Raw genomic sequence first — 113,737 nt, 5'->3', positions numbered from 1 at the left:
GCGCTGGGCCGACCAGTCGCTCGGCATCTACCCGGGCGTGGACGCCCAGGGGACGCACGGCGAGATCAAGCTCGTCGGCTGACGCACGCACCGCACAGAAACCCGGCCGGCCACCACATCAGGTGGCCGGCCGGACCTGTGGCTCGTACGCCCGGCCTTACGGGCCGTCGTCCGGCCCGCACCGGACGACTCGTGCCCTCCAGCCCTTCACCACCGCTACTGCCCCGAAGCAAGCAGGCGCCTGCGACGACGCCGCGCCTGTCGATCTCTCCGCACGCCAAGGACCTGCCCGCCCGTGAACCCCTTCCCCACCCTGCCCACTCTGGTCGCGCGCCGAGTACGTCAGAGCCTGTGTGCCTGTGCTCTGGCCGCCAGCCTGAGTGCCGCGGCAACGCTCAGCCCCCTGGAAGCCGCCGGCCCCTCGCGTGCCGACGCCCGTCAGGCCGCCGCCGGCCCTGACAGCGCGCAGTCCCGGCACCGGGGCGAGCCCGCGCTCGATCTGCCCAACCTTCTGCGGGACGGGCAAGGGAAGGAGCCCGCCTCGGGAGACACTGACAAGGCGTCACCGGGTGCTGCGGGGATCCCTGCTACGGCGTTGGCGGCGTATCGGAAGGCGGAGGGGGTGTTGCGGGGGAGTCAGCCGTCGTGTGGTCTGCCGTGGGAGTTGGTGGCGGGGATCGGGCGGGTGGAGTCGGTGCATGCGTCGGGGTACGGGCTGCGGGTGGATGGTTCGACGGTGCGGCCGATTCGGGGGCCGCGGCTGGACGGGGTGGAGTTCGCGTTGATCCGGGACACCGATGGGGGGCGGTGGGACGGGGATGCGGTGTTCGACCGTGCGGTGGGGCCGATGCAGTTCATTCCGTCGACGTGGGGGAGTTGGGGGGCGGACGGTAATGGTGACGGGGTGAGGGATCCGAACAATATGTTTGATGCGGCGTTGGGTACGGCGCGGTATCTGTGTGCGGGGGAGCGGGATCTGCGCCGGTCTGCTGATCTGGACCGGGCCATTTTGAGTTACAACAATTCCCGCGCGTATGTGAATGCGGTGCGGAAGTGGATGGATACGTATCGTGGTGTCGGGGTGGTGGAGACGCCGGATGGTGCTCCTGCCGTGCCGCACCGGCCTGATCCTGCGGACAGAAGCTCGGGGGTGCGCCCGGGGCCGGGTCCCCTTCCGGGGCAGGGGCAGGTACGGCCTATGCCGCAGCGTCCTTCGGGCAAGCCTGCTCCTGAGCCCGTGGAGAAGCCGAAGCCGGTCGAGAAGCCGCAGCCCGTCGTGGATCACCGCACCGTGACCAGGCTGGAGCCCCTGGGCAGTCGCGAGCTGGACGCCGAGGTCGGGCATGCCGTCGCCAGGCGCCCGCAGGTCCGGGCCCTCGACGCGCACGGCCACCCCGTGCCCGGCGCCCGGGTGACGTTCCGTGGCAACGGTGTGCGGCTGGCGGGGGAGGCCAACACCGTGACGGTGACGGCCGACCGGGGCGGCATTGCCACCACCCCCGCCCTCCAGCCCGCAGATCACCCGGGCCGTTTCACGCTCACCGCGACGGCGCCCGGCGGACGCGGCCCGGCCGTCGACTTCATGGTCACCGTCCGGCCCGCCCCTACCGTCTGGAGCTGTGGGACCAGGACCATGAGGGCCACCAGGACCCGCAGCGTCCGCCCCTGTCGCTGCCCTTGAAGGCGGGCCCGGACAGCCTCCTCTCCGAGCTGCCGTCCGTGCGGGTCACCCGGAACGGCCGGCCCGTCGCCGGGCTGCGCATCGCCGTGACCGTGCTGACCGCCGTCAAGGGGGAGAAGCCGGTGCCCACCCTCGAGGGACCGTTCTTCCGGAACCAGGACGAGACCGAGACCGAGCACGACCGACCGGTACGTTCCCTGCTTCTGCCGCCCACGGACGCCGACGGCCGCATCACCCTGCCGCCCCTGCTCACCGGACCGCGCCCAGGCTCCTACATCCTGCGCCTGACCACCCATTCCGAAGACGCCCCGGCCGCCCGGTCCGGAGACGTCCTGGACATTCCGCTGACAGTCACACCGTCACCGGCCACCGGGCCGCGCATTTCCTGACAGTCACGCTGCATTCCGTATCCGCAATTCGCTCGGCCGGGTAGCCGGCCGAGCCCGCTTCTCCGCAAAGAGCACTTCATGAGACGCACATTCTGGCTGCGCGCCACCACTCTCGGCGTGGCCTCCCTGACCCTGGCCGGCACCGGAATTTCCGCCGCGGCCGCCGTCGGCGCCACCCCGCCGCCTACGGACCGTTCGCCCGCCGTTTCCGCGGCGACGCCGGACGCGCCGCAGATGACCGGTTCCAGCGGCACGCCGGACCCTTCTTCCCCTGAACAGGTGCGAAAGGCAAAGGAAACCGAACGCTACTGGACGCCGGAACGTATCCGCAGTGCCGTGCCGGTGGAGACCGCCGAGCCCGGCGCCAAGAGCGAGGCCGGACAGCCCGCGCCCGGCGTGCGGCGCAAGCGGTCGGCGGAGCCGACCCACCAGGTGGCCGAGGGGATCGCCACCGTCGGCGTGTTCCTGCTGCGCGGCAAGGACGGCAACGCGACCCCCAATCAGTTCTGCACCGCCAGCACCGTCTCCTCCGCCTCCAAGAGCCTGGTCGTCACGGCCGCGCACTGCATCAAGGGCAACACGTCGCTGCGTGACGCCGCCTTCGTCCCGGGCTACCGCGCCGGGACGACCAAGGCGGGCCAGGCCGGCGAGATGCCGTACGGCATCTTCCCCGTGCTGGACGGCAAGGTGTGGGTCGACCACCGCTACCAGCAGAGCCCGGCCGACGACGACGTGGACTTCGCCTTCCTGCGGGTGGGCGCCAATGCCCAGGGGCAACTGCTGGAGGACGCCGCAGGTCCCGGCAACACCCTTACGTCCGTCGATTCCGCGCACCTGGCCCGGGAGAGCGTCACCGCCGTCGGCTATCCGGGTGGGCAGAAGACGCCGTTGTCGTGCACGAATGACACGCGGGCTTTCCAGGGCCGTTTCATGGAGATTCAGTGTGACGGTTACCGGTCCGGGGTGAGTGGCGGCCCGTTCATCGAGGATTTCGACGGGACGCGCGGCAAGCTGGTCGGTGTGATCGGCGGGTACAAGACCGGCGGGCTGTACGACCACACGTCCTACACCTCGCAGTTCGATGATGATGCGGTGTGGCTGTACCGGCAGGCTGTCGCCGATCTTCCGCTGGACGGGAAGTTCACGATGGGCGGGGCGGGCACTTGGCAGCATGCCCGCTCGATGACCGCCGGCAGTTTCCATTCCGCGTCGGTGCGCAACAACGTCAGTGACCTGATTGTGCGCTGGTCGGACGGGGAGGTCTCCCTGTACCCGGGTAATGGTGCATACGGTTTCGGCAAGGACGTGCAGTTGGCCAAGGACCCGGAGTGGAAGAACGCGGCGGTGATGACCGCGGGTGATTTCACCGGGGACGGGACCAGTGATCTCCTGGTGCGCTGGACGAATGGCAAGGTGACCCTTTACAAGGACGTCAACGAGACGAACAAGCTCAAGAACGCCATCCAGCTCAAGGCGCCGAACAGCACCTGGACGCAGGCGGTGGGAATGGCCGCGGGCCGTTTCGGTGGTGGCAATACGCGCAGTGATGACGTGGTGGTGCGGTGGGCGAACGGCCGCGTCACCTTCTTCACGAACGTGGACGCGAACGGTTTCCACGCCGAGTCGCGGCTGGCCGCCCCGAATGGCACTTGGCCGCACGCCCGTGATCTGGCGGCCGGCGACTTCAACCCGTCCACCGGTGACCAGGACCTCTTCGTGCGCTGGTCCGACGGCGAAGTCACCGTCTACGACAACGTCGGCACCAACCAGCTCGAGTCCGAGCATCAGTTGAGCCCCGCGAAGTCGGGTTTCCGTTCCAGCGCCCTGGCCACCGTCGGTGCCTTCGGCGGTGACACCGCCCGCAACGACGTCGTCGTCGCGTGGCCCAACGGCCGCCTCACCCTGAACGGTGACACCACCACGCAATCACTGGCCCGCGAGCGCACTCTGGTGCCTGCCGCCTGACGCACGCACCGCAGAGCCGGGCACCTGCCAGGTGCCCGGCTCTTGTGTGTGTACAGGACACCAGGCGCTTCCGTCGCCGAGCCCGGCACCGACACCACTGACGGGGAAGCGCCCCCGTGTCCGTAGAATCCGCCTTTCTGTGTCTGAATCTCCATGCGACGCAGACCGAACCAGCAAGAGGAGATCGTGTGCGTCGGCTCATATCGTCGTTCGCCGCGCTGTGCGGGCTGCTCGCCGTCGTGGCAGCTCTGCCTGTGACGGCGGCGCAGGCTGCCGGGGGCGCGGACACCCAAAGGTCCGCGGGGCAGCGGTGGGCGCTGAAGTCGCAGGCGAACGGCAGGTACGTCACCGTCGAGGCCGGCGGCAGCGGGAATCAACAGGGCAAGGTGCGGGCCCACGGTGACCGGGCCGGGGACTGGCAGCAGTTCACGCTGCACACCGGCGACAAGGGCGGCACCGTGAGTCTGCGCTCCGATGCGACCGGGCTGTTCGTCAGTGCCGAGGTCAAGGACGCGGGGAGCCACAGCGGGATGCTGCGCAACCGCGGGACGAAGATCGGTGCGTGGGAGAAGTTCCAGCTCGTGCCGCAGCCTGACGGAACGTTTGCGCTGAAGTCCCGGGCGAACGGCAAGTACGTCAGCACCGAGGTCAACGGGACCGGCGGCGACCAGGATCTGCTGCGCGCCCGTTCCGACCGGGTCGGCGCCTGGGAGCGTTTCGCCTTCGAGCGGGTGGACCGGGACAGTCCGGTCCCTGCCCCGGCCGCTGCTCGCGCGGCCCAGCTCAACGTCATGACCTGGAACGTCTGCGGCAATAACAACACCCAGTGCGGCAACTCGCACACAGGCGCCGACACGTTGGCGACCGAGATCGCGTCGCGGCTGCGCCCCTCCGCCGACGGCCCGCTGCCGGACGCGGTGTTCCTGCAGGAGTTCTGCGAGAAGCACGCCGCACCGGTGGAGGAGAAGCTCGAGCAGGCGACCGGCCGCGGCTGGAACGTCTTCTTCGCGCCCATCCACTACAACGCGGGCGCGCTGAAGGCCCAGAAGCAGTGTGACAACGCCGCCGGAGACGTGGACCGTGGCGCCTACGGCATCGGGCTCGCCGTGCCGGACGAGAGCTCCTGGTTCCAGCGGTACGACCTGACCTCCCCGGACACCAACACCCGGGGCGCCAAGACGGAGCAGCGGACCGCCCTGTGCGCCGCCCTGCCGAGCCGCGCGCTGCTGCTGTGCACCACGCACTTCAGCGCGGGCGGACCCGCCTACGACGACGCGGACGGCAGCTTCCGCCGCGCCCAGGCGGGCGAACTGCTGCGCATCGTCGACCGGCCCGGATACCGCACCGTGTTCGGCGGGGACTTCAACGTGGTGCCGCCGGACGCCGCCAAGGGGGAGTCCCGCGATGTGCTGGAGCCCGTGTACGCGCAGTACCAGGAGTGTGCCCAGCTCGGGAATTCCGGCGCGCCGCGCGACGGCCGGCCGACCATCCGCGACATGAAGATCGACTACCTCTTCGCCCCGAAGAACGCCGCCTTCACGTCCTGCTCCACCTCCCCGCAGGCCGAGCCCTCCGACCACCACACGCTGTACGGCACCATCGCCCTGCCCGCAGCCTGACCATGACCTGACAACGAATCGAGAGACGAACCGTGCACCGCAGAATTCCGCGCCCGGCGTGGCTGACCACCGTCACCGCTGCCGTGGTCGCCGCCGGCGCGCTCACCACCGCCCCGGCCCAGGCCGTCGCCGGCGACCCCGTCGCGGACCAAACCTACGCGTTCACCGCGAAGCTCGACATCGGCGACGGCGCGCGCAGTTGCTCCGGCGCCCTGGTCGACGCCCACTGGATCCTCACCGCGGCCAGTTGCTTCGCCGACGACCCCGCCCAGCCGTCCGGGGTCCCCGCGGGCAAGCCCACCCGTAGGACCACCGCCACCGTCGGCCGCACCGACCTGACCACCCAGGCGGGCCAGGTACGGGAGATCGTCGAACTCGTCCCGCGCGCCGACCGCGACCTGGCCCTCGCCAGGCTCGACAAGCCGGTCACCGGCATCACCCCGGTCGCCCTCGGCACCTCGGCCCCCACGGCGGGCGAGGAACTGCGGGCCACCGGTTACGGCCGTACCAGGACCGCGTGGGTGCCCGACCGGCTGCACAGCGGCGCCTTCACCGTGGACTCGGCCGAAGACGGCCGGATAGGTATCACCGGCAAGGACGGCGCCGCCCTCTGCAAGGGCGACACCGGCAGCCCCGCCTTCCGCGAGCAGGACGGCCGGTACCAGCTCGTCGCCGTCAGCAGCCGGTCCTGGCAGGGCGGGTGCCTCGGCACCGACGAGGCCGAGACCCGCACCGGCGCCGTCGCGACCCGCGTCGACGACATCGACGAGTGGGCCAGGACCGTCGTCCGCAGGCTGGTGCTGAAGTCCGTCGCGAACGGCAAGTACGTCACCGCCGAGATCAACGACACCGGCAACCAGCAGGGCAAGCTGCGGGCCCGCGCCGACAAGATCGGGTCCTGGCAGCGGTTCACCCTGACCGACAACACCGCGGACGGCACGGTGAGCCTGCGGTCCGAGGCGAACGACCTGTTCGTCAGCGCCGAGATCAAGGACGCGGGCGACCACAGCGGCATGCTGCGCACCCGCGGCGCCACCGTCGGCTCCTGGGAGAAGTTCCTGCTGGTGCCGCAGCCCGACGGCACCTTCGCGCTGAAGTCGAAGGCGAACGACAAGTTCGTCAGCACCGAGGTCAACGCCACCGACGGCGACTACGGCCTGCTGCGCGCCCGTTCCGACCGCGCCGGCGGCTGGGAGCGCTTCACCGTCGAGCGGGTGGACGCGATGCGTACGGCCCCGTCCGCCTCGTAGGACCGCTCAGGACAGCCCGCCCGCCCGGCCGCCGCACCGGTCACGCCGGCCGTACCGGTCGTACCGGCCGGGGCGGGCTGTCGGCGGAGACCGGCGAGCCGGCCGAGGAGCTGGTCGCGTACGGCCACGAGGTCGTCGATGCGTTCTTGGAGCAAGGCCAGGCGCCGTTCGAACAGCTCGGCCTTGGCCGTGGGATCGGCGCAGGCATGCGCGTCGATCAGCTCGTCGCGCAGACAGCCGTCGACGCGGCGCAGATCGTCGGTGGTGAGGCCGCAGGCCAGGAGCAGCCGGATGTTCGCCACGGAGCGCACCGCCTCGTCCCCGTAGCTGCGGTAGCCGTTCGCGGACCGTTCGGGACGGAGCAGGCCCTGCTCCTCGTAGTAGCGCAGGGCTCGGGTCGTCGTGCCGGTGGCACGGGCCAGCTCCCCGATGCGCATGACGTCTTCCTCCTGGCAGGTGCGTGCGGGAGGAAGCGTAATCCCTGCCGTGGACGGCACCGTCACGGGCGGCCGTCCCACCGGGTGAGCACCAGCACCGGAATGCGCCGCCCGGCCCGCTCCTGGAAGGCCGCGAACTGCGGATCGGCCGCCACCTGCCGGTCCCACAGCCGCTCCCGCTCCGCGCCGGTGGCTTCCCGGGCCCGTACCCGGTAGGTACGGTCACCGACCTCGACCGTCGCCTCCGGGCGGGCGGCCAGATTGTGGTACCAGGCGGGCGCGGCGGGCGCGCCGCCGTTGGAGGCGAAGACGGCCAGCCGGTCCTCGCCGTCCGGCAGGTAGACGGCCGGGTTGGTGCGCGGCAGACCGGACCGTGCCCCGGTCGTCGTCAACAGGAGCAGCGGCTGCCCTTCGAACACGCCGCCCACACGGCCCTGACGGGCGCGGAACTCCTCGATGACGCGCTGGTTGACGGTGTTCACGCGGTCGCGTCCCCGGGCGGTGATGTCCGGGGCAGGGATGTCCGGGGCGGGATGGTCTGGGGTTTCCATGGCGTCATCCTCGACCTTGACGTCGGCGTGAAGGTCAAGCCGTACGCCGGGCCTGTCCGCGGAATCCCGGCGGAGGACATCGCCGGAGGTAGATCTTCCGCTTTTCGGTGGTGTGGTTGTCGCGCCGGACCGCATCCACGCCCGCGAAGCTGGGCACTCTCTTCCCGAAGGCGAAGCGGACGGTATCGGCGGTCGTGCCCGCCGCCCTTCCGAGCGCCGTCGGCGTCCCTCAACTGCGTTCGCGGGAACGGCAGTTCGGAAAGAAGCGCACTGGCATACGAGCGTCCCCCTCGGGGGAGGTGGCGCGGGGTGGCGAAACGCCGAAGTGTGTCGGTACCCCGCCCCCGCAACAACTAGCGTGCGTGCTCCGTGGACTGCCGACGGCCGATCCGGAGGGCGCCGATGCCTGCCGCATTCCCCCAGGGGACCCCCGCCACCCAGGAGGCTCCTGAATCCTCGGGGTCCCTGGGTTCTTACGGCCCCCAGGAGGCGGACCCCGCGCCGGCGGCCGCCCGGCGCCGGGAGCGGGAGGGCGGGCGGCACGGCCGGGCCGCGTTCCCGGAGACGGCCGCCGACGCGGCCATACGGACCCGCCTGGTACGGCTCGCCGCCGTGCCCTGCCTCCTCGTCGCCGCCGTCTGCTCGGCCGCCACCGCGTTCGTCGTACGGGTCGGCGGCACCGGGCTGAACGGCCGCGAGTGGGCCGTACTCCTCGGCGCCTGCGTCCTGGTCTGCGTCATCGTGACGGCCGCCGGCACCGCGGCCAACAACGAGGCGCGCGCCGCCGTCGCCCGCCACTCCCGGCTGCGCGAGGTGTGCGCCCGCAGCCGGCACGACCTCGACGACCTGCTGGACCGGGTCCGCCAGGGGGAATGGCTCCAGCCCCGGGAGAGCGAACCGGCCACGCCGTCCCCCGGGGGGAGCCTCGACCTGCTCGCCCACGAGGTGGCCGCGGTGGGCCGGGCGGCCGAGACGGCCGTCGTGGACGCGGTGGCCGTCGCCCGCAGCCACGCCAGCGGCAACGAGCAGAAGGTCGAGGTGTTCGTCAACCTCGCCCGGCGCCTGCAGTCCCTGGTGCACCGCGAGATCGAGCTGCTGGACGAGCTGGAGAACCAGGTCGAGGACCCCGACCTGCTCAAGGGGATCTTCCACGTCGACCACCTGGCCACCCGCATCCGCCGGCACGCCGAGAACCTCGCCGTCCTCGGCGGCGCCATCTCCCGCCGCCAGTGGAGCCGCCCGGTCACCCTGACAGAGGTGCTGCGCTCCTCCATCGCCGAGGTCGAGCAGTACCCGCGCATCAAGCTGGTGCCGCCCATCGAGGGCACCCTGCGCGGCCACGCCGTCGCCGACGTCATCCACCTGCTCGCCGAACTCGTCGAGAACGCCACCGTCTACTCCGCCCCGCACACCCACGTCCTGCTCCGCGCCCAGTTGGTCACGGCGGGCCTCGCCGTCGAGGTGGAGGACCGGGGCCTGGGCCTGTCGACGGACGAGCAGACCCGGATGAACGGACTGCTCGCCGACCCCGACCACGTCGACGTGGCCGAGCTGCTGAGCGACGGGCGCATCGGGCTCTTCGTGGTGTCCTCGCTCGCCCGGCGGCACGGCATCGTGGTCCGGCTGCAGAGCAACATCTACGGCGGCGTGCAGGCCGTCCTCGTCGTGCCGAAGGGTCTGCTGGGGCCGGAGTCCCAGCAGCCGCAGGAGGGCCAGTACGTGGACTCCGGAGAGATCACCCTGACGGTGTCCGAGCCGCCCGCCCTCGCCGACGCCGGGTACGGGAGCCCGTACGACGACTCCGCACCGGCCGCGCCCGCCTCGCCGCGCGAGCCGCGCCGCAGGCTCGTACACGCCGCGCACGGAGCGCCGGCCACCGGGGCAGCGGCCGGCGCGTACCCGGACGTCGCGTACGGCGAAGGGGCGTGGCCGAGCGCCCCCGAGACACCGCACGCCCCCGCCGCACCGGCCGACGGCCCGCCACCCGCCGGTGCCCACCGGGCCCCCGCCCCCCACGAGGGCGACGGCCCGCCCGGCGCCGCCGGCCCCGGCCCGGTCCTCCTGCCGCCCGCCCCGCCCACCGCGGCGGACGACGGCACCCGGCCCCGCCTGCCGCGCCGCCGCAAGCAGGAGCACCTGGTGCCGCAACTGCGCGGCGAGCCGATCCTGCCGTCGGCGGGCCGCCGCGACGGCCGGCCCGAACCCGAGCACGACCCCGGCCTGATGGCCGCGTTCAAGCGCGGCGTCAGCCTCGCCGACGAGAGTTACGGCAGCCCCGCCGACCACGACGGTTACGACAGTTACCGGGCCGGCGCCGACGCCGGCCACGACAGGCCCGAACCCCGCCGAGGAGACGACCGCGACCATGGTGAGTGACGTGCACGCGCAGGCACATGCGCACCTGCAGGGAAGCCGGCACACCGACCTTTCCTGGCTGCTGACCGGACTCGTGAACCGCGTACCGCACGCGACCAGCGCCCTTCTGCTGTCCTCCGACGGCCTGGTCAAGGCGGCCCACGGCTTCGACCCGGACAGCGCCGACCACCTGGCCGCCCTCTCCTCCGGCCTGTACTCACTGGCCCGCAGCGCCGGGGTGCGCTTCGGCAACGGCGACGACGTGCTCCAGGTCGTGGTCGAGCTGGAGTCCACGTTCCTGTTCGTCTCCACGGCCGGATCGGGCGCCTGCCTCGCCGTGCTGGCCGGCCGGGAGGCCGATGTGGCCGTCCTCGGCTACGAGATGGGGATGCTGGTCAAGAGCGTCCGGCCCTACCTGGCGACGCCGGTGCGACAGCAGGCCCCGGCAGGTGGGCGCTGACCATGGGCGTACGGCGCCGCCGCAGAGCGGGCCGGGAGATCCCGTGGCTGGACGACGAGGCCGGCCGCCTGGTCCGTCCGTACACGGTCAGCAACGGCCGTACCCGGCCGACCGCGCACTTCGACCTGCTGACCATGGTGATGGCCACCGGCAAGCGGCCCGTCACCTGCCAGGGCCCGGACTACGCCCAGGTACTGGGGCTCTGCGGCGGGCCCGTGTCGGTCGCCGAGATCGCCGCGCACATACGCCTGCCCGCCGTGGTCACCAAGGTCCTGCTGGCCGACCTGGTCGACTGCGGGGCGCTGGCCGCCCGCGCGCCGGTGCCGGTGTCCGCCTGCGGGGCCGGCCCCCGAACCGTACCGACCGAGCCCTGCTGGAGGCGGTGCTGCATGGACTTCGCAAACGGCTCTGACGCCTTGTCCGCCGACGCCCGGCTGCCGGGCGCCGCGGGCCCGTCCGCCGCGGCGCCCGCCGCCGACCCGTTCCCGCTGGCGCTGAAGATCCTGGTGGCCGGCGGCTTCGGCGTCGGCAAGACGACCTTCGTCGGCGCGGTCAGCGAGATCGAACCGCTCAGCACGGAGGAGCTGCTCACCCAGATCAGCGTGGGCACCGACGACCTGGCGGGGGTCGAGGACAAGAACACCACCACCGTCGCCATGGACTTCGGCCGGATCACCCTCGGCCGCGAGCACATCCTCTACCTCTTCGGCACACCGGGGCAGGAACGCTTCTGGTTCATGTGGGACGAGCTGTCCAACGGGGTCCTCGGTGCCGTCATCCTCGCCGACACCCGCCGCCTGGACCAGTGCTTCGCCGCCGTCGACTTCTTCGAGCGGCGCGGCATCGCGTTCGTCGTCGCGGTCAACGAGTTCGACGGCGCGTACCACTACAAGCCGGACGAGGTACGTACCGCCATAGACCTCACCCCCGCCACCCCGGTCGTGCTCTGCGACGCCCGCCAGTGCAGCTCGTCCACCCAGGTCCTGGTCTCGCTCGTCCAGCACCTGCTGACCCCCGCCCCCGCCGCCACCCCGGAGCTCCCGTGACCCGTCCCGTCCCGCGCGTGTCGTACGCCTCCTACGACCCCACGCGTCATCTGCTGCTCACCCCGGAGGACCACGAGGCGCCGGCCCGCGTCGCCCGGCTGCGCGAGCTGGGCATCGGCGACGCGCCGCTGCCCGCCTTCGACGCGTTCGCGCGCAAGCTGGCCCGTACGACCCGGGCGCCCTACGCCATGGTCAACTTCATCGACGAGCACCGGCAGTACTTCGCCGGTCTCTACACGCCCGACGGCGAGCAGGCGCCCGTCGAACTGGGCCCGGCGCCGCCGAGCGCCCAGCCCGGCCGGGTGATGGCCCGCGACCACGGCTACTGCCCGCACGTCATCGTCCGCCGCAAGGCCCTCGTCCTGGAGGACGTGTGCGACTACCCGCGCTTCGCGGGCAACCCGGTCGTGGACGAGATCGGCATCCGCTCGTACCTGGGCGCACCGCTCATCGACCGTACGGGGATGGCGCTCGGCACGGTCTGCGTGGTGGACCTGGAGCGCCGCCCGTGGGGGCGTGAGGGCCTGGAGACCATCAAGGCGATGGCGGCCGAACTCGTCGAGCAGATCCACCGCATGGAGGAGGGGCGCGGCCAGGAGGGCTGACGGCGGCACGGGCACCGGGCGACGGTACGGCCCCTGGCACGTCCGGCGCCGGTTCCGGCGCGCGCGGCACGGACCCCGGGCCGGGGTGGCGCGGCTCCCGGGAAGAAGATCCGCGCCACCCCGGCCCTACCCGGTCGGCCGCAACGCCGTCCGCTCCCGCCGGAGAGAGATGCGGCGTCCGGCGACCGCGGGTCCGGCGGCCCGGTCGTCCTCCGCGGGGTCCGACGGTTCCCGGCGGACCAGGCTCGCCAGCCGGCTGGACCACTCGCCCTTGGCTGTGCCGAGGGCGAGTTCGCCCAGGCGCAGCAGTTGGACGTCGGTGGTCCCGGCCGGGGCGGAGATGTGGTGGGCGTCGCGCAGGAAACGTTCCACCGGGCGGTCCGTGAACAGCCCGCAGGCGGCGTGGATGTCCATCGCGTCGCGCGCCGACTCCAGGGCGGTCTCCACGTTGACCAGCTTGGCGTTCATCAGCTCCGCGTCGCAGGGCAGGCCCTGGTCGAGCAGGTGGACGGCGTGGTAGGCGGCCAGCCGGGCGGTCAGCAGCCGGGACTGGATGCGGCCCAGCTTGATCTTGATGTTGGCGAGGTGCGCCAGCGGCTTGCCGTAGCGTTCCCGCTCCGCGCAGAAGCGCGCGGTCTCCTCCAGCACCGCCTGGTGGATGCCGAGGGACACGGCGGTCAGGTTCGGCCGCCCGTACAGCACGCTGGAGGAGTAGGCGACGGCCAGCCCGTCGCCCTCGCTGCCGAGCAGATTCGCCGCCGGTACGCGGCAGTTGTCGAGGAACAGCTCGCCGAAGCTGAAGCCGTGCAGCCCCATGGCCTGCCGCTGCGCGCCGACCCGCAGGCCCGGCCGGTCCGCCTCCACCAGGAACGCCGACAGGCCCTTGGAGCCCTCACCGGTCCGTACGACGACGCCGTGCAGGTCGCCGACGTGGCTGTTGCCGACGTAGATCTTGCGGCCGTCGAGGACGTAGTCGTCGCCGTCGCGGACCGCCCGGCTGGTCATGCCGAGCACATGGCCGCCCGACTGCGGCTCGGTGACGGCGATGGTCGGCAGGCATTCGCCCGTGGCGACCGCCGGCAGCCAGGTCTTCTTCTGCTCCTCGCTGCCGAAGTGGATGATCTTCGCGGCGCCGAGCTGGGACGCCTGCACCATGGCGCCCATGGCGCCGCTCACCCGGGACAGTTCTTCGATGATCAGGGTTTTGGCCAGGTGTCCGGCGCCCATGCCGCCGTAGGCCCGGGGGACGGTCGCGCCGATCCACCCCTGGCGGGCGATCCGGCGCGACAGATCGTGGCAGACGGTACGGGACGCCTCCATCTCGGCTATCCGGGGCCGGACCTCGCTCTCGGCGAAGTCCCTGACCCGGTGTCGGAGCGTTTCGTGCCGCTGGTCGGTGAAGTAGCGATGCAAGACGAGCCTCCTCCGTCGTACGCCCCCGCGCTGTGCTCTCTCCGCCTGCCTGCCGGGCGGCGCGCCCGGAAAGTGCGCCGTCGGCCGCCCTGGTCCCCGACCCTGCCGTTCCGGACCGTCATGGGGTGGTCACCTCGTGCAATACCCGTTGGCATACCTGCTGCACGGCGCATAAAACATCAACACCATGCATTTATGCGAGCAATGGGAGCGCGCGGAACCCGTTCACCACCCCCGTGGTCTACGGTGCGTGCAGCACGTCCGGCGGTGTTCTCGTGGGGTGGCGAAGGGAGGCGCGAGACCGTTGGCCCCCGGCCCCCGCCGCCCCTCGTTCCTTGGCCCCGCACCCCGCCGACCATGGAGTCCGGCAGCCTCTGGAGGCACCTCATGACCGACGATCTGCGCCTGGGCGTCATCGGCTTCGGGCTGCGCGGTGATCTCGCGCGCACCGCCCACCGGCCGGGATACGGCGCCCGGGTCACCGCCGTGGCCGACCCCGACCCGGACGCGCTGGCGTATGCCGGCCGGCGCTTCCCCGGCGCCGAGACCTTCGCCGACCACCGGGCGCTGCTGCACCACCCCGGCCTCGACGCGCTCCTGCTCCTCACCCCCGACCACACCCACGCGGAGCTGGCGTGCCAGGCGCTGCACGCCGGCCGCCCCGTCTTCGTGGAGAAGCCCCTCGCCATCTCCATCGAGGACTGCGACGCGATCCTGCGCACCGCCCACGAGACCGGTACGCGCCTGTACGTCGGCCACAACATGCGTCACATGCCCGTCATCCGCCTGATGCGCGAACTGATCACGCGCGGCGACATCGGCCGCGTCCGGACCGTATGGGTACGGCACTTCGTCGGACACGGCGGCGACTACTACTTCAAGGACTGGCACGCCGAGCGGCGGCACACCAACGGGCTGCTGCTCCAGAAGGGCGCGCACGACCTGGACGCGCTGCACTGGCTCGCGAACGGCTACACGCGGCAGGTGCAGGCGCTGGGCGACCTGACGGTCTACGGCGATCCCGGCATGCGGCGGGCGCCGGGGGAGCCCCGGCCGGCGGACTGGCTGGCACACGACGCGCACTGGCCGCCCGGCAGCCAGCGCGGCCTGAACCCGCGGATCGACGTCGAGGACGTCTCGCTGGTCAACATGCGTCTGGACAACGGGGTGCTGGCCGCCTACCAGCAGTGTCATTTCAGCCCTGACTACTGGCGGAACTACACCGTGATCGGTGACGCGGGCCGCCTGGAGAACTTCGGTGACGGGCCGGGCGGTTCGGTACGGGTGTGGAACTCCCGCCAGTCCGGCTACCGCGCCGACGCCGACGCCGTGTACGAACTGCCGGCCGCGGAGGCGGACGACGGAGCCGGGCACGGCGGCGCCGACCCGCTGCTGGTGGACGAGTTCCTGCGGTTCGTCCGGCACGGCGGGCCGACCGACACCTCACCCGTCGCCGCCCGGATGGCGGTGGCGGCCGGCGACCGGGCCACCGCCTCGCTCCGCGACGGCGGCACCCCGTACGAGGTGCCGCCCCTGGACCCGGAACTGGTGGACTACTTCGAGCGCGGCCAGACCAAGGAGGGGTGAGGACGCGCGGGAGGGCGGCGGGCCGGCCTCAGTCGGCGGCCCCGCAGCAGGAGTCGCGCCGGTGCTGCCGCCCGACCTCCAGCCAGTCCACCGCGCCCGCCCCGGCCGCCCTGAGCGCGCGGCTGTCCGGCGCGGGGAAGGACGCCACCAGGTCCTCCTGCTCGTACAGCCGCCCGCCCCGCAGCACCGCCGCCGTGCGGACCAGCGTGCCGAAGTCGGTGAACGGGTCGCCGTCCACGATCACCAGGTCGGCCAGCTTGCCCTCCTCCAGCGTGCCGAGGTCCCGGTCGGCGCCGAAGACGCGGGCGGGCAGGGCGGTGGCGGTGCGCAGGGCCTGCGCCGGGGTGAGCCCGTAGCGGTGCAGGGCACGCAGCGCCAGGTGCAGATGCAGGCCGACCGGTGTCAGCGGCTGGTCGGTGCCCAGGGCGACGAGGCCGCCGCCGCGCAGCACCCGCCGGTAGACGCCGATCTCGGTCCGGAGGTCGCCGAGTTGTTTCGGGGTGGGCCGCTGGCCCGCGTTCTCCCGCACCAGCGCGGCGTCCCACGGCGGCATGAGGGTCGTCACCCGCGCGTCGTCGGCGAGACCGGGGTCCTCACCCAGCAGTACGGAGGCGGTGAAAGGGGTGGCGATGAGGTGGAAGTCCGTACCGGTGTAGATCTCCTCCACGTCCTGGTAGGCATGGCCGGTGGCGGTGACGGCGTGCCCGAACTCCAGGCGCTGGGTGGCCTGGAGATGGGTCGTCAGGTCCTGGCCGAGCTGCACGCCGGGCGACAGCAGGTGGCTGCCGGACCGTACGCCCAGCCGCTGGTGCGCGAAGCGCGCGGCCTCCTCCATGATCCAGCCGGGGGCGCGTACGTACGTCTTGACGAAGTCCCAGTCGAGCGCGGCGCCCCGCTCCAGCGACCGGCGCAGGCCCTCCCGCGTGGCGTGGGCGCGGCCCATGCTGTAGGCGACGCGGCTGCCGTCCAGCAGCTCGCCGCAGGCCAGCAGCCGCGGCCCGGCGAGCGTGCCGGCGGCGGCGGACTCCCGGACGCGGGCCTGTTCGTAGGAGAAGCCGCCGAAGGAGACGGCGGTGGTGATGCCGTAGGCGAGCTGGAGGGCGGTCTGGCGGCCGCCGTACGTGGTCTGCCAGGGGTGGGTGTGCGAGTCCCACAGGCCGGGGATCACGGTGCGCGCCGAGGCGTCGACGCGGCGGGCGGCGCGGCGGCCGGCGGCCCGGCCGTGCGGCTCGACGCCGGTGATCCGGCCGTCCCGCACCACCACGTCGACGTCCTCGCGTACCTCTTCGCCGGTGCCGTCCCAGAACCGGCCCGCGTGCACGACCGTGTCCCGGGCGCGCGAACCGCGGTGGTCCAGGTCCACCCGGACGGTCCGCGCGGGGCCGCCGTCGAGGCCGGTCAGCCGCAGCCGGCCGGCCGACAGGTACAGCAGGGTGCGGGAGTCGCCGGACCAGGACGGGTGGTCGGCGCTCTCGTCGGTCAGCCGGCGGGGCGCGCCGTCGGGGGTGCCGTCCGGGCGTACGGGCAGGACCCACAGCGCGGATTCGGCGATCAGCGCCATCCACCGGCCGTCCGGGGACCAGACGGGGCCCGAGTCGTAGCGGTCGGCGATCGACCGTACGGTGTGTCCCGGGTCCGGGACGTGCAGCCGGACCTCGCCGGTCCGGGTGTCGATGATCCGGATGAGGTTGTAGCCCTCGCGGAAGCGCCGGTTGAGGCGGTTGCGGTCGCAGAAGGCCACGTAGCGGCCGTCCGGGGACCAACTGGGGCGGCCGGGCACTCCGCCGCCACCCAGCGGGGCGGTCGGTGTCTCCTTGCCGTCGGCCAGATTCCGTACGACGATATTTCCGGACATGTCGATCGCGGCGAGCCGCCCGCCGTCCGGGGACAGCGCGGGCTGCACCCGCCCTCCGCCGGCCAGCACCGTCTCCTCGCCGGTCGCCAGATCGTGCCGGCGGACCGCGAACAGCCCGTCGCGGTCGTCCGCGTACACCAGGGAGCGGCCGTCGCGGGCCCAGCTCGGCCCGAGGACGTACCGGGTGGCGCCCGCCCGGACGAGCCGCCGCGGCCGGCCGCCCGAAGCGGACACCAGCCACAGCGAGTCGAGGGCGGCGAAGGCCACCTGGCGCCCGTCGGGGGAGAGCGCGGGCAGATGGACGCCGCGCACCGGCCGGACGCCGGTGCGCTCGAAACCGTAGTCCTTGACCTCGTAACGCGGCCGCCGGACCGGCATCCCGGCGGTGAAGGGAATGGTGTCCGCGTCGTCCGGCGCGGCGGGCCGCAGCACCGTGAACTGCCCGCCCACGGTGAGCAGCAGCTCCTCGCACGAGATCCAGCGCGGCGGTACGGGCTCCACGTCACCGTCCACCGGCACCTCCGCGCCGTCCACGACGAGGAGGCAGGTGGCGCCGGGGCGCTCGGTGGTGCGCAGATAGGCGAGCCGGGGCGCGCCGCCCTTCGCGGCGGGCGACAGGGCCGGGACCATGGCCTGGGTACCGGCCGCGGCCGTGTGCTCGGTGACGACGGGACCGCTGCCGTCGGCCCGTACGGACGCGACGGTCCGGCTGTCCAGGGCGGTGCCGGACACCGCGCCGCGCACGAACCACAGCCGTTCGCCGTCCGGCGACCAGGTGGGGTCGAAGTCCTCCCACGCGCCGCCCTGATGGGGTCCCTGCTGCCCGGTCAGCCCGGTCACCCGGGTCAGTTTCCGCGTCCGTACGTCCAGGACCCAGATCCGGTACGGGCTGCCCGCCACCGGATCACCGTCCCGCTCGGAGGCGAAGGCGATCCGGGTGCCGTCCGGCGACCAGGCGGGCCCGCGGTCGTCCCACGGCCCGTCGGTGAGCTGCCGCAGGTCCGAGCCGTCGGGGCGCAGCGTCCAGAGGTGGAATCCGCCGCCGCGGTAGGCGCAGACGGCGAGGCGGCTGCCGTCGGGGGAGAAGACCGGCCGGGTGGGCTCCAGGTCCGGCGGGGTGAGCGCGCGCGCCTCGCCGCCCTCGCGCGGCACGGACCACAGGACGTTCTGGACCTCGGCGACCAGCCGGTCACCGGCGGGGGAGAGGGTGGCGGCGCCGTTCGTGGCGGCGGTGAACGAGAGGGGCGGCAGACGGGCGGCCTCGGCGGCGTGGGCGGTGGGGGCGAGCTGTCCCGGCAGCCCGGCCAGGCCGGTGACCGCCGCGGCGGAGGCCGTGCCTTGCAGGAAGGTGCGCCGGGAGAAAGGCCGCGGAAGGCGCGCGGCCCGGGAAGCGTCCTCGGATCTGTCCGTGGTGTCCAACGGTCCTCCAGCCATGGGGGGTTACGTGGTCGGCGGCCTGGGGCGAGCGTGGCCTGGGGTGAGCCGACCGATCGTGTCACGCACCGACGGTCAGAGGTCAACACCCCGCGGCGCGCGCCTTGGCGAGTCGCGGGGGGACCGATGAGGCGGGGGACGGAGATCCGTGGCCGGCGCGGGCCGCCGGCCGTCCGGCGTCACCGGGCGAGGAAGCCGGTGATCCGCTCGCGCAGCGACCGCGCGTCCAGGCCCTGGCCCGCCAGGTGCTCGTCGAGCTGTCCGTAGCGGCGCAGTTCCCGGCGGCCGACGCCGAGGCCGAGGACGCGGTGCGGCACGTGCTCCAGCGCGTCGTTCGCGTGCCGGGTCGAGGTGCCCTCGTGGTACGGCTCGACGAGTACCACGTCCGCCGCCGTCGTCCCGGCCACCGCGGCCCGCAGCGCCGCGTCGTCGAAGGGCCGGACGGTCGTCGCGTACAGCACGGTCACGTCCAGGCCCTCGGTCGCCGCCAGGACGTTGTCCAGCATCGGCCCGACCGCCAGCACGACGCCGCCGGTCCCTTCGCGCACCGTCAGGAAGCGCGCCCCGTCGACCGGCCGCGGCGTCACGTTGGTCTGCACGGACAGCCGTACGTAGACCTTGTCGTCACCGGCCGCGGCGGCCCGCCGCAGCAGCGTGTCGGCCTCGTCCGGGTGGCCGGGGACGTGCACGGTCCAGCCGTCCAGGCTGTCGAGCAGGGCGACGTCGCCCGGCGCCATGTGGGTGAAACCGCCGGCCGGCCAGTCGTACGAACCCCCGGCGCTGACCAGCACCCCGCCCACGTCCTGGTGCCCGAAGTCCAGCTTCACCTGTTCGAAGGGGCGCTCCACCAGGAAGCTGGCGAAGGTGTGCACGACGGGCCGCAGCCCGGCCAGGGCGAGACCGCCGCCGACCCCGACGAGGAGCTGCTCTCTGATGCCGACGTTCACCACCCTCCCGGGGTGGCGTTCCTGGGCGGTCCGGAAGCCGTCGACGCCGATGTCGGCGAGGACGACCGCCAGCCGAGGGTCCTCGTCCAGCAACTGGGTGGTGACCGAGGCGAAACGTTCGCGCATGGTGTCCATCGGAGTGATCCTTCTTGAAGTCGGTGCGGTGCGGTGCGGGTCGTGCGGATACGGGGGGCCGCGGTTGTGGCTACGGCTACGGTTATGGCCGTACGTACGGGCCGGGCGGTACGCCTCAGGCCGCCGCGGCCTTCGGCTTCGGCTCGCCCGAGTACTCCTTGGCCTCCACCCGGGCCACGACCGCGTGCGGCCGGTCCGGGTGGGGCGCGGTGAACGCCGCGTACAGGGCCTCGTGGTCGCGCCCGTCCACGGTCACCGCCGACCAGCCGGCGGCCTCGAACCGCGAGGCGATCCCGCCGCGCCAGCCGTGGCTCGCCGAGGTGTTGTCGACGACCAGCGTGTGCAGCCGGGACAGGCCGGCGGCGCCCGCGTACGCGATGGCCTCGTGGTTGCTGCCCTCGTCCAGCTCGGCGTCGCCGATCAGGACCCACACCGCCGGATCGGTGAGGCCCCGGGCCCGCAGCCCCAGCGCCGTGCCCACGGCCAGCGGCAGCCCGTGCCCCAGCGAACCGCTGCCGATCTCCACGCCCGGCACCAGCACCCGGTCCGGGTGGTGGCCGAGCGGCGAGTCGTACGAGCCGAAGCCCGGCAGCCACGCGGTGGGGAAGAAGCCCTTGGCGGCGAGCACCGCGTAGTAGGCCATCGGCCCGTGGCCCTTGGAGAGGAGGAAGCGGTCCCGGGCCGGGTCCTGGGCGGTGGCGGGGGAAACCCGCAGCACCCGGTCGTAGAGCACCCACAGGGCGTCGAGGGTGGAGGTGGCGGCCGGGCCGTGCTTCTCGTCGCCGGTCATCAGGCTCATCAGGTGCGGGAGTTCGCCGAAGCCGGTGGCGTGCGCGGCGGTCCCGTCCAGGGTCGTGTGCGTCATGGAAGAGAGCCTGCAACTTAAAGTCCACTTGAAGTCAAGCGCTAATCTGACGGGCATGACCTCACCCCACGACCGGCTCCCGATCGGCGAGCTCGCCGGGCGCAGCGGACTGGCCGCCTCCGCGCTGCGCTACTACGAGGAGCTGGGCCTGATCCACTCCGAACGCACCGGCGGCGGACAGCGCCGCTTCACCCGCGCCACCCTGCGCCGTATCGCCTTCATCCGGGCGGCCCAGGCGGTCGGGCTGTCCCTGGAGGAGACCAGCGCGGCGCTGGCCAGGCTGCCGCGCGACCGCGCGCCCAACGCCACCGAGTGGAACAAGGTGGCCCGCACCTGGACCCGCCGCATCGACCAGCAGATCGCCGAACTCCAGAAGCTGCGCGGCCAGTTGTCGAGCTGCATCGGCTGTGGCTGCCTGAGCCTGCGCAAGTGCGGCCTGTACAACCCGGGCGACGCGGCGGCCGTGAGCGGGGCGGGCGCCCGCTACCTGCTGGGCGACCGCCCCGAAACCGTCGGTGTCGAGACGCCGGGCGTCAGACCTGACCCGGCTTGAAGACGTCCTGTTCGATCAGGAGCTTGTCGATCCTCGCCTTGTCCACCCGGTTGGTGACCTCCTCGACCTCCTGCCGGTCCCGTACGCACTTGGCCAGCGTGAACGCCGACGAGACCACGAAGATCAGACCGAGCCCGAGAAAGCCGCGCTCCCAGGCGCCCACGGGCAGCTTGACGATCCCGACCATCAGGGCGACCAGGGAGAGCCCGAACGAGATCGCGGACTGCACGAAGAAGGCGGTGGTCGTCGGCCGCTGTATCGATGGAGTGGTCATGCGCGTAGCGTCCCGCCACGGTGCCGGGGGCGCATGAGTACGCGTACTCATGCGCCCCCGGCACCGCGACAGTCGGGCCGGCGGGCCCGCCGTGCCCGAACCTGGCGGCGGACACCCCTGACATGCGGTATTGTTCTCTTGCACGGCCAGCCGGGAGAAACACCGGGCCGGACGGGTATCGGGACGTGGCGCAGCTTGGTAGCGCACTTGACTGGGGGTCAAGGGGTCGCAGGTTCAAATCCTGTCGTCCCGACGGGTGAAACAGCTCCCGGTCTGAGGGAAATCTCAGACCGGGGGCTGTTTTCCGTGCTCTTTTGCCCCAATGTGGGGGTCGCCGGGTCGCTGAGCTGCCGGGCGGGCTGCCGGGTTGCCGGGCTGGGCGGTGTTTCGGTGCGCGCCGCCTCTGCCGTCCGTCCAAGCTGGACATCCGCCGCTGTCCGGCCTTCGGACCGGCCTCCACTCCTTCACCGGGCATGGCGACACGCAGGGGTTCGTCCCGGTCAGGTGGCGCTCCTTTCTCCCTTCAGTTGCTGGTGGACCTGTTCCGACTCGTAGCTCAGGGGGAGGTCGCGGACGTGGCGCATCGGGCTCAGGGCGAGGACGAGCCAGCAGGGCGCGGTCACGCCCGCCATGATCCACAGGGTCGGCCGGGGGCCGACCGCGTCGCCCAGCACGCCGCCGAGCAGGGAACCGAGCGGAATGGTGCTGTGGTTGAGCATCATGGACGTCGCCACGACCCGGCCGAGCATGCGCGGCGGGCAGTAGGTCTGCCGGAAGCTGCCGACCACGACGTTGGCGACGGCGACGCCGACCCCGAGGGCGAACGATCCGCCCACGAAGAGCAGCAGCCCCGCCCGGCGGACGTCAACGGCATGAGCAGTGCGAACGGTGCGGTCATCACCTGGAGCAGCAGCAGTCCGCGTCCGGTGCCGATCCGCCGCGTGATCCGGGTGGTCAGCAGCGCCCCGACGATGCCGCCGACGCTGCTGCCGGTGAGCAGGAGCCCGACCATGGCCGAATTCAGGCCGAGGGTACGGACGAGGAACACGACCTGAGCCGCCTGGGAGCCCATCAGCGCCATGTTCAGCACGGCACCCCAGGTGACCATCCACCGCAGGTACCGGTCGCGGCCGAGGAAGCGCAGCCCTTCGGCGATCTGCTGCCGCAGCGGGACGCGCTCCTCGTCGTGGGTTGGCGCCGGCTCGGCCACGTCGATCCGTTGCAGGCAGAACGCGGAGACCAGGAATGTCACCGCGTCGGCCACCAGCCCGCTGACCGTGCCGACCGCCTGGGCGAGCAGCCCCGCCGCGCCTGGCCCGGCGACCTGGGTGGCGGCCTTGCTGCCCTGCAGCTTGGCGTTGCCCTCCAGGAGGTCGCGGCCGTCCAGCACGATCCGGATGTAGGAGTGGTAGGCGGTGTTGAAGCACACCGTCGCGGTGCCGCAGACCAGCGCGACGAGGACCAACTGCTGGAGGGTGAGGGCGCCGGCCCACGCCGTCAGCGGAATGCTCATCAGTGCCACGGCGGACACCAGGTCGCACGCGATCATCAGCGGCCGTTTGCGCATCCGGTCCACCCACGCGCCCACCGGCAGCCCCACCAGCAGCCAGGGCAGCCACACCGCCGCGGCGATCAGGCCGACGGCGGTGGAGTCGGCGTCCAGCACCACGACCGCGATCAGGGGCAGGGCCACCACGGTGATGCCGTTGCCCAGTCCGCTCACGGTCTCGCCCAGCCAGAGCCGGCGGAAGTCGGGGCGGGCGAATACTCCCCAGCGGGTACGGGGCCGGTCCGGAAGGTCATTCATCGCGTCCACCTGCGGCATCATGCCGTTGCTTACGGTCGGTTCACAGCGTCGGGAAAGGCCGACGGCCAACTCCCATTCCTGATAAGGAGCTTCGCGTCGGAAATTCCTCCTGCAGGCGCACATACCACGCGTAGTCCCGTGCCGTACCCACAGGAGGACCTCTTCGCGCCGCGCGTCGCGGACTCCCCGTGGACGGAGTTGAACGATGTCCGCGCGCCATGTGCCGACCCAAGGCCGGTGGCCCGGCCAACCGGGAGGACGACGGACGACAGTCGTCCGGCCCCCGGCCGTTCGCGCGGGCCACGGCTGGGAATCCTTGGTCATGGGCCGCGGTTTCCGCGCTTTTCACTGACCGTAAGTGCACTGGTGCGCGATATCGCGTGCGTGACAGGATGCGGGCTGCGGTTTCGGCGGTGGCAACTGCGTGCGGGGCGCGGGGCGGCCGGAATCCGGGGGAACGCAGCCGGGGGGCGGATGCTGATGGGGGGCGCGCGGACCGGGAACGGGGCGCGGAGCGTGCGTACGAAACGGTGGGGCCGTCTGCGCGCGGGCGCGCGGGCCCGGCGCGCACGGTACCGGTGCCGACGGCTGATGGCGGAGCTCGACCTGCCCGCCCCTGCGGTCCTGGCGGACGTGTGCGACGCCGTCGCGGCGCGCCTGGGGGAGCCCGTACGGATCGTGCCGATGACACTGGGCGGCACCACGTCCGGCCTGACGGCCCGTACCGCCGACGGTTACTGGATCTTCTGCGAACTGCGGACCACGCCCTGGCACCAGACACACATCGTGCTGCACGAACTCGGGCGCCTCCTGCTGGAGTCCGGGACAGCCGACGCGCCCGGCGACGGCCCGCCCGTACGGCACGGCCCCGGCGCCCGGGAGGCGGAGTTGCTGGGCGGGCTGCTCATGGAGCGGGTGGTGCCGCCGGTGACCGACCACGGGCCCGGGCCGACAGGGCGGGCCGCCGACCTCGCCGCGGCCCTGGAGCCCGCCCTGCGGCACCGGCGCGCCGGGCGGAACGGCACGGGGCGCGCGGGCGGCGTGGCCGGGAAGGACGACGCCGCGAGCGGCGCCGGGACTGCTGACACGGACGGGGGATCGGGTGTTTGACGCGCTGTACCTGTGTTCCGGCGGGGCGGCCTGGGCCGTCGTCGCCTTCAAGACGCGCGCCTGGCTCGGCGACCGCGGCAATACGGACCTGGGCCTGACGTGCGTGATGAGCGCCTGCGTCGCGACCGGGTTCCTGTTCTCCGCCCCCGGCGTGTACCGGTGGCTCGACCGGCTGACCGGTGTGCCGAACCTGTCGATGGTCGTCCTCTACTCCGCGGTCGTGGTCTTCGCCGCCGGCGCGTTCGTCCTGATGCTGCGCTGGAACAGCGGCACGGGTGCGGAAGGCCGCGCGCGGGCCCGGACACGGTCCCGCGCGGCCGTGGCGGTGGTGGCCGTCACCTGGGCGGTCGCGGTCCTGTGCTTCGCCGTCGGACGGCCGGACGACGTGGAACACCCCCGCGACTTCAGTACGGCGTACACCGGCTCGCCAGGGGTGATGACGTTCCTGGTGCTGTATCTGGCCATTTTCGGCGCGAGCCTCGCCGGGCTCGGCACCCTCTGCCCGCGCTACGCCCGCCAGGTCGGTCCGTCCTGGCTCGCCCGCGGCCTGCGGGTGCTGGCCACGGGGTGCTGGCTCGGCCTGGTGTACTGCGCCGGCAAGCTGGCCGGCTTCGTGCTGTCCTGGGCCGGGCACGAGGCGCCGTGGCTCTCCAACGGGGTGGCGCCGCTGAGCGCTTCGGTCGCCGCCGTCCTGGTGCTGACCGGGCTCGCGCTGCCGGCCGTCGGCACCCGGGCGTACGCCTGGCGCCGGCTGCGCCGGCTGCACCCGCTGTGGAAGGACGTCGCCGCGCAGGCTCCCGAGGTCGCCGCGCGGCGTCCGGCCGGGGCCGGCCGGTGGCGGCTCACCGGTCTCCAGCGGCGCGCCGACCGGCAGATGGCGGAGATCCGGGACGTCCAGCGCGGCATCCGGCGGTACGTGGAGTCGGACACCATCGACATCGCGCGGGAGCGCGGGCGCGCGGTCGTGGCGGACGAACGGCAGCTCGCGGCCGTCGCGGAGGCCGCCGCGCTGCGCCGCGGACTGGAGAACCGGGCGATCGGCCTCGTACCCGCCCTCGGTTCCGACAGCGTGGTGGTGATGGCCGAGGATCGGGTGGGGGAGCGCGCGCCCCAGGGGGCGGCCGGGGGCCGGGAGCAACTGCCGGGCGGCCGGGCCGGGTGTACCTGTACCGGGGGCGTGGCCGAACTCGCGGCGGAGTTCGAACACTTGGCGCGGGTCGCGGACGTATACCACTCGCCGCTGACGGACACGGTGCTCACCGAACTGCGGCAGCGCAGCGCCACGCGGCGGCACTGAGGCACGGGACGGGATGGCACGGTGGCCACCGACGGCGTCGGTGGCCGCCCAGCCGGCCGGACGCCGTCGTGTCTAGAGTCGTGCACCATGCAGAAGACCGCCGAGACCGGCCCCGACGACCTCATCGACGTGACGCATCTCCTGGACGACCCGTACGCCGGCTACGCGGCGCTGCGGGACGCCGGGCCCGTACACCGCGTCGCCGGCCCCGACGGACAGCCCGCGTGGCTGGTGACACGGTACGAGGACGTGCGCCGCGGACTGTCCGATCCACGGCTCTCGCTCGACAAACGCCATGCGGGCGGCGGCTACCGAGGGTTCTCGCTGCCGCCCGCGCTGGACGCCAACCTGCTCAACATGGATCCGCCGGACCACACACGGGTGCGCCGCCTGGTGGCGAAGGCGTTCACCCCCGCCCGGGTCGAGAAGCTGCGGGAACCCGTGCGGCGGCTCGCGGACGGCCTGCTGGACGCGGTGGCGGAGAGCGGACGGACCGACCTGATCGCCAGTTACGCCGGACCGCTGCCCATCGTCGTCATCTGCGACCTGCTCGGCGTACCGGAGCGGGACCGCCCGGACTTCCGGAGCTGGACCGACGCGCTGATCACGCCCGACCCGGCCCGGCCGGAGCAGACGAAGCAGGCCGTCGGGGCGATGCTGCGCTACTACACCGGTCTGATCGCGGCCAAGCGGACCGCGCCCGGGGACGACCTGCTGTCCGACCTGATCATGGTCAGGGACGGCGGTACGGACGGTACGGCGGACGGCGGTACGGACGGCAGCGCGGGCCCGGACGCGGAGGCGGACGGGGACCGGCTGACCGAGGACGAGCTGACCTCGCTCGCCTTCCTCCTGCTCTTCGCCGGCTACGAGAACACCGTCCACCTCATCGGCAATTCCGTACTCGCCCTGCTGGACCACCCCGAACGCCTCACGGCGTTGCGCGCGGATCCAGCCGAACTCGGGAAGGCCGTGGAGGAGTTCGCCCGCTACGACGGACCGGTCGCGCTGGCCATCCGCCGGTTCCCCGTCGAGGACGTGGAAATCGGTGGCGTGCTGGTGCCGCGGGGGGAGACTGTGCTGCTCTCCCTTGCCTCCGCCAACCGGGACCCGCACCGCTTCCCCGACGCCGGAACACTGGATCCGGACCGGGACGCCGCGGGCCACCTCATGTTCGGGCACGGCATCCACTACTGCCTCGGCGCGGCCCTCGCGCGCATGGAGACGGAGACCGCGCTGGCCGCTCTCATCAGCCGTTTTCCCGGGCTGCGGCTGGATGTTCCGCGGGACGGTCTGCGCTACCGCCGGACCCTGCGCGCACGTGGCTTGATCTCGCTCCCCGTCGCCTGGTAATCGCGGGACGAACAAGTTTTTGAGGCATAACCGTTCCTTCATGCGGTAGAAAGGTCGTGAGGCCCGCCCGGTGTGCATCCCCCGTCGCACCGGGCGGGTCCTCGTGCGTACGGGGCGGATGTGCTCCGTCCCACCGTGCCGGAGCCGGTCGGGCCGCGCTCGGCCGCCGTAGCGGCCCGTGAGTCTTTGGCCTGTGGTGTGCGGGGTTTTTCGGCGCTTCGGCCGTCTGGCGTAGGTCCCTCTGCGGGTGAAGTGCGTGCTTCCTAGCGTGAAGGCATGGCACTTCAGACGCTTCTGTCCCGGAATGCCGGTGTGCTGGCCGTCATCGCCGCCACCGGGCTGACGCTCACCTCCATACCGGCGGTGGCCCGCGCCGAGCAGGTGGCGGTGGGCCGGCGGGCCGTGGACCCGGGGGCGGGGGCGGCCGAGGGGCAGGTGGCGGACCAGTTGGGCGACCGTACGGGGCGCACGGTGGTGGGGGCCGGGGCTCCCGCGCTGCCCGACGGCGTGTCGGCCCGCGCCTGGACGGTGACGGACGTCCGTACGGGCGACGTGCTGGCGGCCAGGAATGCGCACCAGCGGCTCGCGCCGGCCAGCACCCTCAAGACCCTGTTCGCGGTCACCGTGCTGCCGAAGTTCCGCGCGGGAGCCGTGCACAAGGTCACCCCGGCGGAACTGGCGGGCATCGGCCAGGGCAGCAGCCTCGTCGGCATCAAGGAGGGCAGCAGCTACCAGGTCGCCGACCTGTGGCGCGGGGTCTTCCTGCGCTCCGGCAACGACGCCGTACGGGTGCTCGCCGCGATGAACGGCGGCTGGACGGCCACCGCCCGCGAGATGCAGGCCAGGGCCCGGCAACTGGGTGCCCGCGACACCTCGGTGAAGTCCCCGGACGGGTACGACAGCCCGGGACAGGTGTCCTCGGCGTACGACCTGAGCGTCTTCGGCCGCGCGGGGCTCGCCAACGCCGACTTCGCCGGGTACTGCGGGACGACGACGGCCCGGTTCCCCAGCAAGGGCAGTCCTTCGTTCGAGATCCAGAACACCAACCGGCTGCTGTCCGGTGCGGACGGGCTGCGGCGCTATCCGGGCATCGTCGGCGTCAAGAACGGCTACACCAGCAACGCCGGCAACACGCTGATCGCCGCGGCCCGACGGGGCGGCCGGACGCTGCTGGTGACCGTGCTGAATCCGCAGTCCGGCGCGTCCAACGCCGTCTACCACGAGGCGGGTTCGCTGCTGGACTGGGGTTTCCGTGCCGCGGGCAGGGCTCGCCCGGTCGGCTCCCTCGTGGCCGCCGCACCGGGCGGCCGGACCACCCCCTCGGCCGACGGAGCGCGGAGCGGCGCCGAGCGCCTCTCCGCCTCCGCACGGCCGGTCGCCGCGCAGGTGTCCCGGGAACCCGGCCGGTGGTCGCACACCACGGGGTGGGCGGTCGCCGGCGGCTTCGCCGTGGCCCTCGCGGTGGGCGCGGTGTTCGGCTGGCGCATGTACGTACGCGGACGGCGCACGCCCGGGGGCGGCTCCTGACCGGCGGCGCACCACTCGTCGCGGGCGGGCGCACGGCACGGTCGAAATTCGGCCAATGACACGACCGGGCCGGGCCGCCGCGTACCGGGCGCCGCCGCCCCGGGCATCCACCGCCCCGGCGCACGCTGCACAATCGAACCGTGAACGTGACGCGACGCGACGAGGGCGGCGACCCGGCCTGCTGGCTGGACCAGGTGTGCCAGGAGTGCGGCCGGATCACGGACCGCCCGGCGGAGCCCGGCTGCGAACACTGCGGAGCGGGGAGCGCCGCCGCCGTGGCGGACGCCCCCGAAGCGGAAGGACGGACCATGGCTGCCCGCGCCCGGAAGGAAAACCCGAGGGAGGATCTGGGTGGAGACCTGAATAAAGGTCTGAATTCAGACCTGAATGGAGGTCTGAACGGAGTTCTGAGTGGAGGCCCGGATGGAGGCCCGGACGGTGGCTTGGACGGGGGATCGGGCGAAGCCCTGGGTGAAGACCTGAACGAGGGCTCGGGCGGAGGCCCGGATGAAGACCTGAACCGAATCCCGGACGAAGCCCCGGAACCCCCGGCCGCCGCCCGTGACCGCGACCCCGAAGGCCGGGCCCGCAACGCCCGGCCGCGGGACGGACTCGGGCGTCCGCTGCCGTACGGCACACCGGGCGTGGCCCGCCAGCCCGAAGGCGTCGAACGCAGCCCCCGGGAGGCGCTCACCGAAGCGCAGGACCTCCTGGACCGCGGGCTGCCCTTCCACGCCCACGAGGTGCTGGAGGACGCCTGGAAGATGTCGCCCGAGCCGGAGCGGCAACTGTGGCGCGGCCTCGCCCAGCTCGCCGTCGGCCTGACCCACGCCGCCCGGGGCAACGCCAAGGGCGGCGCGGCACTGCTGCTCCGGGGCACCGGCGCGATCGCCCCGTACGCGGACACGGTTCCGTACGGCATCGACGTCCCCGGCCTCACGGACTGGGCGCAAGACCTCGCGGACCGGCTCGACAGGCCGGTGGCGGCGGCCGGGAACGCGCCCCGCCTGTGCGGCGGCGGGGGCACCGGGACGGCGGAGTAGCCGCTCAGCGCACCAGCGCCGGTGACGACGCCCCGGCCACCCGCAGCGTCGGGGCGCCGGTGCCGTCCGCCGGTACGGTCCAGATGTCGCTGCCCTTCCCGCCGCTGCCCGGCAGCGCGTAGCCGAGCGTGTGGTCGTCCAGCCAGGCCGCCTGGTCGTCCACGCTGCGCCGCTCCGCGAGCGGGTGCTCGCGCATCGTGCGCAGGTCGAGCACGTAGAGCTGCCAGGGGTCGCGGGCCCCTTCGCGTACCCGCTTCTTGAAGGCGAGGCGGGTGTTGTCGGGGGAGAGGGACGGGCACTCCAGGTTCTCGCGCAGGGTGCGGGCCGCCCAGCGGCGCATGTCGCCCTCGACGAGGTAGGTGCGTCCCTTGGTGGAGACGGTGGCGTAGAAGCGGTTGTCGTCGCGGGCGAAGGTGACGCCCCAGTAGTTGACGTCGGGGGAGTGGTAGCGGCGGCCGTCGAGGGTGAGGGGGATGTCCTCCATGTTCTTGATCAGGTAGCCGGTGCGGGTGTCGAGGATCGAGGTGCGGGTGGAGAAGGACGTGGTGGCGTACGAGTCGCCGGTGGCGAACATCGTCCAGGACAGCATCCGTCCGGAGGCGGAGACCCGGGCCCGGTTGGGGATGCCGGTCAGGGCGATCCGGCGCTTCTCGCGCAGTTTCCCGTCCAGGACGACGGCGTACGAGGCCGGGGGGATGCCGGAGCGGCGCTGGAGGCACAGGGCGGTGCCGCCGGCCGCGTAGAAGCGTTCGCAGGCGGGACCGCCGGTGGTGCGGTGGTCCGGTGCCGGGGCCGCTTCCGTACGCATCGCCGCGACGCCGGAAGCGCCAGAAGCACCCGCAGGCGCGGCCAAGCGCGCGACGCGACCCGCGCCGTCCCCGTCCCGCACACTGCGGAAGTACAACTGCCCGCGCTCCAGCCCGAACGCCGAGGGCGCGTCGGCGGAATCGGCGCGCCGCGCCGCCGTCACCGTGTAGGCCACGGCGACCGTGGTGAGGACGGCCGTCGCCACCGCGACGGCGATGATGCGGGCGCGCATCGGGAACCCGTTCCGGCCCGTACGGGCTCCGCCCGCCACGTCCCCCGTCTCCGGTGGACCCGCTCTGTCCGTCATGACCACGAGGAACGCCTTTCCGTACGGGGAAGCAGCGCGGCAGCACCCGCGAGGGCGGCCGCGAGGACGACGACGGCGATGACCAGCGCTGCCCGGCTGCCCCACAGCGTCCACGCGGCGCCGAACCCGGCGGCGGCGAGCAGTCGGCTCAGTGCCTGGCCCGTTTGCAGCAGGGCCATGCCGCTCGCCTGCCGTGCCGCGGGCAGGGCAGGCCCTGCGAGGGCCATGAGTACGCCGTCGGTGGCGGCGTAGAACACCCCGACCAGCACCAGTACACCGGCCAGCAGGACGGTGCCGTCACCGACGACCAGCAGCAGCACGTACGCGGCGAGCAGCGCCGCGTGGCCGAAGAGGAAGGGCACCCGGCGCCCGATACGGTCGCCGAGCCGCCCGGCGGGCACCGCCAGCAGCAGGTAGACCGCGGCGGTGCCGAGCGGCAGCAGCGGGAACCAGCGCACCGCGAAGACCAGTTGCTTCTGGAGCAGCAGGTAGACGAACGAGTCGCCGATGGTGGCGGCACCCAGCAGGACGGCGGCCGCCATGATGCGCCGGAAGGCGGCGTCGCGCAGCGGCTCGGCGATCCTGCCGCGCAGCGGTACCCGCGGCCCGGCGGCGGGTGCGGCCACCGGCCCCAGGGCGGCGCGCCCCGGTACGAACGCGACCAGCAGCAGGACGCCGAGCAGCCCGACGCAGAAACTGACGACGAACACCGCGTCGTAGGCGTCCGCGGTCGCCCACAGCAGGGCGAACGCGGCCAGCGGCCCGAGCAGCGCGCCCGTGGTGTCCATCGCGCGGTGCACGCCGAACGCCCGGCCCAGCGCGTCGGGCGGGCTGCTGAGCGAGATCAGCGCGTCGCGCGGGGCGGTCCGTACGCCCTTGCCGATGCGGTCGGCGGCGATGGCCGCGCTGATCCCGGCCGTACCGCCGCCCGCGAGCAGCAGGCCCAGCCGGGACAGCGCGGACAGCGCGTAGCCGGTGCCGGCCACCAGCTTGTGCCGCCCGCCCCGGTCGGCGGCGTGCCCGCCGGCCAGCCGTACGAGCGCGGTGACACCGTTGTAGAGCCCGTCCAGGAACCCGAACTGGAGCGGGGAGAGCCCGAGCTGGAGGACGAAGTAGAGCGGCAGCACCGCGGTGACCATCTCGGAGGAGATGTCGGTGACCAGGCTGACCGTGCCGAGCGCGAGGACCGGTCCGGCGACGCGGCCGCGCGTCAGCTTCGTGGTGGCGGCGGCCGCGTCCGTGGTGGCGAGATACATGGCGGGCGGTTCCCGGGCCGGTCAGTGGCACTGGTAGGACGGGCTGCTGTCCTTCGTCTTCCCGTCCGTGCCGACCAGGTCCCAGGAGAACCCGTCGTCGTGGAAGTTCAGCTTGACCACGCCGAAGGTCTTGGTCAGCCGCTTCTCGCTGTTCGGCTGGACCTCCTCGATCTTGTACGGGTTGGCGCCGCCCATTCCGGCGAGCAGCTCGACCGGGCCCTTCGGGTCGGCCTTGCCGTCCGGGTCCTGCGGCGCGAAGCGCTCGTAGTGGTGGTCGTGCCCGTTGAGCACCAGCTCGGCCTTGGCGTCGTACAGGGCCTTCCACACCGAGCGGCTGACCGGCTGGTTGCCGTGCTCGCCGGAGGAGAACAGCGGGTGGTGCCAGTAGGCGGCCACGCACTTCTTGGAGTTGGCGGCGAGGTCGTCCTTGAGCCACTTGGTCTGCGTGGAGTCCAGGCTGTTGGAGTCCAGTGCGACGAAGTGCCAGTTGCCGTGGTCGAAGCTGTAGTAGCTCTTGCCCTTGGGGTAGGCGATGGAGCCGAAGTAGGACTTGTAACCGGCCAGCTTGCCGGCCGGGTCGTACGTCTCGTGGTTGCCGGCGACCGGGCGGGTCTTGTCCTTGAAGGCGCCCCAGGAGGTGTCGTAGTACTTCTGGAAGTCCTTCAGCCGGGCGTCGTCGTACTGGTTGTCGCCCATGGTGAGCACGAAGGCCGGGTCGATCTTCTTGACCTGGGCCGCGGTCTTCGGGTGCACGCAGCTACTGCTGCTCGCGGTGCACTGCTCGGCGATGTCCCCGGCGGCGACCACGGTGAAGGCGCCGGCCTTGGCGGCCGTCCGCTCGGGCGCGGCGTCCGCGCGCCCGGCGGGCGACCACAGCACCGCACCGCCGACGAGCGCGAGGACCACGCCCGCGGCGGTGGGTATGCCGGTGCGGGGGTTGGTGAGGAAGGGCCTGGCAGGGCGGGTGCTGTGGGACTTCGCGGCGCGGGGGGTGGGCGTCATGTCCGTCTCCTCGGTCGGCGGAGGTGCCGTTCGGAGGAATCTTGACGACGGCTCATGTACGCGTCAATAAGCCTGACGGAGAATAGTTAGGAAACTTTCCTACTCACTGCCGCGCCGCGCCGCTCACACCAACTCCGCCGCGTAGAAGCACAGATGGTCCTTGATCTGCTCGACCGCGGACTTCGGCGCAGGGTAGGCCCACGCGATGTCCTCCGGGCCACCGGAAAGCGACCAGTAGGAGGCATCTCCCTTGAACGGGCAGTGCGTACGGGTCTCGGACGGCACCAGCAGATCCGTCCGGACGTCCTCCGGCGGCAGGTAGTAGCGCACCGGACAGCCGGTCTCGTGGAGCAGCAGCGGACGGCGGCTGTCGGCGACCACCTGGCCGTCGTGGACGACCCGGACGTGCTCGGTGCCCTGCTCGACGGTGATGCGGTGACCTGGTACGGACGGCATGACGGTTCCTCTCCGGACGGGTGCGACGACGGGACCCAGCGTGGCACCGCGCGGCGGGCGGACGGCCGACCCGACGACGGCGCGCCCCCGGAGGACCGGGGACACGCCGTGCAACGCCGCCGTACACCTTCCGGATTCCCGGCCGCTACACCTCCCGGATGCCCCGGCCGGCCCACTCCGGAGCCGGTCCGGCGGTTTCGGCCAGTTCCGCCAGCCGCTCGTACGCCTCCTCGGGCAGCGGCGCGGCGCGCCCCTCACCCTGGTGGACGTGCAGGGCGAAGATCTCCTCGGTCGCCACCGGATCGCCGGCCGCGTCCCCCACGTACATCTCGTGGACGAAGCGCACCTTCTTCGCGCTCACTCCGAGGACCGTGGTCCGTACGAGGAGTTCGGCGCCCCGCGGCACCTCCGCGAGGTAGCGCACATGTGCCTCGACCGTGTAGAGCGAATGGCCGGTGCGGGCGCGGTAGGCCGGGCCGAGGCCGGCCGCGTCCATGAGGGCGTCCGTGGCGAAGCCGAAGACCAGGACGTAGTACGCCTCGGAGAGGTGGCCGTTGTAGTCGATCCAGTCGTCCTGGACCGTCCGCCGGAACAGCGGCAGCCGCGCCGTCACCGGGTGGGCCCGTCCAGTCGGCCGGTCGCCCGCAGCACGTCGATGACGCCCTGGTCGCGCTCGGCGACGAGCTGCGCGTACGTACGGCCGTCGGCGGCCCGGTCGCAGCCGTCGACCACCGCGTCCCGCAGCGCCCGGTCCAGCTCCGGGGCCTCCAGCCGGGTCCAGGGGGACTTCAGCGACGGGCCGAAGTGGTCGAGCATGTGGGCCATCCCGCCCTCGCCGCCGGCCAGCGCGAACGTCAGCATCGGGCCCATGAACGCCCAGCGCAGCCCCGGCCCTTCGGTGATCGAGGTGTCGATGTCCTCGACCGTGGCCTCGCCGTTGGCGACCATGTGCAGCGCCTCGCGCCACAGGGCCTCCTGGAGGCGGTTGGCGATGAAGCCGGGCAGCTCCCGGTCCATGGTGATCACGGACTTGCCCGCCGCCTCGTAGAACGCCGCGGCCCACTCGACCGCCGTACGGTCGGTCCGCTCCCCGCCGACCACCTCGACCAGCGGGATCAGGTACGGCGGGTTGAACGGGTGCCCGACGACCAGACGGCCGGGCGTGGCGGCCGCCGTCTGCATGTCGGTCATCGGATAGCCGGAGGTGGAGGAGGCGATGACCACGCCGGGCGGGGTGGCGGCGTCGAGCTGGGCGAGCAGATCGCGCTTGAGCTCCAGCTTCTCGGGGGCGCTCTCCTGCACGAACTCGGCGTCCGCGACGGCTTCGGCGAGGGTCGGCGCCATGGTCAGGCGGTCCGGCGAGGCGCCTTCGGCCAGGCCGAGCTGCTCCAGGGCCGGCCAGGCGGCCGTGACCAGGCGGCGCAGCTTGTCCTCGGCGTCCGGCGCGGGGTCCCAGGCGGTGACGTCGTAGCCGCGGGCGAGGAAGTGGGCGACCCAGCCGCCGCCTATGACGCCGGCGCCGATGCACGCCACACGGCGTACGGAGGAGGGAGGGGTGGGGGACATGGCAGCTCCTGGAAAAGGGGGGCGGGTTTCAGCCGCGCGGCTTCAGGCCGAGACGGGCGCGGGCCTGGTCCGGGGTGGCGACCGTCGCGCCCAGCAACTCCGTGATCTGCACGGCGCGTTCGACCAACTGGCCGTTGGTCGCCTTGACGCCCTTGCTCAGATAGAGGTTGTCCTCCAGGCCCACCCGGACGTTGCCGCCGAGCAGGATGGACTGGGCGACCCACGGCATCTGCATCCGGCCGAGCGCGAAGCTGGCCCACTGTGCGCCCTCGGGGAGCATCGCGACCATCGACTGGAGCACGCCCGGGTCGGCCGGCGCGCCCCACGGGACGCCCATGCACAACTGGAAGACGGTCGGCTCGTCGAGCAGCCCTTCGGCGAGCAACTGCTTGGCGAACCAGAGCTGCCCGGTGTCGAAGATCTCCAGCTCCGGCCGTACGCCCAGCTCCTGGATGCGCCTGGCGCCCGCGCGCAGCATGTCCGGCGTCGAGACGTAGAGGTTGGAGCCCTCGCCGAAGTTCAGCGAGCCGCAGTCCAGGGTGCAGATGTCGGGCAGCAGTTCCTCGACGTGCGGCAGCCGCTCCAGGCCGCCGACCAGGTCCGTACCGGGCAGGTGCCGCAGCGGCTCGTCCGGGTCGATGACGAGGTCGCCGCCCATCCCGGCGGTCAGGTTGATGACGACGTCGGTGCCGGTCTCCTTGACGCGTTCGACGACCTCGGCGTACAGGCGCGGGTCGCGGGACGGGGCGCCGGTCTCCGGGTCGCGTACGTGGATGTGGACGACGGCGGCGCCCGCCGAGGCCGCCTCGACGGCGGACTTGGCTATCTGCTCGGGGGTGACGGGCACGTGCGGCGAGCGGCGCACGGTGTCACCGGCTCCGGTCAGCGCACAGGTGATGATGACCTCGTTGTTCACGGCGGGTCCTTCGGTCGGTGGGGGAACGGCAGGGGAGTTGCCTGCTCAGGGGGCCAGTTCGTGGTCGATGAAGGTGAGCAGCGCGGCGTGCATGGTGTCGGGGCCGGTGCTGTCGGGCGCGGTGGCCAGCACCTGGGTGGCCAGGCCGTCGATGAGCGCGGTCAGCCGCAGTGCGGTGGGCTCGGGGTCCACGGCGCGGAAGACGCCCTGGTCGACGCCCCGGCGCAGGACTTCGGCGACGGTGGTCCGCCACTGCCGGTAGTAGTGCTCGTGCAACTGCCCGACGGCGGTGGAGCGCGCGGCCTGGGCCCACAGGTCGAGCCAGACCAGCCACTGCCGCCGCTGCTGTGCGGTGCGCGGCGTCTGGAGCGCGATCAGGTGCAGCAGTTCGGCGCGGGCGTCCGGCGCGTCGGCCAGGCCCGCGGCGCGCCGCGCGGTGTCCTCGTCCATGCACCAGCGCACGGCCGCTTCCAGCAGCTCGTCGCGGCCGGGGAAGTGGTAGTGCACGGCGGCCGTGCTGGTGCCGCAGGCGGCGGCGATGTCGGCGACCCGGACGCCGTGGAAACCGTGCTCGGCGATCAGCCGGACGGTCTCCCGGACGATCTGCAGCGGCCGGCCGCCCTCGGGCACCGCGACCGGCTCCCGGTCCCGGGCCGGCGCCGGGGAGCCGCCCGGGGAGCCGAGCAGCCACGCCACGTCCACGCCGCCGATGTCCGCGACGCGGACGATCTCGGCGAGGGTGAAACGCCGGGTGCCGCCCAGCGACCTGGACAGCTTCGAGGGGTCCATCACGATGCGCCGGGCGAACTCGCGGCGGCTGCAGCCGAGGCGGTCGACCACCTGCCGGACGCGGTCGCGCACGTCGCTGTCGTCGGGGACCCGGGTGCCGGGGTCTTCGTCCAGGGGCATGGTCAGGGACCGTAACAGTGTGTTGAGATCATCGCAACGACCTCACCAGTGCTGGTCGGGGCCCTGGCCGATTACAGCAGCGGTAGGCGCCCGGTGTTGAGCACTGACTGATGCGTAAGTCAGGCAGGTCCCGCGTCGCCACGACCGGCTTCGTGGCCCGGCCTCGTACCGGACACCGATGGACCGGCCACGTATGGGGCAAATGTGGCAAAGTTGCGCACATGGCTGACCGGGGCACGAAGCGGCCGACCGTGTCGGTGCCGGACGACTGGCCCGCTCATCCGGACCTGACGCTGGCCCTCAACGGCATGGGCGGCTTCGACTGGGACCTCGACAGCGGCCGTATGCACATGGACGGCTCCGCTCTGGAGGTCTTCGACCTGACGCCGGAGGAGTACGACTCCGACCCGGCCACCCTGGCCTGCCGTCTGCCGCCCGACGAGGCGGCCCGCCTGGACAGCGTCGTCTCCCAGGCCCTGAAGGACGGCAGCGACTCCTACGGTGCCTACTTCCGGGTGCGGCTGCGGGACGGCACGGTGCGCTGGACCCACACCCAGGCCAGCATCCGCCGGGACGGTGACGGGACGCCGCACCGCGTCATCGGCGTCGTCCGGGACGCCGGCCAGGAATACACCCAGGCGGCGGAACGGGCCCAGGCGCACGCGCGGAAGCTGCGCAACACCGGCCTCGTCGAGCGCACGACGGCGGCCCTGGCGCACGCCAGGACCGTCCGCGACGTCATCGGCGTGCTCGGCGACGACCAGGCGCTGACCCGGCTGGGCGCGCAGAACGTCATCGTCGGCCTGGTCGAGGCGGGCCGTATCCGGGTGGTCCACGAAGGGCAGCCGGGCAGCTTCGTGCCGCAGCACGAGGTGGTGCGGGTCGAGGAGGAGTTTCCGATGAGCGAGGCGGTGCGCACCCTCCAGCCGTGCTTCATCCGCTCCCGCGCCGAGTTCGCCGAACGGTACCCGACGCTCTGGCCGCACCTCGAAAGGCTGGACTTCGGCTCCGCCGCGTACCTGCCGCTGATCGCGCAGGCCCGGCCGATCGGGGTGGTGGGCCTGTTCTACCGCTCGGAGAACCCGTTCGGCGTACAGGAGCGCAACCTGCTGGTGGCGCTCGGCTCCAGCGTCGCGCAGAGCCTGGCCCGCGCCATGCTCTACGACCAGGAGCACGACCTTGCCGAGGGCCTCCAGCAGGCCATGCTGCCGCGCCGTATCCCCGGCATCCCCGGCGCCCAGATCGCCGTACGCTACCGGGCCGCCCGGGCCGGCCGGGACATCGGCGGCGACTGGTACGACGTGATCCCGCTGCCCGAAGGCCGGGTCGCCGCGGTCATCGGTGACGTCCAGGGGCACGACACCCACGCCGCGACCGTCATGGGCCAGCTCCGGATCGTGCTGCGCGCCTACGCCGCCGAGGGGCACCCGCCCGCCACCGTCATGGCCCGCGCCTCCGCCTTCCTCGGCGAACTGGACACCGACCGCTTCGCCACCTGCACGTACGCGGAAGCCGACCTGGCCACCGGGACGGTGCGGCTGGTGCGCGCCGGGCACGTGGACCCGCTGCTGCGGCACGCCGAGGGACTGTGCCGGCGGCTGGAGGTGGCCGGCGGCCTGCCGCTGGGCATAGCGACCGGTTTCCGCGACCTGGACTACCCCGTCACCACCGCCCACCTGGGCATCGGGGAGACCCTGGTGCTGTACACCGACGGGCTGGTGGAACAGCCGGGCATCGACATCGAGGACGGCGTACGGCACCTGGCCAGAGTGGTCCGCGACGGTCCCCAGGACGTCCAGCAACTGGCCGACCGGCTCTGCGACCTGGCGGCCGAGCAGACCGGCGACGACGACATGGCGATGCTGATCCTGCGGCGCGGCGGCGAGCCCGCCGCGCCGGCCGCCGGACGGCTCCAGCAGCACGTCGCGCCCGACGACGCCCAAGGGCTGTCCGCCGCCCGCCACATGATCCGCGCCGCGGTACGGGCCTGGGGCGCACGGGAGCGCGCGGACGAGATCGAACTGGCCGCCGACGAGCTGATCACCAACGCGCTGCTGCACACCGACGGCGCGGCGGTGGTGACGGTACGGATGCCGCACGGCACCGACCGGCGGCTACGGCTGGAGGTGGCCGACCGCTCCAGCGCCCTGCCGCGCCGCCGCGACAGCGACGAGTCCGCGATGTCCGGCCGCGGACTGCTCCTGGTGGACCGGCTGTCGGATATCTGGGGTGTGGAGCCGCGCGGCAACGGAAAGTGCGTATGGTGCGAGTTCGACTGTCCGTGACGGCCGGTACGGTCCCCGGGAGCGGGACGGCCGCGTCGGCCGTACGGCAGGACACCCGCGGCAACCGCCCCTGGACAGGGGCGCCGTGGCACGGACAGGGCACAGTTCGGACGGCCGCCGAGTGAGCGGCATGGCGGAATGGGGACACGCGCTATGGAACCGGGGCCTGCGCAGCAGTGGGGCGACGCCCGCCGGACGGCGGCACGGCTGGACGCGGAGCACGTCCGCGCCATCGCCCTCACCTGGGTCGACAACGCGGGCATCGCCCGTACCAAGACCGTGCCGACGGCCCGGCTGGCACCCGCCGTGCAGCGCGGCGTCGGCATGTCACCGGTCTTCGACGTCTTCACCTCCGACGACGCGATCACCGCGTCCGCACACCTCGGCGGGCCCGACGGCGACCTGCGGCTCTTCCCCGACCTGGAGCGGGTCACGGTGCTGGCGGCGCAGCCCGGCTGGGCCTGGGCGCCGGTCGACCGCTACGACCAGCTCGGCACGCCGCACCCCGGCTGCCAGCGGCAGTTCGCCCGCCGCATGGTGGACCGGGCCGCCGACGCGGGACTGGTCCTGCAGATGGGGTTCGAGACGGAGTGGGTGGTCACCCGCGTACCGGAGGCCGACGGCCGTCCCGACGGCCCGGCGGACGCCGACGACGCCCTGGACTACCCCTGCGCGGGCCCCGCCTACGGCATGACCCGCGTCGTCGAACTCTCCGACTACCTCCGCGACGTGGCCGAGGCACTGGCCCTCCAGGACATCGACGTGCTCCAGCTCCACCCCGAGTACGCCCCGGGCCAGTTCGAAGTGTCCACCGCGTCGGCCGACCCGCTGCGCGCAGCCGACGAACTGGTCCTCGTCCGGGAGACCGTACGGGCCGTCTCCTTCCGGCACGGCCTGCGGGCCAGCTTCGCGCCCTCGGTCGTGGCCGGCCAGGTCGGCAACGGCTGCCACCTCCACCTCAGCCTGCACCGGGGCGAACGCAGCCTGCACCGGGACCGGGACGCCGAATGGGGCCTCGACCCCGACGCCGTACGGTTCCTCGGCGGCATCCTGGAGGCGATGCCCGCCCTGCTCGCCGTCGGCTGCCCCTCGCCCGCGAGCTATCTGCGGCTGGGCCCGTCCGTGTGGGCCGGCGCCTACCAGTGCTGGGGCGTGGAGAACCGCGAGGCCGCGCTGCGCCTGGTCACCGGCGCTCCCGGCGACCCGGACGGCGGCCACGCCGAGATCAAGCCGTTCGACGCCGCCGCCAACCCGTACCTGGCGGTCGGCGCGGTCATCGCCGCCGGGCTGCACGGCCTCTCCACGGGCGCCGCGCTGCCCCCGCCGGTCACCGGCGACCCGGGCGTCCTGGGCGTCCGGGAACGCGCCCGGCGCGGCATCGTCCGGCTGCCCTCGTCACTGACCGAGTCCACCGACCGAATGGCGGAGTCGGCGGTGCTGCGGGAGGCCATGGGGGAGGTGCTGTACGGCGCCGTGATCGCCGTACGCCGTGCGGAGGCGGCGCACTTCGCGGACAGCGAGCCCGAAGAGATCGCGGCGGCGACGCGCTGGAGGTACTGATGGCCGTGTCCGCGCCCGCGCCCCTACCCGCACCTGCGCCCGTCCCCGGTGCGCCGGCCGCCCACCGGAGGGACCGATGACCGCACAGGCCACCGACGGCACCCCCGACGGCGCCCCGGACCCGTTCCCGGACCTGCCGCCGCTGATCGACCAGCACTGCCACGGCGTGCTGCGCGGCGATCTGTCGGCCGCCGAGTTCGAGTCGTACCTGACCGAGTCGGACCGGCCCGCCGCCGCGGGCACGACCTTCTTCGACACCCAGGCGGGCTTCGCCGTCCGCCGTTGGTGCCCGCCGCTGCTCGGCCTCGCGCCGCACTGCACGCCCGGCGCGTACCTCGCCCGGCGGCGCGAACTGGGCGCGGCCGAGACCCGCCGCCTGCTGCTGGGCGGTACTGGCATCGGCACGTACCTGGTGGACACCGGCCTGCCCGGCGACCTCACCGGGGCGCATGAGACGGCCGAGGCGGGCGGCGGCACCGGGCACGAGATCGTCCGCCTGGAGACGCTGGCGGAACGGGTCGCGGCAGGCGTACGGGCGGCCCGGACGGCGGGGGAGGAGACCGCGGCCGCGGCCGCCGAGGTGTTCGCCGCCGGACTCGCCGACGCCGTACGGGACGCGGCCCGCACCGCCGCGGGCTTCAAGTCCGTCGCCGCCTACCGGCACGGGCTGGCCCTGGCCCCCGAGCCGCCCACCACCGCCGACGTCGCGACCGCCGCCCGCGACTGGCTCGCCGCCGGCCCTCACCGCCTGACCGACCCGGTCCTGCTGCGCCACCTCCTGTGGCTCGCCGTCGGCACCGGCCGCCCCCTGCAACTGCACACCGGCTTCGGCGACCCCGACTTGCGCCTGCACCACGCCGACCCGGCCCTGCTCACCGACTTCGCCCACGCCACCGCGGGCACCGGCACCGACCTGATCCTGCTGCACTGCTACCCGTACCACCGCCAGGCCGCCTACCTGGCCCACGCCTTCCCGCACGTGTACGCCGACGTCGGCCTGGCCCTCGGGCACACCGGCCCGCGCGCGGCGGCCGTGCTCGCCGGATTCCTGGAGCTGGCGCCCTTCGGCAAGCTCCTCTTCTCCACCGACGCCTACGGCCTGCCGGAGCTGTACACCGTCGGCAGCGCCGCCTTCCGTACGGCGCTGGCGGAGGTGCTGACCGGCTGGGTGCGCGCGGGCGCCTGGTCGGCGGCGGACGCCGACCGGGTCGCGGCGCTGGTCGCGGCCGGTAACGCCCGCCGCGTGTACGGCCTTTCGGAGGGCCGGTAGCCGTACGGCCGGTGTCATGATCAGGCCACCCAGGTAAGTGGCATCACCACGGATCGTGCTTTACTGCCCCGTGCCTCCTGCCATATCCGACGCCAAGCCCCGTCCTCCGCTGTACACCCGCCTCTTCGCCGACATCACCCCGCTGCGGACCTCGGCGGACTACCGGCGGCTGTGGTTCGGCAACACCGTCTCCTGGGTCGGCCAGCAGATGACCGCCCTGGCCGTCTCCCTCCAGGTGTACGCCCTCACCGGCTCCACCTTCGCCGTCGGCGCGGTCGGCCTGTGCTCCCTGGTGCCGCTGGTCGTCTTCGGGCTGTACGGCGGCGTCATCGCCGACACCGTCGACCGCCGCAAACTCGGCCTGTACAGCGCGGTGGGCGCCACCGTGCTCTCCGTCGCGCTGGCCGCCGCCGCGCTCGCGGACGTACGCCAGGTCTGGGTGCTCTACACGGTCGTCGCCCTCCAGGCCGTCTGCTTCGCGATGAACGCGCCCGCCCGCTCGTCGATGATCCCGCGCCTGCTGCCGCCCGAGCAGTTGCCCGCCGCCAACGCCCTCAGCTCGCTCACCAGCAACCTCGGGATGATGGGCGGCCCGATGCTCGGCGGCGTCTTCGTCGGTCTGTGGGGCTACCAGGCCGCCTACCTGATCGACGTGGGCTGCTTCACGGCCGCGCTGTACGCCATGTGGCGGCTGCCCGCCATGCGCCCCGACCACGGCGGCGGCGACGAGGCGCCGCGCCGCCCTTCCGTCCTGGAGGGACTGCGCTTCCTCGCCACCCGGCCCAATCTGCGGATGACCTTCTTCGCCGACCTCGCGGCCATGGTGCTGGCCCAGCCCCGCGCCCTGTTCCCCGCCGTCGCCGTCCTCTGGTTCGGCGGCGACGCCAAGACGGTGGGCCTGCTCGTCGCGGCGCCCGCCGTCGGCGCGGTGCTCGGCGCGCTGTTCTCCGGGTGGCTCGGCGCCGTCCGACGGCACGGCCTGGCGATCCTCGTCTCGGTCGCCGCCTGGGGAGCGGCCGTCGCCTGCTTCGGCCTGACCCGGCACCTGTGGCTCGGCCTGTTCTTCCTCGCTGTCGCCGGGTGCGCGGACACCGTCTCTATGGTCTTCCGCGGCACCATGCTCCAGGCCGCCGCGCCGGACCGGATGCGCGGCCGGCTGCAAGGCGTGTTCATCGTCGTGGTGGCGGGCGGCCCCCGGCTCGGCGACTTCCTGGCCGGCTCGGCGGCCGACCTCGCCTCACCGGCCGTGGCGGTCGTCGGCGGGGGCCTCGCCTGCGTCGTGACGGTGCTGCTGCTGGCCCTGTGGCGGCGCGACTTCGCCCGCTACGACGCCCGGGACCCGCAGCCCTGACGGGTGGGTCCTGGGGCCGGTCCCCAGGACCCACCCACCGCCGTCACCGCCCGTCGCCCGGCCAGCTCCACTCCTCGACCTCCGGCAGGTCGGTACCGTGCTCGCGGATCCAGGCATGGTGGCGCTGCCGTACGTCCGCCATCTCCTGCCGCACCCCGGCGGCCCGTACGGCCAGCCCCGGCACCCGGTCGATCACGTCCATCACCAGCCGGTAGCGGTCCATGTCGTTGGTGACCACCATGTCGAACGGCGTGGTCGTGGTGCCCATCTCCTTGTAGCCCCGCACGTGCAGGTTGGGGTGGACGGCCCGCCGGTAGGTGAGCCGGTGCACCAGCCACGGGTAGCCGTGGTACGCGAAGATCACCGGCACGTCGCGCGGCAGCAGCGCCTCGAACTCCCGCTCCGTCAGCCCGTGCGGATGCTCCTCGTTCGGCTGGAGCCGGGTCATGTCGACCACGTTGACGACCCGTACGGACAGCTCCGGCAGGTGGGTACGGAGCAGCGACGCGGCGGCCAGCGTCTCCTGCGTCGGCACGTCACCGGCGCAGGCGAGCACCACCTCGGGCCGGCTGCCGGGCTGCTCGGTGCCCGCCCACTCCCAGATGCCCGCGCCGCGCGCGCAGTGCGCCCGCGCCTGCCCGATGTCCAGCCAGTCGAAGCACGGCTGCTTGCCCGCGACCACCACATTGACCACGTCACGGGTGCGCAGCACGTGGTCGGCCACGCACAGCAGGCTGTTGGTGTCCGGCGGGAGGTAGACCCGTACGGTGTGCGGGTCCTTGTTGAGGACGTGGTCCACGAAGCCGGGGTCCTGGTGCGAGAAGCCGTTGTGGTCCTGGCGCCAGACGTGCGAGGTCAGCAGGTAGTTCAGACCCGCCACGGGCACCCGCCAGGGGATGTCGCGGGCCGACTGGAGCCATTTGACGTGCTGGGAGGCCATGCTCGACACGATGTGCGCGAACGCCTCGTACGAGGAGAACAGGCCGTGCCGTCCGGAGAGCACGTACCCCTCCAGCCAGCCCTGGCACAGGTGCTCCGAGAGCACCTCCATCACCCGTCCGTGCCGCCCCAGGTGCTCGTCGGTGGGCTCGGTCCGGGCCTGCCACGCCTTGTCGGTGGCGTCGTACACGTCCTGGAGCCGGTTGGAGGCCGTCTCGTCCGGGCCGAACAGCCGGAAGTCGCGGCGGTCGGCGGTCCGCTCCATCAGGTCGCGCAGCAGACCGCCGAGGACACGGGTCGGTTCGTGCATCCGGGTGCCGGGCTTGTCGACGGGCACCGCGTACTTCTCGGGGTCGGGCAGCGGCAGCGTACGGACCAGGCGGCCACCGTTGGCGTGCGGCGAGGAGCCGAGCCGCCGGTCGCCGTCCGGCACACAGGCCAGCACCCGGTCCACCGGCCGCCCCTCGCCGTCGAACAGCTCGCCCGGCGCGTACGACCGCAGCCAGCCCTCCAACTGGCGCAGATGGTCAGGATTGTCCCGGACACCGGACAGCGGGACCTGGTGGGCGCGCCAGGTGCCCTCGACGGGCGCGCCGTCCACCTCGTCGGGCCCGGTCCAGCCCTTGGGGGTGCGCAGCACGATCATCGGCCAGCGGGGCCGGGCCCGCTCCTCGCCCTCGCGCGCGGCGCGCTGGGCCTCGTGGATGCGCAGCAGCGCGGTGTCCATGGCGGCGGCCATGTCCCGGTGGACCTGCGCGGGGTCGGAGCCGGTGACGTACAGCGGCTCGTGCCCGTAACCGCGCAGCAGCGCGTCCAGCTCGTTCTCGTCCAGCCGGGCGAGGACCGTCGGGTTGGCGATCTTGTAGCCGTTCAGGTGCAGGATCGGCAGCACGGCACCGTCGTGCGCCGGGTCCAGGAACTTGTTCGCATGCCAGGACGCGGCCAGTGGCCCGGTCTCCGCCTCGCCGTCCCCGATCACGCACGCCACCAGCAGGTCCGGGTTGTCCAGCGCGGCACCGTACGCATGCGCGAGCGAGTAGCCCAGCTCACCGCCCTCGTGGAAGGAGCCCGGCACGTTCGGCGCCGCATGGCTCGGCACCCCACCGGGAAAGGAGAACTGCTGGAACAGTCGGCCCATCCCGGCCGCGTCCCGCCCGACGTCCGGATACAGCTCCCCGTACGTCCCCTCCAGCCAGGCCCCCGCGAACACCGAAGGCCCACCGTGCCCCGGCCCCCACACGCACACCGCTTCCTGCCCGTGGGTGCTGATGACCCGGTTGACGTGCGTATAGACGAGATTCAGACCGGGACAGGTGCCCCAGTGACCGAGCAGGCGCGGCTTGATGTGCTCGGGGCGCAGTTCCTCGGTGAGCAGCGGGTTGCCGGTCAGATAGATCTGACCGGCCGCGAGGTAGTTCAGCGCCCGCCAGTGGGCGTCGAGATCCAGCAGATCGCTCTCGGTGAGCGGGGTCGGCGACTCCATCGGGGCCCTCCGTCGGGGGAAAGGTGATCAGGGAGCGCCTCTCCACCGTACGGGCCGTCATGCACGGGCGCCGCACATGACGGGCTGAGCGGAGGGGGTGACTGGATGCTTCGGGCCTGGGAGCGGGTGTCTCCTTCTCGGCCTCGCGGCTGTCGTACACGACGAGCCATCTGCCGAAGAGATGAGCCTTCGGCTGCCCGCCGAGCCGACGGCCCGCCCTGCGCCTCGCTCGGCGGGGAAGGGGACGGCTGGGAGCGGCTGCGGCAGGGCGGACAGAGCTGCCTACTTCCAGCCATCCAGTGACACCTGCGGCCCACCTCTGAGGTATCGGTCGAGGGCGCTTGCGGTCGTGTCGACGAACTGCTCGGGGACGGCGTCGGCGTCGATCCACCGGACCTGGGCGTGCTTGTGGGGTTCGCGGTTTTCGGGTTCGCCGGTCCATTCGTGGGCGGCGAAGACGACGGTGAGGAAGCCGTTGGGGGCTTCGACGCCCCAGGCGCCGTGGATGATGTGGGCGACCTTCAGCGACTCGGGCTTCACGGTCAGGCCCGTCTCCTCGTACAGCTCGCGCACGGCCGTTTCGGTGATGGGCTCGCCGGGCTCGCTCTTGCCGACGGGGAGGTCCCACATGCCTTGGGCGAACTTGGCTTTCTGGCTGCGTTGGAGGAGGACGACGCGGTTGGTGGCCTTGTCGTGGACGATGACGGCGGCGACCAGGAGGGTCATGGAGTCGAGGGCGGGCTTGAGGGCTTTGGGCTGGTCGTCGGTCATTGGCTGAGCCATGGCGGTCCGGGTCCCTTCGTCGGCCGGGTTGGTGCGCATGCTAGGACAGTGCCTCTCGGGCGCGGCGGGCGAGTTCGACGGCGCCGGGCACTTTGCGCCGCTGGTAGACCGAGAGTGTCGATCGAATGGAGGCGATCGCTTTGCGGGTGCGGTCCGAGGCCATGCCTTCCATGAGGGTGAGGGCTTGCGTCCAGGCCGCGACCGCTTCGTCAGCGCGGGCCTGGGCGGCGAGGCTGTCGCCGAGATCGGCGTGGGTCAGGGCGTGGACGCGCTTGTACTTCTTGGGGTCCCAGCGAACGAGGGCGTCGCGATGCTGCTGCTCGGTGCCGACGTGGTCGGCGAGGTCGGTGAGCGTACGGGCGGTGTGGCTGGCCACGGTGCCGGCGGCCGGACCGCTGACGAGGGAGAAGCTGGGCTGAGGGCCGTCCTCCCGAAGTAGGGCGTCCTCGGCGGCCAGCAGGGCACGGGCCGCTGCGGGGTGCTCGGCGGTGGCGGCGAAAGCGCGCGCATGGGTGATGTGGAGCAGGGCCTCGGTCTGGCTGTCGACATGTCCGAGCCCGCGGGACAGAGCGCCTTCGACGAGGTCCACGCAGTGGTGGGGCTGCTTGAGGCTGAGGGCCTGGTGGGCGAGGGCGCGCATCATCCAGGCGGCGTGGCCGTGCGGGCCGGCTTCGCAGGCGAGCTGGTATCCGACCTGGTAGTAGCGCTGGGCGGCGCCCTCCTGGCCGAGGTCGTGGTGCTTCCAGCCCGCGAGGTAGGCCAGCTCGGCGACGGCGCCGAAAGCGTTGCGACGTAAGGCGTCGGAGGTGAAGCGGGCCCGGAGGACGGGGGCAGCGGTGTCGGCGAGGTAGGCGGTGACGGTGGTCAGGCCGTGGCCACCGCCCAGTCGCTCGTCGGCCGCACTGAACGCGGCTGTGATCTGGCGGACGACCTCGACGTCCTCCGCCCCGACCAGCGATCTTCTGGTGCGGGCACGCAGGATGCGGGAGGTGGCTTCCTGGTCGTACGCCAGCGGCATGGCGACGCCTGCTGTGGTGAAGGCGGCCACGGCCAGGAAGCGGCGTCGTTCGACGTCGGCCCGGCCCAGGTCAGTCGCGGTGACGACGGGGTCGGAGTCCTCCGGGACGGCGGTCTCCGGATCGCGGAGGCCGATCTCGGCGAGGGTGATGGTGCGGGCGGCGCGACGCGAGAGCGCTTCGGCCAGGTACTGTCCGGTCCGGCCGGCCGGTCTCCGCGTGCCTTTCACCCAGTGGGAGACGGCGGACTTGTTGGTGTGGATGATCTCGCCGTTCTCCGCCGCTACCCGGCGTACGCACCTCGCCAGCGCTTCATAGGTGTGGCCGGAGGCGGAGATGGCTTCGCGCAGACGGACGTTGGGCCGGCTGAGTGCCGCCACGACCTCCCCCGATCCAAGGCTGTAAACCGCGTATACCGCTTGGCCTTCCCTCCACCGTACCCACTGTGCGTGACGGGAGGTTCACTTATCGGTAGCCGCCTGGAACGGCCCGGCCCGGCCGGGCTGAGGCTCCTCGCTCGGCCGGGCGGCTCCCCGCAGTTCCGTACGCGCCGATCCGGCCCGGGCATTCCTGTGCCCGGGCCCGGCCGAACAGAGACGGAGACCCCGATGACCACCATCGACACGACGACCATCACGGTCGAGCTCCCCGAAGCGTTCGATCCGCGCTGGGGCCGCCTGCCCGGCGTCCAGGTCCACGGCCGGCGCATCACCGTCGACCCGGCCGAGTACTTCTTCCGCTTCGACTCCAGGACATGGCTCATCGCTGACTGGGAGCCGGTCAAGTCCCAGCTTCTGGACGCGAACGAGACCACGGGAAGCGCGGTCGAGCAGCTTGCGCTGGACTTCATCAAGACCCGCGGCGAGTCCACCTCCGACGCGGGCCGCGTCCTGGCCACCGCGTACGAGGTGTACGCATACCTGTTCCGCGACGAGCACCTCGACGGGCTCGGCCTGCCGAAGATCACCGCCGAGCACCTGGGGATGCTGAGGCAGGCGGCGACGCTGATGGCCCTCAACAAGGTGGAACTGGACGGCCACATCTCCAACGTCGGACCGTGCTGGTTCTTCCCCGCCGCCACCTCCGTCGTCTTCGACCTGGACGACGAGATGGGTGGCACGCTCGACGAGGTCTACCACGGCGGCTGGTTCAACGAGCACCGCCGTATCGAGTCCATCAAGGCTCACGCCGCCCTCGGCGGGCGGCTCGTGCACGGCTGCCAGTCCGTTCCGGACCAGTCCGGCGGCGTCATCGCGCCCTACGGTGCGTCGATGGCCGCCTTCCGCGACGACCTGGCCGCCTTCAAGGCCGGCTGGATCGAGCAGGTCTACGCCCACCGCGTGATCCGAGCCGCGTAACACCCAGCAGGCTCCGGGGCGGGCCGGGCACGCTCGCCCGCCCCGGACGCCACCGCACCGCAAGGGAGCCCCCACGCATGGACGAGAACTTCGATGCCGAACTCCTCGCCGACCTCTGCACACTCACCGGGCGGCCCGCCCCCGAGCGTGCTGAGGTGCGGGTGTGGTCCATGTCGGGTGTCGAACGCCTGACCTTTCCCGACGGCAGCACGGCCATCTACAAGTACGCCAGGAGGCCCTTCGACAGCGAGGACCAGGCGCTGCGGCTGGCCCACACCCTCGGAATTCCCGTGCCTCATGTCCACGTGTCCGCGAGGACCGGCGGCTGGCTCGGCATGTTCCTGGAGGACCTCGGCGCCCCCATCCGCGATGCGGACAGCCTCGACGGCGCTGCCGCGGCAGCCGTCCTCCATCACACCCGGGCCGCCTCCGCACTGTCCGTGCTTGACGCGGCAGCACTGGGTGCCTTGCCGAGCCGCGCCTTGGATCACCTGGATCAGCTCCGCAAGGCCGATCGCTGGCAGGACACCGAAGACATCGAGCACGCACTCGACCAGATCGCTTCGGCAGCCGATGCCCGTGCCCAGGGCACCACGGTGGAGCCCTTCGGCTGGGTGCACTCCGAGTTCCACCCCACCAGCCTCCACATCGGGAAACGCGGCTGGCGGCTGCTGGACTTCGCCCGCGCCTTCACCGGCCCCGGGCTGCTCGACCTTGCCAGCTGGCACGGCACCCTCGACACACCTGACCCAACTCGCCTGCGCGGCTTCATCGAGTCGTACGTCGACGAGGGCGGCGCCCCCGACGCACTGGCCGAGCGAGGGGGACTGGCCGCCGAGAAGTGGGCGCTGGGCTGGCACCGGATGTGGGCGGTCGAGTGGTTCATGGAGCAGTCCATCCGGTGGATCGACGATCCGGCCACCGATCCCGCCTACATCAAGGTCGTCCGCCGCCATCTCACCGACGTCCTCCACCTACTGGAGATCTAGGTGCTCGCCCAAGCCTCTCCCTGGCACACCCACGCTCTCCAGCGCGCCGCCGCCGGGCCCGTCGAGCCACTGGCCGCGCCGTCGCGCATGGAATGGGCCACCGCCCCAGGGCTCGGCCCCGGCGCCGAGATACTCGGCCATGATCTATGCCGGCGCCGCGTACTGGAACTCGGCTGCGGTCCTGGCCACAACGTCGCCTACCTGGCCGCACACCGCAGCGCCCGCGTCACCGGAGTCGATCTCGTCGGGCTGCAGGTCCGCCGTGCAGGTTCGCACTACGGGCGACTGGCCGGCGCCGGCTTCGTTGCCGGTCACGCCCTCCACTACCTGCAAGCCAGCCGCGAGCAGTTCGACGCGATCTATTCGGTCTTCGGAGCCATCGGCCTCGTGGCTCCCCAACTGCTGCTGCCCGCCATCGCCGTACGCCTGCGGCCTGGCGGCGCCCTCGCTTTCTCCGTGCCTCATCCCAGGCGTGCAGGCAGGTATCCCTCTACCGACAACCTGCCGCGTCGCGACTACGTGACCCTGCCCGACCGGACCCGTCAGCCCATCGCCCGGTGGGAATTCGACGCCGAGCGCTGGACGGATCACCTCACCCGAGCCGGACTGGCGCTCACGTGCGTCCAGGAACTGCGCGACCCTCACCGAACCCGCTTCCCGACCACTCTGCTGATCGCCGCGCGCAAGGACTGACCCGACTCAACCTCGCGGAGCACCGATGCGCCTTCCCTACCTCCTGCTCGACATCGACGGAGTCCTGATCCCCTTCCCGAGCCAGGACGGGGCCACCCCGGAGACACACCTTCGCCACGATGTCCTTCCGACCGGCCGTGACCCCAGTGATCCCGTCACCATCTGGCTCAACCCCGCCCACGGCCCGATGCTCACGGACCTGACGAGGACCCGGCTCTTCACCCCGGTGTGGTGCACCAGTTGGCGTCAGGACGCCACCACCATGATCGGCCCACTCCTCGGGCTCCCGCCGCTGCCGCACGTCGACCTGCCGCACCCGCAGATCACCAGCAGCCACCCCAACGGTTATCTGTGGAAGCGCGACCATGTCGACGCCTGGCTCGGCGACGCACCCGTAGCGTGGATCGACGACGACTTCACCAGCCTTGACCACGCCTGGGCGGCGCGACGTACGGCCCGCGGTCTGCCGACTCTTCTCCTTCAGCCTGAGCCCCATGACGGGCTGTGCGCCGAGCACCTTCGCCAGGTCGTGACGTGGGCCGATCAGTTGGCCGGGAGCCCTGTCGCCCCGGCAGGCGACAAAGTCTCTGACCTGCTACCGCCGCTTCAGAAGGCGGTGCCTCAGAGCAGCACCGGCGTCAGATCCGGATCCTCGAAGCCCGCGTCGTCGAACGGGTAGAGCGGGCGGGCCACCCGGTGGTGGCCCAGGCGCAGCAGGTCCTGGTCGACGCCGCCGGGGGTGAGGGCGAGCAGCCAGTCGGCGGCCATCGTGTGCAGCTCCGGTTCCAGGTAGCCGATCTTCACCACGACGAGGTCGTACGTGGTCGGGTCGAGGGTGCCGAAGTCGGCGCGGGTGTGGAAGGGCTTGCGCCGCTCGGTGAGGACGGCTGTCACGCCGCCCCGGGTGACGGCGGCGGTGCGGCCGCCGCCGTCGTACGCCGGGTTGCCGCGCGGGGCACCGGCGGCGGGGGTGGCCGGGTCTTCGAGGGCGGTCACCGTGCCGGTCAGCTCGTACGGCTCGGCGTGCGGGCCGGTGCCGGCGCTGACGTGGCCGCCGACCTTCAGCGTCACCTGCGCGCCCAGACCGGCGTCGAAGCAGGCTGCCACCGCGGCCGGGTCGGTGATGCCCGGGTGCAGGGCGGTGACCCGGCCGCTCGCCAGGTCGTCGTGGGTTAGCAGGCGCCGCAGCATGTACGCGAGGTCGCCCGCGCCGCCCGCGGTGGGGTTGTCGCCGGAGTCGCTGATCAGGAACGGGCGGGCGGGGGACGCGACGGCGTGCGCGATGCACGTGTCGGCGTCGCCGGTCGGGCCGACGAAGACGAAGTCGCGGCGCGCGTCCCAGTACTCCTGGGCCAGGCCGCGGGCCTGCTCCAGCGCCAGGTCCGGGTCGTCGCCGGTCACCACGACCGCGGCCCGGCAGCGCGCCTCGTCGGCCCAGGCGTAACCCACCCAGACCGCCGCGTCCACGATGCCGTCCAGCGCCTCGACCGAGGCGAGCCTGCCGTACAGGGACTTGGCCGGTTCCAGGCGGGTGCTGGTCTTCTCGCCGGGGAGCAGGACCGGCACCTGCACCCAGGCGCGGTACGGACGGCCCTTCCCGGACGCCAGCCGTCCGACCAGTTTGCGGGCGGCGCGCTCGCGTGTCTCCCAGGCGTCCTCGTGCGGGGCGAGGCGGTGCGCGGTGAGCAGGTCGAGGCGGTCGGCGAAGCGGCGCGAGACGTTGCCGTGCAGGTCCATGGCGGCGGAGAGCAGGACGTCCGGGCCGAGCGCGTCCCGTACGGCGTCGGTGAGGTCCGCCTCGGCGTCGTCCAGGCCGACGACGCTCATGGCGCCGTGGATGTCGTAGACCATGCCGTCGAGCGGCCCGGCCTCGCGTATCCGGGTGATCAGTTCGGACTTGATCCGGTCGTACGTCTCCCGCTCGACGGGTCCGCCGGGCAGCGCGACCGCGTGCACCAGCGGTACCCACTCCACCTGGTCCGCGAGGTCGCTGTCCGGCCGGGTCCAGGTGTAGCGGTCCAGCAGCGCGGCGCCGCGGGTCACGCGGAAATCGTCGTACGTCGAGCGGTGCGGGCAGAACTGGCTGGACTCGATGGCCATGCCGCCGATGGCGATGCGCATGTCGGTGGGTGCACCTTTCGTGGGGGGCGTATGGGAGCTACGGGCGGACGACGGGCAGGGCCGGCAGTCCGCCGTCGGTGGCCAGTTCGCGCAGCGCGGCGTGGCCGGCGCCGAGCAGGCCCGCGTCGGGGCCGCAGCTCGCGGCGACGATGGACAGTTCGCTGGTCGCCATCGGCAGGCACCGCTCGTACAGCACCCCGCGCACCGCCGCGACCAGCGGTTCCGCCGCGGCGAGCGCGCCGCCCAGCACCACGGCCTCCGGGTTGAAGAAGTTCACCACGACGCCCAGCACCGCGCCGATGTGCCGCCCGGCCTGCCGCACCAGGGTCGTCGCGTGCGGTTCGCCGTCCTCGACGAGCCGCAGGATGTCGGTGGTGGAGTCCGCCGCGATGCCCTGGCCGCGCAGCGCGGCGGCGATCGCGGCGCCGCTGGCCACCGACTCCAGACAGCCGATGTTCCCGCAGGAGCAGGGGCGTTCGGCGGCGGCGTCCACCCGTACGTGGCTGATGTCCCCGGCGCAGCCGCGAGCGCCCCGGTAGAGCCGGCCGTGGCTGATCACGCCGGAGCCGATGCCGCGGCCCGCCTTGACGACCACCAGGTGGCGCAGGGCGGGGTGGGCGGCCCGGTGCTCGCCCAGGGCCAGGACGTTGGCGTCGTTGTCGACCAGCACGGGCATGCCGAGCCGGTCGGCGAGCCGGTCGCGCAGCTCGTACAGATGCCAGCCGGGCATCCGGGACGGCGCGATGACCCGGCCCGACGCGGGGTCGACGGGCCCGGGGAAGCCGATGCCCGCGCCGCACACGGTGCGTCCGGCCGCGCGCTGGCGCTCGGCGAGCGCGGTCAGCCGTTCGGCGAGCAGGCCGACGGCCGGTTCCGGGCCGGTCGTCAGGTCGAGGGCGCACTCGTCGATGTCGAAGCCGGTGCCGGTCAGGCCCACCGCGCCGGTACGGATGTGCCGGCTGCCCAGGTCGGCGGCGAGCGCGACGGTGCCGCCGTCCGGGACGCGCAGCAGCCGCGGGCGGCGCCCGCCGCGCGAGACGCCCTCGCCGGACTCGGTCAGCAGCCCGGCGTCGACCAGTTCCTGGACGCGGGCGGAGACGGTGGAGGCGGCGAGCCCCAGCTCCCGTACGAGGTCGGCGCGCGAGCGGGCGGTGCCGGTCGCGACGAGTTCGAGGACGTGTGCGGCGGAGCCGGGCTCGGCGTCGGTCATGTGGGGGCCTCGGCGGCGGTCAGGGGGGCGGTCATGGTGTGCCCTTCGGCCGGGAGCGACGGGGGAGGGGGACGGGGACGGGGATGGGGAAAGACGGGGAATGCTGCGGGCGGTCATTCTGCGACGCTTCCTTTCTTTGTTCGGTCGGCGAAGAAAGAAAGGGAGCAAGTCGCCCTCAGTACACCCCACTTGCCGATGTTCCACCAGACCCTTGACTTCTTTTCGCGGCCGTCCGTACTTTTCTCGCACTCTTCGACCGGCCGACCCTTTCCGGAGGCAGCATGGGCCCGCGCAGAACCCGCCGACGCGGGCCCGTCCACGTCCTGCTCCGCGCGGCGACCGCGCTGCTGCTCGGCCTGACGACGCTCACCGGATGCGGTCCGGCGGACGGTGCCGTCACCGACGTCGGGGCCACCGGCGGCACCCGCGTCGAAGGCGGTACGGCCACCATGGCGCTGCCGCCCGCCGCCACCCCCAACTGGATCTTCCCGATCGGCACGGCCGGTTACCTGGCCTCGTACAACAACGCCGTACAGGACCTGCTCTACCCGCCGCTCTACACGGCGGAGAAGAAGGGCGCGGGCCTGACCATGGACAGCCCGCGCAACCTCGCCGGACAGCCCCGCTACAGCGACGGCAACACCACCGTCACCATCACGCTCAAGCAGGGCCACCGCTGGTCCGACGGCACGCCCGTGACCAGCCGCGACGTGGAGTTCTGGTACGACCTGATCAAGCACGACAAGGAGGAGTGGGCGGGCTACTCGCCGGGTCTGCTGCCCGACAACGTCAAGAAGTTCGAGGTGCTGGACGACCACACCTTCCGGCTGCGCCTGGACCGCGCGTACAACCCCGCCTGGTTCACCGGCAACCAGCTCGACAACTTCACCCCGCTGCCCAGACATGCCTGGAACCCGCACGACGAGGCCCCGAAGAAGGTCTTCGCGCGGCTGCTCCAGCACGCCAAACGGCTCTCCAAGTTCGCCACCGACCCGCTCTGGAAGACCGTCAGCGGGCCCTGGCGGATCGAGAAGTGGACCACCTCCGGGCAGGTGTCCCTGATCCCCAACAAGCAGTACGGCGGCCCCGACAAGCCCCACCTCGACCGTGTCGTCCTCAAGCCCTTCACCACCGCCGACTCCGAATTCAACGTGCTGCGCGCCGGCGGCGTGGACTACGGCTACATCCCGCCGTCGGTGATGGCCCAGTCCACGCGGTTCAAGAGGATGGGCTACCGCATCGACCCGTGGGAAGGCTGGGCGATCACCTACATCGTCCTCAACCTCAACCACCCCACCGCCGGGCCGATGCTCCGCCAGACATACCTCCGCCGCGCCCTCCAGCACCTCGTCGACCAGAAGACGATCTCCGACGTCGTCTGGCACGGCAGCGCGGCCCCCACCCGCGGCCCGGTGCCCGCCGGGCAGATGGACCGCGACCCGTTCCCGTACGACCCGAAGAAGGCCGAAGCCCTGCTCACCGCGCACGGCTGGCAGCGCACCGACGGCAGGCTGCGCTGCGCCCGCCCCGGCACCGGCCCCGGACAGTGCGGCAAGGACATCCCCGGCGGACAGCAACTGCGCCTGGAACTCCTCTCCCAGTCCGGCTCCACCGAGACGTCCAACACCATGCAGGAGATCAAGTCCGCCATGGACAAGGCGGGCATCACCCTGGACATCCGGCAGCAGCCGCTGAACACCGTCCTCGGCACCACCGTCCCCTGCAAGCGGACCGAACCGGTGTGCTCCGCCTGGCAGACGGGCTTCTTCGGCACCCAGGGGAGCTGGTACTTCCCGACCGTGGCCAGCGGCGAGTCGCTCTTCGCCACCGGGGCGCCCTCCAACATGGGCAACTGGTCCGACCCGAAGGCCGACGAGCTGATCAAGAAGACCGAGTACTCCGACGACCCGGGCGCCCTGCGCGACTACGCCCGCTACACGGCCGACCAGGTGCCCGTCCTATGGACGCCCAACCCGGCCTACCAGGTCTCCGTCATCCGCAACGACCTGCGCGGCATCGACCAGAACCCCACGCTCGGCCTCGCGCCGCAGGACTGGTACTTCGTCAAGAAGGGCGGTGCGGCCCGGTGATCCGCTTCCTGGTCAAGCGCGTCGCGCAGGCCGTCGTCGTCCTGTTGCTGGTCTCCGTCATCGTCTTCGTCCTGCTGCACCTGCTGCCCGGCGGACCGGCCCGCGCCATCCTCGGCGTCAAGGCCACCCCCGAAGCCATCGCGCACTTCAACCACCAGCAGGGATACGACCGTTCGCTGCCGCAGCAGTACATGATGTACCTCGGGCGGCTGCTCACCGGGGACCTCGGCGAGTCGTACAAGCTCAACCAGACCGTCGCCTCGCTGCTCGGCGAACGCCTCCCGAAGACCGCGCTGCTGGCGGGCCTGTCCCTCGCGCTCGCCGCCGTCCTCGCCGTCCCGCTCGGCATCCTCCAGGCCGTACGCCGCGGCAAGGCCGCCGACCACCTGCTCACCGGCGCCGCCTTCCTCGCCTACGCCACCCCGGTCTTCTTCCTCGGCCTGGTCCTCGTCCTCGTCTTCAGCCAGCAGCTCCAGATCTTCCCGGCCGAGGCACCGCAGGCCGACACGGTCGGCGGCCTGCTCGCCGAGGCCCCGGCCCTGGTCCTGCCCGTGGTGACCACCGCCCTCGGCATCATCGCCGCGTTCAGCCGTTACATGCGCTCGGCCGTACTGGACAACCTCCAGGAGGACTACGTCCGCACCGCGCACGCCAAGGGGCAGTCGGGCACCCGCGTCATGGCCCGGCACGTGCTCCGCAACGCGCTGATCCCGCTCGCCACCCTCCTCGGGCTGTATCTGCCGACCCTCTTCAGCGGCACCCTCGTCGTCGAGTCGATGTTCAACTACCCGGGCATGGGGCTGCTGTTCTGGAACGCCGCGCAGGGCTCGGACTTCCCCGTCCTGCTCGGCGTCACCCTGATCGTCGGCGTGGCCACCGTGCTCGGCTCGCTGATCACCGACATCGCCTACGCCGTCCTCGACCCCCGGATCAGGAGCGTCTCGTGACCGCACCCTCCATGGACGCGCCGGCCGGTGGCCCCGGGAGCGGGGCGGCGGACCCCGCGGCAGCCGTGGACGCCGCCGCGTACGAGGCGGCCCCCTCCGCCGGGCCCGTCCGCCGCGTCCTCGCCGTCTTCGCCCGCAGCAGACTCGCCCTCACCGGCGCGGTCCTCCTCCTCGGCCTGCTGCTGCTCTGCTACCTCGGCCCGCTGCTGCACCCCACCGACCAGACACACACCGACCTGTCGCAGGCCAGCCTGCCGCCCGGCAACCCCGGCCACCTCCTCGGCACCACCGACCTCGGCTACGACATGCTCGGCAGGCTGATGTACGGGGGCCAGACCTCGCTGGAAGTCGGCCTCGCCGCCGGGCTGCTGGCCACCCTCTTCGGCACCGTGTACGGCGCGGTCGCGGGCTACTTCGGCGGCTGGGTGGACGCCGCCATGATGCGCGTCACCGATGCCGCGCTCGCCATCCCCGCGCTGTTCCTGCTGGTCGTGGTCGCCGCCATCGTCACCCCCAGCAAACCCGTGCTGATCCTCATCATCGCCTCGGTCGCCTGGCTGTCCCCGGCCCGTCTCATCCGCGGCGAGGCCCTCGCCCTGCGCAGCCGCGACTATGTGCACGCCATGCGTCTGATGGGCGGCGGCGGGGGCCGGGCCGTCTTCCGGCACATCCTGCCCGGCGCCGTCGGCACCGTCGTCGTCAACGCCACCTTCCAGATCGCCGACGCCATCCTCTACGTCGCCTACCTCTCCTTCCTGGGACTGTCCGTCCCGCCTCCGGCCGCCGACTGGGGCTCCATGCTCTCCGCCGGCATCACCTACACCCAGGTCGGCCACTGGTGGCTGATCTTCCCGCCCGGCCTCGCCGTCGTCCTCGTCGTCGCCGCGTTCACCTTCGTCGGGGACGGCCTGCGGGACGCCTTCGACGTGCGCCTCCAGAAGAGCTGAGGAAGGGCCCATGACCGCCGACCCCCTGTCCGCGACCGTCTCCCCGCCGTCCGGGACCGCCGCACCGCTGCTCAGCGTCGAGGACCTGCACGTCGAGATCACCGGCCGCGGCCGCACCGCGCACGCCCTGGACGGTGTGCACCTCGACCTCGCCCCCGGGGAAGCCCTCGGTCTCGTGGGGGAATCCGGCTGCGGCAAGACCATGACCGCGCTGGCCGTCCTCGGCCTCCTGCCGCCGGGCGGGCGGATCACCGGCGGACGCATCCTCTTCCGTGACAGCGGGGGCGGCGACGGTCGTACGGCCGGCGGCGACGGGACGACCGACCTGGCCGCCGCGCCCGCCCCCGTCCTGCGGGACGTCCGCGGCAACACCATCGGCATGGTCTTCCAGGACCCGCTGACTTCCCTGAACCCGACCATGACCATCGGCGCCCAGGTCGCCGAACCCCTGCTGCTGCACAAGGAGATCACCCGGCGGCAGGCCTGGGCGAAGGCCGAGGAGACCCTGCGGCTGGTCGGCATGCCGCAGCCCGCCGAACGGATGCGGAACTACCCCCACCAGCTCAGCGGCGGCATGCGGCAGCGCGTCGCCATCGCCATGGCCCTGGTGTGCGAACCCAGGCTGCTGATCGCCGACGAACCGACCACCGCCCTCGACGTCACCACCCAGCACCAGATCCTGGAACTCGTCGACGACCTGCGCACCCGCCTCGGCATGGCCATGATCCTGGTGACCCACGACCTCGGCGTCATCGCCAAGCGGGTGGACCGGGTCGCGGTCATGTACGGCGGCAAGGTCGCCGAACGCGCCGGCGTGCACCGCCTCTTCACCACCCCCCGGCACCGCTACACCCAGGCCCTCCTCGCCGCCCTCCCCGAACGCGCCGCGGGCGAGCGGACCACCCTCGCCACCATCCCGGGCCTGCCGCCCGCGCTCGTCACCCGGCCCGCCGGCTGCCGCTTCGCGCCGCGGTGCGCCTTCGCGACCGACCGGTGCCGTACGGAGGAACCGGTCCTGGACGGGGAGGCGGGCCATGCGTACGCCTGCTTCCACCCGGTACGGGACGTAGCCGATGGACGGGCGGGCGACAGCGCGCCCGCGCCCGCGGTATCAGTACCCGGTCCCGAGGGGAACGGACGTGCCTCCACGGCGCCCACCGACCGCGAACCCCTCCTCACCCTCACCGACGTCACCAAGCGCTACGCCCTCCACGCCGGCCCCTTCGCCCGGCGCAAGGGTGCCCGGGAGGTCGGGGCCGTCGCCGGGGTCAGCCTCACCGTCACCCGCGGCGAGACCTTCGGCATCGTCGGCGAGTCCGGCTGCGGCAAGTCCACGCTCGCGCGGATGGTCGTCGGCCTGGAACCCCCGACCGGCGGCACGATCCGCCTCGCGGGCCGCGACATCGCCGCCCTGACCCGCCGTGAACTGCGCGCCCACCGCCGCGACGTCCAGTTGATGTTCCAGGACTCCTACGCGTCCATGGACCCCAGGATGCGCGTCGGCACGATCCTGCGGGAGCCGCTGGTCATCCAGGGCATCGGCGACCGCGCCGCGCAACAGCGGCGGGTCGCCGCCCTGCTGGACGACGTGGGCCTGCCGCGCGCCGGCGTGGACCGCTACCCGCACGAGTTCTCCGGCGGTCAGCGCCAGCGCCTCGGGCTGGCCCGCGCTCTCGCCCTCGCGCCGTCCCTCGTCGTCGCCGACGAACCGGTCTCCGCGCTCGACGTCTCCGTCCAGGCCCAGATCCTCAACCTCATGCGCGACCTGCAACGCGACAAGGGACTGACGTACCTCTTCATCTCCCACGACCTGGCGGTGGTACGGCACCTCGCGGACACCGTCGGCGTGATGTACCTGGGCAAACTGGTGGAGACCGGCCCGGCCCGGGACGTCTTCGCACGCCCCCTGCACCCGTACACCCGCGGTCTCCTCGACACCGTCAACGCGCCCGACCCGGCGGCCCCCGCCACGGGCAGCCCGCTCACCGGCGAGACGCCCTCGGCCACCGCGCCGCCCTCCGGCTGCCGCTTCCGCACCCGCTGCCCGGTGGCCCGCCCGCGCTGCGCGGAGAGCGAACCCGAATCCACCGCACCCGTCGGCCCCGGGCACCGGGTGGCCTGCCACTTCCCCCTCGTGGCGGCCCCCGGGCCCGGTCCCGTCAGTAGCGGGTGAGGCCCGTACGCCCGGAGTCCGTGCCGATCGCGATGTGTGGACGGGCGGCCGGCCGCACCCACGCCACGATGCGGGCCATCGCCCGCGCCGGTACGGACACACAGCCCGCCGTCGCCCCACGGCCGTCGACGTGCAGGAAGATGCCCGCGCCCCGGCCGCGTACCGGGCGGTGGTAGTTGAAGCCGATGACCAGGGCCCGGCCGTACTGCACCGGGTAGTCGGCCAGCCGCTCGGCCTCCTTCGCCGCGCAGTCCCGGGGGCGCGGGTCCACCCAGCGGTTGTAGGCGGATGAGCCGTTGTCCTGGCACCACCAGGAGGTGTCCCGCACCGGCCGGTACGGGATCTCCGTACCGGCCGGTGCCTTCTTGAGGCCGAAGGCGAACGGCAGGTCGTACAGGCCCGTGGGGGTCGTCGAGGTGCCCTGCTCACGTGAGCTGCCCTCGGCCAGCCCGTTCGCCCCGAAGCGCGCGGGCGCCGTACCGACCCGGTGCCAGCGGCTCCCGTACCGCTGCCACCAGCTCACCGTGCCGGTCGTGGAGCGCGGGCTCGCGGCGCGGGCCGTGATGAGCTGGCGGCCGCCGCCGGTGTCGGCCATCCGGGTGGGCAGCGGCTGCCCGGCAGCCGGGGAGGAGGCGGGGGAGCGGGGTACGGCGGAGGCGGGCACGGTCAGGGCGAGCACGGCCGCGCAGGCCGCGGCCGCCAGGGTCCTCGCGGAGGTCATGACCGCAATGTAGGACGCCGTGGACGGTGCGTCGCCGAACGAACCGGACAAGCCACCCGAAGGAACGGGATGGGCGACCGGGGCGCAATCCGTCGCGCGTCCGTGCGATAGACCGGCGAAACCCGGGTACCGGGGCCGGAGAACCACATGCCGTCCGACCCAGGAGGTCTGCTGTGGAGCGGCAACCGACACCGCACCGTACGCGCGAGCCCGGGCAGGGGACCGAGCCCGTGCCGCCGACACCCACGCCGTCGCCGGGGCCCGGCGGGCCCGAACCGGGTCCGGGGCCCGGCCCCGTACCGGGGCCGACGCCGGGACCGCCGGTGCCCGGGCCGCCCGACCCGACACCGCCCGCGCCCACGCCGCAGCCCCCGACACCCAGCCCCGACCCCGTACCGCGCCCGCCGGGCCCCGACCCCGTACCGGAGCCGTCCCCGGCCCCCGGTCCGCTCACCTAGCCCGCGGCCGGCCCCGGCCACCGGCCCCGCGGCGGCCCCCCGGCCGCCGCGGCCCCCATCGCCCAGCCCGCCCATCACCCCACGGGAGGTGCATCCACATGGCCATCGCCACGGTCGACCCGGCCACCGGCGAGACGCTCAAGACCTTCGACGCGCTCGACGCCGACGCGATCGAGGCCCGGCTCGCCCGCGCCGAAGAAACATTCCGCAGCTACCGGACGACGACCTTCGCCGAACGCGGCGAACTGCTGCGCAACGCCGCCGGCCTGCTGGAGGCGGGCCAGGACGGCATCGCCCGCACCATGACCACCGAGATGGGCAAGCCGCTGGCGGCGGCCCGCGCGGAAGCCGCCAAGTGCGCGAAAGCGATGCGCTGGTACGCCGACCACGCCGCGGAACTCCTCGCCGACGAGGTACCGGACGCCGGTGACGTCAAGGACGCCGGGGCGTCCCGCGCCCATGTCCGCTACCGGCCGCTGGGCACCGTCCTGGCCGTCATGCCGTGGAACTTCCCCCTCTGGCAGGTGATCCGCTTCGCCGCGCCCGCGCTGATGGCCGGCAACACCTGCCTGCTCAAACACGCCTCCAACGTGCCGCAGACCGCGCTGTACATCGAGGACCTGCTGCGCCGGGCGGGCTTCCCCGAAGGCTGCTTCCAGACGCTGCTGGTCGGCTCCGGCGCGATCGAGGACATCCTGCGCGACCGCCGGGTCGCCGCCGCGACCCTCACCGGCAGCGAACCGGCCGGCCGCTCGGTCGCCTCCATCGCCGGTGACGAGATCAAGAAGACGGTGCTGGAACTGGGCGGCAGTGACCCGTACATCGTGCTGCCGTCCGCCGATCTCGACGCGGCCGTCCGCACCGCCGTCACCGCCCGGGTGCAGAACAACGGACAGTCCTGCATCGCCGCCAAACGCTTCATCGTGCACACCGACGTCTACGACGAGTTCGCGGTCCGCTTCACCGAGCGGATGGCCGCCCTGACCGTCGGCGACCCGATGGAGGAGAGCACCGACGTCGGCCCGCTGGCCAGCGAACAGGGCCGCGCCGACCTGGAGGAACTGGTCGACGACGCGGTGAACCGGGGCGCCGCCGCACTGTGCGGCGGCAAACGCCCGGAGAAGCTGACCGCAGGCTGGTTCTACGAGCCGACCGTGCTGGCCGGCATCACCCCCGAGATGCGCATCCACCGGGAGGAGGCGTTCGGCCCGGTCGCCACGCTCTACCGGGTCAACAGCCTGGACGAGGCGATCGCCACCGCCAACGACACCCCGTTCGGCCTCAGCTCCAACGCCTGGACCCGCGACGAGGACGAACAGCAGCGCCTGATCCGCGACATCGAGGCCGGCGGCCTCTTCTTCAACGGCATGACCGCCTCCCACCCCGCCCTCCCCTTCGGCGGCATCAAACGCTCCGGCTACGGCCGCGAACTGGCCGGCCACGGCATCCGCGAGTTCTGCAACGCGACGACGGTCTGGTACGGAGCGTAGAACCCCGCTGATCCCGCCCCCTAACCCGGCAGACCGAACTCGCACCACAGCGCCTTGCCGCTGCCCCGCGGCTCCGCGCCCCAGGCGTCGGAGAGGGCTTCGACCATCATCAGGCCGCGGCCCGAGGTGGCGGTCTCGCCGGGGGTGCGGCGGCGGGGCCAGCGGCTGGAACGGTCCTCGACCTCCAGGCGGACGCGGCGCCGTCGGCTGCCCGGGGGGCCGGCCGGCAGGAGTTGCACCGTCACCAGGGCTCCGCTGTCCGTGTGGGTCAGCGCGTTGGTGATGAGTTCGGTGGCGGCCACCTCGACGTCGTACGCGATCGAGCCCGCGCGCCACTGGTCCATCGTGCGCCGCAGCATCGCCCGTACCTCCGAGCCTCCGGACGGGTCCGCCTGGTGGACGTGGAGCCGGAGGCGCGGGGTGATGGTGGTGGTGCCGGCCGCCGGGGACCGGTGCAGCAGGACGAGGGCCATGTCGTCGTCGGAGCCGGACCGGGCCCAGAGCTGGTCGGAGAGCTGGTCGGCCAGTGCTTCCAGTTCGGCGGGGCCGTCCCGTACCGCGGCGGTCAGGGCGTCGATGCCGGCGGTGATGTCCTGGCCGGGCTGTTCCACGAGGCCGTCGGTGCACAGGAGGAGGGTGGAGTCGGGTTCCAGGAAAAGCTGGGTCTCGGGAAAGTGGTCCTGGCCGAAGGCGGTGGCCAGCCCCAGCGGCAGCCCGCCGCGTACCGGGTGCCAGTCCGTGTGCCGGGCCGCGTCCCAGACGAGCGGGCCCAGGTGCCCGGCGCGCGCCACGTGCAGCGCGCCGGATTCCAGGTCGGCCTGGACGTAGGTGCAGGTCGCGAACCGTTCGGTCTCCAGCTCGGCGAGGAAGCGGGAGGCGCGCACGAGCACCGTCTCCGGGGAGTGGCCCTCGGTGGCGTAGGCGCGCAGCGCGATGCGGAGCTGGCCCATGACGGCCGCGGCGTGCGTGTCGTGACCCTGGACGTCGCCCACGACCAGCCCGGTCCGCCCCTGGGGCAGCGGGATGACGTCGTACCAGTCGCCGCCGATGTCCCGCCCGGTGCTCGCCGCGTGGTAGCGGACGGTGACCTCGCCCCCGGCGATCTCGGGGACCCGGCGCGGCAGCATCGTGGCCTGCAGCCCGGTCGCGAACTCGCGTTCCTGGTCGAAGAGCATGGCCCGCTGGAGGGACTGGGCCACGACACCGGCCAGCGCGAGCGCCAGGTTACGGTCCTCCGCCGAGTGCTGTTTGGGCTCGGCGGTGAACAGGCCGAGCGCCGCGATGACACGGTCCTGCGCGATCAGCGGCAGGAAGACGGCGCTGCCGGAGGGGACGCGGTCGAGGTACGGGCGCAGCCGCGGGTAGCGGGCCACCAGTTCGCCGCGCGAGGACAGGAACGTGGCCCGCCGCGACAGCGCGGCGTCCGACAGCGGCAGCGTGTCGTCGAGCCGGGACGCCATCATGTCCTCGGGGGTGGCGCCCGGCAGGCCCGTGATGGCGATGACCTCGAAGCGGTCGTTGTCCACCAGCCCGAGGATCAGCGCGTCGGCGCCGAAACGCCGGGCGCCGCCCGTCCCGGTCAGGACCCGGGTCACGTCCGCGACCGACAGGGCCCGGGAGAGCGCCGCCGTGGTCTGCTGCACCATCGCGGTCTGCCGCTGCCGGTTCTCCTGGAGCGACCGCAGCAGCACGGAGTCGGCCATCTCCGTACCGGCTTCCCGGACGAGCCCGGTGATCCGGTACGGGCGGCCGTCCGCGTCCCGCAGGATGTGGCCCTGGGTGTGGGTCCACCGGGGCGCGCCGTCGCGGCAGTGGATGCGGAAGTACGCGCCGTACGAGGGCGCCCCGTCCTGGACGGCCTGGGAGATGGCCGCGTCCAGCCGGTACCCCTCTTCGGGCGGTACGCGGGCGGCGAGGACCGAGGGCTGTCCGTCGTACTCGTCCGGCCGCAGGTCGAAGACGTCCAGCGCGCACGCGTCCAGCTCCAGCGTCCCGCGGTCCAGGTCCCAGTCGAAGGTGCCCGTGCGGTTGAGGACGAGCCGTTCGCGCAGGTCGAGGGGGTCGGGTGGCGGGGCGGAGGGGGCGCTGTCCGGATCGGACCCCGGGTCGGGGGCCCGGGGCGGTACCCCGCGGCGCGGGTCGTAGCGGCCGGGCGGAGTGGTGTCCCGTCCGGTCATGTCCTGCGACGCTCCTGTCCCGCGGCCGGTGCGGACGTACGGCTGCCGGACGGGTCCCCCGGCATGGAGCGGGGACCGCACACCGGAGGCGCGCCGGTCCCGGCTGCCCGCCAGGCAGTCGGGACCGGCGACGCCGGGGCCACCACGCCCGCCGCTTCCCTGCGCGGCCCGCCGAAGGGGGACCATCGCAACCGGGAAGCGGCCATGCGCCCACGGTAGGACAGTGGTCCGCAATGCGCACTTCGAAGGGCTTACGGGGGTTATGTCGGTGACGCTCCGGCCGGTTGTGCCGGGGCGGGCCGCGGCTCTCGGCCCGGTGTCAGGTGGCCGCCGCGGGCCAGGGCGGCGAGGGCCGTCGCGCAGGCCAGGCCGGTCGCCGCCAGGGCGCTCCAGGTCAGCCAGCGGGCGTCGTGGCGGGCGGCGAAGTCCCACAGCGCGCCGGTGACGAGGTTGCCCACGGTGACGCCCAGACCGGAGACGGTGTTGTACAGGCCGTAGTGGGTGGCCACCAGGCGGTCTTCGGACAGCGCGACGACGATGTCCATCTCGAAGGGATAGACCACCGCGCTGCCCGCCGCGAGCAGGACGACGGCCGCGACGAGCGCGGCGAGGACCGCCACGGGCAGGCCGGACGAGGCGAACGCCGGCGGGAGGAAGGCGAGCCCCATGGCGGCCAGGCCGCGCACCAGGGCCTGGCTGGGACTCCACCGGGCCTTGGCCCAGCCCGTCAGCCGGAGTTGGCCGACGACGGTGACGGCCGCCGAGACGACGAACAGGCCGCTGGTGACCAGGGTGCCCCGGGCACCGAGGGCATCGGAGGCGGCCAGCGGCAGGGCGAGGTAGACCTGGAAGGTCAGGACGTAGGAGCCGATCATCGCCAGCGAGAACAGCAGGAAGGGCCGGTTCGAGGCGACCGCGCGCCACTGCGTGAGCACCCGCTCCCGGGTGGCGGGCACCGTGCCGCTGCGCCGGGGAAGAGCGCGCCACTGCAGCAGGGTGAGCGCGGCGAACACGGTCGCGGCGACCGTGCACACCAGGCGGAAGTCGGCGGTCAGCAGGGCCAGGCCGACGAGAGGGCCCGCGAGCATTCCGGCTTGGTAGTAGACGTTGAAGGTGGCGAAGGCGTCCACCCGCCGCGGGCCGGCCTCGTCGGCGAGGTAGGCACGGACCGCTGGGTTGAACAGGGCGCCCGCGAAGCCGGTCGCCGCGGAGGCGGCGATCAGGGCGGGCAGGTTGTCGACCCAGCCGAGCAGGCCGAAGCCGACCGTACGCAGCAGGCAGCCGGCCATGATGGGGAGCTTGTAGCCGACCCGGTCGGCGAGGGTGCCGCCGATCAGGAACATGCCCTGCTGCGAGAAGTTCCGTACGCCCAGGACGAGGCCGACGGCCCAGGCGGCCAGGCCCAGGGTGCCGGCCAGATGGGCGGCGAGGTAGGGCATGAGCATGTAGAAGGCGAGGTTGATCGCGAACTGGTTGGCCATCAGCAGGCGGGCCGCGGGCGGAAAGGACCGGGTCTGCTGCCACAGGTGCTTCATCGGGCGACTCCCGCGGGGGCCAGTTCGTCGCGCGTGGCGGGTCGGGTCGGGTCGGTGACGTGGGTGCAGCGGGTCCAGCGGGTGACGACCTGTCGGCCGGGATTGTCGATCTGGTCGGGATCTTCGGCGGGCAACCGGTCCAGCAACTGGTGCTCGCGGCCGTAGGCGTCGTTGAAGACAGTTCCCACGTAGCGTTGCGGTCCGTCCGGGAAGACGGCGACGATCCGTTCCTCGGCGGGCAGGGTACGGGCCAGCCAGCGGGCGGCCAGGGCGACGGCGCCCACGCTCCACCCGCCGGTGGCGTAGTGGTCGCGGGCCAGGCGCCGGGCGGCCCACACGGCTTCGGGCGCGGCGACCCAGTGGACCTCGTCGAAGAGGTGGTAGGCCACGTTGCGGGGGTAGATGCTGGAGCCCAGGCCGCGCATCAGGCGGGGCGCGGCGGGCTGGCCGAAGATCGTGGAGCCGGTGGTGTCGACGCCGACGACCCGCAGGCGCGGGAAGAAGCCGCGCAGGACGGACGCGACGCCCGCCGAGTGGCCGCCGGTGCCCACCGAGACCACCAGGGTGTCGATCCGCCCGAGCTGGGCGGTCAGTTCGTGGGCGAGCGGCGCGTAGGCGGCCACGTTGTCGGGATTGTTGTACTGGTCGGGGCACCAGGCATCGGGATGCGCGGCCAGCAGTTCCTCGACGCGGTGCCGGCGGGCCTGCTGCCAGCCGCCGACCGGGTGCGGGCGGTGCACGAGGTCGACCTCGGCCCCGTACGCGGTCAGCAGGCCCGTCATCAGGGGCTCCATGCCCGGGTCGGTGACGACGGTGACCGGGTGGCCGAAGGTGGCGCCGGCCAGCGCCAGACCGAGGCCCAGGGTGCCGGAGGTGGATTCGACGATACGGGCACCGGGCCGCAACTGTCCGCGTGCCCGCGCCTCGTGGACCATGTGCAAGGCGGTGCGGTCCTTGATGCCGCCGGGGTTGTGGCCTTCGAGCTTGGCCCAGAATCCCCGCCCGGGAGCGGTGAAGGGCTCGCCGATCCACAGGACGGGGGTGTCTCCGACGAGCCCGGCGGGGGTGTGCATCGGGCGCCGGGCGCCGGCCAGCAACTGGGCCGGGGAGACGGGTACGGGGGTGCGGGTGAGCTGGTTCATGGCGTGTTTCTCCTGCGACCGGCGCCGTGCGGCGGCGACCGGCCGTATGTCGGGGAAAGGCGGATCTGCTCACTGGCCGCGCCGGGAGACCGGCGCGGCCTTCGGAGCGATCAGGTCCGCCACACGCCGAGGCGGGCCCGCTCCTGCCCGGCCGCCGAGCGGCCGGGGTACGCGGGCGGCGACCGGTGGGCCGCCACGCCGTCCGGCCCGGCTTCGGCGAAGCCGGCCGGCACCGGACCGGGAACCGACGGCAGGGGAGAAGCGGTCTGCCGTGTCGGCTGCAGCGTCGGGCTGTCCGGCCCCGAGCAGAGCTCGGCACTGTCGTGCCCGTGCAGCGCGTGGGAGGCAGCGGCGTCCGTGAGCTGTACGGGCGCGCCCGCGCAGTCGAAGGCGGCTGCCGCGACGGGAGTGTCGACCTGTCCGCCGCCTGCCGGAACCGGCCCGTGCGCGCAGATCAGCACATGCGCCAGGGCAGCGAGCAGTACCAGGATCACCGCTCCGGTCCGGGACACGGAGCGGCTGGGCGGTACCGCACGGTCGGGCGTCATCGGCGGCAACAGTAATCGTTCATGCGCGGAAAAGGTGCGGCAGGCGCGCAGGTTGGCCCGATGTCGGCAGTGCCGTCCGTGCGGTCGCCCCCCGTGCCCCTTCGGCGGTGCTCGTGATCAGTACACCTACCGGACCGTCACGCTGGGCCCCTCGACCGAGGGATTCAAGGTCGTGTAGTTGTCGTCGTCATTCCATGGCCTGACGTTCACCGAGATACGCGGCGAGCCGTGCGGGCTGCTCAGGGTGGAGCTGTAGAGCCGGTAGGTCCCTGAACCCTGGAGGGAGAGGTTGCCGACCTTCACCTCACCGGCGCGCGTGGTGAACGTCGCCTCATGGCCGCCCGGTTCCCGCCTGGAGCGGGTTTCCTTTTTGAGCAGGAGATCGTGGCGAGTCATCACGCACTGCACGTTGTCCCCCCACCCTTCGGGAGCGTAGTACCAGACGCGTGTGGTCAGGATTCGCGGCCGGGGACGCTGACAGCCGTCAGTCACTCACCGGCTCGTGCGGGGACTCGCCGACCGCGCACGCCGTCGCTCCCCCCGGTACGAGCCCCACACTGTGCCGCTGACATGGGATGGCAGCAAGGGCAGGAAATCGCCACACGAGGCGTCTTCCTGCCCAGATGCCGGCTTCCTGAGGCTGCGGCTAGGGACTGTCCGGCGGATCTTGTGACTGTCCGACGATCCGACCGTCGCTCTGGTCATGGGGCTGGGGGATCTGACCAGGGAGGAGTGGATGCGGCTTGAGTCGCATCTGCCGAAGTCCGTTGGTCGCGGCGGGCGTTGGTGCGACCACCGGCAGATGATCAACGGGATCCTGTTCCGGGTCCGCACGGGAGTGCCCTGGTGTGATCTGCCGGAGCGGTTCGGGAGCTGGAAGACGGTTTACGAGCGGCGTCGGCGCTCACCTGGGCGGCGACAAGACGTACAGCTCCCGCCGCAATCGTCGCTACCTGTGCAGACGCCAGATCAAGCACACCCTTCCGGAGCCCGAGGACCAGCGGGCCGACCGGCGACGTCGAGGCAGTCAGGGTGGTCGGCCGGCGGGCTTCGACAAGGAGATGTACAGGCGCCGCAATGAAGTCGAGCGCACGGTCAATCGCCTGAAGCACTTCCGCGCCGTTGCGATGCGCTTCGACAAACGCGCCTACGTCTTCCACGGGACAGTCAGCGTTGCGTCGATCCGGCTCTGGCTCCGTGGATAGATCAAGTATCCCAAGATCCGGGCATGTCTGTCACCGTCCTCCGGGAGGAGATTTTGTCGCGATTCGCACACCTAAGGTTGCGGATGACCAGCGAGAAGCACGATCTGACGTGGAGTCGGGATGGCATCTGACATGGCCGCAGTGGCTGCGGCGCTCAACATGATGGTTGCGGCAGATCACCAGGCCGCGCGCTATGCGAACAGCGAAGACCCGGCGGAGCAGTTGGTCTGGCGGCGCTTGACGGCGCAACACGCGGACCGTCTCAGCGAGATCATGGATGCGCACGGATGGCCGACCGCAGAACTGGTCGGTGAGGACGCGGCCCGGGCCGCGTGGCTGATCGCGCAACACGCCGACCGGCAGCTCGACGTGCAGCGGCGCGCGTTGCGGCTGATGGAGCAGGCGGTGGCCGACGGCACCGCCAGCCCGCGAGATCTTGCCTTCCTGCGGGATCGCACCCTTGTGAACGAGGGGCGGGAGCAGATCTATGGCACGCAGATCGCCGGCGTGAAGGACGGCTCGCCGACTCCATGGCCCTGCGAGGAGCCCGACCGCATGGACGAGCGCCGTGCAGAAGTGGGAATCCCACCGTTCGCCGAGTACATCGCTCAGTTCTCCATCGCCTGAGTCACCCCGGCATCCGGCGGATCACGCTCACGCCTGATCCGCCGGACGGACCCTAGTGACCTGAGTCAGAGATCCGGTGGCAGTAGGCGGCGACTTTGTCGAGGATCTCGTCGGCGGATTTGGTCCAGAGGAAGGGGCGTGGGTGCTCGTTCCAGTCGGCCAGCCAGGCCCGGATGTCGCGTTCGAGGGCCTGGACGGAGCGGTGGACGCCGCGCTTGAGCTTCTTCTGTGTCAGTTCGGCGAACCAGCGCTCGACCAGGTTGAGCCAGGACGCGCTGGTGGGGGTGAAGTGCAGGTGGAAGCGCGGGTGCGCCAGCAGCCACGTCTTGACCGCGGGCGTCTTGTGCGTCGCGTAGTTGTCGAGGATCAGATGCACGCCGAGGCCGGCCGGGACCTCCTTGTCCAGCCTGGCCAGGAACTTCTTGAACTCCACGGCCCGGTGCCGGCGGTGCAGCGAGCCGAAGACCTTCCCGCTCGCCACCTCCAGGGCGGCGAACAACGTCGTGGTGCCGGCCCGGACATAGTCGTGACTGCGCCGCTCGGGCACCCCGGGCATCATCGGCAGGACCGGCTGGGACCGGTCCAGCGCCTGGATCTGCGACTTCTCGTCCACACACAGCACCAGGGCCTTCTCCGGCGGATCGAGGTAGAGCCCCACTACATCGCGGACCTTGTCGATGAACAACGGATCGGTGGACAGCTTGAACGTCTGCGTGCGGTGCGGGGCCAGGGCGAACGCCCGCCAGATCCGCGAAACGGCCGACTGCGACATGCCCGTGGCCGCCGCCATCGACCTCGTCGACCAGTGGGTGGCGTTCTTCGGCCTCTCCTCCAGCGTCTTGACGATCACCCGCTCGACATCCGCGTCGGTGATTTTGCGCGGGACACCCGGCCGCGGCTCGTCGCACAAGCCGTCCAGCCCGCGCTCCAGGCAACGGCGCCGCCAGGTGCGGACCGTGTCCGGGGCGATCCGCAGCCGGCGCGACACTTCCAGGATCGAGCGCCCCTCGGCACACTCCAGCACGATCCGCGACCGCTGAGCCAGCGCCTGAGCCGTCGTACGCCGACGCACCCAGCCTTCCAGCACAGCCCGCTGGGCATCAGTGACCGACAACGGCGCAATCTTCGGACCCGGACGACTCATACCCAACCAACGACGAATCTCCGACTCAGGTCACTAGCGGGCCCCCGCCGGCACCCCGGCCCCCGCCGCCACCGGCCGGGTGGTCCGCGTCCGGTGGGCGAGCCGGGCCTTCTTCGTGGCGATGTCGACCACGTACGCGTCGATCGTCATCGTCCCGGCCCCCGTCTTCAGGATCATGAACCCGTGCTGGGAGAAGTCCTGCCAGGCGGCGGGGTGGGTGAAGTGCGCCTTGCCGTCGCCCGTCTTGGCGGCGGCGCCGCAGACGAGCTGCCGGGTGCCGCGGGTGCGGTCGGTGGGCTCCAGGATCTGCAGGGTGTGGTCGTGCCCGGACATGATCAGGTCGGCGCGGCCGCACACCACCTCCTCGTACAGCTTCTTGAGGTGGATGCCGCTGGTGTAGTTCCCGATCACGAAGCCGTCGTACGAACCGGCGCTGCCGTGCTGGCCGTTGTTCAGGTAAGGGTGGTGGCCCAGGACCACCTTCCAGCGCGCGCGGGAGGCGGTGAGCGCGGCGTCCAGCCAGCGGCGCTGCTCGCGCATGTACGGGCCGTTCCAGTAGTAGTGCGGGTCGGTCTGCGCGACGTAGGAGGCGACCGGGTTGGTGTCGAGCGCGAAGAACTCGACGAGCGGCTCTCCTTGGGAGCCGTCCGCCGGGAGGGCGACGTTGTAGTAGCGGCCCGGCATGTACCAGCGGCGGGACGTGGCGGCGTACGCGACCTCGCGGTCACCGCGGGAGGGATCGCCGCCGCTGCCGGGTATCAGCCCCGAACAGTCGTGGTTGCCCAGCACCATCAGCCACGGCACGTCGATACCGGTGTTGGGCCGCTCGAACTTCTCCGCGAACTCCGCGTCGACGGCGGACTCCGGGCCGTTCTCGTAGATGTTGTCCCCGAGGCCGACCGCCAGCCCGACGTGCTCGGCGCGGCAGACCTCCGCAGCCGCCGCGGTGACCGCGTACTGCTCCGCGGCGCCCGTCCCGGCGTCACCGGTGATCAGGACGGCGTACTCGCCGGAGGGGCCCGGCGCGGACGGGAGCGGGAACCGACCCGGTGCGCCTGCCCGCGGCGCGGCGGCCGCGGGCTGCCGCGCCCCGAACGGCAGCGCGGCCAGCGCCGCTCCCGCCACCGCTCCGCCCAGCAGCGTCCGCCGGTGCACACCGCGCGCCGGGGCCGCCGTGTCCGGAGTGGCGGCCGGTACGGCGGCGCCGGCGGGGCCGGTGCCGGCCGTCCGCGCCCACTGGTCCTCGGTCAGGTCCGCCCGCGGCGGGATCAGCTCGTCGTCGCACATGGCTGGTTTCTCTCACGGGCCGCGGGGCAACTGGTGACGGAGCCATGAACGCCGTGTGGACGTATGGGAAGGAGGGCGTGGCGCGATTCCGGAGTGCCGGGGGAGCCGCGCCCGTCAGGTTTCCGGTCAGCGGTCGCGGCGGGCCAGCCGCCGCAGCGTCCGGCCGCAGTGCCGGGCGTACAGGCGCTGGAACACCGGCACCAGCGGCCCCGCCAGCCGGGTGTACCAGCGGCCCGGCACGCTGAAGGCCGTCATCGTGAACCACACCGCGCCGTCCTCCCGCATCTCGACCACGAACGACTCCTCGCCGCGCTGCGGGTGACCGGCCAGCGTGCCGTACGCGAAGCTGATGCGCTCACTCTCGTACTCGCTCCACACCACCCGGCACGGCGCCCACAGCCGCGCGGGGCCGAGCCCCAGCGCGCACTCCACCCGGACGCCGGGCGCGGCCTCCGGCGCCGAGGCCCGTACCCGTACGCCCGCCGCGCGGTGCATCCGGAAGGACGTGACCGCGTGGCCCGCGGCTTCGAGGACCGCGCGGCCGTGGCCGAGGTAGGTCGCCTCGTGCAGATGGCGGTATCCGCCGGGCAGCGGACGGTGGCGGGTGGCGCCTTCCTCGGCGTAGTTGAAGGGGCTGGGAGCGGCGGTGCTGCCGGTGGTCATGGGGGCCTGCTTCCTCGGGTGGCGGTGGATGCGGGTGGCGGTGGAGGTGCCGGGCGGAGCGGTCGGTGGAGCAGTCACGCGGGTACGGGGGCGGCCGGAGGCGACGCGACGGGCGCGTTCCTGAGGCGGCGCCAGGCGAGCAGCGCGCACAGGGCGAAGCCGAGCGCGTTGCCCAGGCCGTGAGTGGCCGCCATCCATGCCAGTGTGGGGTGCGGGATGCCGGTTGCCTCGCCGAGCGCCCAGCTCAGGGCGAGCAGCATGGTCGCGACGAGGACGGCGGCCGAGACGCCGAGCAGGGCCCGGGTGGTCCGGTCCGGCGCGGTGGTACGGACGTCCCGCCAGGTGACCAGGGCGACCAGCCACATGCCGGTGGTGAGGATCACCGCGCCGGCCAGTTCGGCCCAGTCGTCGACGAAGTAGCCCGCCAGGACGAACAGCGTCCCCACGGGCACGCTGAGCGCGGCGAGCGGCCCGGCCCGGCCGGGGCGTGCGGCGCGGCAGACGAGCCCGGCCACCAGGGCGGCGGCGAATCCGGCGAAGTGGAAGTGCGGCACGGTCAGCGACAGGATCTCCAGGTCGAAGCCGAACAACCGGTGGCCCGAGCGCTCGGCGACCAGGGCGGTACCGGCGACGGCCGGGGTGACCAGGGCCGTCAGTACGGCGATCTCGCCCGGCGCGAGGCTGCGGGTGCGGGCCAGCCGGCGCGGTGCGTACAGGGCGAGGGCGAGGGTGGCCAGTGCGTAGGCGGCGGCCAGTGCCGTGGCGGCCGGGCCGCGCGGCAGCCACAGGGCCACCGCGCCCGCCGTGGCGGCGAGGGGCCAGCGGCGCCGCAGCCACCGGGTGCCCGGTTCAGCGATCAGGGCGAGGCCGGCCGGCACCACGACGAACATGCCGAGCATGACGATGAGGTCGACCAGTGCGGTCATGAGTCCCCCCAATCCGGCACGAAGCCGGTTTTGAACGCGTTCAACCCGTCACGTAGACAGTACGGGACGGGTTGAACGCGTTCAATTCCGCCCCCCTCGGGGGAGGCGGCGGGATGTCAGTGCACCGAGCCGTCCCACTGCCACTCCGCGCGCCGCGGCAGTCCGGGGAGGGCGGCCCGGCCCGTGCACTGGAGCAGCACGTCGAACGGTCCGAATCCGGGCGGGACGGCGGGGGCTGCCGGGGCGTCGGGGAAGAGGCGGGACAGGACGGCGGTGCACAGGTCGCCGTCCGGAGCCCAGGTCACGCCGAGCGCGCGGGTGATGTCGTACGTGTGGAGGAGCAGCTCCGTCACGCCCATGGCGGCGAAACCGACGGCGTCCGCATGCCCCCAGGGGTGCCAGGCGCGGACGTCGGCCGGGGTGTCGCGAACCGTGGCCCCGAGCAGGCGGGCCGCGATGTGCAACCCCTCCAGACAGGCCGGGACCGGGGCCTCGGGGTCGAGCGAGGCGAAGAGGGTGATGTAGCGGTGGGTGGGGCGGGCGATCAGCAGGCCCGCGTAGCCGGTCAGGCCGAGAGCGAGGTGGTCGAGGGTCTCCCGGCAGGTCCAGGTGAGGCCGTCCGCGGGGCGCGACCAGTCCTGGTCCGCGCCTTCGAGGAGGGCGTCCAGGCAGGTGTCGGTGGCGGCGGCCAGCAGGCCGGGCCACGCGGCGGCGGGCGGTACCGGGGTGCGGGACGGGGCGGTGGTGGCGGTCGTGGTCACCGGGCGTCCGCCGCGCTCTTGAGGACCTCGATGACGCTCGCGTAGCTGCTGGAGCCGTGGCCCGCGGCGCGGGTCCGTTCCATGGTGGTCTTCAGCAGTGCGGGCAGCGCGTTGTCGATGCCGCGGGCCGCCGCGGCGTGCAGGAGGTGGTCGATCGCGGCAATCTGGACGTCCACGGTGGCGTCGTCGCCCGGGTAGTGTCCGGCGTCCACCTGGGGCGCGTACGTGGTCAGGAAGCCGCTCACCGCGCCCAGCCAGCGGACCGCTACCGGAGTGAAGTCGGCGGCCCGGGTGCCCTCCGCGCCGACCAGCGCGGTGCCGTGCAGCCAGCCGGTCAGGGCGGCCCACATCAGCCCGAGCAGCGCGGCGTCGTACAGGGACGCCAGCCCCGGGCCGGTGCCCAGGTGCAGCGGATCGCCCAGGGCTGCGAGGGTGGTGCGGTGGGTGTCGAACACCGTGCGCGGGCCGCTGTAGAGAAACATCATCTCGGGGCTGCCGACGCCCGGGGGCGTTGTCATGATGGCGCCGTCGAGGTAGTCCGCGCCGTGCTCCCGCGCCCACGCGGCGGTCTCGGCAGCCTGCTCCGGCGAGCCGGAGGTGAGGTTGACCAGCGTCTTGCCCGCCAGGGTGTCCGCCACCGGGTCGAGCACGGTGTGCAGCGCCGGATAGTCCAGTACGCAGGCGATGACGAGCGGGCTCGCCGTGACGGCCTCGGCGGACGTCGCCGCCGCCACGGCCCCGTGCTCCGTCAGCGCCTCGGCCTTGTGCGGCGAACGGTTCCACACCGTCGTGGCATGGCCCTTCGCCAACAGCGCGGTCGCCAGCGCCGATCCCATCGATCCCAGCCCGAGCACCGTCACGGCCGCGCCTTCGGTCTGCATGTGCGTCTCCTCGTAGAGCCGCCGGCGGGACGTGTGGGCCGGCGGCGGTCGATCACGTACGGGCCACGCTCGCAGCGCCCGGCGGCCGGAACCAGTGGCAGGACTGACGGCCGTCACCAAATTCCTGCCACGCCCGGGCCGCGTCCTGGACGCCTCGTGCGGCCCCTATCCTTCGGACATGAGCGCAGGAACCGTCGCGGTGGTCGTGACCGAGGAGATCGGCGTCCCGTCCTGGGACCTGTACGAACTGAGCATCCCCTGCACGGTCTTCGGCAAGCCGCAGCCCGACCTCGCCGACCCCTGGTACGACCTGCGGCTGTGCGGCACGGGCGAACGGGACGGCGGCTCCGAAGGTGGGGCCGGGCTGGCGCTGCGTACCCCGTACGGCCTGGAGGACCTCGTCGGCGCGGACACGGTCGTCGTCCCCTCCGTACCCGACCCCTGCGTGGAGGAGGGCAGGCCACTGCCGCCGGCCCTGATCGACGCGCTGCGCCGCGCCTACGACGCTGGTGCTCGCATGGTGTCCCTGTGTACCGGCGCCTTCGCGCTCGCCGAGGCCGGACTGCTCGACGGCCGCCGCGCCACCGCCCACTGGATGCACACCGCCCAGCTCGCCGCGCGCTACCCGAAGGTACGGGTCGACGACTCGGTGCTGTACGTGGACGACGGCGACGTGCTCACCAGCGCCGGACTGACGGCGGGCCTGGACCTCTGCCTGCACCTGGTACGGCGTGACCTGGGCGCGCACGTCGCCAACCAACTGGCCCGCCGGATGGTCGTGCCTGCCCACCGGCCCGGCGGCCAGGCGCAGTTCGTCGACCTGTCCGTGCCCGCCACCGACGACGAGGGACTGGCCCCCGTCCTGGCCTGGGCGCGCGCCCGCCTCGACCAGCCGCTGACGGTGGAAGACCTCGCGGAGCGCGCCGCCCTGAGTCCACGGACGTTCTACCGGCGCCTCCAGGCGGCCACCGGCACGACCCCGCTGCAATGGCTCCTCGACCAGCGTCTGGCGCGCGCCCAGAGCCTGCTGGAGTCGACGGACCTGCCGGTCGAGAAGATCGGCGAACTGAGCGGCCTGGGCACGGCCAACAACCTGCGCCACCACTTCCTCAAGCGCGTCGGGGTGTCACCGTCCGACTACCGCCGCGCGTTCCCCCGGACAGCGCCGGAGGCAACGCTCGCCGGGTGAGGCGCCACCGGCCCGCTGCACGTACCTACCCGTCCATCGCCCCATGCCTCCCCGCCCCCGAAGCGAAGCGCTCCGCGCCCTTCAGCGCGTCCGCCAGGACACTTCCCCCGTACCGGAGTTCCGCGGCCATGGCGGCCTGCTCCGGCAGGCCCTCCTGGGCCAGGAGGGAGGCGCGGTCGCTGCGCAGGCACGCCTGGGGGAAGCGGGAGACGGCGGCGGCCAGTTCCTCGGCCGCCGCGCGCGCCTGTCCGGGCGGCACCACGCGGTTGGCCAGGCCCATCCCCAGCGCCTCGGCCGCGCCGACCGGCCGCCCGGTCAGCACCATGTCCAGGGCCCGGCCGGTGCCGACGATCCGGGGCAGCCGTACCGTACCGCCGTCGATCAGCGGCACGCCCCAGCGGCGGCAGAACACCCCGAAGACCGCGTCCTCCTCGGCGACCCGCAGGTCGCACCAGAGGGCCAGCTCCAGGCCGCCCGCCACCGCGTGCCCGGCCACCGCCGCGATCACCGGCTTGTCCAGCCGCATCCGGGTCGGGCCCATCGGCCCGTCGCCGTCCGCCGCGACCCGGTTGCCGCGCCCGGTGCCGATCGCCTTGAGGTCGGCACCCGCACAGAACGTGCCGCCCTCGCCCCACAGGACCGCGACATGCGCGCCGTCGTCCGCCGCGAAGGCGCGGAACGCCTCGGCCAGTTGGCGTGCCGTGGGGCCGTCCACGGCGTTGCGTGCTTCCGGCCGGGAGAGGACGACCGTCGTCACCGGGCCGGAACGTTCGATCCGTACGGTGCGGGCCGGTTCGTCGTCCGGTGTGCTGCCTGGGCCCTCAGCCGGTACCGGACCCCCGCCGGTCATCCGGCGGCCTCCGTCAACGACACGGGCCGCGCCCGCTCCAGAATCCCCGCCAGGTCGGCCGAGGTGGGCAGCGTCCCGAAGGCGTTCCCCCACTCCCCGTCGAGCCGTGAGGCGCAGAACGCGTCGGCCACCGCCGGGTGGCTGTACCGGACCAGCAGCGCGCCCTGGAAGGCGAGTGCCATCCGCTCCGCCAGCGTCCGGGCGGCGCGCTGCGCCCGCTCCGGATCGTCGAGTGTGCCGAGCATCTTGCGGATGCCCGCGACAGCGGCGTCCAGCCGACGGTCGGCGCCCGCGGCCGCGTCCACCTCCGCGAAGTACGCGTCCAGCGCGGCCGGTTCCTTGCCGAGGGCGCGCAGCACGTCCAGCGCGGCGACGTTGCCCGAACCCTCCCAGATCGACAGCAGCGGGGCCTCCCGGTAGAGCCGCGGCATGCCCGACTCCTCCACGTACCCGTTGCCGCCCAGGCACTCCAGGGCCTCCGCCGCGTGCGCGCTGCCCCGCTTGCACACCCAGTACTTGCCGACGGCCAGCCCCAGGCGGCGCAGCGCGGCCTCGTCCGCGTCCCCTGCCTGGGCCCGGTCGACGGCGGTCGCCAGCCGCATCGCCAGCGTCGTCGCCGCCTCCGACTCGATCGCCAGATCGGCCAGGACCGCCCGCATGAGCGGCTGCTCGGACAGTGCGCGGCCGAACGCGTGGCGGTACGTGGTGTGGTGCAGGGCCTGCCGCAGCCCGGCGCGCATCCCGGCGGCCGTGCCGATCACGCAGTCCAGCCGCGTCATGTTCACCATCTCGACGATGGTCCGCACGCCGCGCCCCGGCTCGCCCACCGGCCAGGCCACCGCCTCGTCGTACTCGATCTCGGAGGACGCGTTGGAGCGGTTGCCCAGCTTGTCCTTCAGGCGCATCAGCCGCAGCCCGTTGCGCGTGCCGTCCGGCAGGACGCGCGGCAGCAGGAAGCAGCTCACCCCCTCGGCGGTCTGCGCCAGCGTCAGGAACACATCGCTCATCGGCGCCGAGGTGAACCACTTGTGCCCGGTGATCCGGTACGTGCCGTCGCCGGCCGGCACCGCCCGGGTGGTGTTGGCCCGGACGTCCGAGCCGCCCTGCTTCTCTGTCATCGACATGCCCGCGATCAGGCCCGCCTTGGACAGCGGGGGCCGCAGTCCGTAGTCGTACGTACGGGCCGCCAGCAGCGGTTCGTACCGCTCCGCCAGTTCCGGCGCGGAGCGCAGGGCGGGGACGGCGGCGTACGTCATGGAGACCGGGCAGCCGTGCCCCGGCTCGGCCTGCGACCAGACGTAGAACTTGGCCGCGCGCACGAGGTGGGCGCCGGGCCGGGCCTCGGCCCACGGCGCGGCGTGCAGCCCGTGCCCCACCGCCACGGTCATCAACTGGTGCCACGCGGGGTGGAACTCCACCTCGTCGATCCGGTGGCCGAAGCGGTCGTGGGTGCGCAGCCGGGGCGGCTGCTCCTCGGCGGCCCGGGACTGCTCCTGCACCGCCTCCGTCCCGGCGAGCGCGCCCAGCTCCCGCACCTCCGGCTCGCCCCACCCGGCGTCCGCCCGGCGCAGCGCCTCCAGCAGGGCCGGGTCGTCCGCCGTGCTGAACCCGGTGAGCGGCGGCGCCTGATTCACGACTTCATGGGTGACGGTCATACCGTGGACGTTACAGATTTCCGACAGGCGTGGGAAGTGTGTAATGGGGGTGGGGGTCGGTGATCACAGGGCCGGCCGCGGCCCGCTTAAGGTGGAGGCCGACCGACGGACTGCGAGGGGACTGAACGTGACGACACCGGGCCGGACCACCGGGGAGAGCGGTGCGGACCGTACGGAACGGGCGGGCGGCAGGCGGCGGGTGCCGCTGCTCCTCGCGGTGGCGGGCGCCGCCTACCTGCTCGACCTGGGCAGCAAGGTGGCCGTGGTCGCCGAGCTGGAGCACCGCGCCCCCGTCAAGGTGTTCGGCGACTGGCTGGAGCTGCGGGTGCTGCGCAACTCCGGCGCGGCGTTCGGCATCGGCGAGGCGGCCACCGTCCTGTTCACGCTGATCGCCGTGGCCGTCACCGTGGTGATCTTCCGTCTGGCGCGCAAGCTCTACAGCGCCCCCTGGGCGGTCGCGCTGGGCCTGCTGCTGGGCGGCGGGCTCGGCAACCTGACCGACCGCCTCTTCCGTACCCCCGGCGACTTCCAGGGCGCGGTGGTCGACTTCCTCCACATACGCGGCTTCAGCGTCATGAACTTCGCCGACTGCGCGATCGTCTGCGGCGGCGTGCTGATCGTGCTGTTCTCCTTCCTCGGATGGGAGCTGGACAACAGGGGCAAGCCGGAGGAGACGGCGGGGGAGACGGCCGTCGCCGCTCCGCCGGGGGCCTCCTAGGATTCCGCGCGATGGACGACGACACTTCCGTACGCGACTCCGTACGTGATCCCAGGCGCGACTCCGCACGCGGCCCGGCACCCGACTCCGGGCGCGACTCCGCACGCGGCCCCGCACCCGACTCCGTACGTGACGACGCGCGGCACCTCGGCCTGCGGCCGCTCACCGCCCGCTCCATCGTGCTCAGTACCCTCCTCGGCCACCACCCGCCCCGCCTCCCGGCGCGCGCCCTGGTACGCGTCGGCGAGCTCTTCGGCATCGCCGAAGGCACCGTGCGCGTCGCGCTGTCCCGGATGGTCGCCGCCGGAGACCTCCGGCAGGACGACGGCACCTACGGGCTCACCGCGCGGCTGCTGGAGCGTCAGGCGCGGCAGGACGAGAGCCGTACGCCCCGCACCCGGCACTGGGCCGGAGCGTGGGAGATCGCGGTGGTCACCGCCGAAGCCCGCCCGGCCGCCGAACGCACCGCGCTGCGCCAGGCCATGGCGGAACTGCGCCTCGCCGAACTGCGCGAAGGCACCTGGCTGCGCCCCGGCAACCTGGAACGCGCCCTCCCGCCCGTGATCACCCGGCAGTGCACCCTGCTCACCGGAGTCCCGGACGGCGACCCGGCGGAACTGGCGCGCGGGCTGTGGGACCTGGACGGCTGGGCGGCGCGGGCCCGCGCGCTGCTGGCCGCGCTGTCCGGCGCCACGTCACCGGCCGTGCGCTTCACGGTCTCGGCCGCCGTACTGCGGCACCTCCTCGCGGACCCGCTGCTGCCGGACGTCCTGCTCCCGGCCGACTGGCCGGGCACCGAACTGCGCCGCCGCTACGGCTCCTTCGAGGCCGAGCTGCGCGATCTGCTGCGGCAGTACGTGACGCCGGGCAGCGCGGCCTGAGGGCAGGCGGCCACTGAGGAGCGCGCCCCGAAGGGTTCTTCCCTTAAAGCCTCAGCGTCCCTCGAAGAGGAAGTCCAGGAAGAGCGCCGCCGACAGCAGCGCCGCACTCCCGCCCGCCGTGAGGCCGTTACGGGTCATCCGCGCGTCCAGCCGGGCGAACGCCTTGCGGCCGCGCGCGGTGCCGAAACCGCCCGACGACAGCACGTCACGCGCGTCCATCTGCACCGACAGCAGCCCCTGCGAACCGCCGCGCTGGAGCAGCGTCGTGTCGTCGAGCGTGGACAGCAGCGCGAGCAGCGCGTCCATCCGGGCCGTCACCTCGGAGGCGCCGGCCGCACGGGACTGGCGCAGCGCGGGCAGGGCCACGCCCAGCACGTTCGGGAAGCCGGAACGGGCCTGGCCGACGGCGCCGGGCACGCCGTAGTACTGCCGGGCCCGGCCGCCGGGCGACCGGCTGGCCGCCGGGGCGCCGCCGTCCGGCAGGCGGGCCAGGGTGGCGGCCGCCTCGCAGGTCTCCACGTCCGAGCGGCAGTTCGTGGCGGCGGCGCCGGCCACCAGCAGGCCCACGGACCACAGGGCGCCCCGCTTGCCGGGTGCGCCCGTACCCGCCTCCAGGGCCCGCTGTTCGCCCGCCCGGCCCAGGCGCCCGAGCTGTTCGCGCAGCCGCCGGTCCAGCGGCCGGCCCATGGCGGCCTCGGCCATGGAGGCGAAGGGGGCGTGCAGCAGCTCGGCGGCGTGCAGCGCGAGCGGGTCCGGCCTCGGGGCCAGCACCGTCTGCGCCGTACAGGCGGCGACGGCGAGGTCGGCGAGCCGCAGGGGGAGGGGGCGGTCGGGGGAGGAGTGCGGAACGGTGTGCAGGACGGGGCGTTCGTGCGAGGTCGGCACGGTGCCGCGAGCGGCGTCCGGCCGCAGCCTCTTCATGATCGACCGGCCGCGGACCGCGGAACGGGCTGAAGAAGTAGGAGTACCCATCGGTTCGCGCTCCCTCCGTGTTACGCCACGCCCACCGAATCCCTCCCGAAAGAGTACGGCTTCGCTCACCCGGCCGATGCTCCGCCCCCTGGTATGTCCGGTCTGCGCCCCCGCCCCGCCCGTCCGGAGCGCCGCGCCGCCGGTCACCCGCGCCCCGGGTGATCTTGTCGTTTCCTCCAACGAGGCTCGCACCTGCCAGGTGCTTTCCCACGGAGTAATTGCAGATGAGAGACCATTTGCCATACGGTGCCGCACATGCAGTCCTACACGATCGGCCAGGCCGCCCGCCTGCTCGGCGTCAGCCCCGACACGGCCCGCCGCTGGGCCGACGCCGGCAAGGTCCCCACCCACCGGGACGCGTCCGGCCGCCGGCTGATCGACGGCCGCGACCTGGCCGCGTTCTCCACCGAACTCGCCAAGAACGGCAGCACGGAGGACGACACCTCCCTCACCTCGGTCCGCAACGCCTTCCCCGGCATCGTCACGGCGATCAAGCTGGGCGATGTCGCGGCACAGGTGGAGATCCAGGCCGGTCCGCACCGGCTGGTCTCCCTCCTCACACGGGAAGCGGTGGAGGAACTCGGACTGGAGGTCGGCATGCGGGCCACCGCCCGCGTGAAGTCGACCAACGTCCATGTCGACCGCGCCTGACGCGCGCCCGCCCCGCCCCGTCCCCAAGGAGCCGATCCGGATGTCCCGCACCTTTGGCATCACCCGTCGCCGCGCCGCCGCCGCGGCACTGGCCGTCGCCGTCCTCGCCCCGCTCACCGCCGCCTGCGGCAACAGTGACGACGCGTCCGGGGGCGAAGGCAAGACCACGCTCAAGGTCCTCGCCGCCGCGTCCCTGACCGACGTCTTCGCCAAGGCCGCCGACGCGTACCACAAGGAACACCCCGACGTCACGGTCAAGTTCTCCTTCGCCGGCTCCCAGCAGCTCGCGGCCCAGGTCAACCAGGACTTCCCGGCCGACGCCCTGGTCACCGCGGACACCCGCACCATGGACGGGCTGCACGGCAAGACCGGCACGCCGCAGATCATCGCCAAGAACCGCCTGGTCATCGCCACGGCCGAGGGAAACCCCCAGCACATCACCGGCCTGAAGGACCTGGCCTCCACCAACAAGCTCAAGGTCGTGCTCGCCGCGCCCGCCGTACCCGTCGGCCGCTACAGCAAGAAGGTCCTGGACCGGCAGGACATCACGGTGCAGCCGGTCTCCCAGGAGCAGGACGTACGCGGCGTGCTGAGCAAGGTCGAGCTGGGCGAGGCGGACGCGGGCATCGTCTACGCCACCGACGCGATGACCGCGCCCGACAAGGTGGACGCCGTCCAGGTGCCGGACGAGCAGAACGCGATCGCTGAGTACCCGGCGGCCACGCTCAAGGTCTCGCAGCACCAGAAGGAGGCCGACGCGTTCGTGAAGTGGCTCGGGGGCGCACCGGCGCAGAAGCTCCTGCGCGACGCCGGATTCCAGAAGCCGTGACCCGGGCCGCCGCCGTCTCATGAAGCGCCACCACCGCGACCGGGGGCGGACCGCCGCCCCCGGCCTGCGCGCCCCCGTCGCCCTCGCGCTGCCCGCCGTCCTGGCGGTGGCGTTCCTGCTGGTGCCCATGGCGGGCATCCTCGCCCGGACGTCCTGGGGCGACCTCGGCACCCATCTGACCTCCCCCGAGGTCACCGAGGCCCTGCGGATCTCCCTGGTGGTGTCCTTCTGGTCGCTGGGCCTGTCCCTGCTGCTCGGCGTGCCGCTGGCCTGGCTGCTGGCGCGCGTCGACTTCCCCGGCAAGGCCGTGGTGCGCTCCCTGGTGCTGCTGCCCATGGTGCTGCCGCCGACCGTCGGCGGTGTGGCGCTGCTGCTCGGCTTCGGGCGGCGGGGCCTGCTCGGGGGCCGGCTGGAGAGCTGGTTCGGTGTGCAACTGCCGTTCCACACCGCGGGCGCGGTGGTCGCCGCGACCTTCGTGTCGATGCCGTTCCTGGTCATCAGCCTGGAAGGCGCACTGGCCGGGCTGCATGTGCGCTACGAGGAGACGGCGGCCTCGCTCGGCGCCGGACCGCTGCGCGTCTTCCGTACGGTCACCCTCCCCATGATCGCTCCCGGGCTCGCCGCCGGAGCGGCCCTGACCTGGGCACGGGCGCTCGGCGAGTTCGGCGCCACCATCACCTTCGCGGGCAACCTGCCGGGCGTCACCCAGACCCTGCCCCTCCAGGTCTATCTGCTCCTCCAGGACAGCACCGAGGCCGCCACCTCCGTCTCCCTCCTGCTCCTCGTCATCGCGACGGCCGTCCTGGTCGCACTGCGCGGCAGATGGGCGGGCGGGGGCGGCACGGTCCGGGGGCGCACGAGCGGCGCGGTGACGCGTACGGACGCGGACGGCGACGGGGCACCGGATGCCGGCGGCACGTGGCCGGACCACATGACCGGCGCATCCGCCGCCCCCGGCACGCCCGCCACCCCGGGCCCGCCCACCGCCACCACCGCGCACGCCGAGGGTGCCGCCGCGGCCCCCACCGCCCCGACGGCCCCGGCGACGGCTCCGGCACCGGGCGGTGGCCGCTGCACGCGGACGTCACCGGCTTCAACCGGCTCACCCTCGACGCCGCCCCGGGCACCACCATCGCCGTCGTGGGCCCCAACGGCGCGGGCAAGACCACGCTGTTGCGCGCCCTGCTCGGCCTCACGCCGCGGGCGCACGCCGTACTGACGCTCGGCGCGCGGGACGTCACCACCCTGCCGCCGCATCGCCGCGGTGTCGCCTGGGTACCGCAGGACGGCGCGCTCTTCCCCCATCTGACGGCCCTCGGCAACACGGCGTACGGGCTGCGCGCACACGGCACCCGCCGCGCCGAGGCCCGCCGCGAGGCCCAGCTCTGGCTGGACCGGCTCGGCGTCGGCCACCTCGCGCACCGCAAGCCCGCCCAGCTCTCCGGCGGCCAGGCCGGACGCGTCGCGCTGGCCCGCGCGCTGGCCGCCCGCCCCCGCCTGCTGCTGCTCGACGAGCCGCTGGCCGCCCTCGACCAGAGCACCCGCGCGCACGTCCGGCACACCCTGCGCCGGCACCTGGCCGGCTTCGGCGGAGTCTGCCTGATGGTCACCCACGACCCCGTCGAAGCGGTCTCGCTCGCCGACCGGGTCCTGGTCCTGGAGGACGGACGGACGATCCAGGACGCCGTCCCCGCCGAGGTCACCCGGCATCCGCGCTCGCCGTGGGTGGCGCGGATGCTCGGCCGCAACGCGTGGCCGGGCACCGCCACCGGCGACGGACTGCGGATGACGGGCGCCGGACGGCTGGTCGCCGCCGACCCGCTGCCCGAGGGCACCGGCGCGCTGGCGGTCATCGGCCCCGAAGCGGTCTCCGTGCACCGGTCGCGCCCGTCCGGCAGCCCGCGCAACGTCTGGCCGGGCCGGGTACGGGAGATCACCGCGCTCGGCAGCCGGCTGCGGGTCCTCGTCGGGTCGCCGGAGGTGCCCGACCTGGTCGGCGAGATCACCCCGCAGGCCGCGGCGGAACTCGGGCTGGCCGAGGACACCGAGGTCTGGGTGAGCGTGAAGGCGACCGAGGTGACGCTCGTACCGGTGTGAGCGGCCGTCGCCCGTACCGGCCCCAAACCCTCCGTCGGGACGGTTGCGTCGCGTCGTCCCGGGGGCCCGTGCGCGGCGCGTGCGGACGCCCGCCGCGCGTGCCCCGAGCCCCCGAACGCGCTCCTGCGGCACCCCCGGCTCGGACAAGCGCTCGATACGCCCGTGCAGACCATGCGCTCCGTCTCCGGGGGTGCGCCCCTACCCGGCAGAAGGGGGTGCCATGCGGAGCCGTCGGCCCCCACTCCGGCGGTGCGGAGGCAGGACGTACCGCCGAGGCGCTACCGCGCGCTCTGCCGGTGCCGTCCGTGACCGTGGTTGTGTCGTACTCGTCGAATTCATGACGGCTCGGGAAACACACCGCGAGAACTCGGTGACACCACGGGGAAAGCCCGCGGAAAAGCCGGGAGAGCGCGGGAATTCACGGGACGTCATGCATCCCCAAGGCCGCCGGGAAACCGAGCGGTGAGCGACGGGAGCACAGGTCGATGGAATTTCCTCAGGGAACGGAAACGAGCGGAAGCGGTGAGGTCCGGGGGCGTGGGGCCCGAGGAGCGACGGCGGCAGCGGTCCTGCTGGCGGCCGGCGCACTGAACATGGCGGCCGACGGGCCGGCCGAGGCCCGCAGCGGTGCCACCTGGGACCGGCTGGCCGGGTGCGAGAGCGGGGGCAACTGGCGGGCCGACACCGGCAACGGCTTCTCCGGCGGACTGCAGTTCGCCCACTCCACCTGGCGTTCCTTCGGCGGCGGCCGGTACGGGTCCCGGGCGGCGCGGGCGTCCCGGGCCCAGCAGATCAGGATCGCCGAACGGGTGCTGGCCCGTCAGGGCTGGGGCGCCTGGCCGGCCTGCTCGGCCCGGCTCGGCCTGCGCTCGTCCGGCGTGCGGCACAGCGCGCCGGAGTCCGCCCGGCGGTCGGCGCCGCACGCCGGCACCCAGGCCCGCACGAACGGTTCGAGCCGGTACCGCGAGCGGTTGCGCAGCCCCCGGCACCGGGACGCGTCCGGCAGCCGGTACGGCCACTCCAAGCCGTACAAGCAGCGCGACGCCCGGCCCCGGCGGGCCTCCGGCGGCCATGTCGTCAATCCGGGGGAGACGGTGAGCAGCATCGCGTACGCCTACGGGTGGGGCTGGCAGGAGTTCTACCGTCTCAACCGCCAGGTGATCGGGGCGAATCCGAACCTGATTTACCCGGGAACGCGTCTCGCGGTCCGCCGCTCCGGCTGACGGCAATCCGACAAACCGTAAATCGGCCGGCCGTAAACCGGCCGGCCCCGAGGAGCCGCGGTACGTAATCCCTTCCCACCCTCCCGGGAATTCCCCGTGACGAATTCCCCAGGAACGGCGGTCCGGCTGGGGGCGGGCGGACCGCCGTGGGAAGCGGTGGGCACCGGCAGGCCGTCCGTGGCGCCGCGGACGGCCTGCACCGCACCGGGGCCGGCGGCCGGGCACCCGGTTCAGCTCGCTGATCCGGTGGCGCGCCGCCGTACCTCGTAAGCCGCCAGGACCACGCCCACCGTGAGCAGACTCAGCCAGAACTGCGCCCGGCTGTCCGGCAGGAAGGCCATCGCCACGATCACCGTGGCCATCAGGGCGGCGGTGGCCCGGCTGAGCCAGGGGAACAGCCACATCCGCAGCGTCAGCCGCTGCGGTTCCTCGCGTTCCAGCTTGCGGCGCAGACGGAGCTGGGCGACCGCGATCGCCAGGTAGACGAACAGGGCGACGGCACCGTAGGAGTTGATCAGGAACCGGAAGACGACGTCGGGGGAGGCCCACGCCGCGATCACCGACAGATAGCCGGCGGACGTCCCGGCGAGCAGCGCCCGGCGCGGCACCCCGCCGCGGCTGAGCCGGGTGAAGCCGCGCGGCGCGTCCCCGTTGCGGGTCAGCGCGAACAGCATCCGCGACGAGGTGTACAGCGCGGAGTTGAGGCAGGAGAGCACGGCGATCAGCACGACGGCGTTCATGACCGTGGCGGCGGCGGGCACGTCCAGCCGGTCCAGCACCGCCGCGTACGGACTGACCTCGACGGCCGGGGACGTCCACGGCACGACCGCCACGACGACGAGGACCGACAGCACGTAGAACCCCACCACGCGCAGCACGATCGAGCGGATCGCCGCCGCCACGGCGCGCTCCGGCTCCACCGACTCGGCCGCCGCGATGGTCACGATCTCCGCGCCGGTGAAGAAGCCGACACACGGCACGACCGCCGCCAGGACCGCGCCGACGCCCGCGGGCGCGAAGCCGCCGGAGTCGGTGAGGTGCGCCAGTCCGCCGCCGGCCTGCGGCCACAGTCCGGTCAGGTACAGCGCGCCGAGGAAGAGGAACACCACGATCGCGATGACCTTGACCGACGAGAACCAGTACTCGAACTCGCCGAAGGACCGGGCCGAGACCATGTTGGTCGCGGTCAGCAGCGCCATCAGCGCCAGGCTGACGGCCCACAGCGGTACGCCGGGCAGCCACAGCCGGACGATCCGGCCGCCCGCCACCGCCTCGACGGCCACCACGATCACGAAGAAGTACCAGTACAGCCAGCCGACCGTGAAACCGGCGCGGTGCCCCAGGGTCTCCCGCACATGGGCGTAGAACGAGCCGAGGGCGGGCCGGGCCACCGTCATCTCCGCCAGCATCCGCATGATCAGGACGGTGAGGAGACCGGCCGCGAGGAACGACAGCACGGCGGCCGGACCGGTGGCCCGGATGACCACGCCGCTGCCCACGAAGAGGCCCGCGCCGATGACACCGCCCAGCGCGATCAGGCCCATGTGGCGCCGCCGGAGGCCCTTGCGCAGCTCTCCGCCGGCCTGACCGTCGGCCTGTTCGCCGTCCGGCGCGGTGGCCGGTGCCGTCGCCCGTGATGTTCCCGTACTCATGCGGGCCGACGCTATCGGCGCAATCCTGCGGGACTGTTGCCGCAGTGTTTCGGCTGCCGGGGCAGCGGTTCACGGGCGTCAGAGCGGCAGCACACACACCGGAACCGGCGCCGGGAACGGCTCGCCCAGCCGCCGCAGCCCGCCCCGGGCGCCGACCGCGAACACCGTCACCGACCCCGACCGCTGGTGCGCCGCGAAGAGCAGCCGCCCGTCCGGCGAGAAGGCCAGGTGGCGGGGGAAGTCGCCGCCGGACGGCACCGTGTCCAGCAGCCGCAGCCGGGCGCCCGCCGCCTCGACCGCGTAGCGCGTCAGGCTGTTGTGGCCGCGGTTGGCGAGGTAGGCGAAGGCGCCGTCGTGGGTCACCAGGAACTGCGCCGGGTAGCTGGTCCCGGGCCCGGTCCCGGTGGACTGCGGCGCGCCCGGCCTGAGCGTGCCGGTGGCCGGGTCGTACGCGCAGACCACGGCGGTGTTGTCCACCTCGTTGGCCAGGTAGGCGTAGCGGCCCGACGGGTGGAAGGTCAGATGCCGCGGGCCCGCGCCGGGGCGCAGACTCGCGTACGAGACCTGGGTGAGCTTTCCGGCGGTGGTGTCCAGCCGGTAGGTGTAGACGGTGTCGTTCCCCAGGTCGACGGCGAGGACGTGGCGGCCGTCCGGGCCGGCGACGATCTGGTGCGCGTGCGGCCCGTCCTGCCCCGGCCCCGGCGGGGGAGCGGTGTGGGCGACCAGGTCCGTACGCGCGCCGAGCGCGCCGTCCCGGGCCGGATCGACGGGGTGCACGGCGACGCTGCCGGAGAGGTAGTTGGCGCTCAGCAGCCAGCGTCCGCCGGGGTGCACGGACAGGTGGCACGGTCCGGCGCCGCCGGTGGGGCGGCTGCCGAGGACGCGGTGGCGGCCGTCCGCGCGCAGGGCGACGGCGGTCACCGCGCCCTGCTGCCGTTCGTTGACGGTGTACAGGGTCCGGCCGCAGGGTGAGAGGGCCAGGTAGGACGGGTCTCCGACGCCGTCGATCACCCCGGTCGCGGTGATCCGGCCGCGGGCCGTGTCGTACGTGCCGAGGCCCACGCCGGTGCCGCCGCCCGCCACGGAGGTGTACGTCCCCAGGAACAGCGGCCGGACCGCGGGCGGCCGGGTGCGGGCCCCGGACGCGGCCGGCCCGGGTGCGGTCCGCACAGGTGTGGCCCGCCCGGGTTCGGCCTGTGCAGGTGTGGCCCGCGCGGCCGCGCCGCCGAGGCTGCCGCCGGCCGCGGTCAGCGCGGCGCCCGCCGCGACCGTACGGAGAAAGCGGCGGCGGTCGGTCCCTGTCCGTGCCCTGCTGTCCATGCCACACCTCGGGGTCCGGAGATCGCGGTCGGCAGCCAGGGTGGCCCGGACCGGCCGCCCCGACAAGAGGCGCATCCCGTGGCGCATGGCACGCAACCGGGCGGTGGGGTCGGCCGAAGGCCGGGGGTCCCGTACGTCACGATGATGACCGGGTCCCTCTCGCGTAGGACCGCAGGCATACGGCACGACCCATCCGTGGAGTGATTCGCCGGACCCCTCCCTTCCGTAGCTTCGTGATCAAGCACATGCACGACCAGGAGGCCACGGATACATGTACGGCAAGGCATTCGCCCCGGAGTACCAAGGCGAGCTGGGCACCGCCCTCAGCGTGAACTCGTCCTACGAGGACGTGCTCGCCACGGCCCGCCGCGCGCGGCGCGACGCGGGCACGGACCTGGAGCGCGCCCGGGCCTCCCTCGCCGTCGCCGAGGCCAACCGGCGCCTGGGACGGGTCGACGACGCCCGCACCGCCTGGCGCGACAGCTACCGCAGCGCCCGCCGGGCCGGTGACCGAGGCGCGATGTCCTGGGCCCTGTGGAGCGGCGGCACGCTCGCCCGCCAGTGCGGCTCCCTCGCGCTCGCCCGCAGGCTGCTGGCCCTGGCCGTCACCCTCGCCGACGAGGGCGGCGACCGCCTCGCGCACGGCTACTCCCTCGCCGGTCTCGCCGAGACCGGCCGCATACAGGGCGACTACGCCGCCGTCGCCGACCTGCACGAGCAACTGCTCGACCAGGCAAGGGCGCACGGCGAGGCGCGCCACATGGTGTGGGCCATGTCCGGCATCGCGCAGATGCACCGCAACACCGGCGACTACGCCAAGGCCCTGGAACTGTTCGAGGAGTCCGCGCGCATAGCCGCCGACGGCGACGACGCACGGGGCCGCGCCTGGTCCCTGCGCGGCGTGGCCGACGTACTGTCCGTACAGGGCCACACGGAACAGGCCCTGTCCCTGCTCAGCGAGGCCGAGACCATCTGCCGCACCATGAACCTCGCGAGCGCCCTCGCCTACAACCACAAGATGCGCGGCAACGTCCTGTTCCGGGCCGGGCGTTACGCCGAGGCCGCCGCGATCTACGACGGCGCGCTGCGCGAGTTCGAGGACATGCGCGAGCCGCGCGGCACCGCCCTCTCCCGCCTCGGGCTGGTCAAGTCCCGCTCCCGGGTGGGCGGTTCGAAGGACCAGACGCTCACCGAACTGGACGAGCTGGAGCGCGACTTCGGGCGGATCGGGCTGCGGCACGCCCGGGACATGGTCATCGCCTTCCGCGCGGAACTGCTTTCGTCGGTGGGAGAAAGTCCCGCAGCTCCGTACGGTGCCACCACGCTCCGGTCTCCCGCAGTTCCCGCCACGTCGTGAAGCGGTACTGGAACAGCCGGGCCCGCACCAGCGCGGGCGGCGCGTCCGGGAACGGGTTGTGGCGCAGCAGCCGCAGCGTGTCCGGGTCGTTCTCCAGCAGCCGTTCCACGAACGGCCCGAACCAACTGCGCGCGTAACCGGGCGACAGCGCCGCGAACCACATCAGCCAGTCCAGCCGCAAGTGATACGGCGCGAACTGGCGCGGCAGCCGCCGTACCCCGCCCGGCTTGCCCCGGAACTCGTACTCACGCCACACCGTGTCCGGTGTGGCCACCGCCGAGTCCGTGCCCTCAATGACGATCTCCCGGCGTACGCGGGTGACGCTGCCGAAGGCACCGTAGGAGTTGACCAGGTGCAGCGGGTCGAAGGAGGTGTTCATCAGTTGCTGCCGGGACAGCAGATTGCGGACCGGACGGTAGCTGCGGTAGGCGACGAAGACGGTGACGGTCACGGTCAGCACCGCGAACCAGACCGGGGGAGCGGCGGACGCGGAAGCCGGCGGGCCGGCGAGCCACGAGACGTCCACGGCGGACAGGGCCAGGGCGACGGTCAGCCAGTTCAGCCAGGCGAAGTTGCCGGACAGCACCAGCCAGAGCTGCGTCACGGCGATCCCCAGCGCCGCCCAGGTGGCCACCGGCTGCGGCGTGAACAGCAGCACCGGCAGCACCAGTTGCGCGAAGTGGTTGGCAGCCGTCTCCACCCGGTGCAGCGGCTTGGGCAGCCGGTGGAAGAACCAGCTAAGCGGGCCCGGCATCGGCTGCGTCTCGTGGTGGTAGTAGAGGCAGGTCAGATCGCGCCAACAGCGGTCACCCCGCATCTTGATCAGCCCCGCCCCGAACTCCACACGGAACAGCAGCCAGCGCAGCAGCCACATCACGAGCACCGGCGGCCCCGTGTCGTCGTTGCCGAGGAAGACGGCGAGGAAGCCCGTCTCCAGCAGCAGCGACTCCCAGCCGAAGCTGTACCAGGTCTGCCCGACGTTGACGATCGAGAGGTACATCGCCCACAGCACCGCCCACATCGCCATCGCCACGCCCAGCGGCACGGCGTCGGCCGCCCCGGCGGCCACCGCGGCGGCCAGCAGGGCGCCCGCCCAGGACCACAGGGCGAAGAATCCGTCCGAGTAGCGCCAGTGGAACACCGAAGGCGCCTTGCGGAACGGCGCCCGGCGCAGGAAGTCCGGCACCGGCGTCATCCCGCGCTCGCCCATCAGCGCCCGGAACTGCCGCGCCGCCGCCACGAACGCCACCAGATACAGCACGGCCAGCATCCGCTGGAACACCAGCCGCCCCAGCCATACGTCGCTCTCCGTGAACCAGTCCACAGGACCATCCCTAGCACCGCCGGGCGCCGCGCCGCCCGTCCGGCGCGCGGCGCGCACGAGATGTACCGGACCGCCGCACCGTGCAGGCTGGAGCCATGCCCGAACTGCCGGAAGTCGAAGCCCTGCGGGAATTCCTGGACGGGCACGCCGTCGGCCGTGTCCTGGTCCGCGCCCAGCCGACCGCCGTCAACGTGCTCAAGACGTACGACCCGCCGCTGACCGCCCTCGAAGGCGGCACCGTCACGGCGGTGACGCGGCACGGGAAGTTCCTGGACCTCACCGTCGACGGCCTGCACCTGGTGATCCACCTGGCCCGCGCAGGCTGGCTGCGCTGGCAGGACGCCCTGCCCGACGCCCCGCCGCGCCCCGGCAAGGGCCCGCTGGCCCTCCGCGTACGCCTGAGCACCGAGGGAACCGGCCCGGCGCCCGGCTTCGACCTCACCGAGGCCGGTACGCAGAAGCGGCTGGCGGTGTACTGCGTGACCGACCCGGCGCAGGTCCCCGGCGTCGCCCGGCTCGGCCCCGACCCGCTCGCGGCGGACTTCACGGAGGAGTCCCTGGCCGCCCTGCTCAAGGGGGAGCGGCGGCAGATCAAGGGCGTACTGCGGGACCAGAGCGTGCTGGCCGGTATCGGCAACGCCTACTCCGACGAGATCCTGCACGCGGCCCGTATGTCCCCCTTCAAACCCGCCGCCCGCCTCGGCCCCGAGGACACGGCCCGGCTGTACGCCGCCGTACGGGACACGCTCATGGCGGCGGTGGAACGCTCCAGGGGAGTGGCGGCCGGGCGGCTGAAGAAGGAGAAGAAGAGCGGGCTGCGGGTGCACGGACGTACCGGCGAGGCGTGCCCGGTCTGCGGTGACACCGTCCGCGAGGTCTCCTTCAGCGACTCCGCGCTCCAGTACTGCCCCACCTGCCAGACCGGCGGCAAGCTGCTGGCCGACCGGCGGATGTCCCGGCTCCTGAAGTAGGGCCCGGTACGGTGGCGTCTACGCCGACCGGGTGAACGCCGGGCGGCAACCGGAAGGGCGCCGGGCGGGGGCCGGGCGGAGCCGCGGAGCCCGCCGGGCCCGGTGCGGCGACCGGGGCGCGGGGCGAGGCGGAATCTCTGCATTGTCCCCGTCTTGGCTTCATATTCGGTAAATGTCGAGCGCCCACCGGTCGCGGTCGCTAATCTGGTGGACGACGGACGGCCTGTCCGGAAGATGCCAACACCCTTGGCCCGTCGCGGGAAGTGCCGCAAACCCTGGCCGACATCCCGGTTTGTGCGAAGGCGCCACCGCGTCGGAAGTGTTCCCTCGATGAAGGAGTGCGTGGTGGCATTGGAAAACGCGCAACGCAAGCAGCCGCGGCCCAAGCCGGGCGAGCGGCCGGGTCGGATCAAGGAAGTCCGCAATCTGGAGGTCTGGGGCCGCTGCGTCCCGGTCAGGGTCGCCGGCTGCGACGACGACCCCACCGAGACCCACATCTTCCGCGGCATCGACTGACCGGGGCCGCCGTACCGGACGGCCGGTCCGCAGGCCGCGCACGGCCCGCGGGTTCCGGCCGGCCGGCCCCGGCGGTCGTCACGGCCGGCGGCCCAGCAGACACAGCAGCCGGGTGAGGTCGTCGGCACCGGGCGGCGGCGGGACGGGATCGGCGAACATCGACGTGCCCGCGAGCTCGTCCGCGTACGGCTCGACCTCGCGCAGGGCGGCGGCCGCCAAGTCCTGCGGCAGGTGCTCGTCGGCGCGGATCGCGCGGGACAGGTCCCAGGAGTGGACCACCGCGTCCATCATCATCTGCGAGCAGTAGCCGGCGGCCGTACCGGTCCCGGACGACAGGTGCACCGTACGGTCCAGCGCGCCGGGCTCGGAGAACGCCGCGACCGCGGCCACCGCCGCCCGGTCCCAGGCGCCGGCCGGATCGTCGCCGAGCTGGTCACCCTCGTAGGCATCCCCCACCTCTTCGATCGTGGCACCGTCCCGCACCAGCCGCGGCACCCACAGTTGCTCCACGGTCAGATGGCCGACCAGGTCGCGTACGGACCACTCGGCGCACGGGGTCGGGTCGTCCCACTGGTCGTCGCGCACCCGGTGGACCCGGCTGCCGAACAGGGCGATGGCCTCACCGTGCCGCCGCAGGATCTCGGCATGATTTCGGGTCCCTTCCGTATCGGAACCGTTCTTGTTCTCTTCGTGTCGGCTCATGTCCACCGAGGATAGGAGCGGGTACGGCGGCGACCTCGGCGCGACGCACGGACACACTCAGGACGGATGCAGCGCGTCTTTATTGGCGCAATGTGCACGGTCGACGGCCCTGCGGGAGCCGGACCTCGGGCCCCGGCCCCCAACCTCGGGTCCCGCCCCCCCAGACCTCGGCCTCACGCGGCATCCGGACGCCCACCGGCCCGCCCCCAGTGCCACAGGAGCCCCTCCCGTACCACCGCCGGAACCACTCCCTCTCCCGGCCCCTGAATGTTTGCTGACAATGTGTCAGCACCCTGGCAGGCTTCCGGAAGCGCTTGTTCAATGGGCGCCAGCCGCAACTGTCTGGAGGCTACATGGACGTCGCCGTCACGCCCCCCGCCATCCGCTGTGCCGGAGTGGAGCACACCTACCCCACGTTCCAGGAACGGGCCGCCCGCATCGCCGCCGGACTGCGCGCCCTGGGCGTCGAACCCGGGGAACGGATCGCGATCGTGATGCGCAACGAGCCCGCGCACCTGGAGATAGCCGCCGGAGCGGCCCGGCTGGGAGCCTCGGCCGTCCCCGTCAACTGGCACTTCCGCCACGACGAGCTGCGGCACGTGCTCGGCGACAGCGACAGCAAGGTCGTCTTCGCCCACACCGACCTGGTGCCGGGCGTCGCCGCGGCCCTCCCGGAGCGGGCCCGCCTCATCGAAGTGCCGGTACCCGACGGCACGGCCGCCGCCTGCGGCTTCCCGCCGCCCCCGGTGTCCGGCGACCACCCCCTCCTGGACGACTGGCTGTCCGGCCACCCGCCGCTCGCCGAGGAAGCCGCCCGCCGGCCGTCCACCGTCATCTACAGCTCCGGCACCACCGGCCGCCCCAAGGGAGTGCTGCGCGACCCGGTCGGCGCGGAGCAAATGGCCGAAGCGGTGGCCAAGTTCCACGAGTACTTCGCCGTGGAACCCGGCGGCCGCACCCTGATCCCCGCCCCGCTCTACCACGCCTCACCCAGCCAGCACGCCGTCCTCGCCCTCGCCGGCGGCCTGGACATCACCCTGATGCCGCGCTTCGACGCCGAGGAGTTCCTGCGGCTGGTCGAGCGCCACCGCATCCAGCAGGCGCAGGTGGTGCCGACCATGTTCGTACGGCTGCTGCGGCTGCCCAAGGACGTCCGCGAGCGCTACGACCTGTCCTCGCTCACCTCGGTCGTACACGCCGCGGCACCCTGTCCGCCGCACATCAAGCACGCCATGATCGACTGGCTGGGCCCGGTCCTCCGCGAGTACTACGGCGGCAGCGAGACCGGCGCCGTGACCTGGTGCGACAGCCAGGAGTGGCTGGCACACCCCGGTACGGTCGGCAGAGCCGAAGGGACCTGCTCGGTGGTGGTCCTGGGCCCCGACGGCGTGCCACTGCCCACCGGCCGGACCGGCGAGGTCTACATCAAGCCGTCCGACACCTGGCCGCAGTTCACCTACCTCGGCGACCCCGCCAAGCGCGCGGCGATGGAGGCCGACCGGCTGCCCGGTTACGTCACGATCGGCGACATCGGCCACCTCGACGCCGACGGCTACCTCTACCTCAGCGACCGCCGCAACGACCTGGTCATATCCGGCGGCGTCAACATCTACCCGGCCGAGATCGAAGGCTGCCTGCTCGCCCTGGAGGGACTGCGCGACGTCGCCGTCTTCGGCATCCCCGACGAGGAATTCGGCGAAGCCCTCGCCGCCCACGTCGAACCCGAACCGGGCGCCACCCTCACCCCCGAGGACGTCCGGGCCCACGTCGCCGACCGCCTCGCCTCGTACAAGGTGCCCAGAAGCGTCGTCTTCGAGGAGCGCCTGCCGCGCGACGAGTCCGGCAAACTCTTCAAAAGGCGGCTGCGGGAGCCTTATTGGGCCGGCCGGGATCGTGTGATCTGAGGGCCTCCACTATGGTGGCGAACCGGACGAAGACCTGAAGTAGTGATGACCGTTCCCCCGCACCTCCACGCAGGGCAGGCCGCGCTGGTCGGGAAGCTGGCCGAGCGTGGTCTGCTCGCGCCGCCATGGCGGGAGATCTGGGAACGCGTTCCCCGCGAGCACTGGCTGCCGGAGCGGATCTGGGTCCAGCGGCCGGACCGGTGCGAGCCCGTGACCGACGCGGACGCGCGGTACCGGCTGACCTACAGCGACTCGCCCGTGGTGACCCAGGTGGACGACGGCCGGGCCGGCCTCGCGCGGGCCGGCGCCTGCCGTCCACGTCACGGACGGTGCGGGCGGGTGGGCGCCGGGAGCGCCGTACGACCGGGTCGTCGCGACGTGCGCGCTGCGCACCGTCCCGGCCGCGCTCCTGCGCCAGTTGCGGCCGGGTGGTGTCCTGGTCGCCCCGCTGGTGCGCGACTTCGCTTCCGGTCTCCTGACCCGGTTCGTCAAGGACGTCAGGACCGGGACCGTCACGGGCTCCTTCCACGGCGGCGCCTCGTACATGCCGCTGCGTGCCCACCGGTCCACGGTGTCGTCAGCCGTGGACGGAACCACGCCGCGTCACTGTCACGAACTGCTCGACGGGCAGCCCGACGCGTATGGACCTGGCCTTCGGCCTGTATGCCGGTGCCCGCCTGCCCGGAGTCCATATGACCGGGTCGCCCGACCGGCTCTTCCTGTGGGACGGGGCTGGAGCCGGAGTCCTCGCCGAGGAGGGCTGGGCCGCGGTCTATGGCCGGGGCCGCGATCTGTGGCAGGAACTTCTGTGCGTATGGCGGGAGTACGTCACGGGCGGCCGGCCACCGCTCGGCGACTTCGGGGTGACTGTCACCGAGGACGGTGGGTTCCGGATCTGGCTGCGCACGCCTGACGCGGTGGTCGGGCCTGCCCTCACCGTTCCGACGCTCCGGCCCTGAAGAGAGGCGGCTTTCCGGCTCTCCGGTCCGGGCCGGAGCGTTCTCAGTCGATACAGAACTCGTTGCCCTCGATGTCCAGCATCGGGATGCAGGAATCATTGCCGTCGTACAGCGTCCGCACGTGGACGGCGCCCAGCGGGATCAGCCGTGCGCACTCGGCTTCGAGGGCGGCGAGGCGCTCTTCCCCCACGAGTCCGGTGCCGACCCGCACATCGAGATGCACGCGGTTCTTGGCGGCCTTCCCCTCGGGGACGCGCTGGAAGTACAACCGCGGGCCCACACCGGAGGGGTCACCGCAGGCGAACCACGCGTCCCGCTCCTCAGGCGGCTGCGTTTCCTTGAACGCGTCCCACGTGGCGAATCCCTCCGGCGGCGGCGGAACGACGTACCCCAGCACCTCGCACCAGAAACGAGCCAGACGCTCGGGTTCCGCGCAGTCGAAGGTGACTTGGAACTTCTTGATCGCAGACATCGGCGCACCATAGCAGGGCCGTTGCGGCCGTTCCCCGGTATTTCCGCGCGGCCTCAGGCAGGGACAGGCCCGGTGAGATGTGCGCGGGCCGCCTCGCGGAACGCCGTGACCAGGCGGCTGCGGTCGCCCGCGCGGGTCGCCAGCAGGACATGGCTCGGTTCGACGCCGTGCAAGGGAATGCCGGTGACGTCCGGACGCATCGTGGCCGCGCGCAGGCCGGCCGCGACGGCCACGGCCTCCCCGGCGGCGATGAGTTCGAACTTGTCCTCCAGCGCGTCGATGAACGGTCCGTCGGGTGCCGGGCGCCCGTCGGGCCGGGGATCGAAGCGCCAGTAGGCGTTCCAGGCCGGGTCGGCCTGCCGCAGGCGGGGGAGGGGCTCGTCGGCGATGTCGGCGAGGGTGACGGACTCCTTGCCCGCGAGGCGGTGGTCGAGCGGCACGAGCAGGACCCGCGGCTCGTCGTACAGCACCGACACCTGCAACCGGTCGGCGGGGAACGGCGACCGGGCGACCACCGCGTCCACCTGGTGGTCGAGCAGCGCCGTATGGATCGCGTCGCACCCCACGAACTGGGTGTGCACCTCGGCGTCCGGATGCCGTCGGCGCAGCTCGCGTACCGCCGGGGTGACGATGACGCCCGTGCTGTACCCGACGCTGATCCGGGACGGGTCGGCGGCGGCGCGGGCGCGGGTCACGGCCTGCGCGGCGGACCGCAGCAGCGCTTCGGCGCGGGGCCGGAAGACTTCCCCGGCCTCGGTGAGGCGGCTGCCCTGCGGGGTACGGTCCAGCAGCCGGGCGCCCACCTGCTGTTCGAGGCGGCGTATCTGGCGGCTCAGGGAGGGCTGGGTGATCCGGAGGGCCTCGGCGGCGCGGCCGAAGTGCCGGTGCTCGGCGACGGCCGTGAAGTAGCGGACGAGCCGCAGGTCGAGGTCGGGCGTGGAAGCTGGGTCGGGCATGTCCGCAGCGTAGTGCGGGGTGGTCCGGGCAGGTCGTGCGCCTTCAGTGACGTCTGCCGGGCCGGTACGCGGCTTCGCCGAGGGCGAGCGCGCGAGGCGACGTCAGCATCCGGGGCCGACCGGCGGGGAGGACGTCAGGGCGAGGGCGGCGTTCCGCAGCCGCGCCTCCCAGGTCTGCCGGTCGAGCCCCGTGGTGTACTCGATGCAGCAGTCACATTGCGGGATCAGCGCCATGAACGCTTGCTCCGCCGCGGTCTCGACCTCGGTCTCCCACCAGTGCTCCGTCACCAGGTCGGCGAGAGTCGTCTCGCCCTCGACGAGCCTCGCCGCCATCCGGCGCAGCGCGTGACGCCGTGCCAGGCCCCGGTCCGGCAACCCGATGCCGGACTCGGCAAGTGCTTGCTCGAACGTGTCACGGATGTCGCGGACATCCGCGTTGCGGGGCAGACCGGCCAGCTCGCACCACGCCGGGGTGTCCAGTCCGGCTGCGAGCGCCTCGGCAGCGATCATCGGCAGATCCTCCGGGGGGATCTCGTCCGCCTGATGACGGCACGCCACTTCACCCAGAGACGTGAGCACACTCTGCACAGAGGTTTCCGTTTTTGCTGCCGTTTCTTCTGTTCTCATGACGTCTACGGTGTCAGCACCGTTTCGGGGGAGGAGATGCAGGGTGCGGGCACGCTCGGCACCCACCTCGCGTGTTCGCCCTTGCCCGGGGCCGGACCGCCAGGGCACGGCCGTCCATCGACCTCCCACTTCCTTTGACCACTTCGGATCACCTGGAGAACACATGCGTTCACGCACCCCTTGGCGCGGCAGATTACTCGCCGTGCTCATGGCGGCGGTCGCCGTCGTCACGGCCGGGTCGGTACCGGGCACGGCCTGGGCGTCCACCGCGTCCCGGGCGGCCCTCGTACCCGCCGTGGACCGCGAGATCCACTTCACCGCGGACGGCGTCACCGCGTACGGCACCCTGCACATACCCGCCCACCGCGCGGGCCACCAGCTCGCCGCGGCACTGCTGCTTCCCGGCAGCGGCCCGACCGACCGCAACGGTGACGAGCCGCCAGGACTCACCCCCCACACCCTGGCCCTCATGGCCGGTCTCCTCGGTGATGACGGTGTGATGAGCCTGCGGTTCGACAAGTACGGCACCGGACGCACGGGCCTGGGCGGACGCGACACCGCTCCCGACATGGCCGCCTACACCCGGCAAGCCGTGGCGGCGTACAACACCCTGCGCGCCCGGCCCGAAGCCGACCCGCACGCGCTGCTCGTGGTCGGGCACAGTGAGGGCGGCCTGCAAGCGCTGCTCGTCGACCGCGCCGTACAGCAGAAGCCGGCCGGGCTCGCGCTCATCGCCCCGCAGAGCATGCGGCTGCTGGACCTCGTCCGCCTCCAGGTTGCGGACGCATTGAAGCAGGCGGTCGCCGCAGGCCACCTCACCGCAGGGCAGGCATGGTCGAACAACCGGGGCGTGGCCAGGGCCGTCGCGGACTTCCGCGCCCGGCGCCCGGTGGACACCTCGGCGCTGCTGCCGTCCCTCGGCGCCCTCCTCCAGGGCATGTTCGGGCCGGTCAACGCGGATTTCGTCCGCAGCGACGACGCTCTCTTCCCGCCGGCCGTCGCCCGAGGTGTCGCGCCCGGCACCCGGACGCTCGTCACCTGCGGCACCGAGGACACCAATGTGCCCTGCCGGACGATGCCCGCTCTGCTGGCGGGCCTCGCCGCCGCCGGTACCACCGGCCCGGGACTGCGGGTCCTTCCCGGGATCGACCATCTGCTCCACCCGGCCGGCACTCCTGTCAACGATCCGGTGATCGCCCCGGCCGCCCAGCGGGCTCTCCACGACTTCGTGGGCCCTTGGCGGCACTCCGCACGGGGCTGAGAGACCTCCGCCGCGGGGCACGGCCGCACGGCCGTGCCCCGCTTCCCGCTCCGGGCCCACCGCGCCGCCCACGGCCCGGGTGGCCGGGCCGCCGTGATCAGGCGGCCAGGCGGGCCGCGTGGCCGCGGCCGGAGCGGGTGCGGCGGACGTCCCTGGCGGCCAGGGCGATCATGACGGCGGGGATGAGGAGGTCGTTGGCCAGGATGCCGCCCGTGTTTCCGGCGGCGTGGTCGCCGTGGGCGAACCACTGGTAGACGTGGCCGATCGCGGCTCCCCACAGGAACGCGGCCGCCGCCAGCCCGCTCGTGAGGCGCTCGCGGGGCGACGCGGACGCGCCACGGAAGCCCAGCAGGGCGAGGCCGAGGTTGGCGAAGGCGATCTCGAACTGGAACGGCGAGGGGGTGAAGCCGATGGCGTCGGCCATGCCCTCCGGGATCGCCAGGAACGAGATCGTGATCCACAGGCTGCCGATACCGAGGGCGCCTACGGACCACCAGCGCTGCCAGATCTCCGCCGCCGGGCGGTCCGGGCTGCGGCGGCAGCCCAGCAGCGCCCCGAGGGCCGGGATCAGCATGAAGAGCAGGGGAAACGTGGTCTGAACGGCGTACGGGAGAGTGTCCATGCCTTCGAGAGTTGCATGGTTAATATTAACCTGGCAAGTGTTCGGTAGGATGGCGCCATGGACGAAGGACTGGCAGAGCTCCTGTACCGCGTGGTCATGCTGATGGGGGAGGCGGCCCGGCGCCGCTCCGGCCCGGATCAGCGCCTCACCCCGAGCCAACTGCGGCTGCTGGGCACCCTGGAGGAGATCCAGCCCGCCACCCAGCACCAGCTCGCCGAAGCCCTGACCGTGTCCGACCCCGCCATCAGCCGCGCCCTGCGCCCGTTGGAGGCGGAGGGGTACGTGACGATCAGCGTCGACCCCGCCCACCGGCGGCGACGCCTGGTCGCCCTCACTCCGGCGGGCCTGGCCGCCTTCCTGGCCGAGGGCAAGCCCTTGGAGGAAGAGTTCCGTACCGCCCTCCTGGAGGCCGGCTTCCCCTACGAGCGCTACCTCGCGGACACCCACCGGCTCGCCGCGCTGCTGACCCCCGCGGAGTCGCGGCGCGGAGCCGCGGCCCGGCAAGCGAACGGCACATCGGAACGGGAGTGACCGCGTACGGCCGGTCCTGCCTGCGGTGATGCCTGAGGTGCATGTCCCGATACGGAAGAGGCTTTGGACGCGCGGCGGTCCGCACCCGGACGATGGAGCGGTACCGGCCGGGGGCGGACCAACACCGGCCGAGGCGGCCTGTCGCCCCTCAGACGGCCGGGCTCACCCTCCCTTTCGTTCAAGCACGTTCAAGCACCAAAGGAACTCACCCATGCGCGTATTCGTCACCGGAGCCACCGGATTCATCGGGACCGCGGTGGTCCAGGACCTCCTCGAAGCCGGGCACACGGTCGTCGGCCTGGCCCGCTCGGACACGGCCGCCGCGACGCTGCGGGCGGCCGGTGCCGAGGCGCACCGGGGCTCCCTGGACGACCCTGGCGGTCTGCACGACGGGGCCGCCGCGGCGGACGGCGTCATCCACCTCGCCTACCGCCACGACTTCTCGGACCACGCGGCCTTCGTGGAGGCCGGCGAGCTGGACCTGCGCGCCGTCGAGGCGATCGGGAAGGCGCTCGACGGCACCGGCAAACCGTTCCTCGCCACCTCGGGAACGCTGCCGCTCGCGGCGATGGCGCCGGGCCGCGTCGGCACCGAGGACGTCCGGGCCGAGCCCGGGACGGACCGGCCCCGGCTCGCGACGGAGAACGCGGTCGTGGCGCTGGCCGGACGCGGCGTGCGCGCCTCGGTCGTACGGCTGGCACCGTCCGTGCACGGTGAAGGCGACCGGGGTTTCGTACCGTTGCTGATCGACACGGCCCGCGCGACGGGCGCCGCGGCCTACGTCGGTGACGGCGCCAACCGCTGGCCCGCGGTGCACCGGCTCGACGCGGCCCGCCTGTTCCGGCTGGCGCTGGAGACCGCACCGGCCGGCTCGGTCCTGCACGGAACGGCCGAGGAAGGCGTGCCGTTCCGCGCCGTCGCCGAGGCGATCGGCGCCGGGCTGGGGGTGCCCGTCGTCGGCATCACCGCCGAGGAGGCGGGCGGGCGGTTCGGCTTCCTCTCCGGCATGGTGCCGGTCGACAATCCCACGTCGAGCGCCCTGACCCGCGAGCTGGTGGGCTGGAACCCGGAGCGTCCGTCCCTTCTTGAGGACCTTGGAGCGGGGCACTACTTCTCGGGGCGGACGAGCATTTTCTGAGGGGGTGAGGGGAGTGGTGGCGGTCAGCCGGTTCGTCGCCACATGGCTGCCGCCTACCCACCGGCGCCCTCAGTCCACCGGCCCGTTCGGCACGATCTGCAGCTTCCGCCCGGTGCCCAGTTCGAAGGTCCGCAGCGCCTCCGCGTACTGGTCCAGCCCGAAGCGGTGCGTGATCATGGTTTCGCAGTCGATCACGCCCTTGCCCAGCATCTCGACCGCCCGGCCGTACGTGTGCAGGATCGCCATGCTGCCGACGATGCGGATCTCGTCGTTGTAGACCCGGAACGGTGAGAACCGCGCCATCTCCTGGTCGGGCGCACAGCCGAACTGCTGGAACGTGCCGCCGCGGATCGGCCGGGTCAGGCCGTCCTCGATGGCCCGTACGTTGCCGGTGCAGTCGGTGACCACCTGCCAGCCGAGCGGATGCCCGGCGGTGAGGTGGTCGGCGCTGGTGGCGACGGCGTCCGCGCCCAGGTGCCGGGCGACCGCCAGCCGGTCCTCGTTGATGTCGACCACCGAGACCGACGCGGCGCCCGCGCGCTGCGCGACCTGGAGGTAGAGCAGGCCCATGGTGCCCGCACCGTAGATCAGGAAGTGGTCGCCGAGCTTCGGACCGACGATGTCGAAGCCGCGCAGGATGGTGGAGAGCGGCTCGATCAGCGGGGCGTGCCGGAGCGCGACGGTCTCCGGGAGGCGGTAGCAGTTGCCGGCCGGGACCTTGACGTACTCGGCGGCGGCGCCGTCCACCGTGATGCCGATGGTGCCCCACTTCTCGCAGAGGTTGCCGTGGCCGATGGCGCAGAAGTGACACGTACCGCAGTAGACCGCCGGGTCGGCGGCCACGGCGTCGCCCTCGGCGAGGCCGGTCACCGCCGAGCCCACCGCCACGATCTCGCCGGAGAACTCGTGACCGGGGATCACCGGGTACCGCGTCGGCCCGAACTCGCCCGCCAGCATGTGCACATCGGTGCCGCACAGCCCGGCGGCGGTCACCTTGACGACCACGTCGTCCGGGCCGGGCACCGGGTCGGGGACCTGGCTGACGGACAGTTTGCGCGGTTCCTCGATGACAACTGCACGCATGGGCGTGACCGCCTTTCGGAGGGGGAGGGGAGAGCGGGAGGCAGCGGGGCGGGCTCAGGCCGCGGGCAGGCCCGGAGAGGTCAGGTTGCGCGACTCGACCTGCTTGATCTTCTCCACCTTGGGCGCCGAACCGCCCCGGCGAAGTCCGAGACGAGCCAGTGTTCCAGGCACACCAGGGCGGCCTCCACGCCCATGGTGCGGCTGCCGAAACAGGCGATCTGCGCGTCGTTGGACTTGCGGGCGCGCTCCGCGCTGTAGCTGTCCGGTATCTGGGCGGCCCGGATGCCCGGCACCTTGTTGGCGGCGATGGCCATGCCGATGCCGGTGCCGCAGACCAGGACGGCGCGCTCGTGCTCGCCGCGAGCGACGCTGCGCGCGACCCGCTCCGCGACGTCCGGGTAGTCCTCGCCGTCCGCGGCGCTCAGGTCGGTGACCTGGTGGCCGCGTTCGGTGAGGTACGCGGCCATGGTGTCCTTCATGGCGGTCGCGGCGTCGTCGGCGCCGAGGGCGATGCGGTACGTGTCCTGCACGGTGAACTCCCTAGGGGCGGAGGGGAAGCGGGGCGGGCGCGGTGGCCGCGGCGGCTTCTTCGAGGACGAGGCGCAGGTTGGCGGTGTCGTGGGCGAGCCGGCCCAGGAACAGGCCGTCGACACTGCCGGCCAGCCGGCCGAAGGTGCCGGGTCCGGCGGTGCCGCCGTAGACGACCCGGCCGCGCACGCCGTGGTCGCGCAGGCAGGCGCGGACGGCCGAGGCCACCGCCCGTACGTGCCGGGCGGGCGCCGGTTCGCGGGCGCCGATCGCCCAGACCGGTTCGTACGCGACGATCACCTCGCTGTCCGGTCCCGCGCCGCCGAGGGCGGCCCGTACCTGGGTCAGCGTCTCCTCGACGGCTTGCGCGAGGCCGTTGTCGTGCCGCTCGCCCGCGCAGATGACGGGCACCAGCCCCGCCCGTACGGCGGCGCCGGTCTTGGCGGCCACGGTCGCGTCCGTCTCGCCGAAGTGGCGGCGCCGCTCCGCGTGGCCGACCTCGACGTACCGGGCGCCCGCCTCGGCGAGCATGCCCGCGGAGACCTCGCCGGTCCACGCGCCGGACTCGGCCCAGTGCACGTCCTGGGCGCCGTACGCGACGCCGGTGCCGTCCAGCAGTTCCCGGGCGTCGGCCAGGGCGGGGAAGGACGGCAGGACGAACAGGTCGACGGGGCGGGGGAGTTCCGCGAGGGCGTCCTTCAGGGCGGCGACGTCCGCGAGCCACGTCCGGGTCGCGGCCAGCCCGAAGTAGAGCTTCAGCGATACGCCGACGACCGGGCGGCGGCCCGCCTCCGGGGGCCCGGAGGCCCCGGAGAGCCGGGCCGCCGCCGACGTCGCGTTCTCAGGGATCACGTCGTTCATGATGCTTCAAACAAAAGCACATGTGAAGTTCTCAGATCAAGACGATAGGTTTCCCAGTTCGGTGAGATTTTTGTGGGGGAGGGGAGGGTGTGTGCCGTGTACGGCCGTACGCGGACCTCAGGCCAGCGGCTTGGACAGGACGGCCTTGCGGTGGCTGAACGTCTCGATCGAGTACCGGCCGTGGTAGCGGCCCATCCCGCTCTCCCCGACCCCGCCGAACGGCAGGTCGGACACGGTCAGATGGGCGACCGGCAGGCCGAAGCCGAGGCCGCCCGACGAGGTCTCCCCGGTCAGCCGCCGCCGGGTCTCCTCGGACTCCGTGAAGGCGTACAGGGCCAGCGGTTTGTCCCGGTCGTTGACGAAGTCGATGGCCGCGTCCAGGTCCGCCACCTCGACGACCGGCAGGATCGGCCCGAAGATCTCTTCCCGCATCACCGGGGCGTCGGGCGCCACGCCGCCGAGCACCGTCGGCGCGATGTACTTGCGGTCCCGGTCGTGCGTGCCGCCCGTGACCGTACGGCCGGAGCCGAGCAGGCCGGTCAGCCGGTCGAAGTGCCGCTCGTTGACGATCCGGCTGTAGTTCGGCGCGGCGGCGGGGTCGTCGCCGTAGAGGGCGGTGACGGCGCGGGCGAGGGCGGGCTCCAGGCGGGCCGCCGTCTCCGGGTCGGTCAGGACGTAGTCCGGCGCCACGCAGGTCTGGCCCGCGTTGAGGAACTTGCCGGCCACCAGCCGTGCGGCCACCGCGTCGGCGTCCGTGTCGCGGTCCACGAAGGCGGGCGACTTGCCGCCCAGCTCCAGGGTGACCGGGGTCAGGTGCTCCGCCGCCGCGCGCATCACGATGCGGCCCACGGTGCCGTTGCCCGTGTAGAAGATGTGGTCGAAGTGCTGCTCCAGCAGGGCCGTCGTCTCCGGGACGGCGCCCTCGACCACCGCGACCGCGTCCGCGTCCAGGAAGCGGGGCAGCAGACGGGCCACGGCGGCGGAGGTGGCGGGCGCCATCTCGCTGGGCTTGGCGACCACGCAGTTGCCGGACGCCAGGGCGCCGACCATCGGCGCGAGCAGCAGTTGCAGGGGGTAGTTCCAGGGGGCGATGACCAGGACGACGCCCAGCGGGTCGTACACCGTCCACGCCTCGGCGCCGCTCAGGTGGGGCGGCACCGGCGCGGGCTCGGGCCGCAGCCACTCCTCCAGGTGGTCGAGGGTGTGGTCGATCTCGCGCAGCGTGAAGTCGATCTCGGTGCGGTACGCCTCGGTCTCCCCCTTGCCCAGGTCCGCGTGGAGGGCGGCGGCGAAGTCCTTGCCGTGCTCGGTGAGCAGGGCGCGCAGCCGCCGCAACTGGTCGGTGCGCCATTCCAGAGGGGCGGTGCGGCCGGTGCGGAAGGTGGCGCGCAGCCGCGCGACCACGGCGTCCGGCTGCTCGGGGGTGCTGCTGGTCATGGTGTCTCCGATGCGTACGGGGTGGAGCGGGGCCGGGCGGCGGGGGCGGGGGTAGGTCCCGCCGCCCGGTCGGTTCGCTTGACAAGGTCAAGCACCCGTTCCATGTAAATGCCAACGATTGCTGAAGTCAAGTAACCCGCTATCCTGGCCGCGTGTCCGACACCACCCGGCCCGCTCCCGACGACCTCCTCCCGCCGTTCGCCCGTACGGTCCGCGGCTACTACGACGATCTCGCCGCGGCCGCCCTGCGGCACGGCCTGAGCACCGCACAGGCCCGCGCGCTCATCGCCCTGGAGGAACCGCTCTCGATGAGCGCGCTCGCCGGCCATCTGGTCTGCGACGCCTCGAACGCGACCCGGCTCATCGCGCGGATGCAGGAGCGCGGGCTCGTACGGCGGGAGGCCGCGCCTCAGGACCGCCGGAGCAAGGTGGTCACCGCCACCGAAGAGGGCCGGGCGCTCGCCCTCCGGGTGCGCGCCGACATGCACGCCGTGCGCGGCGCGCTCGAAGCGCTCACGCCCGAGGAACGCGCCGCGCTGCTGCCCCTGCTGGAACGCCTGGGCACGCTCCTGGGGCGCTGAAGTTCCGCCTCCGGGGCACCGGACGCCCGGCTCCGGTCCGCCGAAGTCCCGGCTCCGGGGCGCCGAGGCCCTGTCGGGCCGCCCCTCGTCCGATCGGGGTCCGACCCGGCAGGGGACGACCCGTCGGGATCCCGCTAAAGTCGGATGAATACCCGCTGGTGGATGGGCCTGCGCGGGCTGTTTCGGGGTGCGCTGCCCCAGGGGAGGACGTAGATCCACATGAGTCGCCGCTCCAACGGATTAGTGGCCGTCTGGGCCGAGGCGCAGCGTCAGCAGCAGCGCCGCCAGGAGGCTCAGCGGCGAGCCGGCGAACAGGCCCGCCGCGACCAGGAGCGGCAACAGCGCGACACCGAACGCGCCATGGCCCGTATGCAGCGCGAACGCCGGGACGCGTACCGGCAGCAGCGCGAGGCCGACGCCCGCCGCCGCACCGAGGAACTGGACGCGCGCATGGCGGAGTTGTCCGGCCTGCTGGCCGACGGCTGCCGGGCCCCGGCGTTCACCGCCGACGCGCTGCGCCGCCCCGAGCACGTCGAGGCGTTCGCACCCGGCCGGCTCGCCGTGCCCGTACCGATGCCCGACCCGTCCGCGTACCAGCCGCAGGCCGGCGGCTGGAGCCTCGGCGGGGCCCGCCGCGCGCAGGCGCAGGAAGAGGCCCGCGCCCGTTACGAACACGACTGGCACGCCGCGCAGGCGGCGGAGGCGCAGCGCCTGCGTCAACTGGAGGATTACCGGAGGCAGTACGACCAGTGGGCCGCCGGTCAGTTGGCGGAGATCCGGAGCTATAACGCCGCGGTCGAGGAGCTGCTGACGGGCCTGCGCGGCGGCGACCCCGACGCGGTGGTGGAGTACTTCTCCGCCGCGCTGTACGCCGCCACGGGCTGGCCGCAGGGCTTCCCGCGCCGGGTCCACGCCGCTTTCGACCCGGCGGCCCGGCAGCTCGTACTGGACTGGGAACTGCCCGGCTACGACATCGTGCCCGCGGCCAAGTCGGTGCGCTACATGTACGCCGCCGACCAGGACAAGGACGTCGCCCGGCCGGTGACCCAGCGGCGGGCGGCCTACCGCGACGTGCTGGCCCAGTCCGTCCTGCTGGTGGTGCACGACCTGTTCGCGGCGGACCCGTCCCGCACGCTCGACTCCGTGGTGGTCAACGGCTTCGTCGACGACGTGGACCCGGTCACCGGGCGTCCCGCGCAACTGTGCCTGGCCACCGTCACGGCCCTCCGGGACGCTTTCGAGGAACTGCACCTGGCGCAGGTCAGCGCGGTGGACTGCCTCACCGACGGGCTGCGCGGCCAGTTGTCCGCGCGCCCCGACCAGCGGGCCACCGTCCGGCCGGCGCGGCAGCCGGGGGACGTCGGCGGCGGCGTGGTGACGCACGGCGGCGACGCCGAGCCGGACCTGTTCACCATGGACCCGATCGCCTTCGAGGGGCTGGTCGCCGAGCTGTTCCGCGCGATGGGGATGCAGGCCGTGACGACCCAGCGGTCCGGGGACGGCGGGGTGGACGTGGACGCGCTGGACTCCGACCCCATCCGGGGCGGCAAGATCATCGTGCAGGTGAAGCGGTACCGCAACACCGTGCCGCCGACCGCCGTGCGCGACCTGTTCGGCACCGTCCAGTCCGAGGGCGCCAACAAGGGCGTACTGGTGACCACCTCCCGCTTCGGCCCCGGCGCCCACGCCTTCGCCAACGGCAAGCCCCTCACCCTCGTCAGCGGCCCCGAACTGGTCGACCTGCTGGCCCGCCACGGTCTGCGCGGACGCCTCGGCGCCGCCCCGGCCCCGGACCGGCGGCAGGCACCCGCCGAGGCCGACGAGGCGGAGACGGCGCAGGACCCGGCCCCGGAGGCGGAGCGGGACGGGGGCAGCATCCTCGGCATGAACTGGTCGGGCAGCGTCGCCCTCGACGTCTGCGCGCTGGTCTGCCAGGGCAACCGCGTACTGAGCGACGACCACTTCGTCTTCTACAACAACCCGCGCACCCCCGACGGCACCGTACGGATGCTGTCCGGCTTCGCCCCCGACCGCGCCGCGATACAGGTGGACTTCGACGCCCTGCCCGCTGCCGCCGACCGGTTCGTCCTCGTCGCGGCCGTCGACCCGGAGACCGACCCGCACGCGGACCTGTCCGGCTTCACCGACGCGTGCATCCGCCTGGTCGACGCGTCCGGCACCGAACTCGGGCAGCTCGAGGTCTCCGACGGGCGCGGCGGCGAAACGGCGCTGGTCCTCGGCTCCTTCCGCCGTCGCGCCAACGGTGACTGGGACTTCGTCCTCGGCGGCAAGGGCTATGAAGGCGGTTTGGAGGCGCTGGTGCAGGAGTACGGAATCGAGGTGGCCTGAGCCGCGGCAGGCGCTCTACGTTGTGGCCATGGTGACGCACGAGAACGTGGATGTCTTGGCAGCCGACTGCGACGACCCCGGGTGGGAGGGCACGCGCGCCTGGGTGGAGCAGCAGGTGGGCGGCGGATACCGGGTCGAGGCCGCCGAGCGGCTGCGCGGCGGCTGGACGTCGGAGATGCGGCGGCTGCGGATGGGCGGGCCCGGTGAGCCCCGGTGGCTGGTGCTCCGGTCCTTCGTCCGGCCGTTCTTCGCGCGGCACGCGGAGGGCCTGCTGACGCGCGAGGCGGACACCCTGCGTCTGCTCGGCGGGACGGACGTGCCCGCGGCGGCGTTCCACGCGGTGGACGCGACCGCGGCACACTGCGCCCACCCGTCGTTGCTGATGTCCCTGCTGTCCGGCACCGTGCGCGTGGACGAGGCGGAGGCCGCCCTGCGTACGCCGCTGCTGGCGCGCCAGCTCCTCGGCATCCACCGGATACAGGTCCCGGAGGGGGCCCGCCCGCGCGCGTACGAGGCGTGGGCCGCGCCGGACCGGGTGCGCCTGCCCGAAAGCACCGGCCGCCCGGACCTGTGGGAGCGGGCCGTGGACGTCATCCGCCGCGAGCCTCCCGCGTACCGACCGTGCTTCCTGCACCGCGACTTCCACCCCGGCAACGTGCTCTTCACCGGCCGGGGCAGCGGCCTGCGGATCACGGGCGTCGTCGACTGGGTGGAGACGTCCTGGGGCCCGGCCGATCTGGACGTGGCGCACTGCTCCACGGCCCTGGCCCTCCTGCACGGCGTCGAGGAGGGGATGCGGCTGGCCGACGCCTACGCGGCGGCCGGAGGGGTAGTGAGCGACGACCCCGCGGATCACCTGTACTGGCGCGTCCTGGACGCCCTCGGGTTCGCTCCCGACGCCGGCAAGGTCGGGACGCCGTGGCGGGAGCTGGGGCGGCACGACCTGACACCGGACCTGCTGGCGAGCAGGCTGGAGGACTATCTCCAGGAACTGTTCCGCACGTTCGGCTGAGCGCGCCCGGCCGCGCAGGGCTGCCGCTTCTCACAGTCCCGCCAGCCCCGCCAGTACCGCCGCCACCTCCAACTCCTCCGCGCCGTCCTGGACGTCCCCCTGACCGGCGCACCACAGGGCGTTCTCCACCGTGCGGGCCGTCGCCCAGGCCAGCAGGCGGGCCGGGGGCTCGTCGAGGGCGTCGGCCACCAGGGTGAAACGTTCCCGCAGGACCGGGCGCGGGTCGTCGTACCCGAAGGGGTCGTCGATCTGTTCCAGCAGCGGCCAGGGGTCGTAACCCGGGTCACCGACCATGGACTTGGGGTCGATGGCCAGCCACGGGCGGCGCCGCGCGGAGAGGACGTTGCCGGGGTTGAAGTCGCCGTGCACCACGACCTCGCGGGTGGCGGTGGCGGGCAGTTCGCGCAGCAGCCGGGCGCCGAGCCGGACGAGCCCGGGGTCGTAGCCGGGCCGGATCCGGGCCATCCGGTCCTCGATCATGCCGGCCCACTCGGCGCACACGTCGGCGACCCGCTCCAGCTCACCGTCGGGCGGTGCGGGCGCGGCCCACAGCTCGCGCAGGACGCCGGCGGCGAGCAGCAGTCGTTCGTCGGCGGGGAGCGGACTGTCGTCCAGCTCGCCGCCCGGTGTGCAGCGCTCGACCAGCAACGCGTACCGCTCCCGGTCGTGGCGCAGCAGCCGTACGGCGCCGCTGCCGTCCCAGGCGCGCAGGGCCGGTGCCTCCCCGGCGGCCTCGCGGTGCGGCCAGGTCACCTTGAGCACCGCGTCACCGCCGTCCGGGAGGCGCACGGGGGCGACCCACGAGCAGCTCCCGCCGTGCAGCGGCACGCCCAGTCGCAGGTCCCACTCCTCCTGGACGGACCGGACGACGGCAGGCAGCCGGTCCAGCCACGCGCGCCCCTCCGGGGTGCGGCCCACGGTGGCGTACACGGGGAGGCCGGCGGGGAAGAGGTCGCTGCTCAGGGGGGCTCGGGCCATCCGGGCACCCTAGCTGTCCCGGGTTCCCCGGTGGGCTGATTTGTTTTCGGATCGGTTGATCCGTTGTTGCTTGACGGGCGGGTGGGGCGGAGTCCGGCCGCCACGCCCGGAGCGCGCTGATTATGAGGGCTCCGCCCGCCCGCGCGAGCCGGTGCGCCCCGGTCGGGCGGTGGCGGGGGACCACCGGTGTCAGCAGGTGCATTAATCGGTTTATTGCACCATTCGGGCTGTTATGGGTCTGGCATGAACCAGTACCGACCGTACGGCGCCGCCCTGCTCCTGATATCCCTGGCCACGGGCTGCGCGGCCCAGCAGGGCCCCGGACGGCCCGCACGCCCCGCCTCCGGGCCGGGCGACCACGCTTCCGCCCCCGCGACCGCCGCGCCGCAGCACTCCGGGCACCGGGTCTCCCAGGGCTTCACCCTCGCCGCCTCCGGGGACGTCATCGCCTCGTACCCGTCCGTACTGGAGACAGCGCGCCAGGACGCCGGAGACGGCGGATACGACTACCGGCCCATCCTGGCCGGGGTGAAACCGGTGATCGAGGGCGCCGACCTGGCGATCTGCCACCTGGAGACGCCCTTCGGGCCCGACGGCGGCCCGTTCACCGGATATCCGGCCTTCAAGGCGCCGCCCCAGGTGGCCGACGCGCTCAAGGCCACCGGCTACGACTCCTGTTCCACGGCGTCCAACCACACCCTCGACGACGGCGCCGAAGGCGTCCGGCGCACTCTCGACCGGCTGGACCGGGCCGGGATCAAGCACACCGGATCGGCCCGCGACGCGGCCGAGGCCCGCCGGCCCGCGCTGCTGAAGGCGCCCGGCGGGGCACGGGTGGCCCAGCTCTCGTACACGTACGGCACGAACGGCGTCCCGCAGCCGCAGGGCAAGCCGTGGACCGTCGGCGTCATCGACGCCGAGAAGATCGTCGCGGACGCGCGGGCCGCCCGCCGGGCCGGTGCCGACGTCGTCGTGGTCAGCCCGCACTGGGGCACCGAGTACCAGACCGAGCCGGACGAGCAGCAGCTCAAGGTCGCCAAGGCGCTCACGGAGGCGAAGACCGGCGGGCGGCCCGACATCGACCTCGTCGTCGGGACGCACGCGCACACCCCGCAGCCGTACGAGAAGCTCAACGGCACCTGGGTCGTCTACGGCATGGGCGACCAGATCGCCGGGATCATGGAGAAGCCGCGCGGCAACTGGGGCACCATCGCCCGCTTCCGCTTCGAGCCGCCCGCGAAGGACGGGCAGCGCTGGCGGGTCACCAAGGCCGAGTACATCCCCCAGCTCTCCGCCCACGGGCCCCCGCTGCGCATGGTCAACCTCGCCGCCACCGGGGACCGCCCCGACGTACGGGAAGGCATCCGCGAGGCCGTTCTCGGCCGGGGAGCGGAAGGCGCCGGACTCACCATGGGCCGCTGACGGGCGCGCGGCCGGCGGTGTCGCGCCGGGTGGCCCGGTGAGGGAGTGTTCCGCGATGTGAAACCCTGAGGGCCGGCCCGGACCGGTCGTGAGCACCACGGACACGGGCCCGCCGGGCGGCCGCTCCGCCCGGTGGACGGCGAACGATGGACAGCGGCACGGAGCGCGGAAAGGGCGTGACGGCGGTGGGTGAGAGTGCGGCCGTGCGGCCCCGTAATCCGCGCGGGCAGGGCGAGCGTCTGCGGGAGGAACTCCTGCGCGCCACCGAACGCCTCCTCGAAGAGGTGGGCAGCGAGGACGCCCTGTCGCTGCGCGCCGTGGCCCGCGAGGCGGGCGTCGCCGCCCCCAGCATCTACCGGCACTTCGCCGACAAGACCGAGCTGGTGTGGGCCGCGCTGGAGGTCAGCTACGAGCGGCTGCGGGCGGCGATGGCGGAGGCGTCGGCGGCGGCGGACACCGACGACCCGGTGGACCTGCTCCGCGCCCAGTTGCGCGCGTACTGCCGGTACGCCGTCGAGCACCCCGCCAAGTACCGCCTCCTGTACGAGACCC

At 73.0% G+C, this 113,737-nt stretch carries 99 protein-coding genes, 1 tRNA gene and 6 pseudogenes (2 of these 106 only partly in view); 56 read left to right on the top strand and 50 right to left on the bottom strand.

All coding sequences use genetic code 11. From position 1 onward, the window contains the following. The 7 genes and pseudogenes from EJG53_RS05665 to EJG53_RS05640 all read left to right on the top strand — a co-directional run. Positions 1–82, top strand: the end of a protein-coding gene (locus EJG53_RS05665; RefSeq protein ID WP_125043920.1) for a S1 family peptidase. 1,520 nt of this gene lie to the left of the window's left edge; the window shows 82 of its 1,602 coding nt (coding positions 1,521–1,602); the start codon falls outside the window, past its left edge; its stop codon occupies positions 80–82. A gap of 765 nt (positions 83–847) precedes the next feature. Further along, positions 848–946, top strand: a pseudogene (locus EJG53_RS43820) (hypothetical protein); the annotation flags it as partial. Positions 947–1,237: 291 nt separating this feature from the next. Beyond that, entirely contained in the window at positions 1,238–1,681 is a 444-nt protein-coding gene (locus tag EJG53_RS42205; protein WP_244954995.1) for a carboxypeptidase-like regulatory domain-containing protein, read from the top strand. Between the two features lie 38 nt (positions 1,682–1,719). Continuing rightward, the gene (locus EJG53_RS05655; RefSeq protein ID WP_125043918.1) at positions 1,720–2,070 is read left to right on the top strand and encodes a hypothetical protein; all 351 of its coding nucleotides are present in this window, start codon (positions 1,720–1,722) and stop codon (positions 2,068–2,070) included. A gap of 78 nt (positions 2,071–2,148) precedes the next feature. After that, entirely contained in the window at positions 2,149–4,035 is a 1,887-nt protein-coding gene (locus EJG53_RS05650) for a trypsin-like peptidase domain-containing protein (protein ID WP_125043917.1), read from the top strand. Positions 4,036–4,223: 188 nt separating this feature from the next. Next, on the top strand, positions 4,224–5,654 hold the full coding sequence (locus tag EJG53_RS05645) for an endonuclease/exonuclease/phosphatase family protein (RefSeq protein ID WP_125043916.1): 1,431 nt from the start codon (positions 4,224–4,226) through the stop codon (positions 5,652–5,654). Between the two features lie 32 nt (positions 5,655–5,686). Continuing rightward, on the top strand, positions 5,687–6,904 hold the full coding sequence (locus EJG53_RS05640) for a trypsin-like serine protease (protein WP_125043915.1): 1,218 nt from the start codon (positions 5,687–5,689) through the stop codon (positions 6,902–6,904). On the opposite strand, the gene EJG53_RS05635 is transcribed toward EJG53_RS05640, so the two are convergent. After that, positions 6,805–7,341: a MerR family transcriptional regulator gene (locus EJG53_RS05635; RefSeq protein ID WP_125043914.1), complete on the bottom strand. Its 537-nt coding sequence runs from the start codon at positions 7,339–7,341 to the stop codon at positions 6,805–6,807. The two genes, EJG53_RS05640 and EJG53_RS05635, sit on opposite strands and share 100 nt — an antisense overlap. Positions 7,342–7,403: 62 nt before the next feature. Then, the gene (locus tag EJG53_RS05630; protein ID WP_125043913.1) at positions 7,404–7,892 is read right to left on the bottom strand and encodes a nitroreductase family deazaflavin-dependent oxidoreductase; all 489 of its coding nucleotides are present in this window, start codon (positions 7,890–7,892) and stop codon (positions 7,404–7,406) included. Between the two features lie 402 nt (positions 7,893–8,294). Here EJG53_RS05630 and EJG53_RS05625 point away from each other — a divergent pair, with 402 nt between their 5' ends. The 5 genes and pseudogenes from EJG53_RS05625 (at position 8,295) to EJG53_RS05610 (ending at position 12,358) form a co-directional block, all read left to right on the top strand. Continuing rightward, positions 8,295–10,268, top strand: coding sequence for a sensor histidine kinase (locus EJG53_RS05625; protein ID WP_125043912.1), 1,974 nt, complete (start codon positions 8,295–8,297; stop codon positions 10,266–10,268). Next, positions 10,258–10,707 carry a roadblock/LC7 domain-containing protein gene (locus EJG53_RS05620; protein ID WP_030998782.1) on the top strand — a complete coding sequence of 150 codons (450 nt, stop codon included), beginning with the start codon at positions 10,258–10,260 and terminating at the stop codon, positions 10,705–10,707. The genes EJG53_RS05625 and EJG53_RS05620 overlap by 11 nt, the downstream gene beginning before the upstream one ends. Positions 10,708–10,709: 2 nt before the next feature. Next, a pseudogene (locus EJG53_RS42200) lies at positions 10,710–11,027 on the top strand (DUF742 domain-containing protein); the annotation flags it as partial. 69 nt (positions 11,028–11,096) lie between these two features. Beyond that, on the top strand, positions 11,097–11,753 hold the full coding sequence (locus tag EJG53_RS42195; RefSeq protein ID WP_167515059.1) for a GTP-binding protein: 657 nt from the start codon (positions 11,097–11,099) through the stop codon (positions 11,751–11,753). Beyond that, a complete protein-coding gene (locus EJG53_RS05610; protein WP_174856367.1) occupies positions 11,750–12,358 on the top strand; it encodes a GAF domain-containing protein in 609 nt (202 codons plus the stop codon). The genes EJG53_RS42195 and EJG53_RS05610 overlap by 4 nt, the downstream gene beginning before the upstream one ends. Before the next feature lie 126 nt (positions 12,359–12,484). On the opposite strand, the gene EJG53_RS05605 is transcribed toward EJG53_RS05610, so the two are convergent. Then, positions 12,485–13,771 (bottom strand): acyl-CoA dehydrogenase family protein, encoded by a 1,287-nt coding sequence (locus EJG53_RS05605; protein ID WP_125043910.1) that lies wholly within the window; start codon positions 13,769–13,771, stop codon positions 12,485–12,487. Positions 13,772–14,158: 387 nt separating this feature from the next. Between EJG53_RS05605 and EJG53_RS05600 the strand changes: the two genes are divergently transcribed. Then, complete coding sequence (locus EJG53_RS05600; RefSeq protein ID WP_125043909.1) at positions 14,159–15,358, top strand: Gfo/Idh/MocA family protein; 1,200 nt, start codon at positions 14,159–14,161, stop codon at positions 15,356–15,358. A gap of 28 nt (positions 15,359–15,386) precedes the next feature. On the opposite strand, the gene EJG53_RS05595 is transcribed toward EJG53_RS05600, so the two are convergent. The 3 genes from EJG53_RS05595 to EJG53_RS05585 all read right to left on the bottom strand — a co-directional run bounded on the left by EJG53_RS05595 (position 15,387) and on the right by EJG53_RS05585 (position 20,594). Beyond that, positions 15,387–18,632 (bottom strand): amidohydrolase family protein, encoded by a 3,246-nt coding sequence (locus EJG53_RS05595; protein WP_125043908.1) that lies wholly within the window; start codon positions 18,630–18,632, stop codon positions 15,387–15,389. Positions 18,633–18,826: 194 nt separating this feature from the next. Then, positions 18,827–19,729, bottom strand: a complete 903-nt coding sequence (locus EJG53_RS05590; RefSeq protein WP_125043907.1) for a transketolase family protein — start codon at positions 19,727–19,729, stop codon at positions 18,827–18,829. 115 nt (positions 19,730–19,844) lie between these two features. Next, positions 19,845–20,594, bottom strand: a complete 750-nt coding sequence (locus EJG53_RS05585) for a thiamine pyrophosphate-dependent enzyme (RefSeq protein ID WP_125043906.1) — start codon at positions 20,592–20,594, stop codon at positions 19,845–19,847. A 55-nt stretch (positions 20,595–20,649) separates the two neighbouring features. On the opposite strand from EJG53_RS05585, the gene soxR reads away from it, so the two are divergent. Beyond that, on the top strand, positions 20,650–21,147 hold the full coding sequence (gene soxR / locus EJG53_RS05580; RefSeq protein WP_125043905.1) for a redox-sensitive transcriptional activator SoxR: 498 nt from the start codon (positions 20,650–20,652) through the stop codon (positions 21,145–21,147). Here soxR and EJG53_RS05575 read toward each other — a convergent pair. Beyond that, entirely contained in the window at positions 21,128–21,421 is a 294-nt protein-coding gene (locus EJG53_RS05575) for a YiaA/YiaB family inner membrane protein (RefSeq protein ID WP_174856366.1), read from the bottom strand. The two genes, soxR and EJG53_RS05575, sit on opposite strands and share 20 nt — an antisense overlap. Positions 21,422–21,600: 179 nt before the next feature. On the opposite strand from EJG53_RS05575, the gene EJG53_RS05570 reads away from it, so the two are divergent. Then, positions 21,601–21,674: transfer RNA gene (locus EJG53_RS05570), tRNA-Pro, on the top strand. 247 nt (positions 21,675–21,921) lie between these two features. Here the strand turns inward: EJG53_RS05570 and EJG53_RS42190 are convergent. Then, entirely contained in the window at positions 21,922–22,257 is a 336-nt protein-coding gene (locus tag EJG53_RS42190) for an MFS transporter (RefSeq protein ID WP_359130581.1), read from the bottom strand. Beyond that, positions 22,140–23,228 carry an MFS transporter gene (locus EJG53_RS05565; RefSeq protein ID WP_244954993.1) on the bottom strand — a complete coding sequence of 363 codons (1,089 nt, stop codon included), beginning with the start codon at positions 23,226–23,228 and terminating at the stop codon, positions 22,140–22,142. The genes EJG53_RS42190 and EJG53_RS05565 overlap by 118 nt, the downstream gene beginning before the upstream one ends. Before the next feature lie 591 nt (positions 23,229–23,819). Between EJG53_RS05565 and EJG53_RS05560 the strand changes: the two genes are divergently transcribed. The 5 genes from EJG53_RS05560 to EJG53_RS05535 all read left to right on the top strand — a co-directional run bounded on the left by EJG53_RS05560 (position 23,820) and on the right by EJG53_RS05535 (position 29,558). Next, positions 23,820–24,338, top strand: coding sequence for a hypothetical protein (locus EJG53_RS05560; RefSeq protein WP_174856365.1), 519 nt, complete (start codon positions 23,820–23,822; stop codon positions 24,336–24,338). Continuing rightward, entirely contained in the window at positions 24,331–25,635 is a 1,305-nt protein-coding gene (locus tag EJG53_RS05555; protein ID WP_125043904.1) for an MAB_1171c family putative transporter, read from the top strand. The genes EJG53_RS05560 and EJG53_RS05555 overlap by 8 nt, the downstream gene beginning before the upstream one ends. A gap of 87 nt (positions 25,636–25,722) precedes the next feature. Next, on the top strand, positions 25,723–26,988 hold the full coding sequence (locus EJG53_RS05550) for a cytochrome P450 family protein (protein WP_125043903.1): 1,266 nt from the start codon (positions 25,723–25,725) through the stop codon (positions 26,986–26,988). Between the two features lie 276 nt (positions 26,989–27,264). Further along, positions 27,265–28,515: a D-alanyl-D-alanine carboxypeptidase family protein gene (locus tag EJG53_RS05545; RefSeq protein WP_167515058.1), complete on the top strand. Its 1,251-nt coding sequence runs from the start codon at positions 27,265–27,267 to the stop codon at positions 28,513–28,515. Positions 28,516–29,039: 524 nt separating this feature from the next. After that, complete coding sequence (locus tag EJG53_RS05535; RefSeq protein WP_125049171.1) at positions 29,040–29,558, top strand: DUF309 domain-containing protein; 519 nt, start codon at positions 29,040–29,042, stop codon at positions 29,556–29,558. Between the two features lie 4 nt (positions 29,559–29,562). Here the strand turns inward: EJG53_RS05535 and EJG53_RS05530 are convergent, their stop codons facing one another. The 8 genes from EJG53_RS05530 to EJG53_RS05495 all read right to left on the bottom strand — a co-directional run bounded on the left by EJG53_RS05530 (position 29,563) and on the right by EJG53_RS05495 (position 36,771). Next, positions 29,563–30,678, bottom strand: a complete 1,116-nt coding sequence (locus EJG53_RS05530) for a TolB-like translocation protein (protein WP_371858658.1) — start codon at positions 30,676–30,678, stop codon at positions 29,563–29,565. Further along, a complete protein-coding gene (locus EJG53_RS05525; RefSeq protein WP_125043902.1) occupies positions 30,669–31,928 on the bottom strand; it encodes an MFS transporter in 1,260 nt (419 codons plus the stop codon). The genes EJG53_RS05530 and EJG53_RS05525 overlap by 10 nt, the downstream gene beginning before the upstream one ends. 21 nt (positions 31,929–31,949) lie before the next feature. Then, positions 31,950–32,930, bottom strand: coding sequence for a metallophosphoesterase family protein (locus EJG53_RS05520; RefSeq protein WP_125043901.1), 981 nt, complete (start codon positions 32,928–32,930; stop codon positions 31,950–31,952). A 123-nt stretch (positions 32,931–33,053) separates the two neighbouring features. After that, complete coding sequence (locus EJG53_RS05515; RefSeq protein WP_125043900.1) at positions 33,054–33,386, bottom strand: DUF427 domain-containing protein; 333 nt, start codon at positions 33,384–33,386, stop codon at positions 33,054–33,056. A gap of 145 nt (positions 33,387–33,531) precedes the next feature. Beyond that, positions 33,532–33,999, bottom strand: coding sequence for a thioesterase family protein (locus EJG53_RS05510; RefSeq protein WP_125043899.1), 468 nt, complete (start codon positions 33,997–33,999; stop codon positions 33,532–33,534). After that, positions 33,996–34,952, bottom strand: a complete 957-nt coding sequence (locus EJG53_RS05505) for a 3-hydroxyacyl-CoA dehydrogenase NAD-binding domain-containing protein (RefSeq protein ID WP_125043898.1) — start codon at positions 34,950–34,952, stop codon at positions 33,996–33,998. Before EJG53_RS05505 ends, EJG53_RS05510 begins: the two co-directional genes overlap by 4 nt. 28 nt (positions 34,953–34,980) lie before the next feature. Next, positions 34,981–35,868: a beta-keto acid cleavage family enzyme gene (locus EJG53_RS05500; protein WP_125043897.1), complete on the bottom strand. Its 888-nt coding sequence runs from the start codon at positions 35,866–35,868 to the stop codon at positions 34,981–34,983. A 45-nt stretch (positions 35,869–35,913) separates the two neighbouring features. Next, positions 35,914–36,771, bottom strand: coding sequence for a TetR/AcrR family transcriptional regulator (locus tag EJG53_RS05495; protein ID WP_125049169.1), 858 nt, complete (start codon positions 36,769–36,771; stop codon positions 35,914–35,916). 227 nt (positions 36,772–36,998) lie between these two features. Here EJG53_RS05495 and EJG53_RS05490 point away from each other — a divergent pair, with 227 nt between their 5' ends. From EJG53_RS05490 to EJG53_RS05475, 4 genes are all read left to right on the top strand, one after another. After that, the gene (locus EJG53_RS05490; RefSeq protein WP_125043896.1) at positions 36,999–39,062 is read left to right on the top strand and encodes a SpoIIE family protein phosphatase; all 2,064 of its coding nucleotides are present in this window, start codon (positions 36,999–37,001) and stop codon (positions 39,060–39,062) included. Positions 39,063–39,215: 153 nt separating this feature from the next. After that, a complete protein-coding gene (locus tag EJG53_RS05485; RefSeq protein ID WP_125043895.1) occupies positions 39,216–40,622 on the top strand; it encodes a glutamine synthetase family protein in 1,407 nt (468 codons plus the stop codon). Between the two features lie 76 nt (positions 40,623–40,698). Beyond that, positions 40,699–41,892: an amidohydrolase family protein gene (locus EJG53_RS05480; protein WP_125043894.1), complete on the top strand. Its 1,194-nt coding sequence runs from the start codon at positions 40,699–40,701 to the stop codon at positions 41,890–41,892. A gap of 70 nt (positions 41,893–41,962) precedes the next feature. Then, a complete protein-coding gene (locus tag EJG53_RS05475) occupies positions 41,963–43,243 on the top strand; it encodes an MFS transporter (protein ID WP_244954992.1) in 1,281 nt (426 codons plus the stop codon). Positions 43,244–43,286: 43 nt separating this feature from the next. Here the strand turns inward: EJG53_RS05475 and EJG53_RS05470 are convergent, their stop codons facing one another. From EJG53_RS05470 to EJG53_RS05460, 3 genes are all read right to left on the bottom strand, one after another. After that, positions 43,287–45,665 (bottom strand): phosphoketolase family protein, encoded by a 2,379-nt coding sequence (locus EJG53_RS05470; protein WP_125043893.1) that lies wholly within the window; start codon positions 45,663–45,665, stop codon positions 43,287–43,289. A gap of 282 nt (positions 45,666–45,947) precedes the next feature. Beyond that, complete coding sequence (locus EJG53_RS05465) at positions 45,948–46,448, bottom strand: NUDIX domain-containing protein (RefSeq protein ID WP_174856530.1); 501 nt, start codon at positions 46,446–46,448, stop codon at positions 45,948–45,950. A gap of 40 nt (positions 46,449–46,488) precedes the next feature. Beyond that, the gene (locus EJG53_RS05460) at positions 46,489–47,844 is read right to left on the bottom strand and encodes a tetratricopeptide repeat protein (RefSeq protein ID WP_125043891.1); all 1,356 of its coding nucleotides are present in this window, start codon (positions 47,842–47,844) and stop codon (positions 46,489–46,491) included. Positions 47,845–48,072: 228 nt separating this feature from the next. Here EJG53_RS05460 and EJG53_RS05455 point away from each other — a divergent pair, with 228 nt between their 5' ends. From EJG53_RS05455 to EJG53_RS05440, 4 genes and pseudogenes are all read left to right on the top strand, one after another. Then, a complete protein-coding gene (locus EJG53_RS05455; RefSeq protein WP_125043890.1) occupies positions 48,073–48,822 on the top strand; it encodes a hypothetical protein in 750 nt (249 codons plus the stop codon). Between the two features lie 77 nt (positions 48,823–48,899). Then, positions 48,900–49,811, top strand: a complete 912-nt coding sequence (locus EJG53_RS05450) for a phosphotransferase family protein (protein WP_125043889.1) — start codon at positions 48,900–48,902, stop codon at positions 49,809–49,811. Beyond that, entirely contained in the window at positions 49,812–50,504 is a 693-nt protein-coding gene (locus EJG53_RS05445; RefSeq protein WP_125043888.1) for a class I SAM-dependent methyltransferase, read from the top strand. Positions 50,505–50,529: 25 nt separating this feature from the next. Then, a pseudogene (locus EJG53_RS05440) lies at positions 50,530–51,054 on the top strand (HAD domain-containing protein); the annotation flags it as partial. A 71-nt stretch (positions 51,055–51,125) separates the two neighbouring features. Here EJG53_RS05440 and EJG53_RS05435 read toward each other — a convergent pair. Continuing rightward, positions 51,126–52,625 (bottom strand): M81 family metallopeptidase, encoded by a 1,500-nt coding sequence (locus EJG53_RS05435; protein ID WP_125043887.1) that lies wholly within the window; start codon positions 52,623–52,625, stop codon positions 51,126–51,128. Positions 52,626–52,662: 37 nt separating this feature from the next. Continuing rightward, entirely contained in the window at positions 52,663–53,835 is a 1,173-nt protein-coding gene (locus tag EJG53_RS05430) for an ROK family transcriptional regulator (RefSeq protein WP_125043886.1), read from the bottom strand. Positions 53,836–54,116: 281 nt separating this feature from the next. On the opposite strand from EJG53_RS05430, the gene EJG53_RS05425 reads away from it, so the two are divergent. From EJG53_RS05425 to EJG53_RS05410, 4 genes are read left to right on the top strand one after another with little or no spacing between them, the layout of a single operon-like run. Then, entirely contained in the window at positions 54,117–55,925 is a 1,809-nt protein-coding gene (locus EJG53_RS05425) for a peptide ABC transporter substrate-binding protein (RefSeq protein WP_125043885.1), read from the top strand. Next, positions 55,922–56,872 carry an ABC transporter permease gene (locus EJG53_RS05420; protein ID WP_125043884.1) on the top strand — a complete coding sequence of 317 codons (951 nt, stop codon included), beginning with the start codon at positions 55,922–55,924 and terminating at the stop codon, positions 56,870–56,872. The genes EJG53_RS05425 and EJG53_RS05420 overlap by 4 nt, the downstream gene beginning before the upstream one ends. 11 nt (positions 56,873–56,883) lie before the next feature. After that, positions 56,884–57,819: an ABC transporter permease gene (locus tag EJG53_RS05415; protein WP_371858787.1), complete on the top strand. Its 936-nt coding sequence runs from the start codon at positions 56,884–56,886 to the stop codon at positions 57,817–57,819. Between the two features lie 10 nt (positions 57,820–57,829). Next, positions 57,830–59,992, top strand: a complete 2,163-nt coding sequence (locus EJG53_RS05410) for a dipeptide ABC transporter ATP-binding protein (protein ID WP_125043882.1) — start codon at positions 57,830–57,832, stop codon at positions 59,990–59,992. On the opposite strand, the gene EJG53_RS05405 is transcribed toward EJG53_RS05410, so the two are convergent. Further along, positions 59,979–60,713, bottom strand: a complete 735-nt coding sequence (locus EJG53_RS05405; RefSeq protein ID WP_174856364.1) for a L,D-transpeptidase family protein — start codon at positions 60,711–60,713, stop codon at positions 59,979–59,981. The two genes, EJG53_RS05410 and EJG53_RS05405, sit on opposite strands and share 14 nt — an antisense overlap. A 556-nt stretch (positions 60,714–61,269) precedes the next feature. Here EJG53_RS05405 and EJG53_RS05400 point away from each other — a divergent pair. Next, positions 61,270–62,661 (top strand): NADP-dependent succinic semialdehyde dehydrogenase, encoded by a 1,392-nt coding sequence (locus tag EJG53_RS05400; protein WP_125043881.1) that lies wholly within the window; start codon positions 61,270–61,272, stop codon positions 62,659–62,661. Between the two features lie 20 nt (positions 62,662–62,681). Here EJG53_RS05400 and EJG53_RS05395 read toward each other — a convergent pair whose 3' ends face one another. The 5 genes from EJG53_RS05395 to EJG53_RS05375 form a co-directional block, all read right to left on the bottom strand. Beyond that, positions 62,682–64,838 carry a SpoIIE family protein phosphatase gene (locus EJG53_RS05395; RefSeq protein ID WP_125043880.1) on the bottom strand — a complete coding sequence of 719 codons (2,157 nt, stop codon included), beginning with the start codon at positions 64,836–64,838 and terminating at the stop codon, positions 62,682–62,684. Positions 64,839–65,098: 260 nt separating this feature from the next. Further along, entirely contained in the window at positions 65,099–66,373 is a 1,275-nt protein-coding gene (locus EJG53_RS05390; RefSeq protein WP_125043879.1) for an MFS transporter, read from the bottom strand. Continuing rightward, positions 66,370–67,515, bottom strand: coding sequence for a PLP-dependent cysteine synthase family protein (locus tag EJG53_RS05385; protein ID WP_125043878.1), 1,146 nt, complete (start codon positions 67,513–67,515; stop codon positions 66,370–66,372). Before EJG53_RS05385 ends, EJG53_RS05390 begins: the two co-directional genes overlap by 4 nt. A gap of 110 nt (positions 67,516–67,625) precedes the next feature. Continuing rightward, positions 67,626–68,063 carry a hypothetical protein gene (locus tag EJG53_RS05380; protein WP_125043877.1) on the bottom strand — a complete coding sequence of 146 codons (438 nt, stop codon included), beginning with the start codon at positions 68,061–68,063 and terminating at the stop codon, positions 67,626–67,628. A 126-nt stretch (positions 68,064–68,189) separates the two neighbouring features. Beyond that, positions 68,190–68,459, bottom strand: coding sequence for a hypothetical protein (locus EJG53_RS05375; RefSeq protein ID WP_154806361.1), 270 nt, complete (start codon positions 68,457–68,459; stop codon positions 68,190–68,192). A 307-nt stretch (positions 68,460–68,766) separates the two neighbouring features. Here EJG53_RS05375 and EJG53_RS05370 point away from each other — a divergent pair. Together EJG53_RS05370 and EJG53_RS05365 are read left to right on the top strand one after the other, a co-directional pair. After that, positions 68,767–69,268 (top strand): annotated as a pseudogene (locus EJG53_RS05370) (transposase). Positions 69,269–69,388: 120 nt separating this feature from the next. Beyond that, positions 69,389–69,895, top strand: a complete 507-nt coding sequence (locus EJG53_RS05365; protein ID WP_125043875.1) for a DUF6624 domain-containing protein — start codon at positions 69,389–69,391, stop codon at positions 69,893–69,895. 52 nt (positions 69,896–69,947) lie between these two features. On the opposite strand, the gene EJG53_RS05360 is transcribed toward EJG53_RS05365, so the two are convergent. From EJG53_RS05360 to EJG53_RS05335, 6 genes are all read right to left on the bottom strand, one after another. Next, positions 69,948–71,039: an IS630 family transposase gene (locus EJG53_RS05360; protein WP_125043874.1), complete on the bottom strand. Its 1,092-nt coding sequence runs from the start codon at positions 71,037–71,039 to the stop codon at positions 69,948–69,950. Between the two features lie 33 nt (positions 71,040–71,072). Next, positions 71,073–72,326 carry a metallophosphoesterase gene (locus tag EJG53_RS05355; protein WP_125043873.1) on the bottom strand — a complete coding sequence of 418 codons (1,254 nt, stop codon included), beginning with the start codon at positions 72,324–72,326 and terminating at the stop codon, positions 71,073–71,075. 126 nt (positions 72,327–72,452) lie between these two features. After that, positions 72,453–72,989 carry a DUF1990 family protein gene (locus tag EJG53_RS05350; protein WP_125049166.1) on the bottom strand — a complete coding sequence of 179 codons (537 nt, stop codon included), beginning with the start codon at positions 72,987–72,989 and terminating at the stop codon, positions 72,453–72,455. Between the two features lie 74 nt (positions 72,990–73,063). Beyond that, the gene (locus tag EJG53_RS05345; RefSeq protein WP_125043872.1) at positions 73,064–73,915 is read right to left on the bottom strand and encodes a YndJ family protein; all 852 of its coding nucleotides are present in this window, start codon (positions 73,913–73,915) and stop codon (positions 73,064–73,066) included. A 116-nt stretch (positions 73,916–74,031) separates the two neighbouring features. Further along, entirely contained in the window at positions 74,032–74,676 is a 645-nt protein-coding gene (locus tag EJG53_RS05340; RefSeq protein WP_125043871.1) for a maleylpyruvate isomerase N-terminal domain-containing protein, read from the bottom strand. Continuing rightward, positions 74,673–75,557: an NAD(P)-dependent oxidoreductase gene (locus tag EJG53_RS05335; RefSeq protein ID WP_125043870.1), complete on the bottom strand. Its 885-nt coding sequence runs from the start codon at positions 75,555–75,557 to the stop codon at positions 74,673–74,675. The genes EJG53_RS05340 and EJG53_RS05335 overlap by 4 nt, the downstream gene beginning before the upstream one ends. Positions 75,558–75,756: 199 nt before the next feature. Here EJG53_RS05335 and EJG53_RS05330 point away from each other — a divergent pair, with 199 nt between their 5' ends. Further along, a complete protein-coding gene (locus EJG53_RS05330; protein WP_413790172.1) occupies positions 75,757–76,746 on the top strand; it encodes a GlxA family transcriptional regulator in 990 nt (329 codons plus the stop codon). A 25-nt stretch (positions 76,747–76,771) separates the two neighbouring features. Here EJG53_RS05330 and EJG53_RS05325 read toward each other — a convergent pair whose 3' ends face one another. Both EJG53_RS05325 and EJG53_RS05320 read right to left on the bottom strand, forming a co-directional pair. After that, the gene (locus EJG53_RS05325; RefSeq protein WP_125043868.1) at positions 76,772–77,596 is read right to left on the bottom strand and encodes a crotonase/enoyl-CoA hydratase family protein; all 825 of its coding nucleotides are present in this window, start codon (positions 77,594–77,596) and stop codon (positions 76,772–76,774) included. Further along, a complete protein-coding gene (locus EJG53_RS05320; RefSeq protein ID WP_125043867.1) occupies positions 77,593–79,251 on the bottom strand; it encodes an acyl-CoA dehydrogenase family protein in 1,659 nt (552 codons plus the stop codon). The genes EJG53_RS05325 and EJG53_RS05320 overlap by 4 nt, the downstream gene beginning before the upstream one ends. 127 nt (positions 79,252–79,378) lie before the next feature. Here EJG53_RS05320 and lspA point away from each other — a divergent pair, with 127 nt between their 5' ends. Continuing rightward, positions 79,379–79,969 (top strand): signal peptidase II, encoded by a 591-nt coding sequence (lspA, locus tag EJG53_RS05315; protein WP_244954991.1) that lies wholly within the window; start codon positions 79,379–79,381, stop codon positions 79,967–79,969. 11 nt (positions 79,970–79,980) lie between these two features. Continuing rightward, positions 79,981–80,850, top strand: a complete 870-nt coding sequence (locus EJG53_RS05310) for a PaaX family transcriptional regulator C-terminal domain-containing protein (protein ID WP_125043865.1) — start codon at positions 79,981–79,983, stop codon at positions 80,848–80,850. Positions 80,851–80,901: 51 nt separating this feature from the next. Here EJG53_RS05310 and EJG53_RS05305 read toward each other — a convergent pair whose 3' ends face one another. Continuing rightward, a complete protein-coding gene (locus EJG53_RS05305; RefSeq protein WP_167515056.1) occupies positions 80,902–81,771 on the bottom strand; it encodes a triphosphoribosyl-dephospho-CoA synthase in 870 nt (289 codons plus the stop codon). Positions 81,772–82,077: 306 nt separating this feature from the next. Between EJG53_RS05305 and EJG53_RS05300 the strand changes: the two genes are divergently transcribed. The 4 genes and pseudogenes from EJG53_RS05300 (at position 82,078) to EJG53_RS43255 (ending at position 86,622) form a co-directional block, all read left to right on the top strand. Next, a complete protein-coding gene (locus EJG53_RS05300; RefSeq protein WP_125043863.1) occupies positions 82,078–82,473 on the top strand; it encodes a TOBE domain-containing protein in 396 nt (131 codons plus the stop codon). 40 nt (positions 82,474–82,513) lie between these two features. After that, positions 82,514–83,302, top strand: a complete 789-nt coding sequence (modA, locus tag EJG53_RS05295) for a molybdate ABC transporter substrate-binding protein (RefSeq protein ID WP_125043862.1) — start codon at positions 82,514–82,516, stop codon at positions 83,300–83,302. A 153-nt stretch (positions 83,303–83,455) separates the two neighbouring features. Beyond that, positions 83,456–85,399: pseudogene (locus EJG53_RS05290) on the top strand (ABC transporter permease); the annotation flags it as partial. Positions 85,400–85,884: 485 nt separating this feature from the next. After that, the gene (locus tag EJG53_RS43255; RefSeq protein WP_125043861.1) at positions 85,885–86,622 is read left to right on the top strand and encodes a LysM peptidoglycan-binding domain-containing protein; all 738 of its coding nucleotides are present in this window, start codon (positions 85,885–85,887) and stop codon (positions 86,620–86,622) included. Positions 86,623–86,852: 230 nt separating this feature from the next. Here EJG53_RS43255 and EJG53_RS05280 read toward each other — a convergent pair whose 3' ends face one another. Continuing rightward, a complete protein-coding gene (locus EJG53_RS05280; protein WP_125043860.1) occupies positions 86,853–88,274 on the bottom strand; it encodes an amino acid permease in 1,422 nt (473 codons plus the stop codon). A gap of 78 nt (positions 88,275–88,352) precedes the next feature. Continuing rightward, entirely contained in the window at positions 88,353–89,594 is a 1,242-nt protein-coding gene (locus tag EJG53_RS05275; RefSeq protein ID WP_125043859.1) for a lactonase family protein, read from the bottom strand. Between the two features lie 271 nt (positions 89,595–89,865). On the opposite strand from EJG53_RS05275, the gene EJG53_RS05270 reads away from it, so the two are divergent. After that, entirely contained in the window at positions 89,866–90,951 is a 1,086-nt protein-coding gene (locus tag EJG53_RS05270) for a tetratricopeptide repeat protein (RefSeq protein WP_125043858.1), read from the top strand. On the opposite strand, the gene EJG53_RS05265 is transcribed toward EJG53_RS05270, so the two are convergent. Beyond that, a complete protein-coding gene (locus tag EJG53_RS05265) occupies positions 90,848–92,275 on the bottom strand; it encodes a lipase maturation factor family protein (RefSeq protein ID WP_125043857.1) in 1,428 nt (475 codons plus the stop codon). The genes EJG53_RS05270 and EJG53_RS05265 overlap by 104 nt on opposite strands. A 95-nt stretch (positions 92,276–92,370) precedes the next feature. Between EJG53_RS05265 and EJG53_RS05260 the strand changes: the two genes are divergently transcribed. After that, positions 92,371–93,246 (top strand): Fpg/Nei family DNA glycosylase, encoded by an 876-nt coding sequence (locus EJG53_RS05260; RefSeq protein WP_125043856.1) that lies wholly within the window; start codon positions 92,371–92,373, stop codon positions 93,244–93,246. 345 nt (positions 93,247–93,591) lie between these two features. Then, complete coding sequence (locus tag EJG53_RS40580) at positions 93,592–93,762, top strand: hypothetical protein (protein WP_154806360.1); 171 nt, start codon at positions 93,592–93,594, stop codon at positions 93,760–93,762. A 78-nt stretch (positions 93,763–93,840) separates the two neighbouring features. Here EJG53_RS40580 and EJG53_RS05255 read toward each other — a convergent pair whose 3' ends face one another. Then, a complete protein-coding gene (locus EJG53_RS05255; protein WP_125043855.1) occupies positions 93,841–94,464 on the bottom strand; it encodes a TIGR03086 family metal-binding protein in 624 nt (207 codons plus the stop codon). Between the two features lie 353 nt (positions 94,465–94,817). Between EJG53_RS05255 and EJG53_RS05250 the strand changes: the two genes are divergently transcribed. The 3 genes and pseudogenes from EJG53_RS05250 (at position 94,818) to EJG53_RS42170 (ending at position 97,327) form a co-directional block, all read left to right on the top strand. Then, positions 94,818–96,368: an AMP-binding protein gene (locus EJG53_RS05250; RefSeq protein WP_125043854.1), complete on the top strand. Its 1,551-nt coding sequence runs from the start codon at positions 94,818–94,820 to the stop codon at positions 96,366–96,368. Positions 96,369–96,741: 373 nt separating this feature from the next. Then, a pseudogene (locus EJG53_RS42175) lies at positions 96,742–96,861 on the top strand (methyltransferase domain-containing protein); the annotation flags it as partial. A 148-nt stretch (positions 96,862–97,009) separates the two neighbouring features. Then, complete coding sequence (locus tag EJG53_RS42170; protein ID WP_244954990.1) at positions 97,010–97,327, top strand: hypothetical protein; 318 nt, start codon at positions 97,010–97,012, stop codon at positions 97,325–97,327. 43 nt (positions 97,328–97,370) lie between these two features. Here EJG53_RS42170 and EJG53_RS05240 read toward each other — a convergent pair whose 3' ends face one another. From EJG53_RS05240 to EJG53_RS05230, 3 genes are all read right to left on the bottom strand, one after another. Beyond that, positions 97,371–97,799: a VOC family protein gene (locus EJG53_RS05240; RefSeq protein ID WP_125043853.1), complete on the bottom strand. Its 429-nt coding sequence runs from the start codon at positions 97,797–97,799 to the stop codon at positions 97,371–97,373. A gap of 53 nt (positions 97,800–97,852) precedes the next feature. Then, positions 97,853–98,755, bottom strand: coding sequence for a LysR family transcriptional regulator (locus tag EJG53_RS05235; protein WP_125043852.1), 903 nt, complete (start codon positions 98,753–98,755; stop codon positions 97,853–97,855). Positions 98,756–98,857: 102 nt separating this feature from the next. Beyond that, the gene (locus tag EJG53_RS05230; RefSeq protein WP_125043851.1) at positions 98,858–99,265 is read right to left on the bottom strand and encodes a hypothetical protein; all 408 of its coding nucleotides are present in this window, start codon (positions 99,263–99,265) and stop codon (positions 98,858–98,860) included. A 325-nt stretch (positions 99,266–99,590) separates the two neighbouring features. Here EJG53_RS05230 and EJG53_RS05225 point away from each other — a divergent pair, with 325 nt between their 5' ends. Then, the gene (locus EJG53_RS05225) at positions 99,591–100,643 is read left to right on the top strand and encodes a serine aminopeptidase domain-containing protein (protein WP_125049165.1); all 1,053 of its coding nucleotides are present in this window, start codon (positions 99,591–99,593) and stop codon (positions 100,641–100,643) included. Positions 100,644–100,740: 97 nt separating this feature from the next. On the opposite strand, the gene EJG53_RS05220 is transcribed toward EJG53_RS05225, so the two are convergent. Then, entirely contained in the window at positions 100,741–101,265 is a 525-nt protein-coding gene (locus tag EJG53_RS05220) for a DUF6790 family protein (RefSeq protein WP_125043850.1), read from the bottom strand. Between the two features lie 57 nt (positions 101,266–101,322). On the opposite strand from EJG53_RS05220, the gene EJG53_RS05215 reads away from it, so the two are divergent. Next, a complete protein-coding gene (locus EJG53_RS05215; protein ID WP_125043849.1) occupies positions 101,323–101,796 on the top strand; it encodes a MarR family winged helix-turn-helix transcriptional regulator in 474 nt (157 codons plus the stop codon). Positions 101,797–102,007: 211 nt separating this feature from the next. Continuing rightward, complete coding sequence (locus tag EJG53_RS05210; RefSeq protein WP_125043848.1) at positions 102,008–102,934, top strand: SDR family oxidoreductase; 927 nt, start codon at positions 102,008–102,010, stop codon at positions 102,932–102,934. A 69-nt stretch (positions 102,935–103,003) separates the two neighbouring features. Here the strand turns inward: EJG53_RS05210 and EJG53_RS05205 are convergent, their stop codons facing one another. The 4 genes from EJG53_RS05205 to EJG53_RS05190 form a co-directional block, all read right to left on the bottom strand. Continuing rightward, entirely contained in the window at positions 103,004–104,017 is a 1,014-nt protein-coding gene (locus EJG53_RS05205) for a zinc-dependent alcohol dehydrogenase family protein (protein ID WP_125043847.1), read from the bottom strand. A gap of 80 nt (positions 104,018–104,097) precedes the next feature. After that, positions 104,098–104,547 (bottom strand): RpiB/LacA/LacB family sugar-phosphate isomerase, encoded by a 450-nt coding sequence (locus EJG53_RS05200; RefSeq protein ID WP_244954989.1) that lies wholly within the window; start codon positions 104,545–104,547, stop codon positions 104,098–104,100. Positions 104,548–104,557: 10 nt separating this feature from the next. After that, on the bottom strand, positions 104,558–105,397 hold the full coding sequence (locus EJG53_RS05195; protein WP_244954988.1) for a triose-phosphate isomerase family protein: 840 nt from the start codon (positions 105,395–105,397) through the stop codon (positions 104,558–104,560). A 126-nt stretch (positions 105,398–105,523) separates the two neighbouring features. Then, a complete protein-coding gene (locus EJG53_RS05190; protein ID WP_125043845.1) occupies positions 105,524–106,843 on the bottom strand; it encodes an aldehyde dehydrogenase family protein in 1,320 nt (439 codons plus the stop codon). 152 nt (positions 106,844–106,995) lie between these two features. On the opposite strand from EJG53_RS05190, the gene EJG53_RS05185 reads away from it, so the two are divergent. The 3 genes from EJG53_RS05185 (at position 106,996) to EJG53_RS05175 (ending at position 110,785) form a co-directional block, all read left to right on the top strand. Continuing rightward, positions 106,996–107,424, top strand: coding sequence for a MarR family winged helix-turn-helix transcriptional regulator (locus tag EJG53_RS05185; RefSeq protein ID WP_125043844.1), 429 nt, complete (start codon positions 106,996–106,998; stop codon positions 107,422–107,424). A 219-nt stretch (positions 107,425–107,643) separates the two neighbouring features. After that, on the top strand, positions 107,644–109,773 hold the full coding sequence (locus tag EJG53_RS05180; protein ID WP_125043843.1) for a restriction endonuclease: 2,130 nt from the start codon (positions 107,644–107,646) through the stop codon (positions 109,771–109,773). A 28-nt stretch (positions 109,774–109,801) separates the two neighbouring features. After that, positions 109,802–110,785: a phosphotransferase family protein gene (locus EJG53_RS05175; RefSeq protein ID WP_125043842.1), complete on the top strand. Its 984-nt coding sequence runs from the start codon at positions 109,802–109,804 to the stop codon at positions 110,783–110,785. A gap of 30 nt (positions 110,786–110,815) precedes the next feature. Here EJG53_RS05175 and EJG53_RS05170 read toward each other — a convergent pair whose 3' ends face one another. Next, a complete protein-coding gene (locus tag EJG53_RS05170; RefSeq protein ID WP_244954987.1) occupies positions 110,816–111,763 on the bottom strand; it encodes an aminoglycoside phosphotransferase family protein in 948 nt (315 codons plus the stop codon). A 243-nt stretch (positions 111,764–112,006) separates the two neighbouring features. On the opposite strand from EJG53_RS05170, the gene EJG53_RS05165 reads away from it, so the two are divergent. Together EJG53_RS05165 and EJG53_RS05160 are read left to right on the top strand one after the other, a co-directional pair. Beyond that, a complete protein-coding gene (locus EJG53_RS05165; protein ID WP_125043841.1) occupies positions 112,007–113,185 on the top strand; it encodes a CapA family protein in 1,179 nt (392 codons plus the stop codon). 185 nt (positions 113,186–113,370) lie between these two features. Then, on the top strand, positions 113,371–113,737 hold the 5' portion of the coding sequence (locus tag EJG53_RS05160; RefSeq protein ID WP_174856529.1) for a TetR/AcrR family transcriptional regulator. Its footprint extends 260 nt past the window's final position; 367 of the gene's 627 nt are visible here — the first part of the coding sequence; its start codon is at positions 113,371–113,373; its stop codon lies beyond the right edge, outside the window.

Source organism: Streptomyces chrestomyceticus JCM 4735 (assembly GCF_003865135.1).
GTDB lineage: Bacteria > Actinomycetota > Actinomycetes > Streptomycetales > Streptomycetaceae > Streptomyces > Streptomyces chrestomyceticus.
The sequence above is the reverse complement of the archived record's forward strand: the minus strand, read 5'-3'. Positions and strand labels throughout refer to the sequence as shown.

Bases quoted from the DNA above. Each gene is read 5' to 3' on its own strand.
- EJG53_RS05650 (WP_125043917.1), top strand. From the start codon at position 2,149: ATGAGACGCACATTCTGGCTGCGCGCCACCACTCTCGGCGTGGCCTCC.
- EJG53_RS05635 (WP_125043914.1), bottom strand. From the start codon at position 7,341: ATGCGCATCGGGGAGCTGGCCCGTGCCACCGGCACGACGACCCGAGCC.
- EJG53_RS05630 (WP_125043913.1), bottom strand. From the start codon at position 7,892: ATGGAAACCCCAGACCATCCCGCCCCGGACATCCCTGCCCCGGACATC.
- EJG53_RS05625 (WP_125043912.1), top strand. From the start codon at position 8,295: ATGCCTGCCGCATTCCCCCAGGGGACCCCCGCCACCCAGGAGGCTCCT.
- EJG53_RS05620 (WP_030998782.1), top strand. From the start codon at position 10,258: ATGGTGAGTGACGTGCACGCGCAGGCACATGCGCACCTGCAGGGAAGC.
- EJG53_RS42195 (WP_167515059.1), top strand. From the start codon at position 11,097: ATGGACTTCGCAAACGGCTCTGACGCCTTGTCCGCCGACGCCCGGCTG.
- EJG53_RS05600 (WP_125043909.1), top strand. From the start codon at position 14,159: ATGACCGACGATCTGCGCCTGGGCGTCATCGGCTTCGGGCTGCGCGGT.
- EJG53_RS05590 (WP_125043907.1), bottom strand. From the start codon at position 19,729: ATGGACACCATGCGCGAACGTTTCGCCTCGGTCACCACCCAGTTGCTG.
- EJG53_RS05585 (WP_125043906.1), bottom strand. From the start codon at position 20,594: ATGACGCACACGACCCTGGACGGGACCGCCGCGCACGCCACCGGCTTC.
- soxR (WP_125043905.1), top strand. From the start codon at position 20,650: ATGACCTCACCCCACGACCGGCTCCCGATCGGCGAGCTCGCCGGGCGC.
- EJG53_RS05575 (WP_174856366.1), bottom strand. From the start codon at position 21,421: ATGACCACTCCATCGATACAGCGGCCGACGACCACCGCCTTCTTCGTG.
- EJG53_RS05565 (WP_244954993.1), bottom strand. From the start codon at position 23,228: ATGAATGACCTTCCGGACCGGCCCCGTACCCGCTGGGGAGTATTCGCC.
- EJG53_RS05560 (WP_174856365.1), top strand. From the start codon at position 23,820: ATGGCGGAGCTCGACCTGCCCGCCCCTGCGGTCCTGGCGGACGTGTGC.
- EJG53_RS05550 (WP_125043903.1), top strand. From the start codon at position 25,723: ATGCAGAAGACCGCCGAGACCGGCCCCGACGACCTCATCGACGTGACG.
- EJG53_RS05545 (WP_167515058.1), top strand. From the start codon at position 27,265: ATGGCACTTCAGACGCTTCTGTCCCGGAATGCCGGTGTGCTGGCCGTC.
- EJG53_RS05525 (WP_125043902.1), bottom strand. From the start codon at position 31,928: ATGTATCTCGCCACCACGGACGCGGCCGCCGCCACCACGAAGCTGACG.
- EJG53_RS05520 (WP_125043901.1), bottom strand. From the start codon at position 32,930: ATGACGCCCACCCCCCGCGCCGCGAAGTCCCACAGCACCCGCCCTGCC.
- EJG53_RS05515 (WP_125043900.1), bottom strand. From the start codon at position 33,386: ATGCCGTCCGTACCAGGTCACCGCATCACCGTCGAGCAGGGCACCGAG.
- EJG53_RS05505 (WP_125043898.1), bottom strand. From the start codon at position 34,952: ATGTCCCCCACCCCTCCCTCCTCCGTACGCCGTGTGGCGTGCATCGGC.
- EJG53_RS05490 (WP_125043896.1), top strand. From the start codon at position 36,999: ATGGCTGACCGGGGCACGAAGCGGCCGACCGTGTCGGTGCCGGACGAC.
- EJG53_RS05485 (WP_125043895.1), top strand. From the start codon at position 39,216: ATGGAACCGGGGCCTGCGCAGCAGTGGGGCGACGCCCGCCGGACGGCG.
- EJG53_RS05480 (WP_125043894.1), top strand. From the start codon at position 40,699: ATGACCGCACAGGCCACCGACGGCACCCCCGACGGCGCCCCGGACCCG.
- EJG53_RS05470 (WP_125043893.1), bottom strand. From the start codon at position 45,665: ATGGAGTCGCCGACCCCGCTCACCGAGAGCGATCTGCTGGATCTCGAC.
- EJG53_RS05465 (WP_174856530.1), bottom strand. From the start codon at position 46,448: ATGGCTCAGCCAATGACCGACGACCAGCCCAAAGCCCTCAAGCCCGCC.
- EJG53_RS05455 (WP_125043890.1), top strand. From the start codon at position 48,073: ATGACCACCATCGACACGACGACCATCACGGTCGAGCTCCCCGAAGCG.
- EJG53_RS05450 (WP_125043889.1), top strand. From the start codon at position 48,900: ATGGACGAGAACTTCGATGCCGAACTCCTCGCCGACCTCTGCACACTC.
- EJG53_RS05435 (WP_125043887.1), bottom strand. From the start codon at position 52,625: ATGCGCATCGCCATCGGCGGCATGGCCATCGAGTCCAGCCAGTTCTGC.
- EJG53_RS05430 (WP_125043886.1), bottom strand. From the start codon at position 53,835: ATGACCGACGCCGAGCCCGGCTCCGCCGCACACGTCCTCGAACTCGTC.
- EJG53_RS05425 (WP_125043885.1), top strand. From the start codon at position 54,117: ATGGGCCCGCGCAGAACCCGCCGACGCGGGCCCGTCCACGTCCTGCTC.
- EJG53_RS05415 (WP_371858787.1), top strand. From the start codon at position 56,884: ATGGACGCGCCGGCCGGTGGCCCCGGGAGCGGGGCGGCGGACCCCGCG.
- EJG53_RS05410 (WP_125043882.1), top strand. From the start codon at position 57,830: ATGACCGCCGACCCCCTGTCCGCGACCGTCTCCCCGCCGTCCGGGACC.
- EJG53_RS05405 (WP_174856364.1), bottom strand. From the start codon at position 60,713: ATGACCTCCGCGAGGACCCTGGCGGCCGCGGCCTGCGCGGCCGTGCTC.
- EJG53_RS05400 (WP_125043881.1), top strand. From the start codon at position 61,270: ATGGCCATCGCCACGGTCGACCCGGCCACCGGCGAGACGCTCAAGACC.
- EJG53_RS05395 (WP_125043880.1), bottom strand. From the start codon at position 64,838: ATGACCGGACGGGACACCACTCCGCCCGGCCGCTACGACCCGCGCCGC.
- EJG53_RS05390 (WP_125043879.1), bottom strand. From the start codon at position 66,373: ATGAAGCACCTGTGGCAGCAGACCCGGTCCTTTCCGCCCGCGGCCCGC.
- EJG53_RS05385 (WP_125043878.1), bottom strand. From the start codon at position 67,515: ATGAACCAGCTCACCCGCACCCCCGTACCCGTCTCCCCGGCCCAGTTG.
- EJG53_RS05380 (WP_125043877.1), bottom strand. From the start codon at position 68,063: ATGACGCCCGACCGTGCGGTACCGCCCAGCCGCTCCGTGTCCCGGACC.
- EJG53_RS05375 (WP_154806361.1), bottom strand. From the start codon at position 68,459: ATGACTCGCCACGATCTCCTGCTCAAAAAGGAAACCCGCTCCAGGCGG.
- EJG53_RS05365 (WP_125043875.1), top strand. From the start codon at position 69,389: ATGGCATCTGACATGGCCGCAGTGGCTGCGGCGCTCAACATGATGGTT.
- EJG53_RS05360 (WP_125043874.1), bottom strand. From the start codon at position 71,039: ATGAGTCGTCCGGGTCCGAAGATTGCGCCGTTGTCGGTCACTGATGCC.
- EJG53_RS05355 (WP_125043873.1), bottom strand. From the start codon at position 72,326: ATGTGCGACGACGAGCTGATCCCGCCGCGGGCGGACCTGACCGAGGAC.
- EJG53_RS05350 (WP_125049166.1), bottom strand. From the start codon at position 72,989: ATGACCACCGGCAGCACCGCCGCTCCCAGCCCCTTCAACTACGCCGAG.
- EJG53_RS05345 (WP_125043872.1), bottom strand. From the start codon at position 73,915: ATGACCGCACTGGTCGACCTCATCGTCATGCTCGGCATGTTCGTCGTG.
- EJG53_RS05335 (WP_125043870.1), bottom strand. From the start codon at position 75,557: ATGCAGACCGAAGGCGCGGCCGTGACGGTGCTCGGGCTGGGATCGATG.
- EJG53_RS05325 (WP_125043868.1), bottom strand. From the start codon at position 77,596: ATGACCGGCGGGGGTCCGGTACCGGCTGAGGGCCCAGGCAGCACACCG.
- EJG53_RS05320 (WP_125043867.1), bottom strand. From the start codon at position 79,251: ATGACCGTCACCCATGAAGTCGTGAATCAGGCGCCGCCGCTCACCGGG.
- EJG53_RS05310 (WP_125043865.1), top strand. From the start codon at position 79,981: ATGGACGACGACACTTCCGTACGCGACTCCGTACGTGATCCCAGGCGC.
- EJG53_RS05305 (WP_167515056.1), bottom strand. From the start codon at position 81,771: ATGAAGAGGCTGCGGCCGGACGCCGCTCGCGGCACCGTGCCGACCTCG.
- EJG53_RS05300 (WP_125043863.1), top strand. From the start codon at position 82,078: ATGCAGTCCTACACGATCGGCCAGGCCGCCCGCCTGCTCGGCGTCAGC.
- modA (WP_125043862.1), top strand. From the start codon at position 82,514: ATGTCCCGCACCTTTGGCATCACCCGTCGCCGCGCCGCCGCCGCGGCA.
- EJG53_RS43255 (WP_125043861.1), top strand. From the start codon at position 85,885: ATGGAATTTCCTCAGGGAACGGAAACGAGCGGAAGCGGTGAGGTCCGG.
- EJG53_RS05280 (WP_125043860.1), bottom strand. From the start codon at position 88,274: ATGAGTACGGGAACATCACGGGCGACGGCACCGGCCACCGCGCCGGAC.
- EJG53_RS05275 (WP_125043859.1), bottom strand. From the start codon at position 89,594: ATGGACAGCAGGGCACGGACAGGGACCGACCGCCGCCGCTTTCTCCGT.
- EJG53_RS05270 (WP_125043858.1), top strand. From the start codon at position 89,866: ATGTACGGCAAGGCATTCGCCCCGGAGTACCAAGGCGAGCTGGGCACC.
- EJG53_RS05260 (WP_125043856.1), top strand. From the start codon at position 92,371: ATGCCCGAACTGCCGGAAGTCGAAGCCCTGCGGGAATTCCTGGACGGG.
- EJG53_RS05255 (WP_125043855.1), bottom strand. From the start codon at position 94,464: ATGAGCCGACACGAAGAGAACAAGAACGGTTCCGATACGGAAGGGACC.
- EJG53_RS05250 (WP_125043854.1), top strand. From the start codon at position 94,818: ATGGACGTCGCCGTCACGCCCCCCGCCATCCGCTGTGCCGGAGTGGAG.
- EJG53_RS42170 (WP_244954990.1), top strand. From the start codon at position 97,010: ATGGACCTGGCCTTCGGCCTGTATGCCGGTGCCCGCCTGCCCGGAGTC.
- EJG53_RS05240 (WP_125043853.1), bottom strand. From the start codon at position 97,799: ATGTCTGCGATCAAGAAGTTCCAAGTCACCTTCGACTGCGCGGAACCC.
- EJG53_RS05235 (WP_125043852.1), bottom strand. From the start codon at position 98,755: ATGCCCGACCCAGCTTCCACGCCCGACCTCGACCTGCGGCTCGTCCGC.
- EJG53_RS05230 (WP_125043851.1), bottom strand. From the start codon at position 99,265: ATGATCGCTGCCGAGGCGCTCGCAGCCGGACTGGACACCCCGGCGTGG.
- EJG53_RS05225 (WP_125049165.1), top strand. From the start codon at position 99,591: ATGGCGGCGGTCGCCGTCGTCACGGCCGGGTCGGTACCGGGCACGGCC.
- EJG53_RS05220 (WP_125043850.1), bottom strand. From the start codon at position 101,265: ATGGACACTCTCCCGTACGCCGTTCAGACCACGTTTCCCCTGCTCTTC.
- EJG53_RS05215 (WP_125043849.1), top strand. From the start codon at position 101,323: ATGGACGAAGGACTGGCAGAGCTCCTGTACCGCGTGGTCATGCTGATG.
- EJG53_RS05210 (WP_125043848.1), top strand. From the start codon at position 102,008: ATGCGCGTATTCGTCACCGGAGCCACCGGATTCATCGGGACCGCGGTG.
- EJG53_RS05205 (WP_125043847.1), bottom strand. From the start codon at position 104,017: ATGCGTGCAGTTGTCATCGAGGAACCGCGCAAACTGTCCGTCAGCCAG.
- EJG53_RS05190 (WP_125043845.1), bottom strand. From the start codon at position 106,843: ATGACCAGCAGCACCCCCGAGCAGCCGGACGCCGTGGTCGCGCGGCTG.
- EJG53_RS05180 (WP_125043843.1), top strand. From the start codon at position 107,644: ATGAGTCGCCGCTCCAACGGATTAGTGGCCGTCTGGGCCGAGGCGCAG.
- EJG53_RS05175 (WP_125043842.1), top strand. From the start codon at position 109,802: ATGGTGACGCACGAGAACGTGGATGTCTTGGCAGCCGACTGCGACGAC.
- EJG53_RS05170 (WP_244954987.1), bottom strand. From the start codon at position 111,763: ATGGCCCGAGCCCCCCTGAGCAGCGACCTCTTCCCCGCCGGCCTCCCC.
- EJG53_RS05165 (WP_125043841.1), top strand. From the start codon at position 112,007: ATGAACCAGTACCGACCGTACGGCGCCGCCCTGCTCCTGATATCCCTG.